Annotated in this window: 77 protein-coding genes; 34 read left to right on the forward strand and 43 right to left on the reverse strand. The window is 70.1% G+C overall.

Features of this window, described 5'->3' with window-relative positions:
- The 10 genes from ENSA7_RS04780 to cmk form a co-directional block, all read right to left on the reverse strand.
- The coding region (locus ENSA7_RS04780; protein WP_146157339.1) for a response regulator transcription factor at positions 1-714 on the reverse strand (714 nt) is incomplete at its 3' end.
- Positions 714-1253 carry a chemotaxis protein CheW gene (locus tag ENSA7_RS04785; protein ID WP_106088005.1) on the reverse strand — a complete coding sequence of 180 codons (540 nt, stop codon included), beginning with the start codon at positions 1251-1253 and terminating at the stop codon, positions 714-716. The genes ENSA7_RS04780 and ENSA7_RS04785, both read right to left, overlap by 1 nt.
- Entirely contained in the window at positions 1250-1822 is a 573-nt protein-coding gene (locus ENSA7_RS04790; RefSeq protein WP_106088006.1) for a chemotaxis protein CheW, read from the reverse strand. The genes ENSA7_RS04785 and ENSA7_RS04790 overlap by 4 nt, the downstream gene beginning before the upstream one ends.
- Positions 1812-4253, reverse strand: coding sequence for a chemotaxis protein CheA (locus ENSA7_RS04795; protein ID WP_106088007.1), 2442 nt, complete (start codon positions 4251-4253; stop codon positions 1812-1814). The genes ENSA7_RS04790 and ENSA7_RS04795 overlap by 11 nt, the downstream gene beginning before the upstream one ends.
- The gene (locus tag ENSA7_RS04800; protein WP_244923714.1) at positions 4250-4729 is read right to left on the reverse strand and encodes a response regulator; all 480 of its coding nucleotides are present in this window, start codon (positions 4727-4729) and stop codon (positions 4250-4252) included. The genes ENSA7_RS04795 and ENSA7_RS04800 overlap by 4 nt, the downstream gene beginning before the upstream one ends.
- Before the next feature lie 127 nt (positions 4730-4856).
- On the reverse strand, positions 4857-5738 hold the full coding sequence (locus ENSA7_RS04805) for a M17 family peptidase N-terminal domain-containing protein (RefSeq protein WP_181233161.1): 882 nt from the start codon (positions 5736-5738) through the stop codon (positions 4857-4859).
- The gene (locus tag ENSA7_RS04810; RefSeq protein WP_181233163.1) at positions 5735-6346 is read right to left on the reverse strand and encodes a transcription antitermination protein NusB; all 612 of its coding nucleotides are present in this window, start codon (positions 6344-6346) and stop codon (positions 5735-5737) included. Before ENSA7_RS04810 ends, ENSA7_RS04805 begins: the two co-directional genes overlap by 4 nt.
- Before the next feature lie 23 nt (positions 6347-6369).
- The gene (ribH, locus tag ENSA7_RS04815) at positions 6370-6861 is read right to left on the reverse strand and encodes a 6,7-dimethyl-8-ribityllumazine synthase (RefSeq protein WP_106088010.1); all 492 of its coding nucleotides are present in this window, start codon (positions 6859-6861) and stop codon (positions 6370-6372) included.
- A gap of 457 nt (positions 6862-7318) precedes the next feature.
- Positions 7319-9025, reverse strand: a complete 1707-nt coding sequence (locus ENSA7_RS04820; RefSeq protein WP_106088011.1) for a 30S ribosomal protein S1 — start codon at positions 9023-9025, stop codon at positions 7319-7321.
- Positions 9026-9150: 125 nt separating this feature from the next.
- Positions 9151-9882 (reverse strand): (d)CMP kinase, encoded by a 732-nt coding sequence (gene cmk, locus ENSA7_RS04825; RefSeq protein ID WP_106088012.1) that lies wholly within the window; start codon positions 9880-9882, stop codon positions 9151-9153.
- A gap of 157 nt (positions 9883-10039) precedes the next feature.
- Here cmk and ENSA7_RS43190 point away from each other — a divergent pair, with 157 nt between their 5' ends.
- The 8 genes from ENSA7_RS43190 to ENSA7_RS04865 all read left to right on the forward strand — a co-directional run bounded on the left by ENSA7_RS43190 (position 10040) and on the right by ENSA7_RS04865 (position 16259).
- On the forward strand, positions 10040-10237 hold the full coding sequence (locus tag ENSA7_RS43190; protein ID WP_181233165.1) for a DUF4266 domain-containing protein: 198 nt from the start codon (positions 10040-10042) through the stop codon (positions 10235-10237).
- Between the two features lie 18 nt (positions 10238-10255).
- On the forward strand, positions 10256-11488 hold the full coding sequence (locus ENSA7_RS04835) for a DUF3570 domain-containing protein (protein ID WP_106088013.1): 1233 nt from the start codon (positions 10256-10258) through the stop codon (positions 11486-11488).
- A gap of 25 nt (positions 11489-11513) precedes the next feature.
- On the forward strand, positions 11514-12527 hold the full coding sequence (locus ENSA7_RS04840) for a peptidylprolyl isomerase (RefSeq protein WP_106088014.1): 1014 nt from the start codon (positions 11514-11516) through the stop codon (positions 12525-12527).
- Positions 12528-12530: 3 nt separating this feature from the next.
- Positions 12531-12935 (forward strand): roadblock/LC7 domain-containing protein, encoded by a 405-nt coding sequence (locus tag ENSA7_RS04845; protein WP_146157340.1) that lies wholly within the window; start codon positions 12531-12533, stop codon positions 12933-12935.
- A gap of 142 nt (positions 12936-13077) precedes the next feature.
- The gene (locus tag ENSA7_RS04850; RefSeq protein ID WP_106088016.1) at positions 13078-13365 is read left to right on the forward strand and encodes a YfhL family 4Fe-4S dicluster ferredoxin; all 288 of its coding nucleotides are present in this window, start codon (positions 13078-13080) and stop codon (positions 13363-13365) included.
- Complete coding sequence (locus ENSA7_RS04855) at positions 13362-14489, forward strand: lysylphosphatidylglycerol synthase transmembrane domain-containing protein (protein ID WP_106088017.1); 1128 nt, start codon at positions 13362-13364, stop codon at positions 14487-14489. The genes ENSA7_RS04850 and ENSA7_RS04855 overlap by 4 nt, the downstream gene beginning before the upstream one ends.
- Positions 14489-15541 (forward strand): lysylphosphatidylglycerol synthase transmembrane domain-containing protein, encoded by a 1053-nt coding sequence (locus ENSA7_RS04860; RefSeq protein WP_106088018.1) that lies wholly within the window; start codon positions 14489-14491, stop codon positions 15539-15541. The genes ENSA7_RS04855 and ENSA7_RS04860 overlap by 1 nt, the downstream gene beginning before the upstream one ends.
- Positions 15534-16259, forward strand: a complete 726-nt coding sequence (locus tag ENSA7_RS04865) for a queuosine precursor transporter (protein WP_106088019.1) — start codon at positions 15534-15536, stop codon at positions 16257-16259. The genes ENSA7_RS04860 and ENSA7_RS04865 overlap by 8 nt, the downstream gene beginning before the upstream one ends.
- Before the next feature lie 11 nt (positions 16260-16270).
- Here ENSA7_RS04865 and ENSA7_RS04870 read toward each other — a convergent pair whose 3' ends face one another.
- Positions 16271-20401 carry a chromosome segregation protein SMC gene (locus ENSA7_RS04870; RefSeq protein ID WP_106088020.1) on the reverse strand — a complete coding sequence of 1377 codons (4131 nt, stop codon included), beginning with the start codon at positions 20399-20401 and terminating at the stop codon, positions 16271-16273.
- 326 nt (positions 20402-20727) lie between these two features.
- On the opposite strand from ENSA7_RS04870, the gene ftsY reads away from it, so the two are divergent.
- From ftsY to ENSA7_RS04885, 3 genes are all read left to right on the forward strand, one after another.
- Positions 20728-22419, forward strand: coding sequence for a signal recognition particle-docking protein FtsY (gene ftsY / locus ENSA7_RS43195; RefSeq protein ID WP_106088021.1), 1692 nt, complete (start codon positions 20728-20730; stop codon positions 22417-22419).
- A gap of 511 nt (positions 22420-22930) precedes the next feature.
- The gene (locus tag ENSA7_RS04880; RefSeq protein ID WP_181233167.1) at positions 22931-23839 is read left to right on the forward strand and encodes an outer membrane beta-barrel domain-containing protein; all 909 of its coding nucleotides are present in this window, start codon (positions 22931-22933) and stop codon (positions 23837-23839) included.
- Positions 23840-23850: 11 nt separating this feature from the next.
- Positions 23851-24972 carry a porin family protein gene (locus ENSA7_RS04885; RefSeq protein WP_106088023.1) on the forward strand — a complete coding sequence of 374 codons (1122 nt, stop codon included), beginning with the start codon at positions 23851-23853 and terminating at the stop codon, positions 24970-24972.
- A gap of 99 nt (positions 24973-25071) precedes the next feature.
- Here ENSA7_RS04885 and ENSA7_RS04890 read toward each other — a convergent pair whose 3' ends face one another.
- The 6 genes from ENSA7_RS04890 to ENSA7_RS04915 form a co-directional block, all read right to left on the reverse strand.
- Positions 25072-25599 carry a hypothetical protein gene (locus ENSA7_RS04890; RefSeq protein ID WP_106088024.1) on the reverse strand — a complete coding sequence of 176 codons (528 nt, stop codon included), beginning with the start codon at positions 25597-25599 and terminating at the stop codon, positions 25072-25074.
- Positions 25600-25739: 140 nt separating this feature from the next.
- Positions 25740-30785 (reverse strand): sigma 54-interacting transcriptional regulator, encoded by a 5046-nt coding sequence (locus tag ENSA7_RS04895; RefSeq protein WP_181233169.1) that lies wholly within the window; start codon positions 30783-30785, stop codon positions 25740-25742.
- Between the two features lie 64 nt (positions 30786-30849).
- A complete protein-coding gene (locus ENSA7_RS43200; protein ID WP_181233171.1) occupies positions 30850-31608 on the reverse strand; it encodes a hypothetical protein in 759 nt (252 codons plus the stop codon).
- Positions 31609-31640: 32 nt separating this feature from the next.
- Complete coding sequence (locus ENSA7_RS04905; RefSeq protein ID WP_146157344.1) at positions 31641-32651, reverse strand: HEAT repeat domain-containing protein; 1011 nt, start codon at positions 32649-32651, stop codon at positions 31641-31643.
- Between the two features lie 73 nt (positions 32652-32724).
- Complete coding sequence (gene lipB / locus ENSA7_RS04910; protein WP_106088026.1) at positions 32725-33378, reverse strand: lipoyl(octanoyl) transferase LipB; 654 nt, start codon at positions 33376-33378, stop codon at positions 32725-32727.
- A gap of 10 nt (positions 33379-33388) precedes the next feature.
- Positions 33389-35050 (reverse strand): winged helix-turn-helix domain-containing protein, encoded by a 1662-nt coding sequence (locus ENSA7_RS04915; protein ID WP_106088027.1) that lies wholly within the window; start codon positions 35048-35050, stop codon positions 33389-33391.
- Positions 35051-35341: 291 nt separating this feature from the next.
- Here ENSA7_RS04915 and ENSA7_RS04920 point away from each other — a divergent pair, with 291 nt between their 5' ends.
- The 3 genes from ENSA7_RS04920 (at position 35342) to ENSA7_RS04930 (ending at position 41094) form a co-directional block, all read left to right on the forward strand.
- Complete coding sequence (locus ENSA7_RS04920) at positions 35342-36385, forward strand: ATP-grasp domain-containing protein (protein WP_146157345.1); 1044 nt, start codon at positions 35342-35344, stop codon at positions 36383-36385.
- Between the two features lie 12 nt (positions 36386-36397).
- Positions 36398-38560 carry a biosynthetic peptidoglycan transglycosylase gene (locus ENSA7_RS04925; protein WP_106088029.1) on the forward strand — a complete coding sequence of 721 codons (2163 nt, stop codon included), beginning with the start codon at positions 36398-36400 and terminating at the stop codon, positions 38558-38560.
- A 422-nt stretch (positions 38561-38982) separates the two neighbouring features.
- Complete coding sequence (locus ENSA7_RS04930; RefSeq protein WP_146157346.1) at positions 38983-41094, forward strand: putative bifunctional diguanylate cyclase/phosphodiesterase; 2112 nt, start codon at positions 38983-38985, stop codon at positions 41092-41094.
- A gap of 46 nt (positions 41095-41140) precedes the next feature.
- On the opposite strand, the gene ENSA7_RS04935 is transcribed toward ENSA7_RS04930, so the two are convergent.
- Positions 41141-42598, reverse strand: coding sequence for a WGR domain-containing protein (locus ENSA7_RS04935; protein ID WP_106088031.1), 1458 nt, complete (start codon positions 42596-42598; stop codon positions 41141-41143).
- 349 nt (positions 42599-42947) lie between these two features.
- On the opposite strand from ENSA7_RS04935, the gene ENSA7_RS04940 reads away from it, so the two are divergent.
- Positions 42948-43565: a hypothetical protein gene (locus ENSA7_RS04940; RefSeq protein WP_106088032.1), complete on the forward strand. Its 618-nt coding sequence runs from the start codon at positions 42948-42950 to the stop codon at positions 43563-43565.
- Here ENSA7_RS04940 and ENSA7_RS04945 read toward each other — a convergent pair.
- Entirely contained in the window at positions 43520-44254 is a 735-nt protein-coding gene (locus ENSA7_RS04945; RefSeq protein ID WP_106088033.1) for a metallophosphoesterase family protein, read from the reverse strand. The genes ENSA7_RS04940 and ENSA7_RS04945 overlap by 46 nt on opposite strands.
- Positions 44255-44258: 4 nt before the next feature.
- Positions 44259-46535, reverse strand: a complete 2277-nt coding sequence (locus ENSA7_RS04950; RefSeq protein WP_146157347.1) for a hypothetical protein — start codon at positions 46533-46535, stop codon at positions 44259-44261.
- A gap of 50 nt (positions 46536-46585) precedes the next feature.
- On the opposite strand from ENSA7_RS04950, the gene ENSA7_RS04955 reads away from it, so the two are divergent.
- The 3 genes from ENSA7_RS04955 (at position 46586) to ENSA7_RS04965 (ending at position 57454) form a co-directional block, all read left to right on the forward strand.
- Positions 46586-47305, forward strand: coding sequence for a hypothetical protein (locus tag ENSA7_RS04955; protein WP_106088035.1), 720 nt, complete (start codon positions 46586-46588; stop codon positions 47303-47305).
- A gap of 112 nt (positions 47306-47417) precedes the next feature.
- The gene (locus ENSA7_RS04960; protein ID WP_106088036.1) at positions 47418-52271 is read left to right on the forward strand and encodes a tetratricopeptide repeat protein; all 4854 of its coding nucleotides are present in this window, start codon (positions 47418-47420) and stop codon (positions 52269-52271) included.
- On the forward strand, positions 52268-57454 hold the full coding sequence (locus ENSA7_RS04965; protein WP_106088037.1) for a tetratricopeptide repeat protein: 5187 nt from the start codon (positions 52268-52270) through the stop codon (positions 57452-57454). Before ENSA7_RS04960 ends, ENSA7_RS04965 begins: the two co-directional genes overlap by 4 nt.
- Before the next feature lie 87 nt (positions 57455-57541).
- Here ENSA7_RS04965 and ENSA7_RS43205 read toward each other — a convergent pair whose 3' ends face one another.
- The 11 genes from ENSA7_RS43205 to ENSA7_RS05020 all read right to left on the reverse strand — a co-directional run bounded on the left by ENSA7_RS43205 (position 57542) and on the right by ENSA7_RS05020 (position 70242).
- The gene (locus ENSA7_RS43205; RefSeq protein ID WP_181233173.1) at positions 57542-58660 is read right to left on the reverse strand and encodes a hypothetical protein; all 1119 of its coding nucleotides are present in this window, start codon (positions 58658-58660) and stop codon (positions 57542-57544) included.
- 14 nt (positions 58661-58674) lie between these two features.
- Entirely contained in the window at positions 58675-61161 is a 2487-nt protein-coding gene (locus tag ENSA7_RS04975) for a sulfatase-like hydrolase/transferase (protein ID WP_146157348.1), read from the reverse strand.
- A gap of 13 nt (positions 61162-61174) precedes the next feature.
- Entirely contained in the window at positions 61175-62101 is a 927-nt protein-coding gene (locus tag ENSA7_RS04980) for a hypothetical protein (protein ID WP_106088039.1), read from the reverse strand.
- A 76-nt stretch (positions 62102-62177) separates the two neighbouring features.
- On the reverse strand, positions 62178-64892 hold the full coding sequence (locus ENSA7_RS04985) for a hypothetical protein (RefSeq protein WP_106088040.1): 2715 nt from the start codon (positions 64890-64892) through the stop codon (positions 62178-62180).
- Positions 64889-65551: a hypothetical protein gene (locus ENSA7_RS04990; protein ID WP_146157349.1), complete on the reverse strand. Its 663-nt coding sequence runs from the start codon at positions 65549-65551 to the stop codon at positions 64889-64891. Before ENSA7_RS04990 ends, ENSA7_RS04985 begins: the two co-directional genes overlap by 4 nt.
- A gap of 89 nt (positions 65552-65640) precedes the next feature.
- Positions 65641-66420 carry a PhnD/SsuA/transferrin family substrate-binding protein gene (locus ENSA7_RS04995; RefSeq protein WP_181233175.1) on the reverse strand — a complete coding sequence of 260 codons (780 nt, stop codon included), beginning with the start codon at positions 66418-66420 and terminating at the stop codon, positions 65641-65643.
- A gap of 176 nt (positions 66421-66596) precedes the next feature.
- The gene (locus ENSA7_RS05000; protein ID WP_106088043.1) at positions 66597-67763 is read right to left on the reverse strand and encodes a KamA family radical SAM protein; all 1167 of its coding nucleotides are present in this window, start codon (positions 67761-67763) and stop codon (positions 66597-66599) included.
- Between the two features lie 54 nt (positions 67764-67817).
- Positions 67818-68330, reverse strand: a complete 513-nt coding sequence (locus tag ENSA7_RS05005) for a hypothetical protein (protein ID WP_106088044.1) — start codon at positions 68328-68330, stop codon at positions 67818-67820.
- Positions 68327-68965 carry an RNA polymerase sigma factor gene (locus ENSA7_RS05010; RefSeq protein ID WP_106088045.1) on the reverse strand — a complete coding sequence of 213 codons (639 nt, stop codon included), beginning with the start codon at positions 68963-68965 and terminating at the stop codon, positions 68327-68329. Before ENSA7_RS05010 ends, ENSA7_RS05005 begins: the two co-directional genes overlap by 4 nt.
- Entirely contained in the window at positions 68962-69501 is a 540-nt protein-coding gene (locus ENSA7_RS05015) for a DUF6249 domain-containing protein (protein WP_146157351.1), read from the reverse strand. Before ENSA7_RS05015 ends, ENSA7_RS05010 begins: the two co-directional genes overlap by 4 nt.
- Positions 69502-69591: 90 nt before the next feature.
- On the reverse strand, positions 69592-70242 hold the full coding sequence (locus tag ENSA7_RS05020; RefSeq protein WP_106088047.1) for a hypothetical protein: 651 nt from the start codon (positions 70240-70242) through the stop codon (positions 69592-69594).
- 102 nt (positions 70243-70344) lie between these two features.
- On the opposite strand from ENSA7_RS05020, the gene ENSA7_RS05025 reads away from it, so the two are divergent.
- Together ENSA7_RS05025 and ENSA7_RS05030 are read left to right on the forward strand one after the other, a co-directional pair.
- Complete coding sequence (locus tag ENSA7_RS05025) at positions 70345-71907, forward strand: serine/threonine-protein kinase (protein ID WP_181233177.1); 1563 nt, start codon at positions 70345-70347, stop codon at positions 71905-71907.
- Positions 71908-71959: 52 nt separating this feature from the next.
- On the forward strand, positions 71960-73108 hold the full coding sequence (locus tag ENSA7_RS05030) for a tetratricopeptide repeat protein (RefSeq protein ID WP_106088049.1): 1149 nt from the start codon (positions 71960-71962) through the stop codon (positions 73106-73108).
- Here the strand turns inward: ENSA7_RS05030 and ENSA7_RS05035 are convergent.
- Positions 73031-73753: a hypothetical protein gene (locus ENSA7_RS05035; RefSeq protein WP_106088050.1), complete on the reverse strand. Its 723-nt coding sequence runs from the start codon at positions 73751-73753 to the stop codon at positions 73031-73033. The two genes, ENSA7_RS05030 and ENSA7_RS05035, sit on opposite strands and share 78 nt — an antisense overlap.
- Before the next feature lie 35 nt (positions 73754-73788).
- Entirely contained in the window at positions 73789-74955 is a 1167-nt protein-coding gene (locus ENSA7_RS43210; RefSeq protein WP_181233179.1) for an isoaspartyl peptidase/L-asparaginase, read from the reverse strand.
- Between the two features lie 63 nt (positions 74956-75018).
- Here ENSA7_RS43210 and ENSA7_RS43215 point away from each other — a divergent pair, with 63 nt between their 5' ends.
- From ENSA7_RS43215 to ENSA7_RS05050, 3 genes are all read left to right on the forward strand, one after another.
- A complete protein-coding gene (locus tag ENSA7_RS43215; protein WP_181233181.1) occupies positions 75019-76335 on the forward strand; it encodes a hypothetical protein in 1317 nt (438 codons plus the stop codon).
- A gap of 171 nt (positions 76336-76506) precedes the next feature.
- Positions 76507-78393: a cyclic nucleotide-binding domain-containing protein gene (locus ENSA7_RS05045; protein ID WP_106088052.1), complete on the forward strand. Its 1887-nt coding sequence runs from the start codon at positions 76507-76509 to the stop codon at positions 78391-78393.
- A 16-nt stretch (positions 78394-78409) separates the two neighbouring features.
- Positions 78410-79636 carry a thioredoxin family protein gene (locus ENSA7_RS05050; RefSeq protein ID WP_181233183.1) on the forward strand — a complete coding sequence of 409 codons (1227 nt, stop codon included), beginning with the start codon at positions 78410-78412 and terminating at the stop codon, positions 79634-79636.
- Between the two features lie 518 nt (positions 79637-80154).
- Here ENSA7_RS05050 and ENSA7_RS05060 read toward each other — a convergent pair.
- Both ENSA7_RS05060 and ENSA7_RS43220 read right to left on the reverse strand, forming a co-directional pair.
- Positions 80155-82068 carry a hybrid sensor histidine kinase/response regulator gene (locus tag ENSA7_RS05060; protein ID WP_106088054.1) on the reverse strand — a complete coding sequence of 638 codons (1914 nt, stop codon included), beginning with the start codon at positions 82066-82068 and terminating at the stop codon, positions 80155-80157.
- Between the two features lie 168 nt (positions 82069-82236).
- A complete protein-coding gene (locus ENSA7_RS43220) occupies positions 82237-82413 on the reverse strand; it encodes a hypothetical protein (protein ID WP_181233185.1) in 177 nt (58 codons plus the stop codon).
- Positions 82414-82976: 563 nt separating this feature from the next.
- On the opposite strand from ENSA7_RS43220, the gene ENSA7_RS05070 reads away from it, so the two are divergent.
- Genes ENSA7_RS05070 through ENSA7_RS05095 form a run of 6 tightly spaced genes read left to right on the forward strand, consistent with a single transcriptional unit; the run spans position 82977 to position 89041 of the window.
- Positions 82977-84434: an aspartate kinase gene (locus tag ENSA7_RS05070; protein WP_181233187.1), complete on the forward strand. Its 1458-nt coding sequence runs from the start codon at positions 82977-82979 to the stop codon at positions 84432-84434.
- Entirely contained in the window at positions 84431-84967 is a 537-nt protein-coding gene (gene ectA / locus ENSA7_RS05075) for a diaminobutyrate acetyltransferase (RefSeq protein ID WP_106088057.1), read from the forward strand. Before ENSA7_RS05070 ends, ectA begins: the two co-directional genes overlap by 4 nt.
- On the forward strand, positions 84964-86298 hold the full coding sequence (gene ectB / locus ENSA7_RS05080; protein WP_106088058.1) for a diaminobutyrate--2-oxoglutarate transaminase: 1335 nt from the start codon (positions 84964-84966) through the stop codon (positions 86296-86298). The genes ectA and ectB overlap by 4 nt, the downstream gene beginning before the upstream one ends.
- Complete coding sequence (locus ENSA7_RS05085; protein ID WP_106088059.1) at positions 86295-86675, forward strand: ectoine synthase; 381 nt, start codon at positions 86295-86297, stop codon at positions 86673-86675. The genes ectB and ENSA7_RS05085 overlap by 4 nt, the downstream gene beginning before the upstream one ends.
- A gap of 27 nt (positions 86676-86702) precedes the next feature.
- Positions 86703-87599, forward strand: a complete 897-nt coding sequence (gene thpD, locus ENSA7_RS05090; RefSeq protein ID WP_106088060.1) for an ectoine hydroxylase — start codon at positions 86703-86705, stop codon at positions 87597-87599.
- On the forward strand, positions 87596-89041 hold the full coding sequence (locus ENSA7_RS05095; RefSeq protein ID WP_106088061.1) for a sodium/proline symporter: 1446 nt from the start codon (positions 87596-87598) through the stop codon (positions 89039-89041). Before thpD ends, ENSA7_RS05095 begins: the two co-directional genes overlap by 4 nt.
- 9 nt (positions 89042-89050) lie before the next feature.
- Here the strand turns inward: ENSA7_RS05095 and ENSA7_RS05100 are convergent, their stop codons facing one another.
- Entirely contained in the window at positions 89051-89683 is a 633-nt protein-coding gene (locus tag ENSA7_RS05100) for a MarC family protein (RefSeq protein WP_219907911.1), read from the reverse strand.
- A 316-nt stretch (positions 89684-89999) separates the two neighbouring features.
- Here ENSA7_RS05100 and ENSA7_RS05105 point away from each other — a divergent pair, with 316 nt between their 5' ends.
- The 3 genes from ENSA7_RS05105 to ENSA7_RS05115 are packed head-to-tail and all read left to right on the forward strand — an operon-like array spanning position 90000 to position 93242.
- Entirely contained in the window at positions 90000-90860 is an 861-nt protein-coding gene (locus ENSA7_RS05105; protein WP_244923715.1) for a glycine/sarcosine N-methyltransferase, read from the forward strand.
- A complete protein-coding gene (locus ENSA7_RS05110) occupies positions 90857-91720 on the forward strand; it encodes a methyltransferase domain-containing protein (protein ID WP_219907912.1) in 864 nt (287 codons plus the stop codon). The genes ENSA7_RS05105 and ENSA7_RS05110 overlap by 4 nt, the downstream gene beginning before the upstream one ends.
- Positions 91713-93242 (forward strand): BCCT family transporter, encoded by a 1530-nt coding sequence (locus ENSA7_RS05115; RefSeq protein WP_106088063.1) that lies wholly within the window; start codon positions 91713-91715, stop codon positions 93240-93242. The genes ENSA7_RS05110 and ENSA7_RS05115 overlap by 8 nt, the downstream gene beginning before the upstream one ends.
- A 32-nt stretch (positions 93243-93274) precedes the next feature.
- Here ENSA7_RS05115 and ENSA7_RS46070 read toward each other — a convergent pair whose 3' ends face one another.
- Positions 93275-93937, reverse strand: coding sequence for an HNH endonuclease signature motif containing protein (locus ENSA7_RS46070; protein ID WP_106088064.1), 663 nt, complete (start codon positions 93935-93937; stop codon positions 93275-93277).
- Between the two features lie 1113 nt (positions 93938-95050).
- Between ENSA7_RS46070 and ENSA7_RS05130 the strand changes: the two genes are divergently transcribed.
- Positions 95051-95398, forward strand: a complete 348-nt coding sequence (locus ENSA7_RS05130; protein WP_146157352.1) for a hypothetical protein — start codon at positions 95051-95053, stop codon at positions 95396-95398.
- On the opposite strand, the gene ENSA7_RS05135 is transcribed toward ENSA7_RS05130, so the two are convergent.
- Positions 95367-97001 (reverse strand): DUF8728 domain-containing protein, encoded by a 1635-nt coding sequence (locus tag ENSA7_RS05135; protein ID WP_106088067.1) that lies wholly within the window; start codon positions 96999-97001, stop codon positions 95367-95369. The genes ENSA7_RS05130 and ENSA7_RS05135 overlap by 32 nt on opposite strands.
- Before the next feature lie 186 nt (positions 97002-97187).
- Here ENSA7_RS05135 and ENSA7_RS05140 point away from each other — a divergent pair, with 186 nt between their 5' ends.
- Positions 97188-100892: an AgmX/PglI C-terminal domain-containing protein gene (locus ENSA7_RS05140; RefSeq protein WP_106088068.1), complete on the forward strand. Its 3705-nt coding sequence runs from the start codon at positions 97188-97190 to the stop codon at positions 100890-100892.
- 12 nt (positions 100893-100904) lie between these two features.
- Here ENSA7_RS05140 and ENSA7_RS05145 read toward each other — a convergent pair whose 3' ends face one another.
- From ENSA7_RS05145 to iadA, 5 genes are all read right to left on the reverse strand, one after another.
- The gene (locus ENSA7_RS05145) at positions 100905-102638 is read right to left on the reverse strand and encodes a Mur ligase family protein (protein WP_106088069.1); all 1734 of its coding nucleotides are present in this window, start codon (positions 102636-102638) and stop codon (positions 100905-100907) included.
- The gene (cphA, locus tag ENSA7_RS05150) at positions 102639-105533 is read right to left on the reverse strand and encodes a cyanophycin synthetase (RefSeq protein WP_106088070.1); all 2895 of its coding nucleotides are present in this window, start codon (positions 105531-105533) and stop codon (positions 102639-102641) included. It lies immediately after the preceding gene.
- Positions 105534-105774: 241 nt separating this feature from the next.
- Entirely contained in the window at positions 105775-106602 is an 828-nt protein-coding gene (locus tag ENSA7_RS05155) for a cyanophycinase (protein WP_106088071.1), read from the reverse strand.
- A 168-nt stretch (positions 106603-106770) separates the two neighbouring features.
- A complete protein-coding gene (locus ENSA7_RS05160; RefSeq protein WP_443655649.1) occupies positions 106771-107133 on the reverse strand; it encodes a peptidylprolyl isomerase in 363 nt (120 codons plus the stop codon).
- Positions 107134-107187: 54 nt separating this feature from the next.
- On the reverse strand, positions 107188-108174 hold a 987-nt coding region (gene iadA / locus ENSA7_RS05165; RefSeq protein ID WP_106088078.1), incomplete at its 5' end, for a beta-aspartyl-peptidase.

Here is a 108174-nt window from a genome sequence, read left to right on the forward strand (position 1 = left end):
ACCCCGAACCTGGTCCCGGACCCGAGCGAACAGATCGCGGGCCCCGTCGAGATCCCCGGCGACGGCCGCCAAAGCCTCTTCGATGCTGTCCGCCTCGGTGATCCGGTCGCCGTTGTAGAGCAGCAGATCGGCGACGATCAGCATCGCCAGGCCCTGCGGCGTCTGCTCGAGCAGGTGATCGTCGCCGCGCTCGTTGAGGGTGGCGAGCAGCTCCCGCAGGGTCTCGGCTGGCAGCTCCGAGTCGCGCAGGCCAAGGTGGGCGCGCAGGCGGTTGGGCAGGTGATCGCCGAGGTGATGGATCTCGACGTAGTCGTCGGCGCCATACAGCCGCCGGGGCTGGCGCTTGTAGCTGGTCCGCCGAAACACCGACGCGACCAGGATCACGACCTTGACCCCCGCCTCGCGGGCGACCCCCGTGAGCTCGAACCCGAGCGCGCCAGGCAGCGCCACGTCGACGACCAGGGCGTCCCAGCTGCTCGAGCTCAAGGCCGCCTCGATGTCGCCCGAGTCCGATCCGATCGCGACGTCGAATCCGTGCGCGTCGAGGATCCGCTGAGCCGCGCCCGCGATCACCGGGCCCCCATGTCCAAGCAGCACCCGCGGTCGCGTGCCGTTCGAGCCCGATCCGCTCGAGCCCGATCCGCTCGAGCCCGATTCGTTCGAACCCGATCGGCGCGAGACCGGAGGCGGGTTGGCCTGGGACGGGTTGCTCATCAACGCGACCTGTCGCTCCCGCTGCTCGCCCCGATCAGTCCGTCGAGGTTGACCACGAAGACCACGTCGTTGTCGATCTTGCACACGCCCGAGAAGAAGTCCTCGCCGTCATCGCCGATCGCCGCGCTCAGCATCGACGGGGCCGGGCGCACCTCTTCGGAGTCGACTCGCAGCTCACCGAGGACCTTGTCGACCTTGAGCCCGACGATCCGGCCCTTGACGCTGACGATGATCAGCTTGTTGAACGGGACCGCGGCCTCGTCGATCGCGACGTTGAAGCGCTTGCGCAGATCGATGACGGGGATCACGACGCCGCGCAGGGTGATCACCCCCTCGATGATCGGGGGCGCGTGCGGGACCGGGCGGGTCGGATATGGGGCGGCCTGAATGACCTCCTTGATCCGCATGATGTCGATCCCGTAGAGCCCACCGCCGACGAAGAAGCCGGCGAGCTTGAGCTGATCTTGGCCCTTGGGGGCCTCTTCGTCGTCCCACGCCGTGGTCGCGCCGCGGGGGCTGCTGCCAATCTCGCTCGTCACTGCAGGACACGCTCCCTTCGGAACTTGGCCTCGAGAAAGTCGCGCTCGGCCAGCACGGTCTCGAGATCGAGGATGATGATCAGCCGCCCGCGATGCCGACCGAGCCCCAGGATGAAGTCGGCGCGGGTGCTGCCGATCCCGCCGGGCGTGTTCTCCATGTCTTCGGGGGGCAACGAGATGACCTCGAGCACGCGGTCGACCACGATACCGTGCTGATCGTCGTCATGGCGGACAATCAGCACGCGGGTCTCGCGGCCGCGGATCACGGTGCCGAGCCGAAGCCGCTGGACCAGATCGATGACCGGCATGACCGAGCCACGCATGTTGCCGATCCCGATCACGAACTCGGCGGTGCGAGGGACCGGGGTGGTCGGGAACACCGTCGAGATCTCGACGATCTGCTCGATCGGCAGGCCGTAGATCTCACCGCGGATCATGAAGGTCACGTAGCGCAGCAGGTCGCTGCGCATTTCACGCTTGTAGCCGTGCTCGTAGTCGGCCTCGGTCGCGACCTGGTCGCCCGTCACGGCCAGCAGCGCCTGCCACAGCTCGTCGTCATCAGTAGCCATGATCGCCCCAGCCTCCGTGCTCTTTGCCGCGCCCGACGGACATCGTCGAGAACACCCCAATACCTTCGCTCGCGCCGCCGCTGCCGATCCCTGCGACCGCCGCCTCGACGCCGCCGACCGCCTCGCCGACCAGGGTGCCGACGTCGAGCAACAGCACCGTGCGGTTGTCTCCGAGCTCGGTCGCGCCCGCGATCCCTGGCACCTGGCGCAGGGCCTTGCCGATCGGCTTGATCACCACGTCTTGTTGCCCGAGCAGCTCGTCGACGACCAGGCCGACGCGGTGCTGCGCGAGGCCGACCACGACCACGTACAGGCGATCGTAGAACATCCGGCGATCGGCCTCGCGGCCGTCGGGCTCGAGATCGAACACCCGCGACAGGTGGACCAGGGGCAGCGTGCGACCGCGGACCGAGACGACCTCGTGGCCCTCGATCGTCTGGATCTCGTCGGTCTGGACCATGATCGACTCGAGCACCGAGTTGAGCGGGATGCAGAAGGTCTGGCCCGCGGTCTCGATCACCAGCGCCTGAATGATCGCCAGGGTGACCGGCAACGTGATGCGGAACCGCGACCCTCGGCCCGGCTCCGACGCGACGTCGATCATGCCCGAGAGCCGCGAGATGTTGGTCTTGACCACGTCCATGCCGAACCCGCGGCCCGAGACCTCGGTCGCGGCCTCGCGGGTGCTGAACCCCGGCGTGAAGATCAGGTTGATCGCCTGCGAGGCGTTGATGTCACGGGCCTCGTCGCGGGTCAGCACGCCCTTGTCGATCGCCTTGTCTCGGATGAAGCGCCAGTCCATGCCCTGGCCGTCGTCGGTCATCTCGATGACCACGCGGTTGCCCTTTTGGTAGGCCGACAGCGACACGCGCCCGGCCCTTGGCTTGCCCACCGCGACCCGCTCGGCCGGCTTCTCGATGCCGTGGTCGATCGCGTTGCGGATCATGTGCATCAGCGGATCGCTGAGCTCTTCCACGATCAGCTTGTCGAGCTCCGTCTCGGCCCCCGAGATCGCCAGGCGGACGTCCTTGGCCGACTCGCGGCTCATGTTGCGAACCACCCGGGCGAGCTTGTCGAACACCTGCCCGAGCGGGACCATGCGCACCTCGAGGATCCCCTGCTGAAGCAGCCCGAGCCGCCGGTTCATGACCCGCAGCTGATCTTGGAACTCGCGCGCCTGCTCGACCGGCGTCTCGCTGCGCTGCATTCGATCGACGGTCGCGGCGAGGTTGGCGTGGACCAGCGCGAGCTCGCCGACCAGGTTCATGAGGTGGTCGAGCCGCCGCAGATCGACGCGGACGGTCTGGCTGAGGCTCTTGAGGCTGGCCTGCTCGCCCCCTTCATCGTGGATGTCGTCGGGCCCGCGGCCACCCTCCGGCCCCGGCCGACGGCCACCGCCGCCGTCCTGACCACCGCCGCCGCCGCCTTGCCCGCCGCCACCGCTCGCACTGGGCCGTGCAGCCGGCCTGGACGCCGCGCCGTCTGGCGCGGACGCTGACCTGGCAGGCGTGCTCGGCGGGCCCATCATGGCCGCTGGGCTCGCGCCGTAGACCTCGTCTTGCTCGGGAAACTCGTCCTCATCGACGGCTTCGACCCGGACCTTGGCGCGGGGCCTCGGCGCCGGTTGTGGCTCGGGCTCGGGCTCGGGCTCCGGCGCAGACGCTCGAGCTTGCGGCGTGGTCTTGCTGATCACGATCCGCTCGCCGGTCCCGAGCGCCTCGACGATCACGCCCTCTTCGCCGATCCCCTCGGCGATGACCGTGAGGCTCTGCTTCGAGCCCACGAGGATGTCGAGCTCGATGCGGTCGTCGCTCGAGCCGTCGGCGCTCGGCAGGTAGGTGATGACCTCGCCGTGAGTCTTGAGCTTGCTCTTGAGCGCCTCGATCCCGACGTCGATCGCCATCAGGTCGAAGCTCGCGTGGACCCGGAAGATCCGCCGACTCAGGCGCACGTTCTCGCGCAGGCGGTGCTCTTCGTACTCGGTCAGCACGCTGAGGATCGAGTCGTCGAGCCACGACAGCGGGTTCTCGTCGACCGGCTCCGGGCGCTCGGACAGCGCCGCGAGCCGGGTGAGGAAGGGTCGAACGTCGACGACGTTGACGGCGCCAGGGTGGACGGCGCTGGCGAGCAGCTGCTGAAACAGCTCGACGGACTCGAACATGAGATCGAGCGCGCCATGGTTGAGCGGCAGCTTGCCGAGCCGCAGCGCGTCGAGGGTGGTCTCGAGCTCGTGGCTGAGATCGACGATCTCGTTGACGCCGGACAGCGAGGACAGGCCCTTGAGCGTGTGGACCGACCGGAATGATCCGTTGAGCAGGTCTGGGTCGTAGTCGTCGCCGTCTTTGATCTGTCCTTCGATCTCGAGCAGCTGGCGCGAGAAGGTCTCGATGATCTCCTGCGCCTCCGACACGAACTCGGGCGAATCACTCACGGACTCTCACCCCCACTCCCAGATCCTGAGCCAGATCCTGAGCCAGATCCTGAGCCAGATCCTGAGCCAGCGCTCGCAGCCGCGTCTGGGCCGAGATCCGGACGCGGCGTCTCGACGGCCTGGCGGATCGCCGCGAGGAACTCTTCGGGGGTGAACGGCTTGGCGACGAACGACGACGCGCCCGCGGACATGGCCCGATCCTTGTCGACCGCGGAGGCTTCGCTGCTGATCACGATCAGCGGGGTGTTGGCGTGGCGGGGGGTCTGGCGCACGAATCGGGTCAGCTCGATCCCGCTGACGTCCGGCATGTTGATGTCGGTGACGATCAACCCGAACAAGTCGCGGGGCAGCGCCCTCAGGGCGTCGAAGCCATTCCCGACCTCGTGCACTTCGTAGCCCCCCTCGGCTTCGAGGATCGAACTCACGTAGTCACGCATCGCTCGTGAGTCCTCGACCAAAAGCACTTGGGTCGGCATCGCGCCAAAGTATAGGGCGAGCGGCGGCGTTCGTGGGAGTTTGCGGGCGTTCGGTCCCCAGGGCGGAGCAGAGCGCTTGGACACGTCAGCGCGGCCGGCCGCGGTGCGACACCGCTCCCACAACGTGTCAGGTGTGCAGGCTCGCGCCGCCCCGAGCTGGTCGCGGAGGGCCGCTGAGGACTCGCCGCAGCCGGGCCACGACCGCCTGATCGACAGCGACCCACCAGCGCGCGGTCGTCACATCCGGGTCGGGGCTCGGCTCGGGCGACTCCAGCGCAGCGACGACCGGCTGCTCGTCATCCGACAGACCTGGCCGGTCACCGTCCGATCCCGAGTCCGCAGACGGTGGTTCTGCATCTGGATCGGGCGTCGATTCCGTCGGCGGCTCGTCGACCCCTGCCCCGCTCGAGCCCGCGCTCGCGCCCGGGTCGGGCTCGGGCTCGGGCTCGGGCTCGGGATCCGGGATCGCCGCGAGCTGCTCGATCTCGATCAGCAGGCCCTCGAACAGGGCCTCGGTCAGCGCGCGGTCGATCCCCACGGTCGGTAGCGCGATCAGCACGGTGCGCGCTTGCAACCCGGTGGAGATCTTCACCAGCTGCTCGGCCACGGTGCGCGCTCGCGCCTCGTCAAAGCTGGCCCGGTCACCGAGTCCGACGAGCACCAGCCGCTCGATTGGCAGTCTTCGGTCGCAGGGCACCAGCACCTGCTCGCCCGCGGCGGCCGTGCAGAAGCCCGAGCGCACCAAGCCCGAGAGCCGGCCCGAGCCTCGCCAGTCGATCAAGCCCGCGAGCCCGAGCAGCGGTCGCTCGTCGCTGAACACTGGGACCAGGCCAAGGTCCACGCGGACTCGCTCGCCGTCGGCACCGGGGCGGTCGGCGTGCTCGTCAGCCTCGGTCGGGATCTCATCGAGCGGCAGGTCGTCGAGCGTCACGCCGTCGAGCAGCGCGCGCTCGAGCACCTCGACGCGGATCAGCTGAACGAGATGGCCCGGCGGGATCGCTCGGATCACGTCGTGCTCCCCAATTTCGAAACGGACTCCGAGGTGGACTCCGCGGCCGACTCCGCGGCCGACTCCGCGGCCGACTCCGCCTCGCTCGCGACCGCGTCGCGCAGCGACTGCGCCAGCGCCTCGGCCAGCCCGTTGACGAAGGTCGCCGAGCGCTCGGCCCCGTAGCGCGCGGCGAGCCGGACGACCTCGGCGACCACGACGTTGCGTGGGGTCTTCTCGCCGCGCAGCTCGACCACGCACAGGCGCAGCAAGTTACGGTCGACCCGATCCATTCGGGCGAGCCGCCAGCGCTGCGACGCGCGCTCGATCGTCGCGTCGACCGACGACGTGTCGGCCACGTACGCCTCGGTCAGCCGCCGGGCCCAGCGACCCGCGACGCCGTCATCGAGCAGCTCGCGGAGCTCGACGGCGAGGATCGACCCGATGAATTCGTCGCCGACCTCGAGGGTTGGTGGCTCGCGCCAGAACAGCTCGGCAGCCTCGCGCTCCTCACCTGGGTGGGACTCGAGGTGGCAGAGGATCCACAGCGCCAGCTCGCGCCCGCGCGAGCGCCCCGGCGGCCCCTTCGAGCCCGCTGCGCGCGAAGGCTTGGCGTCGTGTTCGACCATGCTCGTCATGCTACCCGACCCGCTCAGAGCTTCTCGATCGCCAGGTACAGCCGGGCCTGCTCGATCGCCGCCATCGCCGCCTCGGCGCCCTTGTTGCCGGCCTTGGCCCCCGCGCGGTTGATCGCCTGCTCGAGCGTCTCGGTGGTCAGGACCCCGAACGCGACGGGCTTGCGGTGCCGCTGCCCAGCCGAGGCCAGGCCCTTGGCCGCCTGCGCGGCGATCAGATCGAAGTGGATCGTGTCGCCGCGGATCAGGCAGCCAAGCGCGATCACGGCGTCGAACCTGCCGCTCGCCAGCACCTTGTCGGCCAGCATCGGCAGCTCATAGCTGCCCGGGGTGCGAAACACCACCACGTCGCTGGGCTTGGCCCCGCTGCGGACCAGCGCATCGACAGCGCCGTCGAGCAGCGGCTCCGTCACGATCGCGTTGAAGCGCGCCACGAGCACCCCGAAGCGCAGCCCAGTCGCATCGAGCGAGCCCTCCACGATCTGAACCTTGGACGATCCCCCCTGCATGCGCCCCCAATAACGCTTTTTTTCAGCGCGGGCCAGGCTGCTTTAGGCGCGGGCCAGGCTTCTGGCCCGCTTGCGGACGACTCGGTTGACAGAGCCGTTGGCGGGAAGCGAACTGGCACGTTGGACCGGTACTTCTCATCCTGCCTCCACACATTTGCATCCGTGGTGCGCGCGCCACGGACGCATCCCGCTCGCATGCAGATGAGTGGAGGCGGGATGAGAAGCGGCGGTCCAACGTGCCAGTTCGCTTCCCTCTGACGTCCCTATTCAGCCGAGTCGTCCGCAAGCGGGCCAGAAGCCTGGCCCGCGCCTAAAACAGCCTGGCCCGCGCCTAAAACAGCCTGGCCCGCGCCTAAAACAGCCTGGCCCGAGCTGAAAAAAAACCAGCCGGGTCGTTTGACCTGGCTGGTTCGTGTCTGCGAGCGGGTCAGAAGGCTGACCCGAGCTGAGGACAGGCCTAGCTCTTCTTGTACTTGTCCGACATCAGGTCGGCGAGGGTTGCCCCTGCCTCGCTGACGTTGGCGAAGCCCTGGGCGTCGGCCAGGTCGTCCTGGCGGCGGGCGCTCTTGATCGACAGGCCGATCTTGCGCTCCTGGGCGTCGAGCTGGATGACCTCGGCGCGCATGGTCTGGCCGGGCTCGAGCACCTGGCGTGGATCTTCGATCCGCTCTTCGCTGATCTCCGAGATGTGGATCAGGCCTTCGACGCCGGGGATGATCTCGGCGAACGCACCGAAGTCGGTGAGCTTGAGGATCTTGACCTCGGTGACCTTGCCGATCGGGAACTCGTAGGGCACGCGGTCCCACGGGTCGCTCGACAGCTGCTTGATGCCCAGGCTGATCTTGGGCTTCTCGCCGGTGTTGTCGATGTTCAACACGGCCGCTTGGACCTCGTCACCCTTCTTGAACAGATCGGAGGGGTGGCGGACCCGCTGCGTCCAGCTGAGGTCCGTGATGTGGACCAAGCCGTCGATGCCGGGCTCGAGCTCCACGAACACGCCGAAGTCGGCGATGTTGCGGATCACACCCTGGACCACGGTCCCGGGCGGGTACTTCTCGAGCACCTTCTCGTAGGGGTTCTCCTCGAGCTGCTTCATGCCCAACGAGATCCGGTTTTGCGAGACGTCGATGTCGAGCACCACGGCCGTGACCTCGTTGCCGAGGTTGATGACCTGCTTGGGGTTCTTGACCTGGCGCGTCCACGACATCTCGGACACGTGGACGAGACCCTCGATGCCCTCTTCGAGCTCGACGAAGGCGCCGTAGTCCTTGATGCTGACCACCTTGCCCTGAACGACCGTGCCGGGGATGTACTTCTCCTCGGCGTTGATCCACGGGTCGGGGGTGATCTGCTTGAGGCCAAGGCTGACGCGCTCGGACTCGCTGTTGAACTTCAGGACCTTGACCTTGACCTTGTCGCCGACCTGGAACAGCTCGGACGGATGGTTGATCCGGCCCCAGCTCATGTCGGTGATGTGGAGCAGGCCGTCGATGCCGCCAAGATCGATGAAGGCGCCGTAGTCGGTCAGGTTCTTGACCTGGCCTTCGACGATCTGACCTTCGGCGAGCTTGTTGAGCGTGTCGGTCTTGAGCTCGGCGCGCTCGGCTTCGAGCAGCACCCGACGCGAGAGCACGATATTGCCCCGGCGCTTGTTGAACTTGATGATCTTGAAGTCGAGCTCTTGGGCCAAGAACGCGTCGAGGTTCCGGACCGGGCGCAGGTCGACCTGGCTACCGGGCAGGAACGCCTTCACGCCGCCCTGCAGGGTCACGGACAAGCCGCCCTTGACCCGCGCTTGGATCTGGCCACGGACGATGCTGTCCTCCTCCATGGCGCTTTGGATCTCGTCCCAGACCTTGCGCTTGCGCGCCTTGTCCTTGGACAGCACGACCAGACCGTGAGCGTCCTCGGCGTGCTCGAGCAAGACTTCGGCCTCGTCGCCGATCTTGACGTTGATGTTGCCGTCTTCGTCGGCAAACTCGCGCAGCGGCACCTGGCCCTCGGCCTTGAGGCCGACATCGACCACCGCGTAATCGCCGATGATGTCGACGACGGTGCCCTTGACGATGCTGCCTTCTTTGACCTCGCTCGTATCGAGGAGCGACTGCTCGAGTAGATCGGCAAAACTCTCTTCGCCGACCTCGTGGGTGATGGGTTGTGTCATGTGGTTGCTGGAGTTCCTCTCTATGGGCGTCCCTCACCGAAGCAAAGCCGACGCGCTGGCCAAATCTGGCCGCGATGGCGCTAGGGTCGAGAGCCGGGGGAAGCTAGAGACTTCCGTGGCGCTGGTCAAGCCGGGGTCGGCCCGGCGGCCTGGATCGCCGCGACGATCTGGGCGACCACCGCGTCGATGTCGAGCTCGCTCGAGTCGATCAGCGCGGCGTCGTCGGCCTGCTGAAGTGGCGCGGTCTCGCGTGAGGAATCGCGCTGGTCTCGCTGTGCCATCTCCGACTCGACCTCACCGCGGCTGGCGACCGCACCGCTGGCGGTCAGCTCTTTGTGGCGCCGACTGGCCCGCGCCGAGCGCGTGGCTGTGAGGAAAAACTTGTGGGCCGCCTCGGGGAACACGACGGTGCCCATGTCCCGGCCCTCGGCCACGCAGCCGCGTCCAGCGGCCACCGACACCGCGGCAATGCCGCGCTGGATATCCAGGAGCGCCGCTCGGACGGCGGCGTGCTGCGACACCCGCGAGGCCCCCTCGGAGATCTCTGGCGCCCGGATCAGCCCCGTGACGTCGATCGGCGCGCGCTCGGGCGCGTCCACCGGGTTGAGGATCAACACCCGCTGGGGCGCGCCAGGCTGCTGCGGTGGCTGAAAATCGATGCGCAGCTGGGCAGCGATCTCCGCGAGCCCCGACTCGTCGTCCCAGTCGACGCCGCGGCCCCGCGCGAGCCAGGCCAAGCTGCGATAGATCGCGCCCGTGTCCAGCAGCGCGGCCCCGAACCGCTCGGCGATGCGGCGAGCGACCGTGCTCTTACCAGCACCTGCGGGGCCATCGATGACAATCAGCTCGGCCGGCATTCGCGGGAGGATAGCGACAGCTCGGCGCCAACGCGAACCACCGCGCCGATCCGTTCGGCGGTGCTCCGGGCGCGAGTTGCCCGCGGGTTCCAGCGCTTGCCGAGCGGTACTGAGGTCGGGCAGGCTCGCGGGGATGGCATCTCCTCTGCCTCGCGCTGTGCTTGCGCTGACTCTCGGCCTGGCCAGCAGCGCGTGCGTCACCGTCCAAGCCCACGAGCGTCAGCACCTCGCGCTGCCCTCGATGGATCCGGCGAGCCACGCGCTCGACGAACAATTTCTCAGTCACATCGAGTCCGCTCGCGAAGCCGGGTTCGGCGGGCACGGTGGCTCGGGTGGCGGCTGCGGCTGCGGCTGAGCCGAGCTCGGTGCGAGCATGAACGCAGTGCCATCCACTCGGGCCCGGGGTCCGGTCCGTCGATCGTCGCCGGTCGAGCGTCTCGGGCTCGCGCTGCTCGTGGCGCTGGTGCTCGCAGGATCGCTGACGCTGCCCGCGTCCAGCGTGCGCGCCGAAGATCGGGTCACGGTCCGCGGCAACTACTATCGCGAGACGTCGACCCGGGTGCTGCAGCCCATGGTCACGTTCCGCAAGGAGCTGCCCGACGAACGGTTCGCGCTCGAGACCGAGTACCTGCTCGACGTGATCTCGTCGGCCTCGATCGGCGCCGGGTCGGTCGAGCTCGGGGGCGATCGGGTGTTCACCGAGGCCCGCCACGAGGCCACGCTCCGCGCGATCACCAAGATCGAGGACTGGGGCGCGTCGGCGTCGTATCGGTTCTCGACCGAGACCGACTATCAGTCCAACAACTTCGGGGTCGGGCTGTCGCGTGAATTTTTGCAGCGCACCGCGAGCGTGTCGCTGAATTACTCGGCGACCTTCGACCGGGTCTACAAGATCGTCGACGCGTTCGGCATGCGGGCGCCGTGGACCTCGAGCGGCGACTCCAACCTGCTCTCGGTCCACTACCTCAACCTCGGCTACAGCCACGTGCTTCACGAGCAAGTGCTCGGCGGCGTCAACCTCGAGGGCATCTACGCCGCGGGTCCACAGGACAACCCCTACCGCCGGACCCGCGACGCGATGACCGAGCAGCACCCGCTGCTGCGGCGCCGCCTAGCCCCGGCGGTGTGGCTGCGCGCTCACATCCCTCCGGCCAAGATGACCCTCGAGCCGCACTACCGGTTCTACGCCGACGACTGGGGGATCACGGCCCACAGCGCCGACGCGCGCGTGCACTTTCGCGCGCACCGGGACCTCGCGCTGCGGGTGCGCTACCGCTACTACACCCAGACCCAGGCCAAGTTCTGGCGGGATGGGGGCGCCTACGCGCAGACCGACCCGTTCCGCACCGACGATCCCAAGATGGACGATTTTCGCTCGAACACCGTCGGTCTGGAGCTGACGTGGCATCTCGATAGCATCGCGAAATTCAAGGGGTTAGGATGGCTGGACGGTGCCTGGATCCAGGCCAACTACAACCATGTCTTCGTTCGCTGCGACGATCAGTCCCCGACGTGCATGGACCAAGACTTTGGCTATGGCACGGTTCGCTCGACCCGCTACGGCGACAACCGCTACGGCAACCTCGCGTTCTCCGTCGCGTTCTGATCGGCGTGGACGCGCGTGGGCCGGTTTGAGGGCCTGGGCCGCGGCCGCGCTGCTGGGACTCGGCGCCTGCGGCGACGACTCGGCCCGCGAGTCCGACATGGTCGCGCAGGTCAGCGGCGAGGGCCAGACGCTGGCGCTCGAGCGCGCGGTCGTCGAGCACCTCGCCCGCCGCGACGACATCAGCGAGGCCGAGGCCCAGGCGCGGGCCCTCTCGACCTTGCGCCTGGTCGCCGCCCGACGAGTCGAGCTCGGCGCCCGCGACCAACCACCGGAGCACCCCGACGAGCTCGACCCGGCCCGGCGTGAGCAGCTCGAGCGCGCGGCTCTGGTCCGGGTCTGGCTCGACGAGGTGTTCGAGCCCAGCCATCGCGCCGCCGACATCCCCCAGCGCGTCATCGACCAGAACATGGCCGACCCGTCGCGAACCCGGCGGCTGTTTCACCCCGAGCTGTGGTTCGTGTGCCAGGTGCTGATGGTCCCCACGCAGCCGGCCGACGGCACCTTCGTCAAGCCACCCAGTGAGGGCGAGGCGGCCCAACAGTGGCTCGCAGCCGCCAACGCGGCGTTCGCCCCGCTGGTCGCCCGGGTTCATCGGGTCGAGCCGGAGCTGGTCACCGAGGACGGCTGCGCGGTGCTCGGGCGGATCGTCGGCACCTCCGAGGTGACCTTCGCGGGCCCCGAGCAGGCCCCCGATGCGTCCATGATCGTCCGGTTCGAGCGGTTCGCGTTCGCGCCGAGCGACCCCGGAAATTTTGATCCGCAGTGGGTCGAAGCCGTCACCGCCGGGGCCGCCGGGCCGGGGGTCGTCGGTCCGTTCGCCACCGGGTTCGGCCTGCATCTGGTGGTCGTCACCAACATCGAGCCGGCTGCGTTCGCCGACGGCTCGCTGCCGGAGGCGCAGCTCCGCGCCGCTCGCGAGGCCCACCTGCGCGGCGAGATCGAGCACGCGTGGCAGGCCGATCAGCTGCAGCAGACCCTGGCCAAGATCCGCGATCGACGGGTCGTCAGGCTGTCACCCGAGCTCGAGCGAGGCCCGTGAGTGATGACCGATCGACAGGACGACGTGATCGATCGGGGCGTGAGCGAGTTTGGCGAGCTGCTCGGGGCCCTGCTCGAGCGCAACCCGGGCGCGCTCGGGGCCGTGCTGTCCGACGGCGTCGATGACACGATCGACACGGCCTACCGGCCCGCCGAGATCTCGAAGATCGACGTCTCGATCGCGGGCGCGCAGGTCGGCCAGCCGATGACGCACCTCAACATCTCCTCGATCATCTTCGGGCTCGGTCGCGCGCAGGTGGTGATCGAGACCGCCGAGTCGGTGCTGATCACCAAGGTGCTGTGGGAGAAGTACCTCCTGACCCTGATCCTGAACCGCCGAGCGAACTTCGCGCGGGCCATGCGAGACTTCGATGAGACCGCCGAGCAGCTCCTGGCCCTGCTGCGCTGAGCTCGCCTGCGCAGTCGTGCCGCTTGACGCCCATCACCCCATAGGTAGACTGCCGCACGCGTGACACCGGCTACCAACTGTCGGGTCAGCAAACCGGTCAGAGAACCGGTCAGAGAACCGGGTCAGTAACAAGGAGACACGAATGGCCACCCACATCACCGAAGAGTGCATCAACTGTGGCGCTTGCGAGCCCGAGTGCCCCAACGAGGCCATCTCCGAGGGCGACGAGATCTACGTCATCGATCCGAAGCTGTGCACCGAGTGCGTCGGCTTCCACGAGTACGAGGCGTGCCAAGCGGTCTGCCCGGTCGAGTGCTGCCTCCCGGATCCAAACATTCGCGAAGACGAGTCCGTGCTGATCGCCCGGGCCCGCGAGATCCACAAAGACAAGACCTTCGGCGACGACTTCCCGAGCCGCTTCAAGAAGTGAGGCCGGACGGGCCGAGCGCCCACGCCAAGATGAGCGACGGCAGGCGAAGCACCCAGCGACAGTGGTGGCTTCGTCTGTCGCTTTCGTTGGTCATTGGCGCGGGGTTTTGCTTCGCGCTGATCCGACGCATCGAGCTGGTCCCGCCTGATCCGTGGGTCCCCGCGTGGGTGCTGCCCAGCTACCTCGCCACGCTGGTCGCCTACTTCGTGTTTCGAGCTGGGCGCTGGCACTACTTGGTCGCACCGCTCGCCGATCCGCGCGAAGAGTCGATCGGACTGCGGACCACCCTGCCCGTGTCGATGGCGGGGACCATGTGGATCATGGTGTTGCCGCTGCGGCTCGGCGAGCTCGCGCGGCCCTTGTTCCTGGCCCAGAAGAGCAAGATCGGCGTTGGTCAGGCGCTCGGCACCGTCGCGATCGAGCGGGTCGTCGACGGCCTGTTCGTGTGCGGCCTGTTCTTCGCCTCGCTGCCGCTGCTGCCCGAGGTCCACGGCGAGCAGGCGCTCGCCGTCGAGCGCCTGCGCTCGCTCGGGCTGCTCGCCAGCGGCGGACTGTTCGCCGTGCTCGTGGTCCTGCTGGCGATGGCGCTGTCACCGGTCCGCGTGGGTCGGCTGGTCGCGGCGACGATCGGCCGGGTGATCCCCCGGCTCGCCGACAAGCTCGAGCTGCTCGCCCGCAGCGTCGCCGAGGGCCTCGCCGCGCTGCCCTCGGTCGCGCCGCTGCTCAAGTTCCTGGCCGGGACCGTCGCCTACTGGGGCGCAAACGCGCTCGGCACCTGGCTGCTCGCGCGTGGCTGCGGGCTCGACATCTCGTTCCCGGCCGCGCTCGCGATGATGTCGGTGCTCGGCATCTCGCTGCTGATCCCGGGCGGCCCCGGGCAGTTCGGCATCTTCCACTACGGCATGATCCTGGGCCTGAGCATGTTCGTGAGCGAAGCGGTGGTCCACGAGCAGGGCAGCGTGTTCATCTTTTGGATGTTCGTGACCCAGCTGAGCATGGGCGTGGTCCTGGGCGTCATCGCCCAGCGCATGCTCGCCCTCGACTGGCGGGCTACGCTCAGCGGGTCGCCCTCGGCGCCCCCCGACACCTCGCCCGGCACCGAGCCGAGTGACCCACACAGCTGATGACCAAGACGATCGACGAGCAGCTCGCGGCCACGGAGCGGCCGGCCCGGCGTCGACTCGAGGCCGCGCTGCGCTTCATCGTCGGCGCGGCCCTGTTCGTGGTGGTCCTGCGCTGGCTCGCGCCGAACTGGGGCGAGCTGGCCGCGAGCGTCGATCTTCACCTTGGCTGGGCCCTGGTCGGGGTGCTCGGGACCACGCTCGCGAGCTTCGTGACCGCCGCGCGCTGGCGGCTGCTGGCCGAAGTCATGGGCGGGACCAAGCTGCCCTTCGTCGCGTACTTCTACGGGCTCGTCGTCACCCGCCTGATCGGCCAGTTCACCTCGACGCTCGCCATGGACCTGGTTGGCCGCGGCATGGCCCTGCGCTCGGCCGGCAGCGAGCGCAGCCTCGGTCACGCCGCCACCCAGGTCGTGCTCGAGCGGATCTTCGACGCCGCGCTGCCGCTGGTGTTGCTGACCTGGGCGCTGTGCGTGCGCGACGGCTGGCTCCCGGTGAGCCCGCTCGTCAGCCTCGCGCTGTTCTGCCTGGGGTTCCTGGCCCTGGCGATCCCGCTGCTTCGGCCCGCCGTCGGCGTGGCCCTGCGCCTGTACTTGTGGCTGAAGCTGCGCGTCGCTCGATGGCGGCGCAAGCAGATCGAGACCGACTCCAAGCGAGAGCTCGACGCCGCGCCCACCGTCGACGCCGCGCTCGCGGCCAAGGTCGCGACCTACAGCCTGCTGCGCTTCGCCGCGGTCGTCGTCCAGTTCTGGGGCATCGCCCGCGCGGTCGGCATTCAGGTCAGCTGGGATCAAATGGCCGGGGCGACCCCGGTCGCGCAGCTCGCTGGCATGCTCGGGCTCACGCCTGGCGGGCTCGGGGTGCTCGAGGCCGGCTGGGTCGTCGGGCTCGGCTGGGTCGGCCTCGCCAGCGTCGCGATCAGCTTGTTCGTGCTCGCCCAGCGCGTCGGTGTGATCGCTTCCTTTGGTCTGCTCAGCGCGATCAGCTGGCCGCTGGCCAAGCGCGCCGCCCTGCCCGCTTCGATCCCCGCTGCGCCCCCCACCCCCGATGACTGAGCCACCCGATCATCTCCCGCGCATGCGCGGCGACGCCTACGAGCAGACCTACCTGGTCCTCGCGGGCCTGTTCATCGCCGCGCTGGTCGCCTGCAACCTGATCTTCCAGAAGTTTTTCATGGTCGAGATCCCGCTCCCGGGCGGGGGTACCCACGTGTTCCGCCAGTCCGTCGGGATCATCGCCTACCCGCTCACCTTCCTGGTCACCGACGTCCTCTCGGAGATCTACGGGGCCCGCCGCGCCAACCAGGTCGTGCTCGCGGGCCTCGTCGCCAGCATCTTCACCACCGGCCTCGTCGAGCTCGCGGATCTTGCCCCCAGCGCCGAGTTCGGGATCGGCAGCGAGACCTTTCACGGGGTGTTCGGCCTGTCCAAGGTCGCCGTGTTCGCGTCGATGATGGCCTACCTGACCGCCCAGTTCATCGACATCCGCCTGTTCCACTTCTGGAAGCGGGTGACGATGGGCAAGCACCTGTGGCTGCGCAACAACGCCTCGACGATCACTTCGCAGCTGGTCGACACCTTCGTGGTGCTCGCGCTGCTCGCCAGCTTCAGCGCGGCCGGGATCACCTGGGAGAACCTCCCCAAGCTGTTCCTCGACGGGCTGCTGTTCAAGTGGACGATCGCCCTGCTCGACACGCCGCTGTTCTACCTGGCCGTGCGCGCGCTCGAGCGCCGGTTTCCCGAGCAAGTCGCCGCGCTCGCGCAGGAGGCCTGAGCCCCAGCCAGCTAGCTGACCATCGCTTCTGCGATCGCGCGGCGCATGTTGACCGACACCAGCTTCGAGACGCCTCGCTGCTGCATGGTCACGCCGTAGAGCCGGTCCGCGATCTCCATCGTCCGCTTGTTGTGCGTGATGATGATGAACTGCGTGCCCTGGGCCAGCTCGCGGACCAGATCGCAGAATCGACCGACGTTGGCCTCGTCGAGCGGGGCGTCGACCTCGTCGAGCAAGCAAAACGGGCTGCTCTTGATCAGGAAGATCCCAAAGATCAGGCTGACGGCGGTCAGGGCCTTCTCGCCACCTGACAAGAGCTCGAGGTTGGCGACCTTCTTGCCGGGCGGCTGGGCCAGGATGTCGACGCCGGTCGTCAACATGTCGGTCGGATCCGTGAGCACCAGCTTGGCCTGACCGCCGTTGAACAGGCGCGGGAACAGGCGCTGGAACATCTCGTTGACGGCCGCGAAGGTCTCGGCGAACCGCTCCTTGGTCGTCGCGTTGATCCGATCGATCGCCTCTTGCAGCTGGTTGACCGCGTCCTCGAGATCCTTGCGCTGGCTCGACAGGTACTCGTAGCGACCCGAGACCTCCTCGTACTCGCCGATCGCCGTGAGGTTGACCTCGCCCATGCGCGACAAGATCCGCTTGAGCTCGCGGATCCGCTCACGCTCGCTCGCGGTCGCCAGCGCGCGGTCGTGGAAGTCGACCAGCATGGTGCGCAGCTCGACGTCGAAGCGATCACGAATGTCGGCCTCGAGGTGCTGGCGCTCGAGCACCAGCTCGCGCAGACCCAGCTCGACCTCTTGCAGCTGCTCGCGCTGATCCTCGAGCTGCCGCCGGCGATCCCGGATCGACAGCTCGAGCTCGTCGACGCGCAGCACCGCGGCGTCGTGGGCCTCGGCGGCGTCGTGCTTGGCCGCGGTCGTGAGCTTGTGTTGGTCGAGCAAGGTCGCGTGCTCGACGGCCATGGCCTCGACCGCCTCACCCAGGGTAGCGATCCGAGCGTCGGCCTCGTCGGCCGCCTCGCCCAGGCGGCGGGCCCGGTCGCGCTCGCTGGTGATCTGCTTGCCGAGCCGGAGCGCCGCCGAAGCCAGGGCGTTGCGCTGCTCTTGCCAGCTCGCGAGCGCGACCTTGATCTCGGTCAGCGAGGTGCTGACCTGCTCGCGGGCGTCGGCGAACACCTCGACGCGCTGCTCGACCTCGGCCGCCTCGTCCTCGAGCTCGGGGCTGCGCTCGCGCAGCTCGGCCAGCTCTTCCTCGAGATCCAGGCGCTCGGCCTGACGCTGCTCGAGGGTCAGCTCGAGCTCGGCGCGTCCCCGCTGCAGCTGCTCGACCTGGCGATGCAGGCGAACGCCCGCCTCTTCGATCGCCGAGACCTCGCGGACCGCGAGCACCCGGGCCTTCTCGGCCTCGAGCAGCTCGGCCTCGCCGACCTCGCGGCCACGCTCGACCTCGTCGAGCCGCTCGGCGAGGGCCTGGCGACGCTGCTGCGCGTCCGTCAGCGTGACCTCGAGCTCGGTGACGATCGCCTGCAGCTCCCCGATCTCGCGCTTTTGTTGGAGCAGCGCCGAGTCGATCGCGTCGCGGGAACCACCGACGACCACGCCGCTGGGCTCGATGCGATCGCCGTCGAGGGTCACCAGCGTGTGCGGGACCCGACCGGCCGCGGGCAGCTCGCGACGCAGGCGATGCCACAGCTCGAGCGCCCGCGCGAGCCGATCGACAACGACCGTCTCCCCGAGCAGGACCTCGACGAGATCATGCAGCTGCGGCTCGACCTCGACGAGCTCGCTGAGCCGGCCCACGACCCCCTCGACGCCGCGCAGGGCCCCCAGAGCGTCGGGCTTGGGCCCGGCGGGCTTGGCCGCGACCTCGAACGCAGCCGGTGCTGGCGCTGGCGCTGGCTCGATCAGCGGGGAGACCGGTGCCGCGTCCCCGAGCGAAGTCTGTGGTTCGCCCGCGGCGAGCGTTGATTCGGACGAGTCGTCGGCGGTGGTGTCGAGATCGATCTGTGCCGCGGCGTGCTCGATCGCGACCGAGTCTGCGTCCGGTGTCGAGATCCCCTGCTCGAGCTGATCTTCGATGGTTCGTTGCTCGACGGGCGCTGCAGCCCCAGCCGGATTGGCGACCGGATCGGTGACCAGATCGGAGACAAGATCGACGACCTCGATCCGCCCCGCCGACCCGCGCTCGGGCGCGCTCCAGCCGAGCGGCCGTCCGTCGCGTGGCGTCGCGTCCTCACCCGAGACCTGCTCGCGCGACCATCCGGACGAGACCGGCAAGAAGGTCGTGCGGCCCTCTTTGAGGTGCTTGAGCAGCTCCACGCCGCTGGCACCGGTGACCGGCGCGTCGACGACCACCCCCTGCAGCCGGTCACCGAGCACGGCGGAGACCGCCGACTCGAGGTGCGCGGGCGCGGTGATGAAGTCGGCCATGATCCCATGGATCCCATGGATCCCGTGGATCCCACGGACTCCAGGGCTGAGCGTCGGCCCAGCCGCGCCAGCGCCCAGCTCAGCCCCGTGCAGCCCCGCCGAAGCCGACAGCTGCGCGCCGTACTCCGCGAGCGCCTCTCGGTGCTCCATCACCACCTGCACGCCGCTCTGGCAGGCCTGGTAGCGCGACTGGATCTCTTCGAGCGACTGCAGCCGCGAGCGCGCGCGCATCAGCTCCTTGCGCGCCGTCTCGACCTCGACCTCGGCCGGGCGCAGCCGCTCGCGCAGCTCCACGCGCTCGCGATCCAAGCTGGATCGGCGCTCGCGGACGCCCTCGAGCCGCTCCACGATCTGCGTGAGCTCGGCCTGGGCGGCCTCGAGCCGGCTGGAGTCGCTGTCGGTGCTCTGCTCGAGCGCGCTGGCCTCGGCGGCCATGACCTCGGCCCGCTCGCGCAGCTCGGCCACGCTCTCGGTCCGCGACAGGATCGTGGCCTCGAGCGTGGCGCTGCGCTGCTGGGTGCGCGCGAGCTCGCGGCGGCGTTGCTCGAGCAGCTCCCGCTCGCTGCGAAGGCTGGCCGTGATCTCGTCGAGCTCGGCGCCGAGCCGGCTGGCCTGGGCCTCGAGCCCCTCGCCGCCGTCACCCTCACCGAGCGTGGCCTGCTGCTCCTTGACCTCGGCCAGCTCACGCTCGAGGCTGTCGGATCCACGCGTGACCGCGTCCCGCTCGGCGCGGCTCTGATCCGCCGAGCGGCGCAGCCCCTCTTGCTCCTGCAGCTTGTAGCGGCGGTCCTGCTCGATCAGCTGGATGCGGTTCTCTAGCTCGTAGAGGGCCTCTTGCTGACGCGAGAGCTCGGTCTCGACCTCGCGCAGCGCGACCCGATCGGCCTCGAGCCGGGTCTCGATCGCGGCCGAGTCGTGGCGCAGATCCTCGACCCGCTCGTCGAGCGCGGCGCGGCGCTGCTCGAGCACCCGGGCGGTCGCGCGCAGCTCGAGCAGCTTGTGGCTGGCGTTCCACAATTCGAGATCGCGCAGCTCGCTGCGATATCGCTTGTAGCGCTCGGCCTTCTGGGCCTGGCGCTTGAGCGTGCCCAGCCGGCCCTCGAGCTCACCGATCACGTCGGTGACCCGCAGCAGGTTCTGACGGGTCTGCTCGATCTTGCGCTCGGCCTGGTGCTTTTGCTGCTTGAACTTGGTGATCCCCGCGGCCTCGTCGATCACCTGGCGGCGGCTCTCGGGCTTGCTGGTGACGATCTGCGAGACCCGGCCCTGCTCGATGATCGAGTAGCCGCTCTTGGCCGAGACGCCGCTGCCCATCAACATGTCGTTGATGTCGCGGAGCCGGCACGGAACCTTGTTAATGAGGTACTCGCTGGCCCCGTCGCGGAACAACCGACGGGTGACCGCGATCTCCGAGAAGCGCATGAACGCGGCCGGGCTGTCGCCGCTGTTCTCGAACACGATCGTGACCTCGGCCATGCCGGCCGGTCCACGGGTGCTGGTGCCCGCGAAGATCACGTCGGCCATGCCGCTGCCGCGCAGGTGCTTGGCGCGCTGCTCGCCCAGACACCAGCGCATCGCGTCGACGATGTTGGACTTGCCGCAGCCGTTGGGGCCGATCACGCCCGTCACGTGGTCGTCGAGCACGACGACCTCTCGCTCGGCGAAGGACTTGAATCCGACGACCTCGATCTTCTTGATGCGCATGATGGTGGGCCGAGTCGTGTCCGTCGCGTGCTAGAGCCGCGCGAGCACGGGGATGTCAGGTAGCAGAGTCGGTGGCCCCCCGAAAAGGGTTCGACGTTCAGCATCCCCGAGCGGGCCGCAGGCTCCCCGCGAACGAGATTCTGGCGTCCTATGACGTGTCCCGGGGCGATCTCGTGGGTTCGCTCGCATGATGCTCGAAATGGGTGGGCCCGCCAGGCGAGATCTTAGCCGACGCGATCTCCCGCGAGATCCCCCCAGAGAAGCCGGATGCCGTGCCAGCGTTGACGAGGCGCGCCCCCGGTGGCCTACTGCCGCCCGGAAGCCCGATGGGACCTGGAGAGATCATCATCTATGTCGTCGTCGCGCTCGCCGTAGCCGCGATCGTCTGGTTTGTCGCGCGGCCGAAGCAAGCGCTCCCGCCCGCCGAGTCGCAAGATGCGCTGGGACCGGACAAGCAGGCTGCGCCCGCCGCAGAGCCGGACCGCGACGCGGCCGCCCCCGAACCCGAACCCGAACCGAAGCCCGAGCCAACGGCCGAGCCCAAGCCGGCCGAGCCCGAACAACCGGCCGAGCCCGAACAACCGGACGAGCCCGACGCAGCGGACGCAGCGGACGAGCCCGCGGCCAAGCCGGACGCCGAGCCGGACGCCACACCCGACGCTCCGCCAGCTGAGCCCGCTGCCGAAGATCCGTTCGCGGAGGCGCCGAAGCCCGCCGAGAAACCAGCGTTTCCGCGGTTCGCTCCGCCGCCGACCTTCTCACCGCCGCCGTCGATCAAGAAGCCGACGACGATCCCCCCGCTCACGCCGCCGGTCTCCGCTCCCGAGCCCGCCAAGCCAGAGCCCGCGCCCGAGCTCGCCAAACCAGAGCCCGCGCCCGAGCCCGCCAAGCCAGAGCCAGAGCTCGCCAAGCCAGAGCCAGAGCCAGAGCTCGCCAAGCCAGAGCCGGAGCCAGAGCCAGAGCCAGAGCCAGAGCGCGCGCCTGTTGCGATGCCGGTCGACAAGCCGAAGGTGGCGACTCGCGAAGAGCGCGAGCAGACCGAGCTCGAGAACAAGAAGTCCGAGCGGGACCGCTATCGTCAAGGCCTGAAGAAGACCAAGCGTGGGTTCGTCGCGCGGCTCGCCCGGCTGTTCAAGGGTCGGCCCAAGGTCAGCGACGATCTCAAGGATGACATCGAAGAGGTGCTGTTCACCGCCGACATCGGCGCCAAGACGGCGATGACCCTGCTCGAGTCCGTGACCGCGGAGCTCGACAAGAAGGAGGTCGCCGATCCCGACGCGGTGTGGGGGGTCATCCGCCAAAAGGCCCTCGATGTGCTCGAGATCGAGGCCAAGCCGCTCGACTACACGCCAGCGGTCGGCCCGTACACGCTCTTGATGATCGGGGTCAACGGCGTCGGCAAGACCACGACGATCGGCAAGCTCGCGGCCCGTCACGTCGAGGCCGGACGCAAGACCCTCATGGTCGCGGGCGACACCTTCCGTGCCGCCGCCGGCGAGCAGCTCGAGGTCTGGGCCCAGCGGGTCGGCTGTGACATCCACCTCGGCAAGGACGGCGCCGATCCAAGCTCGGTGTTGTTCGACGGGATCTCCAAGGGTCGCGAACAGGGCTACGACGTGATCTTGTGTGACACCGCGGGGCGACTGCACACCCGCAAGGAGCTGATGGACGAGCTCGGCAAGATGGGCCGCGCGGCGTCGAAGGCCCTGTCCAAGGGACGCGAGGAGCTCGAGCCGCACGACACCTTCTTGGTGCTCGACGCGACGATCGGCCAGAACGCGCTGGCGCAGGCCCAGCTGTTCAAGGAGACCATGAACTTCACCGGGCTGGTGCTCACCAAGCTCGACGGCACCGCGAAAGGTGGCGTCGTGCTCGGCGTCGTCGACGAGCTGCAGGTGCCGATCCGGTACATCGGGATTGGTGAGGCAGTCGATGATCTACGCCGCTTCGATCCCGAGGCATTTTGTGAGGTCCTGTTCAGGCCCGATGCCGAGGACGCCGAAAACGGGGAAGACTGATCACATGTCCCCGTGCGTGTTTTGCACTACTCGCGAAAGCGAGATCGGCCTCGCTCCTGGTGTCGAAACCATGTGCGAGGTCGCTTACGCCGGGTCCACCGGTCCAGCCCCCCAGATCTCCAATTTTTCTCATTATTTCAATAGCTTGCGCTACTGTGGACGAGTCCACTTCCACCGCTGACGGCGGTTGTGAGTCGGCTTACCCTATGATACGTTCCGCGCCGAAATTCATGGTTGGGTTTGCCACAAGTCCCTGGCAAAACATCAGCACCGTGCTGATCCCAGGTCTTACCCAACCGGCGATTTCACGAGCTTCACGAGCCGGCCGCGACTCCCGCACCGGCTTCCCACCCCGCCCACTGTCTCCAGCGAGTCCTCTCCAGAGGTGAGCATGCGACGATTTTTGACTGGCCTCACCGCAATCGCGGTCTGTGCCTTCCCCCTCCCGCTCTTGGCGTCTGCGCCGCCGGATGAGGGTATCGAAGACGAGCTAGTCCTCGATGAAGATGACATGGACGCCGTCCCGGAAGATACCGGCGACAGCGGCCCAGCCGACACCAGCTTCCTCGACGACGGGGGGGACGGCGATGACCCGTCCACCGAAGTCGGCGCGACAGGTACCGTCGGTGAGGCGAGCGAAGGCACAGCCTCGCTGTCCGAAGAAGATCAACGGAAGATCGACGAGAAGGAGATCACCGTCATCCAGCCGCAGGCGTTCTTGAACGTCTACGTCGACGCGAACACCGGCAAGAAGAAGCGCCGGATCGAGTTGATGCCGCAGGTTGGCCTGACGATCAACGACCCCTTCGTCCGCCACTGGGCGGCCGGGGCCGAGATCAACTTCTGGCTGAACAACCGCATGGCCTTGGGCATCAACGGCACCGCCTTCTTCGGCGCCAAGACGTCCCAGTACGATCGGATTCGGTTCCAAGAGGGTCTGCTGCTGACGGCCAACAAGACCCTGTGGCAGGCCAGCCTCGACTACCAGTACGAGCCCTTCTACGGGAAGATCGCGCTGTTCAACCGGCTGCTGCTCCACTGGGAGTCGTACCTGCAGATCGGCGGCGGAGCGATCCACACCCAGAACCTGCCCCGGTTCCAGGCGGTTCACCCCGTGCCGTACAACCACATCACGGGTCAGGTGAACTTCGCCGTCGGCGTCCGCTACTACATCCAGAACCTCGACTGGTTCTCGGTCAACCTGGGCGTGCGGACCTTCGGCTTCTTCGACGCCTACGAGCCCCAGGCCCGCGGCGTGAACCCGGGCTCCGGCGACAACCCGAACTTCAACGACCCGGCGGCCGCCTACGCAGCAGCGAAGGCACAGCCGCTCGGTGAGCGCCTCGCGTTCAACGTCCTGTTCTTCGTCGGGGCGTCGTTCTACCTTCCACCCAAGTTTGACTACTCCTACCGCCGCTGAGTGACGTGACCATGAAGAAGACGCTCAAGCTCTCCCTCACGGCGGCGGCAATCTGTGGCGCAGGCATGTTCCTGCTCCCCAGCGAGGCCTTGGCCAAGAAGCCAGGCGTGCTGGAAGGCAAGCCAGTCGTCGTCGATCGCCTCGAGCTCCGCAAGTTCCGGGCCCAGATCGTGCCGATGATCGGCATCAGCCTGTCGCAGCCGTTCGTCCACAAGGGCCTCGTCGGCGCCAAGGTTCGCTTCGACTTCACCGACTGGATCGGTATCCGCGGCTCGTTCATGTACGGGGCCGTCGACGTCGAAGGCAAGCTGCTCAAGGCCCTCAACGACGGCGGTCTCCCGACTGGCGTCGCTGACCCAGCGGGCGTCGATCTGTCCGCCGCGGGCCCGTATCGGCCCCAGTCCGAGCTCGACAACCCGTCGGCGCTGCGCCACGACTTCCGCGCGGGCCTCACCAAGCTGCAGTGGCAGGCCAGCCTGGACCTCGCGTTCACGCCCTTCGCCGGCAAGCTCGGCCTGTTCTCGGCGGTGTTCACCGAGTACGACATCTACATCTTCGGTGGCCTGGGGCTCGTCAACTGGTCGCGCCACTACCCCGTCGATCTCGGCTCGACCTCGACCTCGGAGCTGCTTCAGATCCCGAACTCCACGGATCCCAGCCTCGACAACTACTGCGAGAACATGGCCGGCCAGGCCAACTCCGAGTGTCTCCTGCACCCGGTGAGCCCCGACACGGGCGTTCGCGTGGGCGGCAGCTTCGGCGCCGGCCTGCACTTGTTCATCACCGACTGGATGAGCATCAACCCCGAGGTCCACGACATCGTCGTGGCCCACAACGACGCCGGCCTCAACGCGACGATCACGGACGTGCCGCCGGTCGTCGTCAACGGCGGCAGCGGCAGCGACCGCGTCGCGCGCCACAACGTCAGCTTCAACCTGGGGTTCGCGTTCTACCTGCCGCCCAAGGCCAAGCGCAGCCGCCTCGAGCAGAAGCTGCGTGGCAAGAAGCAGAGCGAGGCCGCGGCCAGCGGTGGCGTCAGCGTCGGCACCAGCGAGCCCGCCCCCGCCCCCGCCACCGACTCGCCCCCGGAAGAGCCGGCCGCCGAAGGTGGCACGGAAGACTTCCTCGAGTAAGCGAGGGAGCTTCGGGGCCTCGATCTGAGCCCCACACGAACAAAGCCCGCGGCAGCAACCGCGGGCTTTTTGTTTGGGCCCGAGATGGTGGGGCCGAAGTCAGCCGCAGCCGGTGGTCCACTTCTCCAGGCACACACACGCGCCGACATCGTCGACCGCGGAGCAGCTCGGCGCCGCGCAGGCTTCATCGCCCTCGAGCACGACCGCCTTGTAGGCGACCAGCGACGACTCCTCACCGTCGACACCATCGATGAACCAGGTCTCGAGGCAGTTGTTGTTGACGTTGATCAGCACGTCTTGAACCACGAACTCGAGGCCGTCGGTGCCGACGAAGTAGCCCCGCTCGGTCGTCGACTCGTACAGGTACGCCTGATTGTTCGGGTGATCGAAGCCCATGGGCAGGCTGCCCTCGACGTCGATGTAGACCAGCACCTGGTCCGCGATGCTCGGTGGCGGCAGCGGGATCGCGATGCCACGCAGCGTGGGTGGCGGGACCAAGAAGGTCGTCTCGTTGCAGCCGACCATGACGACGCTGGCCACGAGCGCGATCGCGGGCAACGAGAGCGGCGCGAGTCGAGTCAGCCGCTCGCGCGCGGATCCCTTGCGTGGTTGTTCGAGGTTGGACACAGGTGTACCGGCTAGGTGAGCAAGTCTCGTGCGTACACGAACTCGTGTAATTTCAAGCAGCTGGAGGATGCGGTCGGCAAATAGGTTGGCATAGTTCGAGCTCAGTCGCCAACTTGATTGACAGCGAAGGGCGGCGGCCCTCAGTCGGCCTCGAGCCGCTTGAGCTTCTTTTGCAGCCCGTAGCGGCTCAGCCCGAGCAGCTGCGCGGACTGGGTCTGGTTGTTGCCGGTCCGCTCCATCGCCCGGGCGATCAGCTCACGCTCGAGCCGCTCGACCCGGGGCCGCAGCTCGAGGTCATCGGGATCCTCGACCTCGCCGGCGCCGCCCGATCCCTCGATCGCGGGGGAGAGATCGTCGGGCATGACCCGTTCTTCGCACAGCGCGAGCCAACGCTGGACCTCGTTCTCGAGCTCGCGCACGTTGCCGGGCCACGGGTAGCGGACCAGCTTGCGCAGCGCGCTGGCGCTGACCACCAGCGGCTCGACGGCCTCGCGCCGATGCCGACCCAAGAAGTGCTCGACCAGCGCGGGGACGTCTTCGCGACGGTCTCGCAGGGCCGGCAGATCGAGCTTGACCACGTTGATCCGGTAGAAGAGATCCTGCCGGAACGCCCCGGACTCGACCATCGCCGCGAGGTCGCGGTTGCTCGCCGCGATCACCCGCACGTCGACCTTGCGCGGCTTGGTCTCGCCGAGCCGCCGGACCTCCCCCTCTTGCAGCACGCGCAGCAGCTTGGTCTGCATCGCCGGGCTGGTCTCGCCGATCTCATCGAGGAAGATCGTCCCGCTGTCGGCGGCCTCGAACAGGCCCGGGCGCGAGCTCTGGGCGCCCGTGAACGCGCCGCGCACGTGGCCGAACAGCACGCTCTCGAGCAGAGTCTCGGGGATCGCTCCGCAGTTCTCGGCGACGAAGGGCTTGTCGGCCCGGCTGCCCCCGTCATGGATCGCGCGCGCGACCAGCTCCTTGCCCGTGCCGCTCTCGCCGTAGATCACCACGGGTACGTCCGAGTCAGCGAGCCGATCGACCAGGCGAAACACCCGCTGCATCGGCTTCGACGAGCCGACCATGCCGCGGTAGACCCGGCGCTTGGGGCCAGCGCGGACTTCCTCACGCAGATTGACCAGCGCGACCTCGCGACGCTCGAGCAGCTGGGCGAGCTCGGCCCGCTGGCGCTCGAGCTCCTGGGCCTGGGTCCGCACGGCCGCCAGCGCCCGGGCCTGGGCGACCGCGACCGCGGCCAGATCGGCGAAGTCCTCCATGTGCGAGAGATCCGTCGCGTCGAAGTTTCCGCGGCGCAGGCGATGATCGACGTAGGCGGCCCCGAGCAGCTCGCCGCGAAACACGAGCGGCACGGCCAGGACCGAGCGCAGGTTGAGGTGGCTGATCGAGCGCGAGCCGTCAAACCGATCGTCGCTCGCTGCGTCGACGCTGAGCACCGGCTCCCCGCTCCCCAGCACCCGATCGATGACTGAGCGAGAGAAGCTCACGCCCTCGCCGCCCGCCGCAAACTCGCGCACGACCTCGATCCGCTGCTCGCCCTGGCCCACGCACACGACCCCGCGCTCGGCGTCGGTCAGCTCCATCATCGCCTCGACGATCTGCTCGAGCAGCCGCTCGAGGCTGTCGTGCCGCGCGAGCCGTCGAAACAGGCGCAGCAGCTGCTGCAGCCGGACGGTCTCGCCCTCGTGTTCGCGGCGCCGGTCGACGCCGCGCGCAGGACCAAGCTCGTCTCGAGCTGCAGGCGCGAGCGCGGCCTCGGGGACCTCGTGCTCGATCGCCTCGAGCTCGCGCACCAGCTCGCGCAGCGGCCCGGCCTCGCCGGCCTCGGACAGCAGGGATTGACGAAGGGACCGACGATCGAGCGGGGTTGCCTTGGACATGAGTTCTTCCAGGTAGCGGAGCAGACGACGCGCGACCGAGGCCGCCGCCGGGTCACCGATCGAGCCGTGGCGGTGCAGCGCGCCGAGCAGCGTGCGGTCGTAGGCCCACGCCAGCAGGCGCTCACCGCTGGCCCACAGCTGCGTGGGTGAGGGCAGCGCCGCGAGCTCGGCCGACGCCTCGCGGAGCTGATCGGGATCGTGGGCCTGCGCGAGTGACTCGAGCGCGAGCGCCAGCGCGGGCGCCAGCGCGGGATCTTGCCCGGACTCGAGCACGACCCGCCGCGCGGCGTCGAGTCGGGCCCGGGCCGCGTCGGCCCGCGACGCGACCCGCAGCAGCGCCGCCGCGCTCAGGTGGGCATCGACGCTCTCAGCGGTCGCGCCCGCCGAGCACAGCGAGCTCGCGCACTCGGCCAGCCGCCCAGCGAGCTCGGTCCGCCACACGTCGTGGACCTCGCGCTTGGCAGGCGGCGCGCCGAGCTCGAGCTCGAGCGCCGCCCGCCACAGCCGCGCGCGCGCCAGCGGTGAGACCCCGCCGTGGGCAGCGCTGGCCATCACCACGCGCCGACTCAGCTCGTGCAGCCGCCGACCCTCGGCGAGCGCCCCGACGGCGACCAGGGTCCGCACCAGGTTGAGGCACACCGCGGGCAGCGTCTGGACCTGCGCCCTGGCCAAGAACCACCGCAGCGCCCGACGTCCGCGGGTCAGCGCCTCTTCGTACTCGCCTGCGTCGAGCGCCAGCGAGGCCAGGCTGCCCTCGGCGAGCACCCGGCCGAGGCCCTCACCCGCGCGCGAGAACGCGTCGGCGGCCGCCCGGTAGCGCTCGCGGGCCCGCTCCCCTTCCCCCGCGACCTGGGCGAGGTTGGCCTCCAGCTGATACACGCGCGCGCGCAAGCTCGCGACCGTTCGGGCGGTCGCGCCGGTGTGCTCGCCCGCGCACTCATCGAGCGCCCGGTCGAGCCACGGCCCGGCCTCGCCGCCGCTGTAGAGCACCGCCAGGCCGCCCCACAGCCACGCGACCGCGCGGCGCCAGCTCGGGGCCCGGTTTGGTGTCCGGTTGGGTGCCCCGTTCGGTGCCAGGTTTGGCGCCCCGTTCGAAGGGTGGCTCGGCGCGAGCTCGATCTCCCGCGCCCAGGCTTCGGCCTCGGCGCGCGCCCGCGGGATCTGTCCGGCGTCGACGAGGGCCCGCCAGCGCAGCCCCAACGCCCGGTCGCGGTCGGGCCCGGCCGTGCGCGGCAGCAGCTGATCCACGGCCTCGATCGCGTCTTGGGGACGACCGATCTGCTCGAGCGCCCGCACGCCCTCGAGGCCCTCGGCCGGGCTCGGCGTGCCGGTCGCGGCGATCGCCTCGAACAACCCCAGCGCGCGCTCGGCCTGGCCTCGCCGGATCAACTCGCGCAGCGCCCGAAGCCGCAGCCGCGGACCGACCCGCAGCGCGCCGCCGCGCTCGAGCCAGTCGACCAGGTCACTGGGCAGCTCGCTGGCCCGGTCCTGATCGGCCGGCTCGACGGTGAGCACACAGCGCTCGACCGCGTCAGCGTCGTCGGCGTCGAGCGCCAGGGCGAGTGGGACCACGCCGCCGAGGCTGCGGACCTGCGCGAGCGTGGCCTCGGCCAACGCAGCGACAGCGTCGCCAAGCCCGACGCGCGCCGCCGCGACGGCGCTGGCCAGCGGCTCACCTCGCGCGCACAAGCTGGCGGGCAGCTCGGCGGGCAGCCCCCAGCGACGATCGAGCACCCGGCGAGCGATCTGTGGATCGAGGCGAGGCTCGCTGTCGGAGGCGATCAACGCCCGCTCGAGCGCGGCTCGATCTGGATCTTCCCCGCCGGCGCGGGCGAACGCTTCGATCGCGCGCACGACCTTGGCGGGCCAGCCACCGGTCGCCTCGTGGAGCGCTCGCGCCCAGCGATCGAGCTCGTCGTGGCTGGCGAACTGCTGCTCGACGACGCCGTCGAGGCAGCGACGCACCTGCGCGAGCGTCCACGGCTCGACGCCGACGATGAGGATCCCCGGATCCTCTGCGCTCGCGCCGACGAGCAGGCGCCCGAGCTCGGGCTCGACCGGCAGCAGCAGCGCGTCCTGGTCCTGGCCCAGTCCAACACCTGCGCGCAGCACCGCGGCCTGCAGCTCGATCGACGACGCGATCGTGGCCGGCCACGGTGGCGCATGGTTCAAGCCCCACGCCCGCGGGGTCGCCGACGCCCGGCCCGATCCAACCCAGGCCTCGAGCCAGCCGCCCGAGTCACCCGCCTCGCGGTTCAGCTCGCGCGCGAGCGTGTCTGCGTCGGTCAGCTGCGCCGTGAGGCCGCGCTCGGGATCGCGGGTCCGCGACAGCTGCAGCAGCGCGATCAACTCTTCGATCACCCGCGCGCGACCGCTGCCAGCGGAGCCGACGACCGCGACCAGCCGCGCGCCACCTCGCTCGATCGCGCGGGCGGCCTCGACCAGCTCGGCGCGAGCGCCAATGAAGGACCATCGGTTGGGCAGCCACCACGCAGGCTGAGCCCTGAGCAGCTCGCCGGTCGAGCTGGCTCGATGCAGCTGCCGAAGCCGGGCCACGAGCAGCTCGGGATCCGAGACCCGCGCGCTGGGGGTGGGATCGAGCAAGCGCTCGAGCAGCGAGACCAGCGGCGCGGGCAGTGAGACCTCGGCCGCGTCGGCGAGCGATCGGATCCGCCGTCGGACGCCGTCGACCCCCTCGACCGCCAACAGCCGCTCGGGGCTGCGCCACGGCACCTGCCCAAACAGCCGCAGGCACAGCAGGCAGCCGACACCGAACCGATCCGCGGCCGGCCCCCCGTGCCCGGCCAGCACCTCGGGCGCCAGGAAGCCCGGCGTCCCACACCCGTGACTCCCGAGCTGGCCGAGGTCGGTCAGCACGACCCCGTGGGTCCCCGTGACGATCACGTTGTTGGCGCTGACGTCACCGTGGTGGGTGCCGAGCGCGTGGATCGCCGCCAACGCCAGCGCGACCCCCAGCGCCTCGGCCAGCGCCTGCTCGAGCGGCGCGGGACCGGGCGCGAGCACCTGGCCGTCGACAAACTGGGTGACCAGCCAGATCCCGCCGGTCTGTGGATCCTCGACGAGCTCGAGGGCGGCCGGGAGGTGGGGCGACGAGACCGCGCGCAACACCTCGAAGGCGCGCGCGACGGTGCCACGTCTGTCGGCGCTCACGTGCTTGAGGACAACCGTACGACCGCCAGCATCATTGGCGATCCAGGTGCCACCCTCGGCGCCCGCGCCGAGCCGCCGAACATTTGCAAACCTGGATGCCAGGTTGCCAATGAGGTTGTCTTGGGTGGATGACATCCGACCGAGATTCGGACACCATCGTAGGCGATCCTTCCAGGACTTGGTAGGATCCAGTGACGGTCTACCAGTGCAGCCCGAGGTCGAGGCCGGCTTGCCAGACATGGCCAATCGTCTCGTCCATGAAGTTGGCACGGTAGATCCCGAACACGCCCAGCGTCACGTTGCGGGCGACCCACGCGTCAAACCCGGCGCTGGCCCGGACGGTGCCGCCAACTAATGTGGCGCGGTCGCGAGCAGGCTCGAAGAACGCGAGCCCACCACCTACATCTATATAGGGATCGACGCGCCCCCGGACTGGCGCGTACAGGCGCACGAAGGCCACGTCCCACGCGCTCATGTAGCCGCTGCGGTTGACGACCTGCGACCCGTCGAACACTCGATCGCGATAGGTCTCGTGTGGCTGCCGCGAGAACCCGGTGCCCATCCCGACCCACTGGCGGATCCGCCACCCACCTTCAGCGCCACCCCCGAGCGAGATCACGGTGGGTCGGCCGGGGGTGTCGCCCATAATCGGACCGGTCACGTGGAGGCGGACCGCCAACCAGCCCACGCCCCGCCAGCTGTCGCGGCGAATCGTCGTTGGCGACACGGGGGGCGGCGCCGGGGGCAGCGGCGCGACGCCGCTGCTGCCAACCGCGTAGACCCCTTCACTCGGGCGCGCATGCGGGTTTGGCGGGGTGCTGGGCGCGGCGGCTTGGCCAGGCGTGTCAGGCTCCGGTGCGGGTGCAGCGGGCTCCGGTGCGGGTGCAGCGGGCTCAGCGGGTGCAATGACCGGGATCGGCTCGGGCTCGGGCGCAGGCTCGGGCGCGGGTGGCGTCACCACAAACAGTGGAGCGAGGAGAATGCTGAAGGTCATCGGTGGCCCCGGCTGGGTGGCCAAGTGGGTGAAGGACGAGACCGCTGGGCGTCGGTGCGGCTGGACTCGCCGGCGGGGGCGAGCCCGGGGTCGGCGGGCGGCTGGGACCGCTTCCCGCCAGCGGGCCGCGGCGCTCGGCTGCTCGCCTGGATCATATCGGAGTCGGCGACGCGATGAAGCGCCCGCTCTGCGGCCGCGCGTCGGCGCGGCTCGTCTTCGTTGCGGGCTGCGAACTGCAGGAAGCCCTCGGCCTCCGGCCCGCCCAGGTTCGCCAGCGCGTCGTACGCGGAGTTGGCCTGGCGCGTGTCGGCGAGCTGGATCCGATCGAGGAGCACCACGACATGCTCGGGCCCGCCGATCTGACCGAGCGCCTCGATCGCGAGGAGGGCGACCCGCTCGTCGTCATGCTCGATCAGCTCGACCGCGCGATTCGCTGCCTCGCGCGCCTCGGCGTGGTCCGGGTGGTCGCGCACCCACTCGAGCGTCAGGATCAGCGCGTCGGGGTCGCTGGACTCGAGCAGCCGCGTCACCGCTCGGTCCGCGCCGCGAGCGAGGTCGGTGCGAGCCTGTAGGATCGCGGCGAGGCGCTCGGTCGCGAGGTGCAGATCGCTCGAAAGATCGGCCTGGCCCGCGTCGCGCTCGAGCAGCACGGTCACGTCGAGACCCTCGGGCCCGAGCTGCGCGGCGAGCTGCTCGGGGGCCTCGACCGACAGCCGCACCAGCAGATCGCGGCCGTGGTCGCTGGCATCCGGGAGCTCCCGATACTCGAAGGTCGCCGCCAACAACCCGCGCTTCGAGCGGCTTCGCAGGTCACGCTCGGCGCTGGTGAAGCTGGGCGCGCGAGCCAGCGCCCGACGGACGATCGCCTGGACCCGATCCTCGGGCAGCGCCGGGCCCCCATGGGCGTCGATCGAGATCACCTGAACCTGGAAAGACTCGGGATCGGGTTCGCTGCATCCACCCACGGCCCCAACGGCGAGGACCGCGCCAACTGCACTCGCCAGCAACGCGAGAATCAAAGGCCGGGATGAAGCCACAATGCAGCGGCAACATAGCAGAACCCGGGCCGCCGCGGCGCTCTCATGCGCCCGAGTCGAGGGCCCAGTCCAGCACGTAGCCCGCGCGCGCGGCGAAGCCCTGGGCCCAGCGATGGGCGAGCTCCGCGATCGGGGGCAGCGGCTCGGGCCGCAGCGCCGCCACGCTGGTCATGCGGATCTCGGGGATCCCGCACGACACCAGCGAGCCGAACAATTTGGGCGCGACGTCCAGGTTGATCGACATGCCCTGAACGCACACACCGCGACTGATGTGCAGCCCGATCGAGGCCATCTTGGTGTCGCCTCGCCACACGCCAGGGTGGTCGGCGCGAAACTCGACCCCGTCCACGCCGAGCTGGCCGAACAGATCGATCGTGACCTCGGCCATCCGCTCGATGTGCTCGCGGATCGCGCGGCCGATCCGAATCACTGGGTAGGCGACCAGCTGTCCGGGCGCGTGCAGGGTGACCTCTCCGCCGCGCGGCGTCTCGCAGACCGCGACCTGCTCGGCGGCCAATTGCTCGTCGCTCCACAGGACATCCTCGCGCCGTCCGCGGCGCCCGAGCGTCAGGGTCGGCGGGTGCTCGACCATGAACAAAGTCTCTGCACCGGTCCCCTCGAGGATCGCCTCGCGGGTGCGCAGCTGCTGCTCGAGGCACGCGGCGAACGGCTGCTGCCCGAGCCAGCGACCGAGCAAGTGCGGCGCGTCAGGTATCGAGGCCCCCGATCGACTCGATCAGATCGGCGTCGAGGACAGGGACCTGAATGTTCAGGCTCCGCACGCCGATGCCGCTGCGCAGCAGCCAGCGCACGAACTCGCGGGCGAACACCACGCGGGTGTCGGCGCCGGCCTGCTCGGCCATCGAGTCGCACATCGCGAACACCAGGGTGTTCCCGCAGCTGTTGCGCTCGGCCTCGCCCTCCCACAGCTTCGGCTCGAGGGCGGTCTTGCGCGGGACGATCAACACGAGCGTGCGCCCGTCGTCGTCGTCGGGATCGGGATCCTCGACGACGAGCTTGCTCAGGCCCCGGGCCGGCGGGAGCGTGGCGAGGATGCCGAACCCTTCGTGGGCCAACCAAATCCTCACGAAGGACTCCAAGGAACGCGCCCCAAGTGACTGTAACCACAAGAGAAGCTGAGAGCTTGTCTCTTTCTCGAGCTCACGGATCGCCGTCCGCATCGCGTGCTCGGCCGCAGCCGCTTTTTCGGGGAGCCGGCTGCCGCGGAGCTGGTAGCGAGCGTCGCCCCGAACCGCGAAGCGCGAGGCGTCCCCGCGGTTGTGGACGTCGAGCAAGATCGCCGCGGTGACGGCCCGCTCGATCTCCGAGATCTCGCCGCCGAGGACGTCCTGGTTGGCCAGGTTCTCCGCGATCTGGCGGACATGCAGAGATCGCGCGCCAGCCTCCGACAACACCCGGGCGACGGTGTCGAGCAGCTCCTCGCCGCTGCGCGCCCCGTCGGACCGCTGGGCGTTGGCGTCGGACCACTCGACGCGGCGGCCCCGACGGCGACGGCGACGGCGCTTGCGACCGCCTCGGTCGTCGTCGCGATCGCGGCTCCCGTCGCTGTCGCGGTCACGGTCGCGGTCGCGGTCGCGCCCGCGTGACTCGCGGGTGTCCGCCTCGCCATCACGGTCGCGCTCACGATCGCGATCGCGCCGCGTCTTGCGGCCAACCTCGATCACCTCGGGGGCTGGGGACGGACCCTTTTGCATTGCTTCGAGTTCCTCACGCAGATCTGGGCGCTCGTCGACCAGCCGCGACATGGCGTTGGCCATCACGAGGGTGACGTCGGTGTCGTCCTCGAGCCCCGAGCCCTCGGGGCCGCGAAATCGGACCTTGCTGGGATCGAGCTCGGGCATCGGGACCCCGGCCGCGCTCACCGGCTTGGCTTCGGCCGCGACGGGGGCCTCGGGCGGTGCCAGCTCCAGCTCAGCCTGGGTCTCACGCGCGGGATCAGCGGGCTTCGCGCGCTCGCGGGTCAGCTTCTTTCGCCCGCGCGCGGCCGCGGCTGGCGGCTCGGTTTTTTTCTGATCCCGCGTCGAGCTATCGCTAGCTTTCGGCTTGGAATTACTGGCTTTTTGGACTTCGGCGTCCGGCAGCGGCTCGGCGTGGCTGGGGGCCGGCGGTGAGTCCGGGACCTCGACGCCTGGCCGCAGCCGGTAGTGCCCCGGCTTGCTCCGCATCACGAGCCCATTGTGGGCCTTGCTGCGCACGGCCGAGTTGAGGCACGTGCGCATGGCGGCGTTGGGGTCGCGACCGACGTGTGAGAGCAGTTTGCGCTCGACGGCCAGGCGGGCGATGTCGTTGAAGTGCAGGGGCTCCTCCGTGGACCGAAGGATCTCTATCGCGGCTTCGAGGAAGGTCATTGGGTCTCCGCTCGTCGCGAAGGTGAGGTGAGCGCACGCTCGGGCACGGGAGGTCGCCTCGTGGACGATCCGGTGCGGTCTGTCGGCTCGGTCGGACCCGCCCCGGCGCTGACGACCTCGTGAGACGCGGTCGACGTAGATGAAGGTAGAGGCAGCGAGTCAGGACGAACTCGGTTCCGGGTGGGACGCGAGCGGCGAGAGCAACCTCGGAGGGTGCGGGCTCGCCTGGCGCGCCTGCCGAACTATCCGAAAATTTGTGGATGCTTGGCAAGTCCTGCTAGCCGCCGATCCATGGGCACGCTCACGCTGGGCATCATTGTTCCTGCGGGCTCCTCGATGCGAGGGGCGTGCGGGGCCAACTCCACTCGAGCCGCGGGTAGCGCTGTCGCCGCCAACACCATGGCGACCGGTCCGGGGGTCGAAGACGCCGAGGCACACACTGCCCGCGACCTGCGGGAGGCCGCGCGGGCGCTGGGGATGGCCTGCGAGATCGTCGTGATCCCGGCCTACTCGGACGAGGCCGACTTCGAGCTGCGCCCGGTGACCGACGTGCTGCGTCGGCTCGCCCACGTCGACAAGGTCATGATCGCGGCCCACGGAGATCTGGGCGGCAGCGGTCGGATCCACGCGGCGGCGCGGGCCTGCGGGCTCACCGTGCTCGGCCCCAGCGAGGCGGCGATCAGCCAGGCCTACGACAAGCTGTCGACTCGCCAGGTGCTGAGCCACTGCAACGTCCCGGTCCCGCACACCGTCGTGATCGGGCCCAACCTCGCGGCCACGACGACCGACCTGCAGCGGCTCGGCTGGCCAGGCGTGATCAAGCCGCGACGCGGCGCCGACGGGATCGGCGTGCGCAGGCTCGCGAACGCCTCGCTGGTGGCCGCGGCCGCCGACGCGGCCCGGGTCGGCGACGAGCTGCTGCTCGAGCGCGAGATCGCCGGGCGCGAGCTGTCCGTGGTCGTGCTCGACGGCAAGGTCCTCGGCGTCGCCGAGCTCGAGCGTGAGCTCGACGAGGCAGGCCCGCGGACCCGCGCGATGATCTGCCCGGCGCCGCTCGACCCACGCCGTCGCGCGGGGCTCGAGAGCCTGGCGCTGCGGGCTTGTTCAACCTTGAAGCTGAGCGCCGGTCCGACCCGCGTCGATCTGCTGCTCTCGGAGCGCGACAACGAGGTCGTGCTCGAGGTCGAGCCGCTGCCGCCGCTGCATCGGGCGAGCGTCGTCGCGAGGGTCGCGCGCGCGGCCGGGCTCTCGTATCCGCGGCTGTGCGCGCAGCTGCTGGCGGCGCCCGATCACGTCGCGCGTCCGCTGACGCTGGTCGCACCCGCGCACAACTAATTCTGGTTTGTCATGTCGCCGCCACGCCCCACCACCCAGCGTCCACGCGCGACCGGTCTGGCTCGCGCGCTGCCCTGGTGTCTGGGGATTGGGCTGGCGACGGTCGCGACGGCTGGGCCCGCGCTCGCCGAGGCGCAGGTCCAGTCTCGCCTCCGCGAGCGGCTTGGCGTCGACCAGGGCTTCGCGGTCGATCTCGACCTTCGCGGGCTCGAGCTGCGTGGGCTGTCGCGCGCGCTGCCGGGCCATCGCGGCCGGGTCAGCGCCACCCGTGTACGCGTGCGTCCCGGCTTCGAGGGCCTGACGATCGAGGTCGACGGGCTCGAGGGCGTGGTCGGGCGAGCCCCGACCCCGGCCGCGGCCGACCCGATCCCAGCGACGCGCGCACCGGCCCGCGCCACCAAGACCGATGACGACGATCCGATCGCAACGCTGCTGCAGCGCGTGCGCGGCGTGCCGATCGAGGTCGTCACCCACGGCAGCGTGCGCGTCGAGCTTGGCCACGGCGTGTCGGCGACGGCGACCGACCCCCACCTGCGCCTGCCCGGCGACGGGCTGATCCGGGGTGACGTCGAGCTCGCGCTCGGCCCCGAGCACGCCACAGCGGAAGCCAAAACTGGCGGTCGTTCGGCGTGGGCCCGGGCCGCGCTCGAGTTCTCGGCCACCGACACCGCCCCCCGCGCGCTCGACATCTCGGGCAGCGTCTCGCTCGCGACCGTCGGCGAGCTCCCTCCTCCACCCGCGCTCACGCTGCTCGGCCGGATCTCACCGGGCGGGTTCGCGCTCGAGCTGCGCGAACCCGAGGGCGGGCGCGCGACGATCAACCTGGATCGCGCGAGTGAGAAGCTCGCCACGGATCGCCTGACGCTCGACGCCGAGCAATTGCCGCTGGCCGTGCTCGGCCCGCTCGCCCAGCTCGCGGGTCGGAGGCTCGGCGACACGATCGGCGAGCAGGACGGTCGCCTGGTGCTCGACGAGACCCGGCTGAGCGGGACCATTGAGCTCGGGCGCGGCGACGGGCTCACGCGCGCGCGCTTCGACGATGTCGAGCTCTCGCAGCTGCGCTTCGACAGCGGGCTGCTCGCGGCCGCGCCGGTCGTCCTCACGCAGCTGACGATCGACGGCGAGCTGACCCGCGAGCACACACCGACGGGACCGCGGACCGGCGGCGCGCTGGTCTTGGGTCACCGCGGCGTTCAGGTCGAGGTCTCGGGTCAGCTCGACTCGGTCGGCCTCAGCGTCGAGCTCGAGCTGCCCAGCTCGCCGTGCCAGGCGGTGTTCGACGCGACCCCCGGGATGTCTTCCGTGCTGGCGGGGACCGAGCTGTCGGGCACCCTCGACGCCCACGTCGCCCTGCGCCTCGACTTCGCGGCGCTCGAGCGGGCCCGCGCGCGCTACCTCGGCCCCGACGCCGAGTCGCTCGAGCTCGAGCACTTCGAGGCCCCCGGCGAGCTGCGCTTCGACCTACCTTATATCGAGCGCTGCACGATCGAGCGGCTCGGCCCGGGCGCCGACATCGACGGCCTGCGCGGCCCCTACCACCATCGCTTCGTCAGCGCGGCCGGCCGCGAGCAGCGTCGGGTCCTGGCCGCGGGCGACGACAACTACGTGCGGATCGAGCAGGTGCCCGAGCTGGCGCTCGCGTTCGTGATCCTCGAGGACGCCCGGTTCTGGCGGCACGACGGGTTTGACCGCGAGCAGATCGAGCGCGCGTTTTGGTTCAACCTGCTCGAGGGTCGGGTGCGCCGCGGGGCCAGCACGATCACCCAGCAGGCGGCCCGCAGCCTGTGGCTCGGCATCGACCGCTCGGTCGCGCGCAAGCTGGCCGAGGCGATGCTCGCCGCCGAGCTCGAGCGCGGCCTCGACAAGAAGCGGATCCTGGAGATCTACCTCAACGTGATCGAGCTCGGCCCCGAGATCCATGGGGTCGCCGAGGCCTCGCGCTATCACTTTGGCAAGGAGCCCGGTCGGCTCGAGCTCATGGAGGCGCTGTACCTCGCGAGCTTGGCCCCGGCCCCGGTCGCGTACTCGCGCCGGTTCTCCGCGGGCACGATCGACGACGAGTGGCGCGAGCACCTTCGTCGGCAAGTTCGCCGGCTTCGGATCCGCCACCTGATCAGCCCCGAGACCGCCGCAGCGGCGATCGCCACGGACCTGCAGCTGCGCCCGCATCCGTGACCTGGCGCCCGCTACGCACCGCTGATCGGAGCCGCGCACCCCTGCGGACGATCGGTGATCCCCTGCCGATCACTGATCCGAGGTTCACCCAAAAACTCTCGCGGCGGCCGGTCGACGGCGTCGCGGCGGGTCGGCTGGCGATCCGGATCTCGCCGCTGGCGTTGGCTGTGTTCGCAGCTGCCCACAATCCACGCAGATCGGCGGGTCGCCGTGCGGTCGATGCACGTCGGATCAGCCGGTCCCGGATCCGCGAGTCGCAACGCCACGACGAAGCGGCGCGATCGCGGGGCTTGACGACGATACCCGCGTGCCAGTGAAATAGGGCAGAGTTTGGCTTCGCGCGCGCAATTCGACAGTCGTTCCGTCCCTCGCACCGCCGCTCGCCGTGCGTGGCGAGCGTGCGTCGAACGAGCGAGGTGCCCATGACCTGGAGCGACGACGCACCCCCGAGCGCGCGCGTGTTGATCGCGGCCGAGACCGAGCTCGCCGCTCAGTTGATCGCGGCCCTGCGCGAGGCGCCGAGCTGGCGGTTCGAGACCAGCGTCGTGCACCCGACGGAGGTCGACTTCGATCGGATCGACGACGAGTTCGACGTCTACCTGGTCGACGTCAGCACGCTCGATCCCCACGTCAGCAGCGCCGACGTGGCGGGCCGACGACCGGTCATCGCGATCTGTCATGAGCTCGAGACCTCGCTCGAGCGCGTGCGCGCCGCCGGGGGCTACGAGCTGCTCGAGCAGCAGGACCTGACCCCGCGCACGCTCGAGCGAACGATCCGCCACGCGCTCGAGCAGGCCCAGCTCGGCGCGTCGCTGCGCGAGGCCAAGGCTCGGCACGCGCTGCTGATGCGCGCCGCCAACGACGGGCTGTGGGAGTGGGATCTCAACACCGACACGATCCACTACTCGCCGCGGTGGAAGCAGCTGTTCGGGATCGACGACGAGGACATCGGCGACAGCCGCGACGTCTGGCTGTCGCGCGTGCACCAGGACGACCTCCCCGGCCTGCGCGCGGATCTCAGCGCGCACATCGACGGCCGCTCCGTCATTCACCAGTTCGAGCACCGGGTCCGCCAGCGCGACGGCGGCTACCGCTGGGTGCTCAGCCGCGGGCTCGTACGCCGCGACCGCTGGGGCCGCGCGAGCGCGCTGGCGGGCTCGCTGACCGACATCAACCGGCGCAAGCGAGCCGAGGCGCTCGCGGCCCCGCACGCGCTCCACGACGAGCTGACCGGGCTGCCCAGCCGCCGGGTCTTGGTCGAGCGGCTCGAGCACGCGATCGAGCAGAACCGGCGCGACCCCGAGTTTCGGTTCTCGGTGCTGTTCCTCAACCTCGATCGCTTCAAGGTGCTCAACGACAGCATCGGGCTCGACTCGGCCGATCGGATCTTGGCCCAGCTCGCCCAGCGCCTGCGCGACTGCGTGGCCGAGGGCACCCTCGTGTGTCGCTACGGCGGCGACGAGTTCGCGATCCTGATCGAGGGCAACGACGAGTTCAGCGAGGCCGATCGGCTCGCCGCCGCGATCCACGACAACCTGCGTCAGCCCTTCGATCTCGACGAGCAGACCATCTTCACGACCGCCTCGATCGGCATCACCAACAGCGCGCGCAACTACGAGCGTCCGGCCGAGGTCATCCGCGACGCTGGCGTCGCGACCAGCCGGGCCAAGCGGCGCGGCAAGTCGCGCAGCTCGACCTTCGACACCGCGATGCGGCAAGAGGCGCTCAACACCCTGCGCACGCAGATGCAGCTGCGCGAGGCGATCGTCCGCCAGCAGTTCGAGGTCTACTACCAGCCGATCGTCGCGCTGGGCTCGTGTCGGCTGACGGGGTTCGAGGCGCTGGTCCGCTGGAACCACCCCAAGCGCGGCGTGATCGGTCCGATCGAGTTCATCGCGCTGGCCGAGGAGACCGGGCTGATCGTGCCGATCGGGCAGTTCGTGCTGCGCGAGGCCTGCTCGCAGATGGCCGCGTGGCACCGCCGCTCGCCCGACGCCAACGACGTCTCGATCAGCATCAACCTGTCCGGTCACCAGCTCGGCTCACCGACCCTGGTCACCGACATCGAGCAGGTCCTCGACGAGGTGGGGCTGCCACCCGAGGCCGTCAAGCTCGAGCTGACCGAGTCCACGCTGATCGACGATCCAACCACCGCGACCCGGATCCTCGGGCGGCTGCGCGACCGCGGGATCAAGCTCTACATCGACGACTTCGGCACCGGCTACAGCTCGCTGAGCTACCTGCACCGGTTCGCGATCGACGGGCTCAAGATCGACAAGTCGTTCGTCGACATGGTCGGCCACGACGATCGCAAGGCCGCGATCGTGCCGAGCATCGTCGGGCTCGCCCACAACCTCGGCATGGGCGTGGTCGCCGAGGGCGTCGAGACCCCCCAGCAAGCGCGCGAGCTGACCCTGCTCGACTGCGGCGAGGCCCAGGGCTACCTGTTCTCGCGCCCGGTGCCGCGCGATCAAGCGTCCGAGCTGATCGTGCGCCGGATCCTGTGGGATGACGACATCCTGAAGGGACCCTGAGCAGCATTAGCCGCGCCAGCCGGGGGCTAGCCGCGCCAGCCGGGGGCTAGCCGCGCCAGCCGGGGGCGTCGAACAGCGACTCGCGCAGGTCGCTGCCCTCGCGCTCGCCGACGACCCCAAAGGTCTCGTCACAGCGGTGCAGGCGAGCGCCGAACCGACGCTGCAGCTCGGGCCACCGACGCACCACGTCGCAGTCTTCGAGGACGAGCCGCTCGACGCCGCCGAAGAACTCGTGAGCCTCGAGCAGCGCGTCGACGGCGTTCTCGGCCAGGTTGAACAGGCGCAGCTCCGCGAGCTCGAGCGGCCGCTCGATCGCGTAGCTGAGCACCCGATCGAGCGCGCTGGGGCCCTGCAGCCCGAGCTCGCGGACCGGCGCCTGCAGCAGCGCGACCAGGACCTGTCCGAGCCCCAGGTCGTCGCCCTCGGTCGCGGGCCCGGCCGGGTTCGACCATGGATCGTTGAGGTGGGTGCAGCGAAGCCACAGGCGCTCGAGCTGCGGCCACGGGCCCGTGACCAGCCAGCGCCGCAGCTCTTCGTCGAGGGTCGGCACCTGCAGCTCGAGCACCCGCAGCTGCGGCAAGGGTGGGAACACGCGCAGCTCGGTCCCGACGATCCGCAGCGCGGCCAGGCGCGGGGCCCAGTCGCTCGCCAGAGCCAGCGGCGCGAGCGAGCCGATCCTCGCCAGCGCGACCCGCTGACGCAGGTTGCCGGTCTCGTCGCGAGCCCAGCGGCCCCGCGAGACCCCGCCGAGCTCGAGCCGGATCAGCGCCGGGCGCCGGGCCAGCTGCAACAGCGGCAGCGCCCGGGCGAGGTCGCGACGCGAGCGCGGATCCAGCTCGCCGATCCGCAGCTGCTGGATCGGCAGCGCGAGCGGGTGCGAGAGCAAGGTGTCGAGCACGGGAACCAGGTCGCGCAGGCCGAGCCGCCAGCGCGAGAGGTCGAGCCCACCCGGCTCGGTGCCGACCCGCGCGGCGGCGATGAAGCCGTGATCCCACGCGAAGCTGATCGGTCGATCGGGGCCGTCGAGCTTGCCGTACTCGCCCAGCCAGCGAGGGATCCACTGGGCCAGCAGCTTGTCGCGACGGCCCAGCAAGCGCGCGCGCCCGGGGCCATCCACGTAGGCCAGGGTCTCGTCGATCGCGATCAGCTCACCGCGGACGTCACCGCGAGCGGACAGCCAGTCGCCGAGCACCGCCCACGCCCCGCGCAGCGCCTCGGGTCCGTCGGGCGCGGCGAGGCGCCGGGGATCGAGGGCCTCGAGCACCGCGGCGGCCATCGTGGGATCGAGCCTGCCGATCTCCTCGCGCGGCTGCTCGACCGGCCGATAGCCCTCCTCGAGCTTGGCCTCGATTCGGTCGTCGAACTCGCGCATCGCCTCGGCCTCGAAGTGAGCGCTGTGAACCAGCTGCTCGCCGGGCTCGCCGATCCGGCCAGCGCGAACACGAAGCCGCCGACCGTCTCGCTCGATCTCCCAGAACCGATCATCGCGCTCGAACCGAGGCATCTCTTGCTCGCAGCATAGAAGCGACGCCGCTCAGCGTGGCGCGCATCCGTGAGTGGCGAGCCCCGTCGGCGGCCCTGGAATTCGCCGACTTGCTCGATTGCGCCCCATACGGGCAAGAATGCGGGTTTAGTTGATCGTCTGGCCGCCAATTTTTGCCGTGGCGAGTCAGCTCACTAGCATGTACAGTGGTCGGGAAGCCTGGCCGCTTCCCTCCATGATGCTGGCTGGCCTCGCTCGAGCCACACGCTGCGCCCGAGCTCCCGAACTCCGCGCCATCTCAGATGGCCCAAAGATCACGCGACCCTCCGCAGGGTTACGCGTCGACTGCGTGACGGCTTCTAGTCTGCCCATGAATGATCGTGTCAAACCGGCTGAGAACCCTGGGAGGCTCCCCAGCTGGGCGGGCCGGCTCGATGCGCTTCGACGTCGGACCACGCGCCTGCGCCAGCGATCCCGGTGGACCGTCGAGTGGGCGATCTACCGATGGGCGGCCGAGCAGCTGGCCAGCGCCGCGATCCGAATTGACGGGACGGAGGGGCTCAGCGGTCCCGCGCCCGCGCGCTGGCGCCTGCTCACCCACATCGACGCCGACTCGGGTGCGCTCGGGCTCGCGGTCCTCGATGGTCGGGCGCCGCTGCTCGCGACCAACGTGGTCGCGTCGCTGCTCAGCAGCGGAGACGAGGCGATCGTGGCGATCCGAGACGGGGGCGTGCGCCGCTGGCAGCGGACCGACGCGTTGGCGGGGGTCGAGCTCGCCACGCAAACTCGACCGCTCCCCGGGGGGGTCGAGCTGTCGATCGACATCGCGCTGGGGCGCTGCAGCCGGTTCGCGCCCGAGCGGGTCTCAGCCTCGCAACCACTGCGGCTGGCGCTCGCGCTCGCGCTGGACGAGCAGCGCGAACTCAGCGAGCTGCAGCCCGCTCACACGCCCGCGAACAGCCGCGCGCCGAAGCTGTCGCTGAGCTGACCGATGTCATAGATCCGCCGCGCGGCCTCGGCGATGTCGTACTCGACCCGCTTGAACTCGAAGCGATGGTTCGCGCTGTCGTAGATCGTGAAGCTGGCGCGAGGATCATGATCGCGCGGCTGGCCGACGCTGCCGACGCTGATCACGTAGCGGTACTCGGTGCGGACCTCGAACTCGCGGGTCACGACCTCGAACACGCGCTCCTTGCTGACCGCGAACGCCTTGCACAGGTGCGAGTGGCCGATGAACGTGGCCTGGCCGAGGCGCTCCCAGATCGGGATGCAGGTCGCAGCCTGCTCGACGCTGAAGATGTACTCGAACTCCTCGAGCTCGACGGGCGACCCATGACAAAAGTGGGTCTCGTCGTCCTTCTCGATGTAGGGCAGCCCGCGCAGCCAGGTCATGTTCTCTTCGGTGAGGACCCGGCTGTGATAGTCCAGCGCCTCGCGGGCGGCGTCGTAGTAGTAGCTGTAGTCCATGCGCCCGGCGACCGCGGCGTCATGGTTGCCGAGGATCGTGAACTTCGCGTTGTCGCGCACGATCTTGCAGCACTCGTTGGGTTGCGAGCCGTAGCCGACGGTGTCCCCGAGGCAGATGAGCGCGTCGACGTTGGCGGCGTCAAAGCCCCGCATCACCGCTTCGAGGGCGGGCAGGTTGGCGTGGGTGTCGCTGAAGATGCCGTAACGCATGCGCTTAGAGAATTTCTGCCTCGAGTTCTTCGTCGAGGATGTCGAGCTCCGGGACCAGGATTGCTTCGTAGGCTCGACGCGCGAAACCTCGGAGCTGCGTGGTGTCCGGGAGCGAACGCTCGCCCCGGATCTGAGCGCCAGCGACGCTCACGTCGTGGAGTGTAGCAAGAGCACGACCCGCAGCGACAGAGATGTCTGTCTCGCTGGACTGGGACAGGGCGTCGACCATGTCGCGCGCGATGCTCTCCGGGCCGCCCTCGGCGATCACGACCTCGGCCATGGCCCGGCCAATGCGCGCGACCAGCTCGCGGTGCTGGATCGGGAATTGTTCGCCGCGGGCGCTCTGGCGGCTCAACGCGCACAATCGATCGAGCGCCGAGGTCCCCAGCCCCCCAATTGCGCGGGCCACATCGAACCAGACGCGGGTCTCTTCGCGGGCGAGACAGCGCAGCAGCGGGACCATGCTCGACTGGTCCCGCGCGATCCCGAGCAAGATCGCGGCGGCCTGGCGAACCTGCTGGCGCGACGACTCGAGCTTGGTCTGCAGGGCCGAGACCGCCTGGGTCCCGAGCTCGGCGACGCTGGGGATGATCGCCAGTAGCTCCTCCTCGTCGAACTCCTCGAGCGCGTCGAACACGGCGTCGATCGCCTCGGGCGAGCCGCCGTTGCCGAGCGAGGCCGTGGCGACGCGCAGGCGCAGCTCCGGATCGCGCAGCTGATCGCGGATGCTGGCCGCCCCGCCGACGTGGGTGTCACGGGCGTTGATCTCTCCGGCGGCGCTGCGGCTGCGGTTGGGATCCGAGCGGCGCCGACTCGTGGCCCCGGCCCCGGCCCCCGCGTGCCGGCGCGGGCGGTCGGGCTCGATCCCGATCTTGCGGCTGTACTCGACCGGGTACTCGAGCTGCTTGAGATCGCACAGCTCGCCGATCCGGGCCCAGCCGGCGGCGCGCTGCTCGCTGTCGAGGTCATCGCCGTCTTGGTCGGCCTCGGCCCGGGCCCGCGCGAGCTTGGTCGCGTAGTCGTCGAAGTCGTCGGCGAGGCCCGACGCGATGATCCGCCGCCAGAATCGCCGCGGGGCGCACAGCCCGTGCTCGACCGAGGCGAGCAGGACCCGGCGGCGAATGGCCTCGTACTCGTCGACCGAGAGCCCGTCGACCTCGAGCAGGTGCGCGAGGTTGCGCTTGTTCGACGCGACCTCGAGGTGGTCGAGGGCGACCCAGGTCTCGCGCGGGGAGATCAAGTGCCGGTACGCGCCCGCGACCAGGGTCTGCTGGGCGCCGCGCAGCCGCTCGGCGATCGGGGTCTCGCGCAGGTGCTCGAGCGCGCGAACGAAGGCCTCGCGCGGGTACTCGCTGCGGGCGAGCGCGGCCCGGCCCGACTCGAGGCACAGCGCGGCGTTACGCTCGAGATCGCGGGCCGAGACCTCGCGCCTGATCGCCGAGCTGCCGATGCTGCCCTGGCTGCCGCGCAAGATCAGCTGGACCCGCAGCCGCCGGGACAGCGACGCGAACACGTGGGCGGCCTCCTCGCTGCCGACGTCGACGATCCCGTCGATCAGCGCGATCCGGCCCAGGTACGACGCGACCAGGCGCACGCCGGTCAGCGGGTAGCCGTGATCGCGCAGGTGGATCGGCCGGATCTGCAGGGCGGCCTGGCCCCACAGCGAGTGGCCAGCGTCGTCGAGGTCGAGCGAGATCGTGACGATCTCGTCGTCTTGCTGCTCGGCGCCGGCCTGGTTCTGGCCACGGTCGATCGCCCGATCCATCGCCAACATCGCCAAGTAGGTGTTGGGCGCCTCGGTCTCGGGCACCTGCGCTGGCCACGGGTTGGCGCCGACCAGCGTGGGGACCCCGGCGCTCGCGGCCGCGAGCTCGGCCTCGTACTCGCGACCCGCGGTGACGGTCTCATCTTCTTCAAAGCGCCACAGCGGACGCAGGATCCAGGCCTGCGCGACCCCCTGCTCGCCGCCCGCGACCCGCTGCGAGACCGCGTCGAAGTGGGCACGGAGCACCTCGACGAGCTCGTGGCGCTGGTGGGCACCGAGGACCAGGACCGCCTGCTCGACCGAGGGCTCGAGCTCGAGCCAGTCGACCCGCCCGACCGCCGCGGCGCCGCAGGCTGGACAGCGACCGCGCAGCGGACCGTCTTGGCGGGCCCGGTCGGCCTCGTCGCGCATGGCGTCGCGATCGATCCATCGCCACCGCTGCGCCCGATAGTGAACGCCGCAACGACACGCATAAGTGACCTCGATGGCCCAGCTCGCGCCCATAGGCTTGGTCACGCCCGCACCATAGCCCCGCCGTCTTCTCAGTGTAAAGCTGCCCGACGTACATGAGCGAAGCCGAGGACAAGCCACGCGAAACGACCGAACCCAGCGCGCCGGCGCGCCCTACCCCGGGCCCGAGTCCGAGCCAAGCCCTGGTCGACCAGCTCGTCGCGGTGTTCCGCGAGCAGCTCGAGCGCGCGCTCGATGTCGAGCTGCGCGACGACATCGGCACGACGGCGCTGGCCTATGTCGATCATTACCTGACCCTGCTCCGCGAGGAGCAGCGCGAGCCGATCATCTCGCTGGTGGCCGCGGGCGCGGGCGCGTGGTTTGGGGAGCTGGTCCGGCGCGAAGTCGGTGGCGTGTGGATCGGCGACGGCACCGATCCACGCCGCCTGCGGCTGCTGCTCGAGCCCCAGTTCCTCCACGTCTCCCCGGTCGACCTGGCCTATGAGGCGATCTTCGCCGGCTCCCCCGATCCCGGCGATCCCCGCATCCCCCAGGGCGCGGCGCTCGACGGGGCCTACCACCTGCGCAAACGAGCCGAGCAGCCCGACGAGCTCGACGACCACGCGTGGGTCACAGAGCGCCTCGCCGAGGTCCCCGAGGTCCCCGAAGACCAGTTCTACAGCCTCACGGGCCGGTTCGAGACCCTCGAGCTGATCTTGCAGCTGCTCGCGGGGCGGGACGTCGAGCGATCCCGCGAGCCCACGAGCTACCACCTGAACGACTACGTAGAGGCCCTGACCGCAGCCGAGCCCTCGACGCGGTCGAACGATCGCTGACCCAACCGTAGCGGCGGACCCCAGACCGCGTCGGATTGCACCACGAACTCCTGACAAACGTGTACAATCCCACGCGAATGCTCGGCCTGCCCAGCAGCTGGGAGCGCGGGGAGTGAACCCTCGGACACGAGCGCTTCCGCTCGACGCGGTCATCAAGGCGCTCGCCCAGACCAGCGAGGATCAGGTCGAGCTGCGGGCGGTGCTCGCGTTCACGATCGCCCGCTGGTCGCTCGAGCGCGAAGACGAAGAGCGAGCCGTCGAGCAGCTCCGCGCCGCGCTGACGATGGTGCCCGAGCTGCGGCCGGCGATGCGACTGCTGTACCGCATCTATGGCGATCGCAACGACGTCCGCAACGCCGTCGCGTTCTTGGACCTGGAGATCCGGGCGACCCGGCACCCGCGGGAGGCCGCGGCCCTGTACCGCGAGCGGGGCCAGCTGGTCGAGCGCTACTTCCGAGATCTGAAGGCCGCGCAGCAGTGCCACGAGGCCGCGCTGCGGGCGACCCCGCGCGACCTCGCGGTGCTCCGATCGGTCGAGCGCGTGTCGCTGGCCCGCGGCGACGTGTTCGGGACGATCGCCAACCTCGAGAGCCAGCTCGAGGTCCTCGAAGACAGCGGCGCGGCGGCGGGGCTACTCCACGATCTCGCCCTGCTCGAGGCCCGCCACGGCGGCGATCTCCACCTCGCCGCCGACATGCTGCTGCACGCGCTCGAGCTCGTGCCGGGGCACCTCGGGCTGATCGGCGATCTGTTCCGCACCGCCGAGCTGTCCGGCGACGTCGCCCTGATGCTGCAGGCGCTCGAGGCCGAGGCCGAGGCCCGCGAGCCCCGAGCCCGGGCGATGCCGCTGGCCCGCGCGAGCTTGGTCCTCCACGACCGCCGCGAGCGAGCCGCCGCCGCCGCCCTGCTGCTCGCGGCCGCCGAGGCTCAGCCCGACAATTTCTCGCTGTGGCGCAACCTCGAGGAGCTCGCGATGAGCTCGTCGCGCTACGAGATCGCGGTCCTGGCCTGCCTCGGCCAGCTGCGGGCGGTCGGCGACGGTGAGCCGGGGACCCGCGCCGAGCTGTTCTATCGGGTCGGGCGGCTGGCGATGATCCGCCTCGATCGGGTCAACGAGGGGCTGGCCGCCATGCGCAAGGCGCTGCGGCTGTTTCCGGCCCACCTGCCCGCGGTCGAGGACACCGCCCGCTACCTGATCTCCAACGGCCTGTGGGCCCAGCTGCTCGAGCTGCTCACGCTGCAGACCGCGACCGCCGACGACGCCGGGCTGACCAAGGCCGAGACCGCGCAGGCCCACCTGCGCGCCGGCCAGGTGCTCGAAGAGCGGCTCAACGAGCTCGAGGGCGCGCGCCGGCTCTACGAAGAAGCCTCGCAGATCGCCCCCGCCTACCGCCCGACCCGCGACCGGCTCGAGCGGGTGCTGCATCAGATGGGCCGCGCCGACGACCTCGCGGAGTTCTACGAGACCGAGCTGCGCGCGGCCGAGTCTCCGGCCCGCAAGGTGTTCCTGTTGTCGGTGCTCGGTCAGCTGCACAGCAACGGCGACGATCCGCAGCAGGCGATCAAGTTCCTCGTCGCGCTGCTCAAGGAAGTCCCCGAGCACATGCCCTCGCTGCAGCGGCTGGCCCGGCTGCTGGCCCGCTCGGGTCGGACCAAGGAGCTGCTCAAGGTCACCGAGCAAGAGATTCGGCTGACCTTCAGCCCCGTGCGTCAGGCCAAGCTGCTGCACCGCGCGGGCGAGCTAGCGCTCGAGCTCGGCGATCGCGACAAGGCCCGCGAGTGCTTCGAGGTCTGCCTCGATCAGGTCGACGATCACCAGGCCGGCATGAGCAGCCTCGAGGCGCTGCTGCGCGGGGATCGTGACTGGGACCGCCTGCTCGCGCTGCTCCGCAAGCAGGTCCTGTACTCGACCGATCGCGGCCGTCAGGTCTCGCTGCGGCTGGAGATCGCCAGCATCCTCTCGACCCGGCTCGACCGCGCCGAAGATGCGCTGGTCGAGCTCGAGGCCCTGCTCGAGCGCTGGCCTCGGCACCTCCCGGCCCTCCACGCGGCCGAGAACCTCGCGACCCGGCTCAACCGCTGGGCCGAGCTGGTCCGCCTGCTCGATCAACACGTCAGCGCGGTCCAGGGTCCGCGCACCCGGGCGCTGCTGCTGCACCGCTCGGCCAACGTTCGCGCCAACTATCTGGGCGATCCGGAGGGCGCGGTCCGGGAGCTGGTCCGCGGGCTCGAGCTGTGGCCCCAGCTCGGCGTCGCGCGGGCGCTGCTGCTGCGCCTCTACGAGCAGCTCGGGCGCAGCCGCGATCTGCAGGCGTTCGCCGAGGGCGGCCTGACCACCGAGCGGGGCGCCGACGATCGTCGCGCGCTGGCCCTGCAGTTGGCCGAGCTCACGCCCAAGGCCGTCGTCGCGATCCAGTACCTGGGCGCGGTCGCGGAGGCCCGGCCCGAAGACTTCGTGACCCAGCTGCGCCTGGCTCGGGCGGCGTTTCGGGCCCGCCGTCCGTCGCGGGCCGCGGGCGCGCTCACGGCCGCGGCCGATCAATTTGCCGAGCAGCTCGACCCCAACGATCCCGAGCTGCTCGCGTACCGCTACCGGGCCGCGCGCGCGGAGGAGGCCGCGGGCAACCTCGACCTCGCCGACGCCGGCTACGCCAAGGTCCTCGACCGGAACCCCGGCCACGCGCTCGCCCGGCGCGGTCGGCTTCGGGTCAAGCGCAAGCGTCAGAGCACCTACGCGGGTCGCTCGGAAGATCTGCAAAAAGCCCGAGCGGCGGCCGAGCACCACATCGAGCAGGCCGCGTTCGCGACGATCGCCGCCGAGCTGCACGAGCGCCGCGGCGATCTCGACGGCGCGCGGCAGCGGGTCGAGCAAGCCCTGGCCGGCCACGCCGACTACCTGCCAGCGCTGCACTGCAAGGCCCGGGTGCTCGAGCGGCTCGGTGGGGTCGAGCAGATCGGCGAGACGATCGAGACGCTCGAGCGCCTCGCCAGCTTGCTGCGCGTGCCGGCCCACCAGGTCCGGGCGCTGTGTCGCGCGGGCACGATCTCGCTGCGCACAGCCCAGCTCAACACCCACAACCAACAGGCGTGGTCGCTGTTTGCCCGCGCGCTGGCCAACGACCCCGCCGACGACCTCGCGTTTCGGGGGCTCGAGCGGACCTGCGCCGCGCACGGAACCAAGGGCGCGCCGGTCCTTCAGATCCTGCTCGAGAAGCGGATCGCCGCGCTCGCCGAGCGCGACGCCCTGAGCCCCACGACCGTGCGAGAGATCGCCCGGCTCGCCGCCCACACCGACGGGCCCGAGTCGGCCGTCGATCTGCTCGAGCAAGGCCTGGCCCGCTACCCCGAAGATCCAGGGATCCACGCGGATCTGGCCCAGGGCTACGCGCGGCTCGAGCGGTGGCCCGAGGTCGTCGCCGAGCTGTCTCGCGCGCTGCAGCGCGAGCTGTCGCCCGAGCGCGCGGCCGCCCTGCACTACTTCGCCGGCGACGCCGAGGAGCGGGCCGGCAACCCGCGCGCGGCGATCGAGCACTACCTCGGGGCCGGCCGCGGCGGCTTTCATCCCCGCCACGCGCTGCTGTCGGCCGATCGGATCGCGGCCGAGTACGGCGCGCTCGAGCAGCGCGTCGAGGCCCTGCAGCTGCTCGTCGAGCTCAGCGACGGGGAGCAGCGGGTCCGTAGCTTGCGAGCGCTGGCCGACCTCCACCGCGGGCCGCTCGGGCACCCCGACGTCGCCGTCGATCTCATGCGCGAGCTGTTGTTGCTCGCGCCCACCGACCTCGACGTGCTCCGCGAGCTGCACCGCGCGCTGCTCAAGCTCGATCGCCGTGAAGAGGCCAAGGCCACGCTGCTCGCCGGCGTCGCCCACCACCGCGCGTGGCTCCGCGCAGAGGGGGTCCGCAGCAAGTTCGCCGGGTCCAAGCACCCGCCCGGGACACCGCGGACCGGCATCGATCACGCGCCCGTCCGCGGGCTCCGCGAGCTGTTCGAGATCCTCGGCGACGTCGACGGCGTGTACCTCGCGACCGGGATCATCGAGATCACCGACACCAAGCGCGACGACGAGCAGCGCTGGCGCCCCTGCGACGCGCTGCAGACCGAGCCGTGGCCGCTGCCGGCCGCGCAAGACGGCAAGCCGCTGGATCTACTGGTGGGCGACCTCCCCTGCTCGCACGCGCTCGATCTGCTCCACGAGGGCGTGTTCTTGCTCAACGAGCTGCCCGACGCCCCGGCCCCGCCGATCGACATCGTCGGCGGACGCAGCCTGCCCAGCAACTCCGGCGTGGTCATGGTCGCGCGGGCGCTGGCCGACTCGCTCGGGCTCTCGCAGCCGCTGGTGTTCGTCAACCCCGACGAGCACGACAGCGTGGTCGCCCACCTCGGCAGCTCGCCAACCTTGATCGTCGGACGCAAGATCAACAGCACCCCGTTCGCCCCGCGATCCCGCGACCTGCTCGGCCGCGCGGTCATGCGGCTCGCGACCGGCGGCGACTACCTCCACGCCCCGGACGCCGAGCCGCGCCTGCTCGGGCTGCTCATGGGCCTGTGCCGGTCGCTCGACATCGAGCTGCCCGAAGAGGCGTTCGCCCCGACCCGCGGGGCGGTCCCGGTGATCGATCGAACCTTGGCCCAGTGGGTCGTGACCTCGCTGCCCGACGCCGCGACCCGGCCCGACCTCGTCCACGCCGCCCGCAGCTTCGCCCAGTCGACCGACACCTTTGACCCCCAGCGCATGCGCGAGGCCATGGCGATGGCCCAGGATCGCGCGGGGGTGGTCGCCGCCGCCGATCCCCGGCCCGCGCTCGAGCGCCTGCTCGAGGGCACCGAAGACCGCAAGATCTTGCTCGAGGAGCGCGCGACCGCGCTGCTCGGCTACCTCCTGAGCGACGACCACCTGGGTCTGCGTCGCTCGCTTGGCTATCAGGTCGCGCTCGTCCACGACGGCGCCCTCGAGGAGCTCCTGTGAGTCGACGACGCGAGGATCTCGAGCTGCGAGGCGACCTGTTCGTCACCGGCGGCGTGCCCAAGAAGGTCTCCGAGGACTTCAGCGGAGCGCTCGATCTCTCCGATCTGATCGACCAGGTCGAGCGCGGCGAGGGTGGCGAGCAGCGACCGCCCGCGCTGATCGACAGCCCCTCGCTGCTGTGGGGCATGCACTCGGGCCTGCACTCGAGCTTGCTCTCGACGGCGATGCCCACCGGCACCGCCGACGCCTGGCAGACCCTCGCCGAAGAGTTCGCCGAGGAGAGCCGCCAGGTCGAGGACGAGGTCATGGCCGCCGCGCTGCTGGCCGAGGCCGGGCGGATCTTGGTCGATCGCCTGGGTCGCCGCGAAGAGGGCCAGCTGCTCCTGCGCAACAGCGGCAGCGCCGTGGCGCGCACGCTGCTCGATCTGCGCTCGGGCGGTGACGACTCCGTGGCCGAGGAGCTCGCCGAGCTAGAGCGGCTCGGGTCCGACGCCAGCGCCGATCCAGAGGAGCGGGCCGCGGCCTGGGTCGAGTTCGGGATGCTCTGCGAAGGCAGCATGGGCAACCGCAAGCGCGCCCTCGATGCCTACCGCGAGGCGCTCGCGTGTCAGCCCGAGCACCACGAAGCCCTGATGCTGGCCAGCGAGTCCGCGGCGATCATCAATGACCGCGAGATCGCCCGCGACCTGCTCCGGCGCCGGATCAAGCTGTGTCGCAGCTCCCGCGAGAAGGTCTCGCTGCTGCTCGAGCTCGCGGATCTGACCGACGCCGACGCGGCTGGGCTCGACGACGCCAAGCAAGCCGACGAGGTCCGGCTGCTGCTGGTCCAAGAGGCCCACGACACCGATCCCCACGAAGAGACCGCGCTGCGCCGGCTGATCCGGCTGGTCGCGGCCACCGGCGACGCGGTCCGCCTCGGCCACCTCTACCGCCACCTCGCCGACGTCGCCGAGGATCCGCTCTCGGCCAGCACGGCGCTGCACCTGGCGTTCTTGACCCTCGCGGACTCGCGCGAGCCGGTCGACGATCTGGTCCGCGAGCTCGCGGCCCGCGAGCCCCGGATCCCCGATGGGTCCGACATGCTCGCGCCGCTGTCGGAGGTCGCGCTCTACATCGAGCAGCGCGTGGCCTCGGGCGACGCCGAGGGCCTGCCGACCAACCTCCACGTGCTCGATCGGGTCGCCCGCACCCTCGACGCCCCGCGCGAGCAGGCCCTGGTCCGCGAGCAGATGGCCAGGATCCGCCGCGACACCCTGCGGCGCATGGTCGACGAGAGCCCCGACCCGGCCGACACGATCACCGGTCTGCCCAAGCTCTCCGAAGATCGCAAGGCGCTGGTCCGCGCGCTCGAGCTCGATCTGCGGTTTTGTCTGGTCCACCTGCCCGAGCACCGCTGGGTTCGCCACTCGCTCGGTGAGCTGCTCGAGTACACCGGCGACCACGCGAGCCTGGTCGTGCATCTCGACGAGTGGGCCCGCACGGTCTCGTCGGGCCCGGGCCGCGCGTCGATCCTGCTGCGGCTCGGCGAGGTCCACGAGAACCTGCGCCATGATCTGCCCCGGGCCGCGGAGGTCTACGAGCTCGCCGTCGCCGAGGATCCCGACAACCCCTCGTGCCTGCGCGCGCTCGGGCGGGTCTACGAGAAGATGCGGCGCTGGCCGCAGGCGGTCGCCAACCTGCAGCGCCAGGCCGACGAGACCGACGACGGGCCCGAGCGGCTCGCGGCCCTGCGCCGGGTCGCGGCGATGGCCCAGCACGAGCTCGAGGACGTCGATCTAGCGATTGCGATCCTCGAAGAGATCACGCGGATCGATCCCGACGATCTCCTCTCGCTGTTTCAGCTGGCCGCGCTGTGCCGGACCGAGAACCGCACACCGGTCCTGGTCACGACCTTGCAGCACCTGGTCGAGCGACTCGACGACAACGTCTCGCGCACGGCGGTGCTCGTCGAGCTCGGTGAGACCCTGGAGCTGCAGCTCAAGCGCCGCGACGCCGCGCGCGAGGCCTACGAGCGGGCCCTCAAGCTGACCCCCGGCTACACCCCTGCGCTGCAGGCCCTCGCGCGTCTGTATCGCGACAACCTCGATCTCGACGCGCTCTTGTCCCTGTACGAGCCCGAGGTCGACTCGGTCACCGATCCAGCCATGCTCGCGCTCAAGGCCGCGCGGGTGTGCCTCGACGAGCTGCAAGATCACGATCGCGCGATCGAGTACCTGTGGCGCGCGTACCGGACCAACCCCGATCTGCACCCGGCCCGCGAGCTGCTCTTGCAGCTGCTGACGGTCAACAACCGGATCGAAGAGGCCTACGATCTGCTGCGCGCGCAGGACCTGCCCGAGCCCACGCCGCTGCTGGCCGACTACCACTATCGGCTCGGGCTGCTGGCCGAGGCCCTGGCTCGCCAGGCCGCGCAGTCGGGCGACGACAAGACCCACCACGAGCAGGCCGCCCGCCGGCTCGACGCCGCGCTGCAGCACTACCGCGCCGCGTTGGGTGCCCAGCCCGATCATGGCCTCGCGGCCGAGCGATCGCGCCGGTTGCTGGTCGCCCATCACGATCACGCGAACCTGGTGCGGCTGGTCGAGGCCCTGTCCGAGCACGCCGAGGGCCCGGCCGAGGCCGCGCTGCTCACCCAGATCGCGCGGCTGCGGGCGACCCGGCCCGGCGCCAAGCTGCGCAACCAATCGGCGGCCGCCAACGAGGCCCGCCGCGCCTACGAGCAGGCGCTGCAGCGCGCCCCCGGTGACCCGGTCGTGCGCCGCGAGTTCGAGACCCTGCTGCGCTTCATCGACGATCGTCAGACCCTGCCCTCGATCTACCTGCAGACCGCCCGCGCCAGCGACGACACCCACTTCCGGGCCACGCTGCTGGTCGAGGCCGCGGAGCTGCTGCTCGACGAGGGCCGGCCGGGTCCCGACGGCAAGCGCGAGCCGGTCTCGAGCGAGCGGCTCGCCGAAGATCGCCAGCTCGCCGCGACCGCGATCCTCGACGCCCTCCACGCGGATCCCGGCAACCCCTACGCGGTGCGTCACCTCGAGCGGCTGCTGTCCGAGACAAACTCGCCGCTGCCGGCGATGGAGGCGGTCAGCGCTCGGGCGGTCCGGGCCCAGTCGGACGCCGAGCGGGCGATCTTCTATCTCGAGAGCGCCGAGCTGCTCGAGCGGGCGGGCGCCGTCGATCCAGCCCGGCGGGCCTATCAGGCGGCGATCGACGCGATGCCCGGGTTGGTCCCGGCCGAGCTCGGGATCGCCAGGCTCGAGCAGGCCCGCGAGGCCGCGCTGCCCCGGCTCACCCCGGAGGCGCCTACCGTGTCGCTGCACAACCTCATGGCCGAGGCTCGCGACGCGGCCGTGCGCGCGGGCGCCTCGGGCGACACCCAGGAGGCGGCCAAGGCGATCGAGATCCTCACGGGGATCTTGGATCGCGACCCCAGCCACCGCGACGCGCTGGGGCTCGCGCGCGGGCTCACCAATCAGCTCGCCGATCCCGAGCCCGCGATCGCGCTGCTGACCACCGTGTTCCCCCGGGTCCGCGACGCCGACACCCGCTACGACCTCGCGCTCCTGCTCGCCGAGCACAACGTCGAGCTCGACGTCGCCGTCCGCTACCTCGAGGCCGCCGTCGAGGCCCGGCCCGACGGCAAGCAGGCGCTCCACGAGCTGGTCCGCTGTCATCGCCAGCTCGGCCACGATCGCGAGGCGGCCGAGGCCACCGAGCTCCTGCTCGAGCTCTACGGGCCCGGCGAGCCCTCGGCGATCGATCTGCGCATGGGTCTCGCTGCCTCGCTGGGATCCGCCGCGGGCTCCGCTGCGGGCTCGGGGGCGGATCCCACCAGCCTCACGCGGGCGCTCGGCCACGCCAACATCGCCCTCGAGGCCCGCCCCAACGACGCGCGGGCGGTCACGTTGATGGCCGATCTGCTCGAGCGAAACAGCCAGCGGGTCGAGGCCGCGCACCTGCTCGATCGACTCCGCTCGCGCGAGCGCGACCGCGGCAAGCTCCACGACATTCAGCTGCGCCAGGCCCGACTCCTGGCCAGCAGCGAGGGCCACCTGCCCGAGGCCCTCGCCGCCGCCGAGCGAGCCGTGCGGATCAACCCCGGCCACCGCGAGGGGGTCTCGCTGCTGACCGAGCTGCTCACCCGCAGCGGCCAGCGCGAGCGCGTCGCCGACTATCTGCCCTCGATCCGCGGCGCGATGATCTCCAAGATCACCCGCGCCGCGCTGTCGCTGCGCGACCTCAACCTGCTCACGCAGATCTCCAAGGATCATCGACCCGAGCTCGCGGACATGGCCGCCGCCGTCGCGTTTGCGATCGACTCGCGCGGCGAGCCGCCCCGCGAGCACCTGCGCGCCGCCACGCGCCCGGGGCTCGGCCGGATCCTGCAGACCAGCGAGCTGCGCGAGCGCCTGCTCGCCGCGTCCGAGCTGGCCGAGCTTCATGAGCTGCTGATCGCGATCGACCCGGTGCTCTCGCGGATGACCGGCGACTTCGCGGTGCTCTCCGAGCGCGACGCCGTGCCGCTGCCCCCGGGCGCCGACACCCGCAGCTTCGAGACGCTGACCACCCAGTGGTCGGCGCTGCTCGGGCTCGCACGGCCAGCGCTCGCCGCCGGGACCACCCACAACGGCTGCGTCCTGATCCCCGCGCTCACGCCCACGCTCAGGATCGGCAACAACCTGTGGATGCAGGGCGATCCGCAGAGCTGGCGGGGGCTGGCCGCGATCGCCCTGGCTCGCCACGCGTGGGCGGCCGGGCTGGTCCGCGCGCTGCCGCCGATCGACATGGACCTGCTGCTCGCGACCAGCTTCGAGACCGTGCGGGTGTTCAACGCGATCACGGCCGATCCGGATCCGCGGCGCCTGCAGGATCTCAGCGCGCAGCTCGGCAAGCACCTCCCTCGGCGCAACCGCAAGGTGCTCGAGCGCGTGTGCGAGAGCCTGTCCGGGTTCGCGTTCGCGCCCTCGGCCACGGCCCGCACCACCCTCGCCAGCGATCTTCGGCTCGCGGCCCTCATGACCGGCGATCCGGGCGGCGTGCTCGGGGCGGCCTGTCTGCTCGACGGTGTCGTCGGCGGCTCGCTCAAGCAGCAGATCAACCGCTCGAGCGTCGCGCAGACCCTGCTCGCGTTCATGCTCGGCGACGACTTCTTGGAGCTGCGCGCGATCGCCTGCTCGGGCTGATCTTCACTGACTCGGCAAAGACGGCCCGAGCGATCACCCGTTCCAGCCTCGGCGAGCCTCGCCGAGCCGCCCCGAGCCGCGCGCCGATCAGTCGTGATCGTGGTTGCAGTTCTCGTCGTGCACGTGGCCGTGCACCTGGCCCTGATGGTGAGCGTGATCGAGATCGAGATCGTGATCGTGATCATGGTCGTGATCATGATCGTGCTGACCACCCTGCTGGCGCAGCTGCTGCATCGCCGCCGAGGTCAGCTGCAGCTGGATCAGGTTGACCACGCCCTCGACAGCCTCCGGGGCCTCCGAGGTGCGCATCGCCGTGGTCAGATCGCGGACCCGTCGGGCGTCCGCCAGCGATCCATCGAGGAACAGCACGGCGACGACGTCATCGAGCGCGTTGGCCAGTGACCCGCGCAGGCCGGCCCGCAGGCCCTCGTCGTCCTTGCTCGACTCGATGATGTGCGCGAGGCGATCCTCATTGGTGATCGACTCGGCGTCGAGCGCCTCCATGCGCTCGCCGAGCGTCCCGAACAGGGCGTTGGCGTCGAACATCAGCGGCCAGGTGTGCACGGCGCTGACCATCAGGATGTTGTTCAGATCTTCAGTCGAGGGCTCGACGGAGGCCAACGCCTCGTCGAGGAAGCTCGGCTGCGGGCGCTCACTCGGCGAGCTGCCGACGAACTTGATCAGCGTCGGCAGGTGCTCGTCGATCTGCTCGGGCAGCTCGAAGGTGCTGCGGTAGGTAAACTCGCGCGCCCACAACAGCCGCGCCGCGGCCCACTCAGGCGAGATCATCCGGCCGTCGGTGTCGCGCGTCCAGTCGCGACCGGTGCGGCTCTGCTGCCCGTCGGTCTGGTAGTAGGCCGCAAAGTTCAGCAGCCGATCGCCGGAATCGATCACCGCCACGAACAAGCTCGCGCCCTCTTCCTCGTTGGGCAAGCTCAGGGTCAAGCGGGTCACGCCCGGCGAGGCGGCCATGTCCAACATCGCGATGGGACCCGCGTGGCTGCGCATCGACTGGGTGCTGGCCTCGTTCCAGCTGCGGGCCTGCTCGGGGATCTCGACCCCCTTGCTGCGCAGCACGTGGATCGCCTTGCGGGCGGCCTTGCGGACTTTCTTGTCCGCGTGATCCTCGAGCTGCTTGAGCGCGGCGCCATCTTGGGCCACCTGCAGCTTCTTGACGTCGTCGAGCAGAGCTTGGGTCTCGGACATGGTGGCGCTACCTATCACAGCCCATGGTCGAGCGCGAAGGCAGGCGCGAGGTTGGCCCCGGTCCCCCAGCGCGGCCGATTCCACTGGGGTTGCTCGGGCAGCTGCCAGGCGAGCGCCATGCGCACCATGCGCAGGGCGACACCACCCTCCGCGATGCGATCGGAGAGCTCCTCGGGATCGGCCGCGAGATCATAGAAGTGCTGGGACTCGCGCCCACGGCCCGGTCCGAGCACGAACTTGTGCTCGCCGATGATCGCCGCCCGGCTGCCGTCACCCAGGTACGACACGACCAGGCGCGGCGGCGGCTGGGGATCGTCGATCAGCGGCACCAGGCTCTCGCCCTGCCAGCGGGGATCGTACTCGACGCCGAGCAAGTCGGTCAGCGTGGGTGACAGATCCAGCAGATCGATCGGCGCCTCCACGCGACCGGGCGCGAGCAGCTTGGGCGCCCGGATCGCCAGCGGGACATGGATGCTCTCTTCGTAGAGCGTGCTGCCATGACCGGCGCCGCCGTGCTCCAAAAATTCTTCGCCGTGGAGCCCGACCAGCACGATCACGGCCTCGTCGAGCTCGTCGCGCTCGGCGAGGCCATCGAGCAGCAGCCCGAGCGCGAGATCGATGACCTGCAGCTCGCCCCGATACAGCCGCCGCACATACTCGAGCTGCGCGCGATCGGGCTCGATCTTGCCGGTCCGGACCCGACCCACCCACATATGCGTGCGGTGCTGGGCGGGCGCGCCCTCGGGCGGAAACACGCCCGCTTCGGCCAGGACCTCGCTGGGTGGATCGTAGGGCGCCTGGGCGTCGTTGAGGACCCCGTAGACAAACCGCGGGCTCGGCCGCTGGTTGATCTCGTCGAGCATCCCAAGCACGACCTTCTGGCCGTCGTTGCCGCGGGTGTTGCTGCGCTCGAGGATCTGATCGTCGGCGAAGCCCTGGGTCAGCCCGCGCTCGTTGGAGAAGTACGCGTTGGCCGAGACGCTCGAGGTGAAGTACCCGGCCCGATCGAGGACCTCGGCGAGCGTGCTCTGGCCCTCGGCGACGAAGGTCCCGCGCACGGTCAGGTGCCCCGGCGGGACCACGCTGGTCAGCAGCCCGGCGTGAGCGGGGACCGCCGCGGCCCCCAGCGTGTAAGCCCGCTCGAACACCAGCGCGTCGGCCAGGAACCGGGCGACCGCCGGGTAGCTGGGGCTCTTGGGCAGGACCCCGAGCGCACCATCGAGCAGATCGTCGGGCCGCACGCCCTCGAGCGCGAGCACGTAGACGTCCCGCGGCGTGCGATCGCGCCGATCCACGGGCATCGCCCGGCGGGCGACGATGTCCAGCTCGGTGAACAGCGCCCCGCCATGCGACGCGCGTCCCTGACTGTCCCGCTCGATCGCGGCGTCGGCCTGGCCCCGGGTGCTGCGAACCCGGATCTCGAGCCGCGTGGGGGTCTCGCCGTAGCCCGAGAGATCCACGCTGGCGCTGCGCCCCGTCGCGCGCAGCGGCTGCGAGAGCAGCTGCACGGGCGGGCGACCATGGCGGTGATCCGCGTCGGTGCTCGCCAGCACCTCCAGGCTCCCGCGCCCCGCCACCTCGACCCGCAGGCGCGCGCGCCGGGGCGGGACCAGGTAGTAGACCAGGCTGCGATCGGCCGGGACCTCGAACTCGACGTCGTCACCGAGCGAGCGGATCACGTAGTCGTTGCCAACCTTGAGATCGGGCGCCCCGGCCTTGATCGCCGCGAGCGTGCCGACCTCGACGCTCTCGATCGCGGCCGAGACCGAGACCTCGGCTGGCGCGACGTCGCGGTCGGGCGAGGGCTGCCCCTCGGGCAGCGGCGCGACGTTGCGAAAGTGCAGGCGCAGGCGGTTCTCGCCGGTCACGACCACGTCGTTGGGCAGCGACAGCGTGCGCCGCTCCCACTCTTGCGACACGTGCAGGTTTGCCAGCGGCCGCTCCTCCCACAGCACGGTGACCGACTGATCCGGGGCCATCGCCCGCATCGTGATCGCCACCGCCAGCCCGCGCGTGGGCGGTGGCGGCTCGCCCTCGGGCACGACCTCGCCGGGCTTGGGCGTGTAGGGCGTGTCGGGGTTGAGCGCGGGTGAGAGCGCGCCGTCGAGCGGGATGTCGAGCGCGCCGCTGAGGCCGACCAGCAGCGCCGCGCGACGATCCCCCAGGTCCTGGGCCAGCCGCCACGGCGATCCGGCGGCCGCCAGCTGCAGGTGCTTGTGCGCGCTCGGGTGCCCCAGATCGATCCACACGCGGCCGCCTCGGATCACCACCGCGCTGGGTCGCTGGGCGATCAAGTCTTGCCAGGCGTCGGCGCTCTCGACCTTGGACACGGGCGCGAGCCGGGGCGCGGGCGCGGGCGCGGAGCTGTCGCTGCCGTCCGCGCTGGCCGGGGTGGGACGCTCGCGCTTGCAGGCCGGGACCGCGAGCACCATGCACAGCGCGCAGATCAGGCCGAGCAGCGCGAACGGGCGCCGCAGCCAGACACTCGTCCAGACACTCAATCGGTTCGCCCGCTCAGGCTCGCGCACGCCAGGCCTCACGGCTGACACGTATCGCTGGCAACCACGCCAGGATCAACCCGGCGAGCGCCAGCCAGCCGGCGTACCCGCCAAACCGTGGGTCGCAGGCCGCAAACAGTGAGCCGCGACTCGCCGCTTCAATCCACGCGATCGCGCCGATCGTCCCCAGCGAGGCCGTGAGCGTGGCCGACCCCAGCCCGACGTCGCCATCGCGCCCGCGGGTGCGTTTATGGTCGAAGCCGACCAGCACCAGCGAGCCCGCGAGCGCCGCCGCGACGACCCCGAGCTCGAGGCCCTCGAGCCCGCGGATCAGCGGGATCACGCGCCCGATCAGCGGCCCGGCTGCCCACTCGTCGACCAAGCGCTGCGGCGGGAACAGCTCGCGCGGCAGCGGATCGATCGCCAAGAACAGCTGCGCGAGCACCCCCGCGGCGGCGACCCCCACGCTCACGCGCTGAACGTACAGGGCCAGCGCCGCGCCGACGATCGCGGCGACCACCGCCGCCCACGCCGCGATCCGAACCCGTCGGGGCTCGGGCGTCCGCAGCTCCCAGCCGGCCCGCCACAGATGCAGCTGCAGCGCCACGCCACCGCGCGCGTCGATCACCTCGGCGCGCAGCAAGTGCGGGCTGTCGCCGCTGCTGAAGTGAGGATCGCCCGCGACCGCCCGCTCGACGCTGTCGAGCACCCACAGCGGTCCGCCGTCGGAGATGACCTCGACCGGCATCGGCTCGCCGCGCTGCAGCTGGCCGTCGTCGTCCGCGATCCCAGCGAGCAACGCCAGCTCCGCGAGCGAGTCGCCGGCCATCGCGTAGGTGCTCGCGCGGCGGGTGGCCGCGCCGTTCGACCACAGCGCGCCCAGGCACGCGAGGATCACACCGAGCAGGGCCGCGATGACCAGCGTCCGCGAGATCGAGAGCACCCACGCACACTACCCGAGGGTCGTGGTGACCCCACAGGCGCTTTCGCACTTGTTGGCGGGTATGGGTGCGGCGGGCTCAGGGCGCGTCGTCGACGACCCACAGCGGGTCCAGGGGCAGCTCGAAGGCGACGCGCGTGATCGAGCCCGGCCGCGGCAAGGCCGGGATCGAGCGGGCGACCCCGGGGTGGTCGGGATCTGGCTCGACAGCGATCGGGCCCGCGAGCACCCGCGCCCGCAGCTCGGCCTTGGCAGCTCCCTGGGTCTGGGCCACGAGCGAGGCCAGGGCCGCCGCCCGGACTCGCGGGGAACAGGTCGTCGCGGCCCCGATCAGGTGGTCGAGATGGTTTGGGTGATCCGAGCTGTCGACCTGGCTCGGATCGGCGCTCGACTCCAGCGAGCGCCACGCACGGTCGCACAGCGCTGCTGTGTCGCTGAGAAACGCGAGCTCCTGCCCGCCCGAACCCGGCGCTGCAGCCGAGCCACCCGCGGCCTGCTCGAGCGCCGCGACGGCCTGGGGATGGCGCTCGCGCAGCGCTGGATCGAGCAGATCGAGCAGTCGCTCCCACGCCAGCGCGTCGGCCCGGGTCTCGCTGGCCAGGGACCACAACAGCTGATCGGCCCGCGACCACCTGCGCTGGCTCGGGGCCTGCTCGACGTATCCACGCAGCTGCTCGCGCAGCGCGTTCATGGCCGTGTCGTCGCCCTCGCGCACGCGCGCGTCAGCGTCGACGTCGCGCAGCACGATCATCGCGAGCTCGCGCCGCGCGGCCGCGTCGGCGAGCCCGTCGCTGTGCAGCAACACCTGCCGCAGCGCCTCGAGCGTGTACTCGCGAGCGCCGTAGCTGCGGCCCGCCACCGCCGCGCGCCGCCACAGCTCGAGCGGGGCGCCGGTCTGCGCCGCCGCGGCGGTCGTCAGCAAGCTCGCGCGCTCGGTCTGGCCGTGCGCCAGCGCCAGCTCGGCGTGGAGCTGCAGCTGGGTCGACGCCGACAGCTCGGGCGCGTGGATCAGCCGCTCGTCGAGGGTGTCGAGCGTGAGCAGGTGGCCGCCCGCGTGGAGCAGGTTGATCAGCGGCGCGCTGCACGAGAGCCCGAGGTCGGACTCGAGCGCGCGGGCCAGCGCGACGCCGGTCGAGGGCGCGCCGAGCTGCTCGAACCCGGCCTCGAGCGCCTCGCGACTGCGCTGCGGATCGAGCCCGACCTCGCGCAGCTGCGCGCTGGCCTGGGGATCCAGCCAGCGCCCGAGCTCGGGGCAGCGCCCGCCGTCGCCGAGGTCGAGCCCCGCGACGGCGGCGTCGAGGCGCGGGTCCCAGCGCTCGAACCACGCGTCACCCAGCGCCCGCCAGACGACGTTGCGATCGCCACCGTCAGCCGACGCGGCGTCGCCCATCCCGACCGCCCGCGCCAGCGCGACCTCGGACACCACCGCGGGTAACACCTCGTCGAGCAGCGGACCCGGCACGACCTCCGCGATCGCCAGCGCCTGCCAGGGGTGGCCCAGGACCAGCTCACGCCGGACTTCCTCGAGCGCCGACCCGGCCGCCTGGGCCAGCCCGATCTCGTGGCCCGCGACCAACACCGCGCGCCGCAGCTCCAGGGCCAGGACCGGCTGCTCACGCTGCTCGAGCAGCCGCGCGAGGGTCAAGAGCAGGTCGAAGCTGCGACGCTCGACGACCACCCGCCGCGACCAGTGCTGGGCGGCGCCCGGCTGCGCGGGCTGAGCTTCGGCGTCCGGCGGACCGACCGGGATCATGTCGCGCAGGTTGGTGTTGAGCGCGAACTCGGCCCCGCTCAGATCCCCGACGCTCGCCGCCACGCGCCAGGCCTTGGCCGCTTCGTGCGGCCCCTGCCCCCCGACCGATGCCATCGCCGCGACGATCCACTGCTGGTCGAGCGGGCTGTGGGCTGCCGACCCGCCAGGCTCGACGCTGCTGATCCGCAGCAGCGCATACTCGCGGACGCCCTCGGGCAAGCTCGAGATCGCGCTGACCAGGTCGTCGCGCGTGGCGTCGCCGATCCAGCCAGACAGGCGGCGGCTCGACGCCAGCCCGGGCCCGAGCGCGCCGCCGAACTCGGCCGCGAGCAGCATCGCGACGTCGTCCGGCTCGACCTGCATGTCGTGGGCCTGCGCGAGCTCGCTGACCGCCCTCGGTCCACGCTTGCGCGCGAGCGCGAGCTGCTCGGCGAGCCGCGCCTCGAGCACCGACACGTCCTCCGGCTTGGGCGCGAGCGCGGCCAGGCTGCGCTGCGCCTCGGCCTGATCCTGCGCCTGCGGCCGCAGGCTCGCCATGAACTGGTGATCCTGGTCGGTGATCGCCTGCGGACACACCAGCGCGAGCCGACGCATGTCGAGATCGGCGGCGAGCGGTTCACCGAGCCGCGCCTCGACCTTGGCCCGGGCCCGAAACAGATCGCAGATCCCCGGGGCATCGGAGGCCCGCTGCAGCGTGTCGAGATCGATGTTGACCAGGCGCGTGAGGTGAGCCACCGCGATCCCGACCAGCCCGAGCGAGCGCTCGAGCTCGGCGAGCGCCAGCAACGACTGGTCCTGTCCCCCCGTTCGGAAGTCACGAAGCAAGACCGCGCGCGCTTCTTCGGGGTTGCCGAGCTCGACCAGCGCGGTCGCCCAGGCCCGCGCCGCCCGGCCCCGCGGCGGTCGCTTCTGGGCGCGAGCTTGGCGATCGAGCTCCGCCCAGTCGCCAGTCTTGGCGAGCCCGACCAGCGCCCCACCGCAGCCTCCAGCCCCCAGCCCAAGCCCAAGCGCGAGGCCCAGCGCCAGCGCCCACGGCTTCACGACCCGTCCTCGTCGCACACCAACAGCTCGGCGCCGCCGATGTCCTTCAGCAGGCCATCGAGCAGCCGCTGCTCTTCCGCAGACAGCTGCCCGCGCGCGCCCTGAGCCAAGCACAGGCTCGGGAACCCAGGCTCGGGATCCCCGAGGGCGACGTAGCCCTCGGCGAGCCGCAGGTGGTTCGTGGGTCCATCTGGGTGGGCGGCGACGACGTCCTCGAGCAGCTCGAGGCCCGCCTCCGAGTCACCGTCCGCGAGGTGCTGGCCCGCGAGCACATACAGGGTGCCCAGCATTCGGGTGGCCGCCATGTCGCGATACTCGGCGTCCCGCTCGATGCTGGTCAGCGCCCACGTGCGCATCTCTTCGAGCAGCTTGAGCGCCTTGAGCCCGCGCCCCTCCGCGACCCGCCCCGCGATCGCAGCTCGCACGTACGCGTAGGCTGCCGACTGGTCATCCGCCGCCGCGCGAACCTGCTCGAGCGCGGCGACGCGGTCGGCCTCGCTGTCCGTACCCGCCGCGATCCGTGCTTCTAGCAGCTCGTACAGCGCCAGCGGATCGGCCTGCTCGGCCGGCGCGAGGCTGGGATCCACGCTCCCACTCGGCTTACAAGCCAAGCTCGCCAAGCCGAGCCCCACGCTGATCACTGCCGCGCGAACCTGCACAGCCGAGGGATATCAGAAACCCTCACCCGCGCCCAGACGCAGCCGCGGCCCCGACCCCCAGCCAAACAGCCGGAGCCGGAGCCCGCCACTCATTGATAGTCCGTGATCACGTCCGCGTAGGCGGACTCACTCGCGGCCTCGAGCGAGCGCAGCCCCACTTCTTTGCAGGCCGCCGCGCCGTCGCCCGAGCAGACCGCGGCGAGGGTCTTCTTGAAGCTGGCCTTCTCGCTCGCCGGAGCGCTCGGAAAGGCGACCACCGCCATCTCCGGGAGCTGCCTCGACGACCACACCGTCTTGACGGCCGCGCCACCGTCTGCCTTGGGCAGGCTGGCCAGCTGGGCGTCGTCGATCAACGCACACGCCACTTCACCGCGGGCGACCGCGTTGACGGTCTTCATCGGGCGCCGGGTGTCCTCGACGGTGAAGTCCGAGAGCGAGAAGTCCGAGCGCCCGACGACCTTGTCGATGAACTTGGTGTCGTCGCCGTGGTCGGTGCCGAGGGTCTTGCCCTTGCAGCCCGCGAGGCTGGTCTCGCTCGCGCTGACCACGAAGTACTGCCGACCACCGCCGCCGCTGACCTCGGCCGAGCCAATGACCTCGAGCTTGTGCTTGCCGCGGAGGTCCAAGAACGCGGCGAGCGAGAGGATCCCGTAGTGCGGGTTGTTGGCGCCGATCCACTGGTTGGCGGTGGCGCGACTGGTCAGGTACTGCCCCGCGGCGCTCGGCCACTTGTTTTGCCGGGCGACGTGGGCGATCAGGTTGTCTACATACTGTTGGGCAGAGGCGGCGCTGCCGACCCCGTGCTCTTTGAGAATCAGGACATTGACGCCGCCCTCGGTCGCGTCTGCCGCGGACGGGGCCAGGGACACCGCAGCGGCCAATGCAGCGGTGAGGGTGGCGAGGAGGGTGGCACAGCTAGCGTTTCGAATCGTCTGACGCACGGGGGACCTCGTGACGGCCTTGGACGGGCACCTTGGGGGGTTATGCACTCACACTCCCCTCAGTTCCGACAAGGCTGAGCGTTGGAGTGTGGCATGTCTCACGTTCACATGACCAGGGGCAGGCTCGCCGCGCGCCGCGGGGTCGCGGCTGGCGCGTCGTCCGGGTCCACATACTCGTACTCGCGCCCGTGCGCGTTGCGAAACCGCCACCGCCGCCCCTCGCGAGAGATCACCCGGTCGGGGGTGAGCGCGACTTTTCCGCCGCCGCCAGGCAGATCGACCACGAACTGGGGGATCGCCAGCCCCGAGAGCCGCCCGCGCAGCTCGTCGATGATCCGCAGCCCGGTCTCGATCGGCGTGCGCAGGTGCCCGCTGCCGCGGACCGGATCGCACTGAAACAGGTAGTAGGGCCGGCAGCGATGGCGCACGAGCCAGCGGTTGAGCGCGGTGATCGTCTCGGCGTCGTCGTTGAGGTCGCGCAGCAGCACGGTCTGGTTGCCGATCGCAAACCCGGCGTCGGCCAGCCGCTCGAGCGCGCGGCCGGCCTCTGCGGTGCACTCGCGCGGGTGGTTGAAGTGGGTGCTGACCCAGATCGGATGCAGCTCCCGCAGCGGCTCGAGCAGCTCGGCGGTGATCCGCTGCGGCAGGGTCACCGGGTTGCGCGTGCACAGGCGCAGCACCTCGACGCTGGGGATCGCCCGCAGCGCCTGACAGATCTCGACGAGCCGACGATCCGAGAGGCTGAGCGGATCGCCGCCCGAGATCAGGACATCGCGGATCGCGGGGGTCCGGCGCAGGTACGCGTAGGCCTCGTCGAGCGCCCCGCGACCTGGAGCCGAGGCCACGTCGCCGACCTTGCGCGCGCGCGTGCAGTGCCGGCAGTACACCGGGCAGTTGTGGCTGACGTAGAGCAGCGCGCGATCGGGGTAGCGATGCGAGATGATCTCGACCGGGCGATGGTCGTCCTCGCCCAGCGGATCCTCCATGTCCCCGAGGCTCGGCAGCCCCTCATCGGCGACCGGGATCGCCTGGCGCCGGATCGGACAGCTGCTGCCTGCGCGGGTGCAGTCCATGAGCGAGGCGTAGTAGGGCGTGATCGCGAACGGGAACCCGCGGGCGCCGACCCCATCGCGCTCGCGCGGATCGAGAGCGACGAACTGCTCGAGCTCGGCGAGGGTGCTGACCCGGTTGCGCTGCTGCCAGCGCCAGTCGCTCCACTGGGCGTCGGGCACCGAAGCCCAGCGGGGGTGACGGATCGAGGCGTCGAGCATGCCCGACACACATACCCGGACACCTAGTCCGAAACCACCGGACCTACCGCGCGCTCAGGCGTCGACGCGGCGCCCACTGCCAGCCGGCACCAGCGCCAGCGCGCACGCGGCGAGCAACAACACCATCCACATGCCGCCCGCTTCGACCGCGTGGGCGTGATACCAGTCGTGAACCGGATCGACCCATGCGGTCAGCTGGTTCGAGCTGAGCAGCGGGCCGAGCAGCAGGTACGCCACGCCGATCGCCAGCGCGTAGGCCGACGCCAAGATCCAGTTGCGACGACGATCGTCGATCGCCTCGATCCGCGGCAGGCGATCCATGACCTGGCGGGTGAAGAACACGTCGCAGGGCTCGTGCACGTCGAGCAGCGCGAGCTCCATCTCGACGAACTCGGCCAGCTCCTGCCGACACGCGGGATCGTTGCGCACGGTCTGGCGCAGCGCGTGCGGCAGCCAGCGCTCGCCCGTGGGATCTTCGCGCAGCTGCGCAGGATCGAGATCGAGCTCCACGAGCTGCTCGACGAATCGCTCGAGCTGAGGACTCGCCTGGGAAACGGGCGCGCTCATTCGACCAGCTCCGCGGCTGAGTTCGCAGCCCCCGACGGCGCCGCGAGCGGATCGCGAAGGTGCTCGCGCAGCAGCTTCTTGGCCCGATGCAGGTGGGTCTTCACCGTGCCGATCGGGAGCTCGAGCAGGTCCGCGATCTCGGGATACGACACATCCTGCAGGTAGTGCAGCGTGACGACCACCCGGTAGCGCTCGGGCAGCGCCGCGATCGCGCCAGCGAGGTCGCGGCGCAGATCCAGGCGGCTGGCCGACAGCTCGGTGTCGGGCGCCGGAGCGTGGTTCTCGAACCCCTCGGGCAGGGCCGACAGCGGCTTGCCGCGGGTGCGGTGGTTGACGAACACGTTGTAGGAGATCCGGTAGATCCAGGTGGAGAAGCGCGACCGCCCCTCAAACCCGATCAGCCCCCGGTACGCGCGCAGGAACACCTCTTGGGCGAGGTCGTCGGCGACCGTTCGGTTGCCGGTCAAGCGCAACAGCAGGCCCCGCACCTTGCCCTGGTGGCGGCGCACGAGCTCGGCGAACGCCGCGTTGTCACCACCGCTGTTGGCCCGCTCGACCAAGCTCTCGTCGTCGAGCTCGGCCACGTGGGTGACGCCCGGCGCTTGCCCCCATGTCTGGGCGAATGCCCGCGTCATCGCAGATCCCCATCGGGCTTGGCGACGGCGAAGCGATGACTGACCAGGTAGCCGATCCCGATGAACCCCGGGATCAGCCCCGCCGGGCTGAGGCTGTGGCTGCCCCCCACCATGGACGCGAGCAGCAGCCCGAGCCCCGTGCACACCAACACGATCCCCCGCCGCAGATCGCTGCCGTTGTTGGCGCCGACCAGCTCGGGCGGCGGCTCGATCCCCTTCTCGACCATCCGGCGGGCGAGGTCGAGCCGGTGGCGGGTCGTCGCGTGGCGAAACCGGATCACCGAGATCACGATCAGCGCGACCACGGCCAAGAACGCGAGGTCGAACGGCCGAAACCCGGTGCTACAGGTGGCGGTCCGGGTCTCGAACAGCATCGAGTCGAACTCCAGCAGGTAGCCGAGCGCGCCCGAGCAGCCCTGCTCCCCGATCCCGGTGTCGACCACCAGCGGGGTCAGATCTCCCGCGAGCGCGACCCCGCCCAAACCTCCGGGCAGACTACCCGTGACGCCCCAGGCGACGAGGGCGGCGCCCAACACGAGCCCCGCTCGAGCCGAGCGGGAGACGAGTGACGAACATGCTTGCGGCGGCATCGGCACGGGTGCGACCCCGCCAGTGTCCGCGGGGTTTCAAGGGGGTGCAAGTCGAGTCGCGCGATAGTCACGCCACAGCGCGAGCAGATCTGCCGACGGCAGCGGCGGGCCGCCTGCCCGACCGATCTCCTCGCTCGAGCGGCGGTGACCTCGCGCGACCGTGGCCCGCAGCTCCTCGACCCGGTCCGGCATCGCCAGCTGGGCGTCGATCCGCGCACAAAAAGCCGCGTGATCGTGCTCGAGGCCGTGAAACACCCCCTGGATCTCGATCTGCTCGGCGAACCAGTCTCGGGCGAATTGCTGGGGGTTCGTGTGCAGCGGCGCACATATCGATGTACTCAAACCACAGCAGGTCAGCTCCTCCCACAGCAGCAGGCGATGATCGACCCGCTCGATATCGAGCGGGATCGCCCCATAGTCAAAGCCATGGTCGTCCGCCAGGTGACCGAGAAACAGCGCGTGAACGACCTCATGGATCAGGTTTGGAAGCCCCTGCGCCTCGACGATCCACTCGCACCCGAAAAATTCCAGTGACTCTGCGTGGGTCGCCCGTCGGCAAAGATTACCTCGATCCGGCCCCAACAGCGTAAATCCGCCCATTTGCGCGAGGACCCGCCGGATGGCGTGGACCAGATCGCGGCGCGTGTGACACTCGATCCCCGCTGCCGCCTTTGACTTTTCTCCCATTTGATTCGACGTAAGCCCAGATAAGTCTTCGGCATCTCGCCTCGCGCCTGATACTGTCGGTCTAGCGACGCTTCAGCCCCCGTCATGCCTGGTCTCCCCGCATTGAGCAACGCGATTCCGGCAGAGATTGCCGAGACATCGACGCGCCCCGAGTCCGAGCACACGGACCGCGACGAGATCGAGTCCGCGCGTGGTGCCGCCCGCGAAGCCGTTGCGCGCGGCAAGTCGGAGTGGCGCAGGCGCCCAGCCGAAGAGACCTTCAACCTTGGTCGCTACGTGATCACGGGTCGCATCGCGAGCGGTGGCATGGCGACCGTGTACCGGGCCCGGCTCGACGGCGAAGGTGGGTTCGCCCGCGAGTTCGCCATCAAGGTCATTCACGCTCACCTCGCGGCCGCCGAGGGCTTCAAAGATCGATTCTTGGACGAGGCGCGCGTGGCGTCGCGCGTCAACCATCCAAACGTCGTCGCCACGATCGACTCGGATCAGGACCACGGCTACCACTACCTGGTCCTCGAGCTGGTCGACGGCGTCACGCTGCGGCAGCTGCAGGTCAACGATCTGCACCGCAGCGCGACCAGTGAGGGTGCGCGGCTCAACCCCTCCGAAGCCGCGCGCGTCGTGTGTGACGCGGCGAGGGGCCTGCACGCGGTTCACACGGTCGTCGACGACGAGGGCGAGTCGCTCGAGGTCGTCCATCGCGATCTCTCGCCGCACAACCTCATGCTCGACGCCACCGGTCGCACCGTGCTGATCGACCTGGGCCTCGCCAAGGCTCGCGGTCAGCTCGGTCACACCCAGACCGGGGTGCTGTGCGGCAAGCTGCCCTACATGAGCCCGGAGCAGAGCCGGATCGCGCCGCTCGACGCTCGCTCCGACGTGTTCAGCCTGGGCAGCGTGCTGTTCGAGCTCGCGGTCGGTCAGCCGCCGTTTGGCGACGACCACACCCCCGGCACCCTCGACAAGCTGCGCAAGTCCGACCCCGATCGACTCGCGCGGCTGCTGGTCGACGCCGACGTCCCAACCTGGCTGACCCACGTGATCCTGGGCTGCCTGCGCCGCGAGCCCCGCGATCGCTACCAGACCGCCGCGGCGCTCGCTGACGCCCTCGACGAGGGCATGCGCTGCGCGGGCGTGATCCAGTCGACCGTGCGCCAAGCCCTGGCTCGCCGCGCGACCGCGGTCGCCGAGCAGCTCGGGCCCCTGCACCCGGCCGAGCCGCTGCCACCGCTGATCTCCTCGGATCCAACGGGCTCGCACCGCGCGGTCCCCCGGGCCCGCGGGCTGCCGGGCTGGCTCCGCGGCCTCGGCATGGCGACCGCTGGGGCGGTGGTCGTGCTGCTCGTGCTGATCGCGCTCGAGTCGTTCGATCGCAGGTCCGCGCGCGCGGACGAGACCCGCTGGATCCCCAACCTCACGGCCGCCGTGAACGCCCGGGCGACGACCTCGAGCCCAGCACCGACGACGGCAGAGCACCCCGATCAAGCCGCGCTCTCGGCCGAGCCGGGCCGCTCGACCTCGCCGGGCTCCGCCAGGCAGGCCCCGCTCCCGGTCGACACGACTGAGTCGGGTGAAGACACGGTCGTGCTCGAGCCCGCGCGCAAGCGCAGGCGTACGGGTTCCAGCCGCGGCCCCCTCGAAGAGTTCAAGGAAAACCCGTATTAGCAAGTCTGTGTACAGTCGTCGGCAAGGTCGGCTTCTGAATCCGGGTTGATCAATGGCGCTCGCTTCGGCCTCGCTCGCAGCCTTCGCTGCTCTCGTCATCGGCACGAGCCCGATCGCCGCCGTCGGGTCCGGGCCCAGCCCGCGCGCCGACGCGGATGGGCCCAGCCCTGGACCGAGCGACTCGCCGGACGCGTCGAGTGAAGACCCGCGCGAGGTCGCCAAGCGCTCGTTCGACACGGGCTTGGCCGCGATCGCCAGCGGCGAGTTCGACCTCGCCGTGTCGAGCTTCGAGCGAGCCCACTCGCTGCTCCCCCACCCGGTCACGCTGTTCAACCTCGCGCTCGCGCTCGAGAAGGCCAACCGCCTGCCCGAAGCGTGGGAGCTGTTCGACGCCATCATCGACACCGTAGAGAGCAACGCCGAGCGACGCGAGGTTCGTCGCCACATGCGGACGATCGAGGGCAGCGTCGCGATCGTGGAGATCGACGCCCGCCCGCGCAGGCGCCTGTGCATCGACGGCCTCGACATGCCCAAGCGCGAGTCGGGTGACTATCGGCTCGCGGTCGATCCGGGCCGCTACGACATGCTGCTCGACGAGCACGCGTTCAGCGTGGAGTTCCAGGCCGGCGATCGGCGGGTGCTGCTGCTCGATCGGGCCGACAGCTTGGTGCCCAGCGAGCGCGGCGGCCGGTTGCTGCCGGCGATGGCCGGCACGGCGATCGGCACGGGCGCGCTCGCGTTGGCCCTGGGGATCAGCGCGGCGGCGAGCAACGACGATCTCGCGCAGACGGGCCTGGCCGCGGGCGCAGCGACGAGCGCCGGGCTCGCGGTCGCGGCCAGCGTGGTCGTGCTGTTGCTCGAGACCCGGGTGATCACCGATCGGACCCGCGCCTACCCCGACGGGTCGAACCGAAAGTCGGGCACCACCTGCCCCGGGTCACCCAAGCTCGAGCGCCGGCTGGACCTGCGGATCGGCCCCACGCTCGACCGGCCCGTGGAGTTCTCGCTGGCGCCGTCGCGGCCCGTCAGCGCCAGCGTCCCGGCGCCCGAGTTTCCGCACCCGCACGCGATCCGACCGCCGCGCAACCGGCCCCCAACGCGCGAGTCAGAGCCGGCCCGCGAGTCAGAACCGGCCGCCCACGACCACACCGACCTCGCCGGGGGTGAGGGCGAGGCTGGCTTTGATCCGGCGTTTTTGTAGGGCGCCCACGATGATCATCGCGACGCCACCGGCCATCAGCACCCCGCCCGGAACGCCCATGGTCAGGGCGCCGCGATCGCGGGCGTCGGCGAAGCAGTTGTTCCCCGTCCCGGTCTGACATGGCGTGGTCTGGCTCATCGCGATCCCGCCACCGACCAGCACGGCGCCCGTGATCGTCGCGCCGATCCCCGCGCCCAGCCAGCGCCGCGCGGTCTGAAACTCGGGGCTGTCGCGGACGGGATCGTAGCCGTCGTCGATCCCGGCGCTCTCGTCACGGTCGAGATCCTGATCGAGGTCGTCGTCATCGAGATCTCGATCGAGGTCGTCGTCGAGCTCGGGCTCGGGCTCGGGCTCGGGCTCGGGCTCGGGAGCGAGCTCCGGTTTGGGCGGCGGCGCGACAGCGGGATCGTCGACGTTCGGCAGCGCGTCGAGCTCGGGCGCGACGTCAGCCTCGACGTCGGGCGGCGGGTCTGACTCGGGCGCCGCGGCTGACGCAGCGTCGCTCGGATCGTCGCTCGGATCGTCGCTCGAATTGGGGCCCGCGGCTGGCTCGACCGGAGCCGCGCCCGCGCGCGGCGACGCCAGCACCAGGCCGGCCGCGACGGCCAGACCAACGAGTCCGCGAGCCAGGTCCGTCATGAGCATGGCGACAGTAGAGCGCCCGTCAGCGGTTGCCAAGCTCAGCGATCCCGATGCTGGATGAACGTGTCGGCGCGGTGGCGCTGGTCTCGATCCCGAGCCGCCCACGCCATCTGCGAGGTCGCGACCGCGCTCCAGCCCTGCTGCGACACCGCGATCACGCCGACGCCCTCCTCGGGGCTGATCTCACGGATCGCCGCGTTGATGGCGTCCTTGGGCAGGTGGCCGCGGGCCAGCAGATCGTAGACCCGCGCGGCGACCCGCTCGCGAATGATCGCCTCGCCCTTGCCCGTGGCCGCGACCGCGCCGTCGGGCCCGGCGTACAGCCCCGCGCCCAGGATCGGGACGTCCCCGACGCGACCGTGGATTGCGAGGGTCGTGCCACCAGTCGAGAGCGCCGCGGCGTAGCGGCCCTGCGCGGTGCGAACCACCACCCCCACGGTGTCCTGGGTCTGATCGGGTGTCACCTGCGGGCCCGACTCGCCGTCGTCGGCCGCGGCCAGCTCGGCGGCGCGGAGCAGCGCCATCGCCTCGTCGAGGCTGGCCGGCGCGGGGGTCTCGAAGTTCCAGTGCGCCCGCCAGTCCCACTGCGCCCACGGCCCGTCGGCGGGCTCGGAGAACAGCCGCGCGTAGCCACGCTCGAGCTTGGCGCGGGCCTGTGGCGTCGCGAGGTCGCGGGTCTCGAGGCCCAAGGTCGCCGCGATTTTTTGGGCGCCGTCGCCCACCAGCAGCAAGTGTGGAGAGTCCGCGACAGCCTCGGCGACCCGGATCGGGTGGCGGATCCCGGCGATCCCGGCGACGGCCCCGAACCGCTCGCGGTCGTCCATGATCGCCGCGTCCGCCTCGATGCTGACCCCATCGAGGCGCAGGTTGGCGCCGGTTCCTGCGTTGAAGCGCGGATCGTCCTCGAGCAGCTCGATCGTCGCGATCGCGGCCGCGACCGCGGCGCGCTGGTCTCCCGCGTGGTGCTCGAGCTGCTCGAACCCACGCTCGACCGCCGCCGCTGGCCCGTCGCTGCGCGACGCGGGTGAGCCCTGCCCGCCGTGCGCGAGGATCAGCGGACCCACGCGCGCCGGGTCGGCCTCGAGCCGCTCGACGCTCCGCTCGTGAGTGGTTGGCGCGGGGACCTCACCGACGCTGGAAGTCGCATGGCACGCGGCCAGCGCGACGAGCGAGAGCACCCATGGCCACGGACTGCGGTGACGCATGCCGCACGCTACCAGCCCCGCAGCGCGCTTGCGTCGATGCAGCCCGACCGTCAAGATTGGCCGGTGTACGGCCCCCTCAGCCTCGCCCTGGTCCTGGCACTCGGCCCTGGGCAGGCGTCCGGCGACGCGGATGGCGACGTCGCCGCGTACGAGCCCAGCCGCGAGCAGTGTCGGGCCCAGAAGTTGGACTTCTTTCTGGGCTTCGGGCGCCGCCAAGCGCCGACCTTGCTCGAGGTTTACATCGATCCGACCGCGTCCGAGACCAGCCCGCTGCGCCTGTGGCTCGAGCTGCGCCGGATCGCGGGCGAGCGCGGCGATGAGCTGCGCATGGAGCTGATCCCCAGCCGCGGGAGCCTGTCCTCCAACGACGCCGACAGCGACTCGGTCCGGGTGTGGTTCATGGCCGTGGCCACGCTCGGCAAGGCCGAGGAAGCGCTGCGCCTGCTCGAGCGCCAAGACTGGCCGCTGGTCGCCGCCGAGCTGAGCACCTCCGAAGGTCGCGCCCGCCTGGCCCGCGAGCTCGAGCTCGAGCCCGAAGCGGTCGAGCTCCGGCGCACGGGCGCCTCGGGGGCGTGCCTGCGGCGCGACCTCGAGCGCGCGTCCAAGCACCTCGCCGCCCAGCCCACGGGCCCGCGCGTGACCATGATCGGCGTGATCGATCGCGAGGGCCACGAGCAGTTCTTGGACGTGGACACGGAGCTGTCCGAGCTGCGAACCCAGCTCGATCGTCTGATCACCATCCCCGCCAACAACCTCCACGTTCCGGTCAACATCGGGTCGTTCGCCGCGGTCATGCCCGGCCAGATCTTCCGCCTCGATCGCACCTTCCCCGAGACCGGCGTGCTCGTCGGTGGCGACGCGCTCCCCCACAGGCTCGTGTTGTTCATGGAGGACGAAGAGCACGGTCGGCTCGCCGACATGCTCGCGCCGGCCATGCGCTTTCGCGGCCAGCACCCCGGGCAGCTCTCGGTCCAGCTGATCGCGGCCGGCGTCAGCAGCCGGGCGATCAGCCTGCGTCGGCGGCTGTGCGCGGCCCGGACCTTGGGCCTCGAGGTCGAGTACCTGCTGCACCTGTCCGATCCGCCCGCGGTCCGCCGCCTCCACGAAGATGATCTCTACGAGGTCCTGCTGCCCGTCGCCGACTCCGACGCCTGCAGTGACAGCGAGGCGCTCGAGTCGCGCAGTGGCCAGGCGAGCGGCGCCGGGGCACCTGGTGACGGCGACTTCGGCCACCCACGCGGCGCGTGGCTCGACGGGCGACCGGTCAGCCATTCTGATCTCGAGAGCCTCGAGTGGCGGCTCGACAGCGAGCCGAGCCCCAACGTCATCGACTGGCTCCTGACCCCAGCCCGGATCGTGGGCGAGGGACCTCGGATCTGAGCGCGCGTCCAAGCCCTGGCCTGGGATCGGGCCTGGGATCGGGCCTGGGATCGGGGGCGAGCGCCCCGGGTTCGAGATCTGCGCCCAAAACAGATACTATCCTCGTCCACGCCCTCGGCCTCCCCGCTCGGCTCATCTCTCTCGCCATCCCCTCCCCCTCGTCTGCTTGCCATGGATCTCAAGTACTGGGCCGCCACGGATGTGGGGCGCAAACGCACTCACAATGAAGACAACTTCCTGATCGATCAGGAGCTGCGCTTTTTCGTGGTCGCGGACGGCATGGGCGGCCACGCCTCGGGTGAGGTCGCCAGCGCGATGGCGGTCCACACGATCCGCGGCATCCTCGCGCGCGAGCACGATCTGTTCGAGCAAGGCCGCGACGACGACCCCACCTGGCACATGGAGATCTGCATGCTGCTGGAGTACGCGGTCCACGTCGCGTGCGAGCAGATCTACAGCAAGGGCGTGCAAGAGCCCGAGAAGAAGGGCATGGGCACCACGGTGGTGTCGCTGCTGATCGTCGGCGATCGCGGCTACATCGCCTACGTCGGCGACAGCCGGATCTACCTGCTGCGCGGCGGCATCGTCTATCAGCTCACGGAGGATCACTCGCTCATGAACGAGCTGATCCGCCAGGGCAAGATCACGGCCGAAGCGTTCGACGACAGCCCCTACGCCCAGTTCAAGCACGCCATGACCCGCGCGGTCGGGCCCAACGAGGCCGTCGAGGTCGACACGCTCGACTTCGACATGATCCCCGGCGACTCGTTCTTGCTGTGCAGCGACGGGCTCTACGAGTACCTCGACGACAGCGACATCTCGCACATGCTCGCGCTGACGGAGGTCAAGGACATCCCCGGTCGGCTGATCGACATGGCCAACACGCGCGGCGGCAAGGACAACATCACCGCGCTGATCATCCAGGTCCCCGAGAACGCCGACGGCAGCGATCGCGCCGCCGAGATCAACTTCACGCTCGACACCCTCAAGTCGATCCCGCTGTTCGCCGCGCTGACCTACCAGCAGCTCGTGCGGATCATGAACCTCACCCGCATCGTCCCGTTCGAGTCGGGCAACGTGCTGTGCTACGAGGGCCAGCCAGCCGAGGAGCTGTTCGTGATCCTGCGCGGGCTCGTCGAGCTCGAGTCGGGCGGCTCGCACGTGGCCACGCTCCCGCAGGGGTCTCACTTCGGCGAGATGGCGCTGGTCGGCACGACCCCCCGCTCGGCCACCGCCACCGCCGTCGCCGACGGCAAGCTGCTGATCATCAACCGCGAGGACTTCTTCGAGATCCTGCGCAAAGAAGCTCCGCTCGCCGTCAAGCTGCTGTGGGCGTTCGTCCAGGAGCTGAGCTCGCGGCTGCGCCAGGCCAACCTGGATCTGAGCCTGGCCCGCGACCCGTCGAGCCAGGCCGTCGCGGTTGGCCAGGGCGCGCCCGCCGACGAGATCATGGACATCATGGATCTCAGCGAAGAGATCGTCGTCAGCGAGTCGAGCGGCGAGCTCTCGCGCGAAGAGCTGGCCGCCGCCCTCCAGGAGGACACGGTCCGCGAGCCCAGCGACACCCTCTCGCTCGATCCCAACGACATGGACGACCTCGACGAGCTCGATGACCTCGAGTCCGCGGAGCCGGCCGAGGCCGTCGAGCTCGACGCCGACGAGGTCTTGGCCGTTCAGGTCGAGGCCGCGAGCGGACCGACCGTCGCAGCTGCGCCGCAGTCTCCAAGCGCGCCGCAGTCTCCAAGCGCGCCGCGGTCTCCAAGCGCGCCGCGGTCTCCAAGCGCGCCGCAGTCTCCAAGCGCGCCGCGGGCCGTGAGCGCCCCGCAGACCATGGTCGCGCCGCCGCCCGTGGTCGCGCCGCCGCCACCCGTCATGGTCGCGCCCAACGCCATGGAGCGCGACCTCGAGGCGCCGAGCGCCCGCATCAACAAGCCCACGACTCCGATCCTGGTGAGCCCGAGCGGCCGGTTTGGCAGCGCCGGCAAGCCCCCCGAGGACGCCGACAAACACCCGCGCTCGCCGCAGCCGGCCGACGCGGACTTGCTGCCGGATGAGTGAACGAGGCTGTCTCCCGATGTCCCGCCCGCACCGAGTCTTCCGCCCCACACGATCCCTCCAGCTGCTCGCCGCCCTCGCGTTGATGTCGTCCCTGCTTGGCTGCGGGACCGAGGAGCACGAGCCGCCCCGCGGCCCGGTGTTCGAGTTTGGCCCCGCGCCCGCGAGCCCCACCGCGCCGACTCAGCACCTGCTCACCAACAGCATCGACGGCGCCGCGGTCACGGGGATCCGTGACGACGGCAGCATCGTCTCGGCCGTCGAATGGTTCGACGGCGGCCTCGAGCAGGCCCTGGCCGCCGCCAAGGCCCAGGCCAAGCTGGTGTTCGTCGACGTCGGCGCGTACTGGTGCCCGCCCTGCCACGAGCTCGACGAGAAGACCTTCACCGATCCCCGGGTCGGCGAGTGGCTGGCCAAGCACGCGATCGCGGTCCACGTCGACGCCGAGAAGGGCGAGGGTCCCGACCTGGTCGAGCGCTACCACGTCCAGGCCTACCCCACCCTCTTGATGCTCGAGGCGACTGGCATCGAGAAGGGCCGGTTGGTCGACTTCATCGAGCCCGACGCGCTGGTCCCCAAGCTCGAAGAACTGGCCGCGGGCGGCAACGTGCTGGCCGAGCTCGAGGCCGCGGTCGAGGCCGCGCCCGCCGACGTCGAGGCCCGCTATCGGCTCGGCCACGCCTATGTGCTCGCCGCTCGCCAGTCCGACGCCGAGCGGGTCTACGCCGGGGTCATCGCCGACGACATCGACAACGCGAAGGGCCTGACCAGCAAGGTCATCTACGACCTCGCGATGTTCTTCACGATGAAGCTCGAGGACGATCCGGAGACCGCGATCCTCCAGCTTCAGGCCCTGCAGTCCAAGTTCCCCGACAGCCCAGAGGCGACCAAGGCCTACCGCATGATCGGCCGGGCCTACTGCCAGCTCGGCAAGCCCGACGAGGCCGTCGCCGCGCTCGAGGCCATGCTCGCGACGGATCCCGAAGACGTCGAGCTCGCGGCGAGCTTTGGGTGGTTCGCGTTTCGCGAGAAGTGCCGCCCCGACGCCGGGCTCGCCGCCGTGCTCGCCGGGATCGGGCGAGCCCCCGACAACGCCGAGCTGCGCTACCTCGAGGCCGAGCTGCGCGAGCTGGTCGGCGAGCCCGAGGCCGCGTTGGTCGCGATCCGCAAGGCCAGCGAGCTCGAGCCGGACAGCGCGTACTACAAGCGCCAAGTTCGTCGGTTCGAAGCGCTCACGGGCGACTGAGCGGCGTCTCGTTTTCACTTCACGATGCGGTCTTCACCGAGGCCGCGGCGGGCCACGGTCAGACGGTGAGCTCCATGCAGCGCGCCGCGAGCTCAGAATGTCGCGTCCGCGCTGATCCGCAAACAAGCGACGGAACGTGGCGACATCGAACATCATCACATCATCACATCATCACATCATACATATTCAGCTGTCAGGGCAAGCTAATCGCACGATACCCAAGCGCGACTTGGCATCGACTTCGGGTCATTGCGGCTGGTGGCGACACCACGAGATCGCAGACCAGGTGAACGCGCTTGCGGAAGCGATCCTCGAAGTCGATTTCGTGGCCCTGGGCCACGGGGATCCGGTTGGTCACGACGATCATGCGCGCGAGTCTACGCGGACGGGCTCGTCGCCACACCACAACGCTCGACTCGGCGTTGAGGACCGCGCGGTTGCTCTCGGTTTGATGGTTCCCGCGCCCGATGCAGGACGTGCCGAGCGCCGGGCTCTTGCGTGAGCTCGAGCTCGAGAACTCAGGGAGCCGCCGAGTGAACCGCGGCAAGCTTGCGGAGCAGCTCATCTATCGTAAACGGCTTGAGTAGAAAGTCCTTCGCTGCGATCTGGACTCCGCCGGACTGCAACGGCGCGTAGCCGGACATGTAGACCACCTGCGCGTGGGGGTGCCGTGCGCGGACCCCTTCGACGAGGGTCATGGGGGACGTGCCGGGCATCACGACGTCGGTGAGGACGATGTCGATCGGACCTGGGTGGGCCCGCATCATCTGCAGCGCCTCATCGGCATCACGCGCGCACAAGGTGGTGTAGCCCTTCTCGCGCAGCACGGTCGCCACGACGCCTCGCACCGTCGCGTCGTCCTCGGCCACGAGAATGGTCGCCGGCAGGAGCAGATCCGCGACGGGGGCACCCGCGGGTTCGTCGACTTCGAGCTTCGCCTCCGCCACCCGGGGAAGGTACACACCGAAGCTCGAGCCTCGGCCCAGCTTGCTGTGGACCGTCACCCAGCCCTTGTTCTGACAGACGATGCCGTGGACGGTTGCGAGACCCAGACCGGTGCCTCGACCGGGCTCCTTGGTGGTGAAGAAGGGCTCGAACAGGCGGGCCTGGGTCTCGGCGTCCATGCCCACCCCGGTGTCGGTCACGGTCAGCAGCACATACTCACCCGGCTCGCCGTGGTCGGCGATCCCGATGCTGACCGTCGCGGTCTCGATCGTCAGGCGCCCGCCGTCCGGCATCGCGTCGCTCGCGTTGACGGCGAGGTTCATCAAGATCTGCGTCGCCTGCCCTGGATCGACGCAGACACAGCACGCCGCGCGCTGAAGCGCGATGACGACCTCGAGACTCTCGCGAAGCAGGCGGCGGAGCAGGCTCTCGATGTCGAGGATCAGCTCGTTGAGGTCGAGGACCCGAGGCTCCACGATCTGCTGACGGCTGAAGGTGAGGATCTGTCGCGTGAGCACGGCGGCGCGCTGTGCTGCGCCCACGATCTGCTCCGCCGACGTGCGCTGGCTCGGGTCGTCCAGCTGGAGCGCCATCAATTCGGCGTTCCCGAGGATGACGAGCAAGAGGTTGTTGAAGTCGTGGGCGATGCCACCGGCGAGGCGCCCGATCGCCTCCATCTTCTGGGCCTGCCGCAGCCGCGCCTCGCTGTAGCGGAGTGCCGCCTCGGCGCGCTTTCGCTCGGTGATGTCGACGAGGACCGCGAGCGAGCGCTCGAAGTTACCCTCCGCATCTCGTTCGGCGACCGCGGACAGCAGAATGTCGAGGACAGCGCCGTCCTTGCGAACGAACTGGTACGGGACGTTCTCGACGATGCCGGTGCGAAAATACTCCGGCAGGACCTCCCTCGAGGCGTACTCCCGCGACTCCTCGGTCAGGAACTCGACGGAGGGACGCCCGATGACCTCGTCTCGCGCGTACATCATGCGCTCGAGCCACGCATCGCTCACGTCCACGAGGCGTCCCTCCGCGTCGATCGAGTGCATCATCGCGGGCGTCCGCAGGTACAAGTACCGGTGTCGAGTTTCACTCGCCCGCAGGGCCTCCTCGGCGTCACGGCGGGCCGTGATCTCCTCGGCCACCACCGCGACCGCGACCGCGGTGGAACCACCGAGCAGGATCGGCAGGTAACTGGCGACAAAGTTCCGCCGGTGGCCGGGCTCGGCGGGTGTCTCTCCGCTGATCTCGACGCGCTCGATCGCCCGGCCCGACTCGAAGACTGACCGCACCATGAGCTCGACGCCATCGGCGACGGCCGGCAGGACATCTCGGATCCGGCGCCCGAGTGTGGCCTCCATCGGGACGCCGTTGAGCGACGACATTCGCGGGTTGATGCGCAGGTACCGAAGCTCACGGTCGAACAGTGCCAACCCGACGGGCGCGCGCTGGAACAGCTCCTCGAGGACGAGATCCATCTGGTCGCTATCCATCGCCTTACGTTCTTCGAGAAAATGCTATATCCGTCGAAGATCGCGGTCAAATCGGCTCGAGGCGCCGACACGACTCGGGGATGTCGGCGGCGGCGAGCGTGCGATGGACCGCAAAGTCGTGCGCAGGACCGTGATCGAGGCTCGCAGTGTCAGTGCCGACGGCAGCGATCACTCGCGTCGCCCAGGTCCTGCACGCGGTCGGGCCAGCAGGTGGACCAGTCGGTGCGGGTCAGGACGATGGTCCCCGACTCGATGGTCCCGGGGCTCGGCCTCGACCCCCTGGATGTTCGCTCGCTCGGGCGGCGCGTCTCGATCCTCGGCCGCGGCCTGGCTCATGTCGCTCACGACCGCGGTCGCGACGAGGCGCTCGAGCTGAGGTTCGCTGCTTGAAGCATGGCAAGCATCGCAAGCATCGCAAGCATCGCACCCGAGCAGGGTAGCGACGGGCGCCCGTATCTCGAGCCCGCTGAACCGAGCGAAAACCGTGCATCCACGTCGCCGGTGAGTGCGTGTTGCTGGTGAGTGTTTGGGGTGTGGACTCACGCTGCGTGGCAGCCGGTGGCCGAACGGAACGCCTCGGCGGATATCTAGACCAACGTAATCATGCGCTTCATCTGCTCCGCCCGGCGCGAGAGCCGACTGAGGGGTACTCAGATATCTAATCATCATGCGAGACAATAGAATGTCGTGATATTTTATCATCATCAGCACATATTAAAGTATCAATCATGATCACAGTTTTCCGTCCGAGCGGTTGACAGGCTCCACGAGCACGACTAGTAGTGTGGCGCCCCAGCGACCGACTCTGCCTCGCAACACGCGAGAGCAGCGTCCGCCGCCACAACCGATTTCAGACTATGCCGTCCGAGTCCGATTCAGACCCAGACACTTCTACTTCGACCTTTATCGTGCTCAAGTTTGGCGGCACGAGCGTCGCCAATCCCCAGCGCTGGCGTCACATCGCGTCCGTCGTCATGGACAACGTGCGTCAGGGTAAGCACCCCGTCGTGGTGTGCTCGGCGCTGGCTGGCGTCACCGACACCCTCACGGGCCTGGTCGACGCTGTCGAGCGCGGTCGCGCGCCGGGCGAGTACCTCGCTCGCGTTCATGAGCTCCACCAGCGCCTCGCCGACGCGCTCGACCTCGACCTCGACGCCGTGCTCGGCGAGGAGCTGTCCGCGCTCACACAGCTGAGCGCGTGCGTGGGGCCGCCATGCCCCGAGGCGTGGCGAGCTCGCGTGCTGGCGTCCGGCGAGCTGCTGTCGACCAAGATCGGCGCCGCGTGGCTGCGTGCTCAGGGGCTCAACGTCCACTGGGTCGACGCCCGTAGCCTGCTCGAGGCCATCCCCGAGCCGAACGGCGGCGCCGCCCAGCGCTACCTCTCGGCCTGCTGCGCGCATGAGCCCGATCCAGCCGCGCGCGGCCGGCTGGCCTCGAACAGCATCGACGCGACGATCACTCAGGGCTTCATCGCCCGCAATCATCGCGGCGAGACCGTGGTCCTCGGTCGCGGCGGCTCCGACACCTCGGCGGCGTACCTGGCCGCCAAGCTGCAGGCCGAGCGCCTCGAGATCTGGACCGACGTCCCGGGTCTGTTCACCGCCGACCCGCGCTACGCCGCCCGGGCCCGACTCCTGCCGCGGATCAGCTACGAAGAAGCCGCGGTGTTCGGGGCCCTGGGCGCGAAGGTCCTGCACCCGCGCTGCCTCGCGCCGGCCCGCGCGGCGGGGATCTTGCTGGGCATTCGGTGGACCGATCGGCCGGAGGTCCCCGGCACCCTGATCGGCGCCGGGCCCGAATTCACGCGACCCGGCATCAAGATGATCAGCTCGCGCTCGAACCTGTGCCTGATCCGGATGCGCCGGCCTCGCGACTGGCAGCCGGTCGGGTTCATGGCCGAGGTCTCGACCTGCTTTCGCAACCACGGGCTGTCCATGGATCTGATCTCGAGCTCTCCGGCCGAGATCCGCGCGACGATCGACCTCGCCGCGCTCCCCGGGGCCAGCGCGCGCGTCGACGATCTACTCGAGGATCTCGAGCAATTTTGCGTGCCCTCGATCATCCGCGACGTCGCCTGCGTCAGCATCACGGGCACGAGCATCAGCAGCGAGCTGCCGCGCCTCGCCACGGCCCTGCTGCTGCTCGGTGAGCCTTCCGTTCACCTGTTCAGCCACGCCGCCGACGACACCCACGTCAGCTACGTCGTCGACGCGGACGCAGCGCGAGACCTGGTCCGCACGATGCACGCGGCGGTGTTCGACGATGTCGACGGGCTCAAGCCGCCGGGGCCGGCCTGGGTCGAGCTGCAGCGACCAACGGACCGCGCGCGCCTGTCCACACCCAGCCCCACGGCGGCCCGCCGATGACCGCGACCGCCCAGACTTCCTCCTCGGCCCCCGCGCTCGAGGTGTCCCTGCGCCAGCCAACCGTCGCAGACGGCGCGGCGATCTGGACCCTGGTCCGTGAGTCCGGCGCGCTCGAGCCCAACACCTGCTACGCCTACCTGCTGCTGGCCACGCACTTCGCCGGGACCTGTGTGGTCGCCGAGCGCGACGGCGAGCTGGTCGGCTTCGTGCTTGGCTACCGCCCGCCGACGCGGCCCGAGGCGGTGTTCGTGTGGCAGATCGGTGTGCGGGCGGACGCCCGCGGCGCGGGCCTCGGCAAGCGCCTGCTCCACCGGCTCATCGAGCTCCCGGACGCCGCGGACGCGACCTTTCTCGAGGCCACGGTCGGCACGTCCAACCAGGCCTCGGCGCGCCTGTTTCTCGGGTTCGCCCGCGAGCGCGGCGTCGCCTGCGAGCGCGCGCCAGGGTTCGAGTCCGCCGACTTTGGCCCGCTCGAGCACGAGCCCGAGCCGCTCTACCGCATTGGTCCCCTACGAAAGCAAGAGACAACATGAATCGAACCATCGAAACCCTAGAGTCGGAGGTTCGCAGCTACAGCCGCTCGTTCCCCAAGGTGTTCGCCCGGGCCGAGGGCAGTGAGCTGTTCGACCGCCAAGGTCGCGCGTACCTCGACTTCTTCGCTGGCGCTGGCGCGCTCAACTACGGCCACAACAACCGGCACCTGCAGGCGCCGCTGCTCGAGTACATCGAGGCGGGCGGCGTCACCCACAGCCTCGACATGGCGACCGAGGCCAAGTGCAGCTTCCTCGAGCGCTTCGCCGCGCTCGTGCTCGAGCCGCGCGGCCTCGACTACAAGCTGATGTTTCCCGGCCCCACCGGGACCAACTCGGTCGAGGCGGCGCTCAAGCTGGCGCGCAAGGTCACCGGTCGGACCAACGTGGCGTCGTTCACCCGGGGCTTCCACGGCATGACGCTGGGCTCGCTCGCGACGACCGGCAACGCGGGCAAGCGCCACGGCGCTGGCATGGCCCTCGGCGGCGTCGATCGCATGCCCTTCGACGGCTACCTCGGCGACGACGTCGACACCCTCGACTATGTCGAGCGCCTGCTCGACGATCCCTCGAGCGGCGTCGACGCGCCAGCGGCGTTCATCGTCGAGACCGTCCAGGGCGAGGGTGGGGTCAACCTCGCCTCTCCCGCGTGGCTTCAGCGACTCGCGGACCTCGCTCGCCGCCACGCGGCGCTGCTGATCATCGATGACGTTCAGGTCGGCTGCGGACGGACCGGGCCGTTCTTCAGCTTCGAGGCGCTCGGGGTCGAGCCCGACATCGTGTGCCTGTCGAAGTCGCTCTCGGGCTACGGCCTGCCGTTCGCGCTGACCTTGTTTCGCCCGCAGCTCGACGTGTGGAACCCCGGCGAGCACAACGGCACGTTTCGCGGCAACAACCTCGCGTTCGTGACCGCGACGGCCGCCCTCGAGCGCTACTGGCGAGACGACGCGCTGACGCGAGCGGTCGATCGCAAGGCCGAGCTGGTCCGCCAGCGACTCGGTGCGATCGCCGAGCGTTTCGACGCCGACGTGCGTGGGCGCGGGCTGATCTGGGGCGTCGACTTCGGCTCCCGCGCGGCCGTGGCCGGCGTCGCCTCGCGCGAGGCGTTCGGGCGCGGGCTCCTGATTGAGACCTCCGGCGCCCACGACGAAGTCCTCAAGCTGCTGCCGCCGCTGACGATCACCGAGGCCGAGCTCGAGCGCGGCCTCGACATCATCGGCGAGGTCGTCGCGCTCGCCGTCAACCGTGGTGACGAACGCAAACCCGAGCGCAAACCCAGCCGCGAGCGGCGGCGGGTCGAGTCGTCCAAGCCCGAAGCGGCGGTGCAACCATGATCGTGCGTCGCTTGAACGAGCTCCCCGAAGATCGGGTGGTCTCGGGCGAGACCTGGATCAGCCGCCGGCTGCTGCTGCGCGACGAGGGCATGGGCTTCTCGTTGCACGACACGCTGATCAAGGCCGGGACCCGGACCGAGATGCGCTACGCCAACCACCTCGAGTCGGTCTACTGCATCGAGGGCGAGGGTACGGTCACGGTCGTCGGCAGCGGCGAGGTCATCGACATCGAGCCCGGCACCGTCTACGCCCTCGATCAACACGACGAGCACGTGCTCGAGGCCCGCACGCAGCTGCGCATGGTCTGCGTGTTCAACCCGCCGCTCGCCGGCCCCGAGGTCCACGATGCGACCGGCGCGTATCCCCTGATCGACTGAGATCAAGACCCGGAGAGACACCCTGTCATGACAGCAAGCGATCCCTACCGCTCGCGCGGTCACGAGTGGGAGATCATCGAGCGCAGCGACCCGATCTGCTGGGGCCAGCGGCCCGGGCCGCTGTCCCCCGAGCAGCTCGAGAGCTTCCGCGCCCGGGGCTTCTTGGTCTGGCCCGAGCTGCTCGGCGCCAGCGAAGTCGACGCCCTCCGCAAGCGCGCCGCGCAGCTGCGCGAGCGACCGGACCTGCGCGGCCGCGACGACGTGATCAGCGAGCCCGGCAGCGGGGCGATCCGCTCGATCTTTCGCGTGCATCGCGACCAGACGATCGACGGGGAGATGTTCGCCCAGCTCGCCGCCGATCCCCGGCTCGCCGACGTCGCGCGCCAGATCCTGGCCAGCGAGGTCTACGTCCACCAGTCGCGCATCAACTTCAAGCCCGGCTTCGAAGGCCGCGAGTTCTACTGGCACTCGGACTTCGAGACCTGGCACATGGAGGACGGCATGGGCCAGATGCGGGCGCTGAGCGCCTCGGTCCTGCTGACCGACAACAGCTCGATCAACGGGCCGCTGATGCTGATCGCCGGCTCGCACCGCCGCTACGTCCGCTGCGCTGGTGAGACCCCGGCCAACCACTACAAGCAGTCGCTCGTGGCCCAGCGCTACGGCGTGCCTGACCAGCAGGCCCTGACCCGGCTCGCCGAGGACGGCGAGATCGTCGAGGCCACCGGCCCAGCCGGCACTGTCGTGTTCTTCGACTGCAACACCATGCACGGCTCGACGGGCAACCTCTCGCCGTTCCCCCGCCACAACGTGTTCTTGGTCTACAACAGCGTCGAGAATCGGCTGGGCGCGCCCTACGGCGGCCTCCCACCGCGGCCCGAGTTTCTGGCCGAGCGCGAGCCCGTCTCGCTCGCGCCCCGATGACCGGGCCAAAGACCGCGATCATCGTGAGCTTCGGGCTGTGCCTGCTGGCGTTCACGCTGGTCGGCATGCTCTCGGCTCGGCGCCGCCAGGAGACCAGCACCGACTACCTGATCGCCGGCCGCAGCGTGAGCCCGTGGCTGACGGCGCTGTCCAGCGTCGCGACCAACAACAGCGGCTTCATGTTCATCGGCCTGCTGGGGTTCACCTACCGGTTCGGGGTCCAGGCCGTGTGGCTGCAGCTCGGCTGGATCCTCGGCGACTTCGTGGTCTGGATGTGGGTACACGGCCGGGTCCGCGCGCTGTCGGGCCGGCTCGACGTCGCCTCGGTCCCGGCCCTGCTCGGGACCCGCGACAACGGCTCGACCGTGCGCCTGACCGTGATCGTCACGGGCGCGCTGACCTTCGTGTTCCTGGGCGGCTACGCGGCCGCCCAGCTCGCGGCCGGGAGCACCGCCCTGCACGTGCTGTTCGGCTGGGACATGCGGCTGGGAGCGATCATCGGCGCGGTGATCGTCGTGCTCTACTGCTTCTCCGGCGGCCTCCGAGCCTCGATCTGGACCGACGCGGTCCAGTCGATCGTGATGCTGGTCTCGATGGGCTTGCTGCTCGCGATCGCGATGGCCCGGGCCGGCGGACCGATCGAGCTGTTCGCCAGCCTCGAGGCGATCGATCCCACCCTCGTCCGCTGGCGTCCGGCCGAGCTCCGGTTCGGGCTCGGCCTGTACTTCCTGGGCTTCGTCGCCGGGGGCCTCGGCGCCGTCGGTCAGCCCCACATCTTGATCCGCAGCATGGCGATCTCGTCGGCCAAGCAGATCCCGCGGGCGCGAAGGATCTACTACCTGTGGTTCGTGCCCTTCAGCGTCGCGGCGGTCGGCGCGGGGCTCTACGCCCGGGTCCTGCTGCCCGACTTGCTCGTTGGCGCGGCGCCCGACGCCATGGCCCAGGCGGCGGAGAGCGCCCTGCCCCGGCTGTCGCTCGCGCTGATGCCCGAGGTCCTCGTCGGCCTGATGCTCGCCGGAATCTTCTCGGCGACCATGTCGACCGCGGACTCGCAGATCCTGGCCTGCTCGGCGGCGGTCACCCAGGACATCGCGCCGACGCTGCGCGACTCGTATCGGGCGTCCAAGCTGGCCACGCTCGCGGTCACAGGCCTGGCGCTGACCATCGCGCTGTCGGCCAGCGACGGCGTGTTCGCGCTGGTGCTCGGGGCCTGGTCGGCGCTCGGAGCCAGCCTGGGTCCGCTGTTGATCTTGCGCGTCATGGGCCGCGTGCCCTCGGCTCCCGTCGCGCTGGTGATGATGACGGCCGGCGTGCTGACCGTGTTCTCGTGGGGCGCGTCGAGCCTGGCCGACGATGTGTTCAAGCTGCTCCCGGGGCTCGCGGTGCCCCTCGCGATCTACGCGATCAGCGAGCTGGCCACGAAAAACCGGTCGCGAAGCTAGCGGCAGCGCTCACACGCCGAGCGCGTCCCGGGCCCATAGCTCGAGCCCGCTCAGCACCATGTCGATCGCAATCGTCCCGATCAACAGCGCCGACGCACGGCCGATGACGTCGACGTAGCGATCGACCAGCTCCACGTTGCGCTGCTGGACGCGGGTGTGGATGGCCTTGAGCACCACCAGCCCGCCGACGGTCACGGACATCGCCGCCACGATCGAGACCAGCGCCCACACCACCGGCAACCGAGCGCCGGCCAGGATGCTGGCGCTGACCGTCCCGGGGCCGACCATGAAGGGCATCGCGATGGCGCCAGCGAGGTGCCCAGGCGCCCCGCGCAGCTGGGTCAGGGCCTCGGGTCCGTCCTGAGCGAAGCGCACGCCGATCAGCAAGAACAAGATCCCGCCGAACACCAGGAACGACGCGAAGCGAACCTGCAGCACGTCCTGGAAGATCGCGTCGCCACCCGCTGCGAACACGCAGAACACCCCCGTGGCGATCAGCGAACCGCGGGTCAGGATCTGGTTGAAGGTCCGGTCGTCGAGGGTCTGGATCATGTCCAGCAGGTAGATGCTCATCAGAAACGGGTTGAGCAGCACCACCAACAACATGGTGGACTTCATGAATGGGTCGAGCTCGAACGCCACACACCCACCGTGCCTTCTGAGCTGTCGATCCTCAACCCTCGGGCGGCGACCGAGCTGCGAGCCGAGCCCCATGTCCCGGGTGCCAGGTCGGTGCCAGGTTGTCGGCGCCCGCTCGAGTCACTGGCACGTGGCCGTCACCCGCTCAACTTGCTCGTGACCGCACCTGTGAGGTACGATCCGCCCGCGTCGATTGTGGCGGACGGGCGAGGCCTGTCTTTGGTGAGTCCGCCGCTCGGCCCCGCTCTGCCCCCAGCTGAGCAAGGATCGCGGCGCCAGCTCCACGACGCAGGGCGTGTGAAAACCGCGGAAGGACATCGTGAATCAGCCAAACGACACCGCACGTATCGACACCATCGAGCCCGAACAGAGCTATGCGGACAATCCGCTCGAGGATCGGTCGACCGATCACTATCAGGCCGAGTACGTTCAATCCTTTGTCGAGAAGTGGGATGAGCTGATCGACTGGGATCGGCGTGAGAGCAGCGAAGGCAAGTTCTTCATCGATCTGCTCCGGCGACTCGGCAAGCGCTCGGTCCTCGATGTCGCAACCGGGACCGGGTTTCACTCGGTCCAGCTGCTGCGCGCAGGCTTTGACGTGACCTCCGCCGACGGCAACGCCGAGATGCTGAGCAAGGCGTTCATCAACGCCCGCCGCCGGGGCTTCGTGCTGCGCACGGTCCCCGCCGACTGGCGCTGGCTCAACCGCGACATCGTCGGCCGCTACGACGCGGTGATCTGTCTGGGCAATTCCTTCACCCATCTGTTCTCCGAACGCGACCGTCGCCGGGCGCTCGCCGAATTCTACGCGGCCCTGCGCCACGACGGCGTGCTGATCCTCGATCAGCGTAACTATGACCGGCTGCTCGACTCGGGCGTCGCGACCAAACATGCCTATTACTATTGTGGGGAGGCAGTCCGGGCCGAGCCCGAGCACGTCGACGACGGGCTCGCGCGGTTTCGCTACGAGTTCCCCGACAAATCGGTCTACCACCTCAACATGTTCCCGCTGCGAAAGCGCTACGTCAGGAACCTGATGAAAGAGGTTGGTTTCCAGGACGTGACCACCTACGGAGACTTTCAGGAGACCCACGCCAACCTAGACCCTGACTTCTTCGTCCACGTCGCAACCAAGGAGTTCGCCAACGAGGACGAAGACCAACCGGAGCAACCAGCGTGACACGAGCGAGCGTGACACAGGCCAGCGCGGCGACCCAGGCGGCTCAGAGCTACTACGACAGCGACGAGGCCGACCAGTTCTACTTCAACATCTGGGGCGGCGAGGACATCCACATCGGGCTCTACGACGAGGCCGGTGAGCGCTCGATCCACGAGGCCGGTCGCCGGATCATCGATCGCATGATCGAGCTGCTCGGGCCGATCACCGCCGCCGATCGTGTCCTCGATCTCGGCTCGGGCTACGGCGGCGCCGCCCGTGTGCTCGCGCGCCGGTTCGACTGCAACGTCGTGTGTCTCAACCTCAGCGAGACCCAAAACGCGCGCAACCGCGAGCTGTGCCAGGCCGCGCAGCTCGCCCGGGTCCAGGTTCGGCAGGGCAACTTCGAGCACTTGCCGTTCGCCGACGAGAGCGTCGAGATCGCGTGGTCGCAAGACGCGATCCTCCACAGCGGCGCCCGCCAGCAGGTCATCAACGAGGTCGCGCGGGTCCTGCGACCCGGCGGGCGCTTCGTGTTCACCGATCCCATGCGCCGCGACCACGTCCCCGCCGCCTCGCTCGGCCCGATCCTCGAGCGCATCCACCTCGACGATCTCGCCTGCTTCGAATTCTATCGCCGCGCGTGCGCCGAGGCTGGGCTCGAGGTCGTCACGATCCAAGATCTGAGCGTGCACCTGCCGCGTCACTACGAGCGGGTCCGGGTCGAGCTCGAGGCGCGCCGGGCCGAGATCGAGTCGCTCTCGACCCCGAGCTACGTCGCCGGCATGCTCGGAGGCCTGCGCCGCTGGGTCGAGGCCGGCGAGCAGGGGCTGCTGGCCTGGGGCATCGTCGTCGCGCGCAAGCCGGGCCCGACAGGTGCCTGAAGGTCGCCGCGCCCCGCCAATATTCTGGGTCTCGGCCGGGCTCGTGGCGATCTTCGTCGTCGCAACCTCGCTGTGGCCCACGGCCGCCCGCGCGGGCTTTGCCCGGCTCCTGAGCGAGATCACGACGCGCTTCGGCTGGCTGTTCATCCTGTCCGTCGGCGGCTTCCTGATCGCTGCGATCGCGCTCGCCGTCTCGCCCTTCGCCCGGATCCGGCTCGGCCCCGACGACGCCGAGCCCGAGTTCTCGCTGACCACCTGGCTGGCGATGTTGTTCGCCGCGGGCATGGGCATCGGGCTGGTGTTCTTCGGCGTCGCCGAGCCCCTCACCCACTTCGCGGCCCCGCTCGAGGCCACCCCACACACGACCGCCGCCGCGCAAGAGGCGATGGTCCTGACCTTCTTCCACTGGGGCCTGCACGCCTGGGCGATCTACGCGATCGTCGGCATGACCCTGGCCTACTTCTGTTTTCGTCGCGGCCGGCCGCTCGCGCCGAGCTCGGCCCTCGAGCCGCTGATCGGTCGCTGGGCGGTCCGCGGACCGGGCAAGGCCGTCGACGTGCTCGCGGTGTTCGGCACCCTGTTTGGGTTGGCGACCTCGCTCGGACTCGGCGCCATGCAGGTCAACGCCGGCCTCGCCGAGCTGTTCGGGCTGCCGAAGTCGATCACCGTGCAGCTCGTGATCATCGCCTGCATCACGGCCGCGGCGACCGCCTCGGTCGTGTCTGGGCTCCACGCTGGCGTCCGCCGCCTGTCCGAGGCCAACATGATCCTCGCCGCGGCGTTGCTCGTGTTCGTGCTCGCCGCGGGCCCGACCGCCCTGCTGCTCGACTGCTTCGTCGACAACCTTGGCCACTACCTCCAGGGCTTGGTCCAGCGGACCTTCTCGCGCGCAGCCTGGCGCGGCGACGACGACTGGCACGCCCGCTGGACCCTGTTTTACTGGGCGTGGTGGATCTCGTGGGCGCCCTTCGTCGGGACCTTCATCGCCCGGATCTCCCGCGGCCGCACGATCCGGGAGTTCGTGGCCGGCGTGGTCCTGGTCCCGAGCCTGCTGACCTTCGTGTGGCTGACCGTGTTCGGCGACACCGCCCTGTGGCTGGAGCTGCGCGGCGGGGTCGAGGTCTCGTCTGCGGTCGCGGCCGACGCGAGCACGGCGATCTACGTGGTCCTGCGCGAGCTGCCTGGGGGCGCCGCTGCGTGCCTCGTGACCACGCTGGTCGTGATCTTGTTCTTCGTCACGTCTTCGGACTCGGGCTCGCTGGTCGTCGACATGCTCAGCTCCGACGGTGATCCCAACCCGCCGATCCGACGGCGGGTGTTCTGGGCCGTCAGCGAGGGCGTCGTGGCTGCCGTGCTGCTCGCGGTCGGGGGGCTCGAGTCGCTGCAGGCAGCCGCGATCGCCACAGGGCTGCCATTTTGTGTGGTCGTGATCGCGATGCTCGTTGGCCTCGTTGTCGCGCTTCGCCGGTTCGAGGGTCCGGAGCTCGAGCGCGCGCCTCGGACTCCGCGGAGCCAAGACTAACGCCGCGGCTCGATTTTTTGCGACAGCGGCCCTCAGGCGTGCGCGCAGCTCCCCGCGGCGCACGTCTGCTCTGCGATGAACAACCATCCCAGGGTATCCGCCAAGTCCACTGGCCTGCCGTCCCACTTGGGCGCGGTCATGGCTGGGTCAATGTGCAGATCAGCCTCGCGTAGGAACAGCTCGAGCTCCTCGAGATCATACCCCGTCGCCGCCGACGCTGGAGTGGCAGGAATGTCGCGTCCGCGCTGATCTAGAAACACAAGCTTGCCGTCCCGAATTTCGCAAGACAGGCTGCATTCGTGAATCATGCGGTGATGGCCGGGGCACACCAACACCAGGTTTGCCAGAGAGGTCGGGCCACCTTCGGCCCAGCCTGGAATATGGTGACCATGCAGGTGCTGGTTGCGACTGCATCCCGGCACCCGGCAGCCGCCATCGCGCAGCCACAGCGCCCGACCGATCGCCGATGGAATCGTGCGGGTGCTGCGGCCGACGTCGAGCAGCTCGCCGTGCTCGCCGACCACGACGTCGACCCGGGCGCTGTCGCACGCGAGCATCTGCGCGACGTGGCGAGGTACTGGCGTACCGTCCCGCATGAAGCCGCCGACACCATCGGAGCCGCCCTCGAGTTGCTGCGGTGAGGTGATGACGACCAACTCGTAGCCCGAGCCGAGCGTGCGTGGGCGGAGTTTCAAGTAGGCTCGCGCGACGTCGACGATCGCGTCGGCGCGCTGCTGCTCGTGGTCCTCGCCCGGGAGATCGCCCGGGGTCGCTGCACAGCTCGACGCTGCGCTGGTAGGACCGAGTCAGTCGCTCGAGCTGAGCCGCGGTGGCGTGGGCGGGTGAGCAGCGCGTGCTCGGCGATGTCAATGCGCGCGACGAATGTGGCGATCTCTTCGCCCAGGGCCTCCAGCTGATCTGCGGTCATGGAGCGACGGAATGCAGCGACATCGGACATACCTACATTGCACACATTCAACTGTTCAGGTCAAGCCAATTACCTGATCGGAATACCACGACCCCAAGGTCCTGTGGTGGGCGACGGGAACGCCACGCCGCCCTCTTCGTCGTGGAAGGTCCAGGTCGGCCCGGGCCCCACGCCCGCAGGCTCGAGACCAATGAAACAGCCCACGACCGCGCCATCGCTCGAGTCGGAGGCTTCCGCGGAAGCCTGCGGCGAAGCCCCCGCGGAAGCCTGCCCGTCCCTCGCCGACAGCATCGTCTGCCAACCAGAGCGGCCTCCTCGGGTGTCACCTGCATCTCGATGCGGACCATGCCGCCGAGCCCATCAAACAGGCAAACCCGGGTGAGCAGCGGGTGCTCGGCAATGTCGATGCGCGCGCCGAATATGGCGATCTCTTCGCCCGGAGCCTCCAGCTGATCTGGGTTATGGAGCGAGGAATGTGGCGACATCAGTTCAGATCACGCCAGTGATGCAATTTCAGGTCGAGTTCGGCTCATTGAGTTTGGTGTCAACGCGTCGATTCTCGGAAGGCCTGAACGGTTACGCGCGGTCGCGCAGGTGCGTCGCACGACCGTCAGTCGCTCGGGAGTGCCAGCTCGGTGCGGATTCAGACCAACCGGGAGCATCAGCCTCGCCCGTGGACGCGCCGGAGTTGCGGCTCGGCCTCACTCCAGGAAACGGGCTTCACTTCGCCCCGCCCGGCTGAGCGATGCGGCTGTGTACATCGGGCGACATCGAGGCCAGCCCGCTCTCGAGGGCGTCCAAGATCGCTACCGCCGCTCGTCATGGTCCTGAGAGCTCCAGCACCTACCCCACGCGCCGGTCCTTGCTACCCTATCCCCCGGTGTTCGAGATCGTCATCGCCATCGGGATCATCGTCGCGCTGCTCGCAAGCGCGATGATCCCCCCAATGTCACTGCTGTGGCTCAGCGTCGGCGTGGGCACCCTCGGCGCAGGTCTCGGGCTCCCCGCAGGCTTCGTCTACCACGCGAAGCTATGGCGGGCGCTGCGAGCCGAGGGCCACGCGACCGGGGACATGTGGCTGCGGCCGCACCATCTGCACGTCAAGCTGTCCGACCAGCGTCGCTCCGCGGTGGTGGTGTGGTTCGCCGTGGGCGCCGTTGGCTTCGGGCTGACGATGCTCGGGGCGGCCGGAGTGCTCACGGCGGTGGTTCGACTCGCGGCCCACTGAGCTCGGTGTCTCGGCGGCGAAACACGACATAGTGAAACGCGCCCCGCTTGGCGTTGAAGCGGCGCTGCTGCACATAGTCTTGCTCGAACCGCGGATCCGCCAGCAGCTCACGATAGATCTGCCCACGCGGCTCGATCTGCTTGGGGCTGCGCGAGTGCACGACGATCAGCGAAGGGCGCTGCTCGGCGAGGATCCAGTCGGCCTGCCGCCCCGGCTCCCCGCGCAGCGGCGGCCTGGCCAGCGCGGCGCTGTTGAGACAGAACGCGTCGATGATCGGGGCGTCCCCCGTCCAGCCCGCGACACCCACGTCACCAAGCAGCGCGCGCTCACCCGGTCCGAGCGCGCGGCCAAGGTGCTCGCCGAGCGCCGCCCGGGCCCGGGTTCGCGCCGCATAGCCGCTCGCGCGCCCGCGCAGATCGTCGTGGCTCGGCAGCCCACCCAGCGGCGTCGCCACGACCAAGATCAGCACCACCAGCGCAGGCTCGATGTAGCGCGGCCCGACCCCCCGCGCGACCCAAGCTGCCAGGCGCAGCGCGGTCGCGGACGCGAGCACGCACACCAGCGCGTGGGCGGCCAGCAGGTGACGCAGGTCGTGGCCGATCAACGGATCCGCCCCGATCAGCGCGATCGCATACACCAGCAAGATCGAGAGCGGCAGCAGCACCCGCGCGTCGACCCGGCGCAGCGGCCAGATCACCGCCAGCACCAAGCTCAGCGGCGCCGCCGACCAGTAGTCCTCGAGCAACGCGAACTGATCGACGTGGCCAGCCTTGCAGCGCACCGTGTTGGGGACCAGCTCGCCAAAATACGCGAACCGCCAGCCGGCGTAGATCAGCATCAGCGGCACGAACACGCCGACGAAGCCGAGCGCCGCGCGACGGTAGCTGCGGGCGTCGAAGCTCGATCCGAGCGCGCGGCGATCCAAGCCCAGCTGCGCGCCAGCGGCGAGCCCCACGGCCAGGGCCAGCAACGGACCTTCCGGACGCAGCAGCGACGCCAGCACACACAGACCACCCGCCAGCGCGAGCGCGCCCGGGCGCAGCCGCCCCCGCGCGAGGCCGAGCCCATCCTCGAGCGAGTCGGTCCCCGGCGAGACCCGCGCGAACCCGAGCCCGCGCAGGGTCGCCAGCACCACCGCACAACCCACGGCGACATACACAGACGTCTCGAGCCCGCTGACCGACCACCAGATCGCGCCGCGCTGCAGCGAGTACAACGCAAACGGCAGCAACGCGGGCAGCGGCCTCATGAAGCGTCGCGCGATCGCCCACTGCAGGTACCCGATCACGACCAAGCCAAGGCAGCCGATCAGCTTGAGCGGCGTCGCCTCGAGCTCGCCGAGCGCCGCGAACCCAGCGGCGATCAGCACGTGGACGAAGTTCGAGTAGCCCTCGATCGGCGCCTCGCCCAGGTTCCACACCAGGCCCTCGCCCGCGGACAGGTGCCGGGCGTATCGCAGCGTGATGTAGGCGTCGTCGGTCGTGAACGACCAGGCCGCCACGACCCGGCTGAGCGTGCGCCAGGCCAGCCACACGCACGCGAGCGCGAACACGAGCTGTCCTGGCCTGCCCGCCGCGCGGGAGCTGTGTCGGTCGGCCGCCACGGGCTTCAGGGTCGGCGATTTTGTCCCGCGTGTCGCCAGGGATCCCGAAGTCCGATCGCCGACGACTGGGCCGCCGCGAAGTTCCTCGACCGCGCCAACAAAGCTCGCCGGGTGGGTTGAGTCCCCGCACTCGTGCGAGCCAGGTTCGGCGTAGCACCGAGTAGATGCGTGCTCTATCGTGGTGTCATGCGCTCGTCGGTCTGGCTCCCGTGGTTCGAGGTCTTCATGCTCAGTGGCTTGCTGGTCGCGTGCGCGCCGAAGGGACAGCCAGACCCAAAGCCGCGAGAGGAGCCGGCGGAGGTGCCAGCCGAGCTCGCGTTCACGTCCAGTGACCTCGACCCGCGCGCGCTCCCAGCTGTGTCTGCACAGACCAAGGAAGCCCCGCTGAGCCTGACCGCCAGCGATGGTACCGGGCTCGAGCTGGTCTCGCTGACGGCACGGGCTGTCGTGCAAGAGCCGCTGGCGTTCACCGAGCTGCACCTCGTGTTCGACAACCCGGAGGCCCGCACGATCGAGGGCCACTTCCAGATCGACCTGCCGCCCGACGCCTCGATCTCGCGCTTCGCCATGAAGATCGACTCGCACTGGCAAGAGGGCGAGGTCGTCGAGCGTCAGGCCGCGCGCCGGGCCTACGAAGACTTCCTGCACCGCAAGCAGGATCCGGCGCTGCTCGAGAAGCAAGCCGGCAATCGCTTCGCCGCGCGCGTGTTTCCGATCCCAGCGAACGCCCGCAAGGAGCTGATCATCTCGTACTCGCAGGAGCTCGGCGACTCGCGCGAGCCCTACCGGATGGTGCTCGAGGGCCTGCCCAAGCTCGAGGAGCTCGACGTCGAGATCGTCATCGACCGGCCGAGCGGCGCCGCGGCGACCTCGCTGGGCGGTGAGTCCTCGTCCCACGAGAAGATCGTCGTGCACAAGACCGACTTCGTGCCCGACAAGAACCTCGAGGTCGCGTCGACCCGACCGGCCGCGGCGGTCGGGATCCGCCACGATCAGCTGGTGCTCGCGCGGGTGGCCGCGGTCGGGGATCTGCCGCCCGACCCGATCGACGAGCTGACGATCTTGTTCGACACCAGCGCGTCGCGAGCGTTGGGCTTCGCCGGTCAGCTGCACCGCCTGCACGCGCTGGTCGGGCAGCTGCGGGCCAACCACGAGTTTCGCCTGCGGGTGATGAGCTTCGACCAGGACCTCGCGCTGGTCTACGACGGGCCCGCCAGTGGGTTTGGCAGCAAGCAGCTCGAGACGATCTACGCCGGACGGGCGATGGGCGCGTCGGATCTGACCCACGCGCTCGAGCGACTGGCCGAGGTCGGCGGGACCAAGCGGGTGCTGCTGGTCAGCGACGGCATCGCGACGGCCGGCGAGACCGAGCTCGGGGCGCTGCAGACAGCTGTCCGCGCGCTGGGAGAGGCCGGCGTCGAGCGGCTCGACGCGGTGATCGACGGGGGGCTGCAAGATCGCGACGTGCTGGCAGGGATGACCACCGCTGGCCTGGCCCGCGATGGCGTGGTCCTCGATGCCCGCACGCCAACCACCTCCTTGGCGTCACGCCTCGCGCAGGCGACCGCCTCGGGGATCACGGTGACGGTGCCCGGCGCCGAGTGGAGCTGGCCGACCAAGCTCGACGGCGTGCAGCCGGGCGACGAGGTCCTCGTCTACGCCAAGCTGCCCAAGGACATGGGCATGCGCGTGCGCCTCGACGGCGGCGCCCACAGCCTCGAGGCGCCGGTCGAGCTGACAACCGTGTCCAAGCCGCTGCTCGAGCGGGCCTGGGTCGGCGCCCGGATCGACGCGACGACCGTGCAGCGCTCGCAGCTGGGCGACTCCCCCTCGGACAAGCTGCTGCGCGACGAGCTTCAGCGCGAGATCGTGCGGCTGTCGACGACCCATCGAGTCGTCAGCGAGTTCACGGCGCTGTTGGTGCTGGAGACCGAACAGGACTACGCGCGCTTCGAGATCGATCGCAAGGCGCTGGCAGACATCCTGACCGTCGGCGATGTCGGCGGCAACGTGGGGGTGGTCGCGTCCCATCGCGACGAGCTGTGGCTCGCCGACCAACAAGCCGAGCAGGCCGAGAACGAGGCTGAGCTCGAGAACTGGGACGACGAAGCGAGCGAGGAGGATGGCGGCGGCCAGGGCCAGCGGCACCGCGGCGAGGAGGGCCAGATGGGCCGGCCGGGCGGGACCGACTCGCGCCTGTTCTCCATGCGGGGGCCGTCAGCCGCCATGGAGGCCCCCATGGAAGAGAAAGCCGCGCCAGACGACGACCAATGGGCCGAGCTCGAAGGCTCAGAGATCGGCGAGGCCTACGGCGTCGGCGGGCTCGGCCTGGTCGGCACCGGTCGCGGGGGCGGTGGGACTGGTGAAGGCACGATCGGGCTCGGCAACACCGGGTTGATCGGCCGCGGCGGCGGGGGCGGCTCGGGATCCGGCTACGGTCGGGGCTCGGGCGCCGGGTTTGGGGGTCGCGGCGCGAGGGTTCCGATCGTCCGCCAAGCCGCCGCCGAGGTGCTCGGCTCGCTCGACAGGGACATCGTCCGTCGGATCGTCCGCGCTCACATCAACGAGGTCCGGTCTTGCTACAACGCCGGACTGAGCCGCGATCCCAGCTTGCAAGGTCGCGTGGCGATCAACTTCGTCATCGACGACATGGGCAGCGTCAGCAGCTCTAGCGTGGATCAAGCGTCGACGCTGACCGACAGGACCGTGTCCAGGTGCATCGCGTCGGCCGTGGAGCGCTGGCGGTTCCCCAAGCCCCGAGGCGGCGGCGTGGTCAGGGTCACCTATCCGTTCATCCTCAGTCCGGGTGACGGCGAGGCGCCGAACGACGACGAGCCCCCACCACCCCCGCAGACTCCCGAGGAGCTCGAGCAGCGCCGGATCGCGGCCGAGGCGGCCGAGCGCGAGCGTCTGCGGCTCGCGGCCGAGGCCGACGAGGCCAAGCGCTACGAGGACAGCCCCTACTCCGGCAAGCTGTTCGACGTCATGGCGCTGATCAGCGCGGGCAAGCATGAAGCAGCGCTGAGCGCTGCGCTGGCGTGGAGCGACGAGAGCCCCGGGGACGTGCTCGCGCTGCTCGCCGTCGGTGAGGCGCTCGAGGCCCTGGGTCGGCCACGCGCGGCCGCCCGTGCCTACGGATCGATCATCGACCTGTTCCCGGCGCGGGCTGATCTGCGCCGCTACGCGGGCGCGCGACTCGAGCGTCTGGGCGAGGCAGGCATGCAGCTCGCGGCCGACACCTACGCGCAGGCCGTGGCCCAGCGGCCGGATCACCCGGCCAGCCACCGCCTGCACGCCTACGCGCTGCTGCGTCAGGGCCAGCTCGAGCCCGCGCTCGCGGCGATCGAAGCTGGGGCCACCCGCGACTATCCCTCGGGTCGGTTCGACGGGGTCGATCGGATCCTCGACGAGGACCTCGGGCTGATCGCCTCGGCGTTGATCAAGGCGGAGCCGCTCCGCAAAGCCGAGATCGAGGCCCGGGTCCGCGCCGCGGGGGGCGTGATGCCGAGCGGGCGGACCCTGCGCTTCGTGATGACCTGGGAGACCGACGCCAACGACGTGGACTTTCACATCCACGACGGGCGGGGCGGTCACGCGTACTACTCGGATCGCACGCTGCCGTCCGGCGGCCTGCTCTACGCCGACGTGACGACCGGCTACGGGCCCGAGTGCTTCACGATCTCGGGCAAGCCCTCCGCGTTTCCGTACCGGTTCGAGGCCAACTACTACTCGCGCGGTCCGATGGGCTACGGCATGGGCAAGCTGCAGATCGTCCAGAGCGACGGTCTCGGCGATCTGCGCTTCGAGGATCGGGTCTACGTGATCATGAAGGACGGCGCGTTCGTCGACCTGGGAACCCTCGACCAGCCGCTGCAGCCGGGCCACCAGTAGGTCACCGGTAGTTCACGGACCCGGCCGCCAGCCATGCTCACGCAGCCACGCGTCGACAGGCTCGCGCTCGGTGTGGACCAGCACCACGATCAGCTCGCCCGCGGCCGCGTCCTGCACGGCCGCGTCGAGCGAGGCGACCTCGTCGGCGGCGTGGGTGATCGCGCCTCGATAGCCGCCCTCGCGCAGGCCCTGCTCGAGCAAGGGTGGGATCACCCCGAGCTCGCGCCCGCGCAGGTAGTCCGGCAGCTCGCGCAGGATCACCCGCCGCGGCGCGAAGTCAGCCAGCGCGGCCCCGATCGCGCGCAGCTCGGCGTCGCTGCGATCACCGGGCATGCCAAAGCACACCTGGGTGCCCGCCTGCTCCCCCAACCCGCGCACGAGCTCGGCGATCGCGGCGACCCCTGCGAGGTTGTGGGCGAAGTCCAGCAACAGCGAGGGCCGGTTGTCCGCGATCCACAGGCGCGCGCGCCCGGGGTTGTCCTGGGCTGAAGCGCCGAACTCCCGCAGCCCCGCGACGATCGCCGCGTCATCGATCCCGAGGCCACGAGCGGCAGCCGCGGCCGCGAGCGCGTTCTGGACGTTGTGCCGGGCGAGACCACCGAGGCTCAGCGGCAGCTCGTCGACGCCACACAGCGGCACGATCTCGGCGTCCTGCAGCCGACACAGCTGGCCGTCGAGCACGGTCCAGACCTCGCCACCCACGGCCAGCGCCCCGCGCAGAGTTGGGTTGTCGGGGTCGGTCGAGAACCACACGATCGGCGCTGGCAGCTCGCGACCGTGCGCCCAGGTGACCACGGCCGGGCACTCGGCCCCGAGCACCACCCGCCCCTCGGGCTCGACGATCGTCGCGACGATCCCCTTGGCCGCGGCCATGGTCTCGAGATCAAACACCCCGTACTCGCCGAGGTGATCCTGAGCGACGTTGGTGATGACCGCGACCCGGCAGCTGTTGACCCCCGCGCCTCGCCGCAGCAGCCCGCCGCGTGCGGCCTCGAGCAGCGCGAGGTCGATCGCAGGGTTGCGCAGCACCGCCCGGGCCCCGCCGGGGCCGGTCCAGTCGCCAGGCTCGACCAGCTGCTCGTGCACGTACAGCCCGTCGGTCGAGGTGTTGCCGACGCGCAAGCCCTGCTTGCTGACGATCCGCGCGAGCAGCCGGGTGGTCGTGGTCTTGCCGTTGGTGCCCGTGATCAACGCGACCGGTCCGGCCCGGACCCCTGACCAGTCGACCCGCTCGGGCCCCGGCAGCTCGCCGAGCGGCCACGACTCGCTGCCGCCAAAGTACCCGAGCGAGAGCTCGTCGTCGTCGAGCAACCATGGAACGCCGCGGTCCTGCGCCGCGGCGATCAGCTCGAGCACGCCGCGACGTTGATCTTGCTCGAGCTTGGCGAGCGCCCCGAGCCGCGCCAGCTCGGGATCCGGGTCCGCCGAGTCAGCGGGGTCCGCCTCGGCCTGCGCCACCGCCCAATCGTTGAGCTCGGTCGCCGCGTACAGACGATCGACCTCGGCGCGAAACCACAGCTCAGCCCCCTGCCCACCGTCGAGATCTTCGAATCGGCGCACGTGCAGCTGGGCCGTCCAGCCGAGGGTCGCGAGACCCCGCGTCAGGGCGTCACGCCAGCGCGCGATGAAGCCGTCGACCTCCACGTCGGCGCCAAACCGCAGCTCGATCACGGCGCCGGGCGAGCGCGCATGGATGTTGGGGCCAGTCAGCCGGCGCGAGTCGACGACTTCGACAGCACGGGTCACTCAGTCGCTCTCCTCGCGCGCGATCCGGACGCCGCGCTCATCGACGATCACGTCCTTGTGGCTGCCGATCGTCAGCGGACGATCATCGCGAACCGGCTCGACCTGGTCGGCCAGCTCGCTCGCCGCTTGCTCGGCCGACACGATCGGGTGCGGCCCGGTGCCCAGGCCCGAGACCAGCTCGGGCGCCAGCGCGGGCGCGAGGTTGCCGATCCCATCGACGATCGCGGCCGGGTCCGCCGAGCGGCCGTCGCCGGCCCCGAAGTGGATGATCTGCTTCCAACACCGAGTGATGTTGTCGCCGAAGATCACCAACAGATCCTTGGGCTCTGCCAGCTCGAGCGCGGCCGTGACCGCGGCCTGCTCGTCCTCGATGACCGTGATCGCGTCGGGCGAGACCCCCGCCTCGAGCAGCGCCGCGCGCAGGATCGCGGGGACCTCGTGGGCCTCGCGTCCGCGCAGCGAGTCGTCGCGGCGCAGCACGAACTCGTCGAACGCCGTGGCCGCGGCCACGGCGATCCCGCGGATGTCTTCGTCGCGCCGATCACCGGGCGCCGCGAGCACGCACAGCCGCCGCCCGCCGACATCCATACGCTTGGCCGTCTCGGCCATCGCGGCCACGGCCGCCGGGTTGTGGCCGTAGTCCAGGATCACCTTGAAGGGCAGCTCGTCGAACACGTTGAGCCGACCCGGGGCCTGAAAAAAGGTCGTGTCGAAGGTCCGCAGCCCGACCCGAATGTTGTCGACCTTCACGTCCATGACCCAGGCGATCAACGCGGCGAACATCGCGTTTTGGACGTTGAAGATCGCCTTGCCCTCGAGCGTGGCCGGGATCAGGTGGGTCCACAGCAACGGGATGTGACTGCCCTTGTCGTAGAGCGTGATCATCTGCCCGTTGATGCCCTCCTCGAGCACCACCGCGGCCCCGCCCGCGCGGATGTGCTCGCGGACCAGCTCGTGCTTGGGGTTTTGGGTCACGTAGGCGATGCGCTTGGCCTTGGAGTAGTCGGCCATCTCGAGGCAGTGCTGATCGTCGGCGTTGAGCACCGCGCAGTCGCGGCTGACCTCGACGACGATCCGCTTGAGCTCGGCGAGCTGCTCGACGGTCTCGACGCCGCCGAGCCCGAGGTGATCGGCGCTGACGTTGAGCACCGCGCCCACGTTGTTGGACCGGTAGCCCAGGCCCGAGCGCAGCAGCCCGCCGCGAGCGGTCTCGAGCACCGCGGCGTCGACCGTGGGATCGCGCAGCACCATCTGGGCCGAGACCGGGCCGGTCATGTCACCGCTGACGGTCCGTTCGCCGTCGATGTACACGCCGTCGGTCGTGCACAGGCCGACCGTCTTGCCCGACATCTTGAGGATGTGCGCGACCATGCGGCTCGCCGTGGTCTTGCCGTTGGTCCCGGTGATCGAGGCGATCGGGATCCGGGCCGGCGTGCCGGGCGGGAACAGCATGTCGATCACCGGGCCGGCGACGTCGCGCGGGGTGCCCTCGGTCGGGGCCACGTGCATGCGAAACCCCGGCGCCGCGTTGACCTCGCAGATCCCCCCGCCGACCTCCCGGTACGAGCGCGAGACGTCGGTCGTGATGAAGTCGATCCCGGCGACGTCGAGCCCGATCGCCGACGCGGCCCGCTGGGCCATCTCGCGGTTGTCGGGGTGCACCACGCTGGTCATGTCGATCGCGGTGCCGCCGGTCGACAGGTTGCCGGTCGAGCGCAGGTAGAACACCTCGCCCGCGGGGATCACCGACTCTTCGGTCATGCCGCTGGCCTCGAGCAGGCGCCGGGCCTGATGGTCGATCTCGATCCGGGTCAGCACCTTCTCGTGGCCGATCCCGCGGCGCGGATCCGCGTTGACCAGCTCGACCAGCTGCGCGACGGTCCGCTCGCCGTCGCCAACGACGTGACCCGGCACGCGCTTGGCGACCGCGATCAGCTTGCCGTCGATGACCAGCATGCGGTGATCGAACCCGGCGATGTAGGTCTCGACGATGACCGTGCGCGAGTGCTCGCGGGCCTTCTCGAACGCGACCCGGACCGCCTCGCCGTCGCTGAGGTTGATCGACACCCCGCGGCCATGGTTGGCGTTGAGCGGCTTGACGACGACCGGGTAGCCGAGCCGCTCGGCGACCGTCGCCGCCCGCTCTGGGTCGCGCACGAGGTACTGGCGCGGGACCGGCAGCCCGAGGTCCGCGAGGATCTGGTTGGTCTCTTCCTTGTCCGACGCGATCTCGACCGCGATGTGCCGGGTCTCCGACGTGACCGTGGCCTGGATCCGCTTTTGATAGCGCGCGTGGCCGAACTGCACGAGCGAGTGATCGTTGAGCCGCAGCCACGGGATGTCGCGGGCCTCGGCCGCGCGCACCAGCGAGGCCGTCGACGGCCCGAGCTGCCGCCGCTGGGCCATGCCGATCAGCTCGTCGAGCTCCTCGCTGAAGTCGAGGTCGCTGACGTCGGGGATGTCGTCGAGCTCCAGCGACGCCGGGATCAGCGAGTGCAGCAGCCGCAGCGCCAGGTTGCCCGCGGCCTCGCCGACCCGCTCTTCCTCGTACTGATAGACCACGTGGTACTCGCCCTCGGCCCCGGCCCCGCGGGTCTTGCCGAAGCTGACGTCCGCGCCCGCGAGGTTCTGGATCTCGATCGCCACATGCTCGAGCACGTGGCCGAGCCAGGTCCCCTCGTCTTCCCGCAGCCGCCGCAAGAACCCACCCGCGCCGCCGTACGAGCAGCCATGCTCATCCAGACTGGGGATCGCGGCGAGCAGCGCGTCGGCGAAGCCGGGGATCTTCGCGCTCGGCCAGCGCTCGAGCTGGCCGAGATCGAGGCGCAGCCGGATCACCGGGAAGTGGGCGTAGAGGTTGGGGCCACGGTAGATGCGTTGCTCGAGGATCTTCATCGGGGACCTGGAGGGAGGCCCGAGCATATGCCTCTCCCGTGCGCTCGGGCGGGTTTTCTGCCTGGGTGCAGCGGCGTTCGGCAAACCCCGAAGATGCCCGTCAGCGACGAGACGAGCCCCCTGCTAGGGGGCCACACATACCCACGCGAACAAACGGCCCCGAGGAGCGAAGCGACCAGACGCGCCAGCGGCTGCATTCGGCGAACTGCCAAGCTGTCCGCGGGGGTTTATGACAACGGGTTTAAGACAACGGAGGTGTCGCGGCGCGGGTGTGGAGGTTGAAACGGCCGCCCTGGTTGAGGATGTGCAGCCGGATCCCGGTCATGCAGATCGTGTCGCCGTGCGCGGCCGAGCCCATTGAGCTGTGCTCGAGCTTGCTGGCGTCGACCACCGTGATCGCACCGCTCCCGAACACCTCGAGGGTGTCGTCGCCGTCGATGAACGCGGCCGTGTCTTCATCCAGGCCAATGCCGACAGCGAACGGGTTGTAGGCCAGGGCGGCCAGGAGGCGGCCAATGCGATCGCGCTGGCGGAAGTGCTGATCGATGACGATGCGGTTGGTCAGGCCGAACCCGGGGGCGAGTGAGACCATGCCCGCGCGAGGCGTCGCGCCGGACTTGCCGAACGCGATCATGTGCTCGGAGAGGATCGCGGCGCCGGCCGAGGTGCCGCCGACCGAGACGCCGGTTGCGTTGACGCTGCGGATCGCCCGGGCGACGTCGGTACCGCCGAGGATCGTGGAGATCCGCAGCTGGTTGCCGCCGGTCAAGAACACGCCCGTGGCACCGTGCAGGTATTCGAGCCACTTCGGGTTGTCGGCGTCCTCGCGGCGCTTGTAGTCGAGCGCGAGCGCGTCGGCGGCCCCGAGCTCGCGAAAGATCCGCTCGTAGCGGGCCCCGGTGTCATCGAGGCGCGAGGCGGTCGGGATCACGGCGATGCGAGCGTGCTCGTCACCCGAGATCTCGACGAAGCGCCGGAGGATCACCGGGTCGCTGTCTTTGTCTTCGGCGCCGCCGACCGGCACGATGTAGCCACGGCGGTGGTTGTCTTGGACCTTGGCGGGGGACACGTTGGCTCTTCGCCGTCGGCGTTGGCACCGATGCGCGAGCCGAGGTGTCGCCCATGCGAGGGCGGCGGACAAGCCCGCGGGTGGCGACGGCGTGGGCCACGTTTCTGGCCCACCTGCGAAACCATCCGCGCATGCGGCGATGGCACGCGCGGAGCTGCCTAGAGCGCTCTAGGCCGTGCGGGTGATGAGGTGGTAGCCGAAGTCGGTCTCCACCACACCGCTGATGCCGCCAACCTCCATGGAGAACGCGGCCTGCTCGAACGCCGGCACCATCTGACCGCGCCCAAACTGGCCGAGATCTCCCCCCTTGGCGCTGGACGGGCAGTCCGAGTGCTCGCGGGCGAGCCCGGCGAAGTCGGATCCGGCGTCGAGCTTGGTCTTGAGCTCGTTGATCTGCTGCTCGGCCTCGGCCTTGCTGCGGGTCGCCGACGAGCGGGACGAGCCCTTGTACATGAGCAGGATGTGGGAAGCGCGGACGCTGGACATGGGCTGGTTGGTACCAAGCTCCCGGGGGTGTGGCCAGCGCTGGATCAGGCCGCACCCATCGGTCCAGATTGGCCAAGATCGGCCTGCACCAGGACCGGATCAGCGCTCGAACGGGCCCGCGACCACGGCCTCGCCGCCGCGCACCAGCCACACACCGCGTCCGATCACGGCATCGAGGTGAAGCGACTGATCTTCGCGATCGTGAAGGATCAGAAGGTCCGCGTCAGCACCGACAGTCAGCTCCCCCTTCCCGCGCAGCCTTAGCAGCCGCGCGACGTTACAGGTGAACAGCGGTAGCAGCTGTTCGAGGTCGAGACCGTGGACCCGGCGGCCGGCGCGGATCGTGTCGAGCAAGGTCGCGCACTGACCGACGCCATAGCCGTCGAGCTGCCCGTGGTGATCGAAGTGGGGCATGCAGCCGCCGCCGTCCGACGAGCAAGTCAGGTGGTCGAGCGGCAGCCCGGCTTGGTTCCACGCCGCGATCGCATCAGCGGCGCTGAGTCCGTCGCCAACGTCGTCAGCTGGGAACGCCGTGACGTCGATCGTCGGCGCGTGCGACCCCCGATCGCGAACCAGCGCCTGGGCCTCGGCGAACAGCTCCAGGTTGCGGTTGAGGTGGGTCGGATGAAACACGCGGGCCGGCAGCTCGCTGTGGTCGAGCGCGCGCCGAACCAGATCGAGCCCGCGCCCGCCGTCGCCCAGGTGCAGGTGCAGCACCCCCGCCTTGCCGCTGAGCATCCCGCCAACGTGCACGTCGGCGGCGACCCGCAAGAACTCGTCAAAGCTCGGCTGCGAGGATCGGTGATCGCTGATCGCCAGCTCACCGACGCCGATGATCGGATCGACGAACACCATGTCATCGCGGACCGACCCCGTCAGGGTCCTGACCGGGAGCTCGTAGTTGCCCGTCCAACACCACGCGCTCACCCCCTCCTCGCGCAGCGCATAGGTCCGCGCGACCAGCTCTCGCATCGTCCGCGTGGTCCCGTCGGTCCCGAGCACCCCCACCACGCTCGTGACCCCAGCGAGGCTCAGCTGCGTCAACGAGAGCGGCGGCACCCGACTGGTGTAGCCGCGCTCCCCGCC

This window comes from Enhygromyxa salina (genome assembly GCF_002994635.1).
GTDB lineage: Bacteria > Myxococcota_A > Polyangia > Nannocystales > Nannocystaceae > Plesiocystis > Plesiocystis salina_B.

Coding starts and splice junctions, on each gene's coding strand:
- ENSA7_RS04790 (WP_106088006.1), bottom strand. CDS start 1,822: ATGGCTACTGATGACGACGAGCTGTGGCAGGCGCTGCTGGCCGTGACG.
- ENSA7_RS04800 (WP_244923714.1), bottom strand. CDS start 4,729: ATGCCGACCCAAGTGCTTTTGGTCGAGGACTCACGAGCGATGCGTGAC.
- ENSA7_RS04810 (WP_181233163.1), bottom strand. CDS start 6,346: ATGGTCGAACACGACGCCAAGCCTTCGCGCGCAGCGGGCTCGAAGGGG.
- ribH (WP_106088010.1), bottom strand. CDS start 6,861: ATGCAGGGGGGATCGTCCAAGGTTCAGATCGTGGAGGGCTCGCTCGAT.
- ENSA7_RS04820 (WP_106088011.1), bottom strand. CDS start 9,025: ATGACACAACCCATCACCCACGAGGTCGGCGAAGAGAGTTTTGCCGAT.
- cmk (WP_106088012.1), bottom strand. CDS start 9,882: ATGCCGGCCGAGCTGATTGTCATCGATGGCCCCGCAGGTGCTGGTAAG.
- ENSA7_RS04835 (WP_106088013.1), top strand. CDS start 10,256: ATGAACGCAGTGCCATCCACTCGGGCCCGGGGTCCGGTCCGTCGATCG.
- ENSA7_RS04845 (WP_146157340.1), top strand. CDS start 12,531: ATGACCGATCGACAGGACGACGTGATCGATCGGGGCGTGAGCGAGTTT.
- ENSA7_RS04850 (WP_106088016.1), top strand. CDS start 13,078: ATGGCCACCCACATCACCGAAGAGTGCATCAACTGTGGCGCTTGCGAG.
- ENSA7_RS04860 (WP_106088018.1), top strand. CDS start 14,489: ATGACCAAGACGATCGACGAGCAGCTCGCGGCCACGGAGCGGCCGGCC.
- ENSA7_RS04865 (WP_106088019.1), top strand. CDS start 15,534: ATGACTGAGCCACCCGATCATCTCCCGCGCATGCGCGGCGACGCCTAC.
- ENSA7_RS04870 (WP_106088020.1), bottom strand. CDS start 20,401: ATGCGCATCAAGAAGATCGAGGTCGTCGGATTCAAGTCCTTCGCCGAG.
- ftsY (WP_106088021.1), top strand. CDS start 20,728: ATGGGACCTGGAGAGATCATCATCTATGTCGTCGTCGCGCTCGCCGTA.
- ENSA7_RS04880 (WP_181233167.1), top strand. CDS start 22,931: ATGGACGCCGTCCCGGAAGATACCGGCGACAGCGGCCCAGCCGACACC.
- ENSA7_RS04885 (WP_106088023.1), top strand. CDS start 23,851: ATGAAGAAGACGCTCAAGCTCTCCCTCACGGCGGCGGCAATCTGTGGC.
- ENSA7_RS04895 (WP_181233169.1), bottom strand. CDS start 30,785: ATGTCATCCACCCAAGACAACCTCATTGGCAACCTGGCATCCAGGTTT.
- ENSA7_RS04915 (WP_106088027.1), bottom strand. CDS start 35,050: ATGACCTTCCTCGAAGCCGCGATAGAGATCCTTCGGTCCACGGAGGAG.
- ENSA7_RS04920 (WP_146157345.1), top strand. CDS start 35,342: ATGGGCACGCTCACGCTGGGCATCATTGTTCCTGCGGGCTCCTCGATG.
- ENSA7_RS04925 (WP_106088029.1), top strand. CDS start 36,398: ATGTCGCCGCCACGCCCCACCACCCAGCGTCCACGCGCGACCGGTCTG.
- ENSA7_RS04930 (WP_146157346.1), top strand. CDS start 38,983: ATGACCTGGAGCGACGACGCACCCCCGAGCGCGCGCGTGTTGATCGCG.
- ENSA7_RS04935 (WP_106088031.1), bottom strand. CDS start 42,598: ATGCCTCGGTTCGAGCGCGATGATCGGTTCTGGGAGATCGAGCGAGAC.
- ENSA7_RS04940 (WP_106088032.1), top strand. CDS start 42,948: ATGAATGATCGTGTCAAACCGGCTGAGAACCCTGGGAGGCTCCCCAGC.
- ENSA7_RS04945 (WP_106088033.1), bottom strand. CDS start 44,254: ATGCGTTACGGCATCTTCAGCGACACCCACGCCAACCTGCCCGCCCTC.
- ENSA7_RS04955 (WP_106088035.1), top strand. CDS start 46,586: ATGAGCGAAGCCGAGGACAAGCCACGCGAAACGACCGAACCCAGCGCG.
- ENSA7_RS43205 (WP_181233173.1), bottom strand. CDS start 58,660: ATGTCCGAGACCCAAGCTCTGCTCGACGACGTCAAGAAGCTGCAGGTG.
- ENSA7_RS05000 (WP_106088043.1), bottom strand. CDS start 67,763: ATGCTCGACGCCTCGATCCGTCACCCCCGCTGGGCTTCGGTGCCCGAC.
- ENSA7_RS05005 (WP_106088044.1), bottom strand. CDS start 68,330: ATGAGCGCGCCCGTTTCCCAGGCGAGTCCTCAGCTCGAGCGATTCGTC.
- ENSA7_RS05010 (WP_106088045.1), bottom strand. CDS start 68,965: ATGACGCGGGCATTCGCCCAGACATGGGGGCAAGCGCCGGGCGTCACC.
- ENSA7_RS05020 (WP_106088047.1), bottom strand. CDS start 70,242: ATGGGAGAAAAGTCAAAGGCGGCAGCGGGGATCGAGTGTCACACGCGC.
- ENSA7_RS05030 (WP_106088049.1), top strand. CDS start 71,960: ATGGCGCTCGCTTCGGCCTCGCTCGCAGCCTTCGCTGCTCTCGTCATC.
- ENSA7_RS05035 (WP_106088050.1), bottom strand. CDS start 73,753: ATGCTCATGACGGACCTGGCTCGCGGACTCGTTGGTCTGGCCGTCGCG.
- ENSA7_RS43210 (WP_181233179.1), bottom strand. CDS start 74,955: ATGCGTCACCGCAGTCCGTGGCCATGGGTGCTCTCGCTCGTCGCGCTG.
- ENSA7_RS05045 (WP_106088052.1), top strand. CDS start 76,507: ATGGATCTCAAGTACTGGGCCGCCACGGATGTGGGGCGCAAACGCACT.
- ENSA7_RS05050 (WP_181233183.1), top strand. CDS start 78,410: ATGTCCCGCCCGCACCGAGTCTTCCGCCCCACACGATCCCTCCAGCTG.
- ENSA7_RS05060 (WP_106088054.1), bottom strand. CDS start 82,068: ATGGATAGCGACCAGATGGATCTCGTCCTCGAGGAGCTGTTCCAGCGC.
- ectA (WP_106088057.1), top strand. CDS start 84,431: ATGACCGCGACCGCCCAGACTTCCTCCTCGGCCCCCGCGCTCGAGGTG.
- ectB (WP_106088058.1), top strand. CDS start 84,964: ATGAATCGAACCATCGAAACCCTAGAGTCGGAGGTTCGCAGCTACAGC.
- ENSA7_RS05085 (WP_106088059.1), top strand. CDS start 86,295: ATGATCGTGCGTCGCTTGAACGAGCTCCCCGAAGATCGGGTGGTCTCG.
- thpD (WP_106088060.1), top strand. CDS start 86,703: ATGACAGCAAGCGATCCCTACCGCTCGCGCGGTCACGAGTGGGAGATC.
- ENSA7_RS05095 (WP_106088061.1), top strand. CDS start 87,596: ATGACCGGGCCAAAGACCGCGATCATCGTGAGCTTCGGGCTGTGCCTG.
- ENSA7_RS05140 (WP_106088068.1), top strand. CDS start 97,188: ATGCGCTCGTCGGTCTGGCTCCCGTGGTTCGAGGTCTTCATGCTCAGT.
- cphA (WP_106088070.1), bottom strand. CDS start 105,533: ATGAAGATCCTCGAGCAACGCATCTACCGTGGCCCCAACCTCTACGCC.